At 34.2% G+C, this 115,343-nt stretch carries 107 protein-coding genes, 1 pseudogene, 1 riboswitch and 1 other annotated feature (2 of these 110 cut by a window edge); of the genes and pseudogenes, 103 read left to right on the forward strand and 5 right to left on the reverse strand.

The annotated features are described in order from the left end of the window. From ABID96_RS06665 to ABID96_RS06875, 43 genes are all read left to right on the forward strand, one after another. Positions 1–1,943: the 3' portion of a penicillin-binding protein gene (locus tag ABID96_RS06665; RefSeq protein ID WP_192601349.1), read on the forward strand. The gene continues 250 nt to the left of window position 1, outside the view; 1,943 of the gene's 2,193 nt are visible here — the last part of the coding sequence; the start codon falls outside the window, past its left edge; the stop codon is at positions 1,941–1,943. A 115-nt stretch (positions 1,944–2,058) separates the two neighbouring features. Then, on the forward strand, positions 2,059–4,005 hold the full coding sequence (locus tag ABID96_RS06670) for a stage V sporulation protein D (protein ID WP_192601350.1): 1,947 nt from the start codon (positions 2,059–2,061) through the stop codon (positions 4,003–4,005). A 24-nt stretch (positions 4,006–4,029) separates the two neighbouring features. Next, positions 4,030–5,496, forward strand: coding sequence for a UDP-N-acetylmuramoyl-L-alanyl-D-glutamate--2,6-diaminopimelate ligase (locus tag ABID96_RS06675; RefSeq protein WP_192601351.1), 1,467 nt, complete (start codon positions 4,030–4,032; stop codon positions 5,494–5,496). 108 nt (positions 5,497–5,604) lie between these two features. Beyond that, positions 5,605–6,579, forward strand: a complete 975-nt coding sequence (mraY, locus tag ABID96_RS06680; protein ID WP_192601352.1) for a phospho-N-acetylmuramoyl-pentapeptide-transferase — start codon at positions 5,605–5,607, stop codon at positions 6,577–6,579. Further along, positions 6,580–7,932 (forward strand): UDP-N-acetylmuramoyl-L-alanine--D-glutamate ligase, encoded by a 1,353-nt coding sequence (gene murD, locus ABID96_RS06685; protein WP_192601353.1) that lies wholly within the window; start codon positions 6,580–6,582, stop codon positions 7,930–7,932. It abuts the gene before it with no gap. A gap of 61 nt (positions 7,933–7,993) precedes the next feature. Next, the gene (spoVE, locus tag ABID96_RS06690) at positions 7,994–9,067 is read left to right on the forward strand and encodes a stage V sporulation protein E (protein ID WP_088000455.1); all 1,074 of its coding nucleotides are present in this window, start codon (positions 7,994–7,996) and stop codon (positions 9,065–9,067) included. A gap of 206 nt (positions 9,068–9,273) precedes the next feature. After that, entirely contained in the window at positions 9,274–10,365 is a 1,092-nt protein-coding gene (gene murG, locus ABID96_RS06695; RefSeq protein WP_192601354.1) for an undecaprenyldiphospho-muramoylpentapeptide beta-N-acetylglucosaminyltransferase, read from the forward strand. A 77-nt stretch (positions 10,366–10,442) separates the two neighbouring features. Beyond that, a complete protein-coding gene (gene murB / locus ABID96_RS06700) occupies positions 10,443–11,351 on the forward strand; it encodes a UDP-N-acetylmuramate dehydrogenase (protein ID WP_192601355.1) in 909 nt (302 codons plus the stop codon). 163 nt (positions 11,352–11,514) lie between these two features. Beyond that, entirely contained in the window at positions 11,515–12,282 is a 768-nt protein-coding gene (locus ABID96_RS06705) for a cell division protein FtsQ/DivIB (protein ID WP_192601356.1), read from the forward strand. Positions 12,283–12,508: 226 nt separating this feature from the next. After that, complete coding sequence (gene ftsA, locus ABID96_RS06710; RefSeq protein ID WP_088000260.1) at positions 12,509–13,789, forward strand: cell division protein FtsA; 1,281 nt, start codon at positions 12,509–12,511, stop codon at positions 13,787–13,789. A 36-nt stretch (positions 13,790–13,825) separates the two neighbouring features. After that, positions 13,826–14,968, forward strand: coding sequence for a cell division protein FtsZ (gene ftsZ / locus ABID96_RS06715; protein ID WP_192601357.1), 1,143 nt, complete (start codon positions 13,826–13,828; stop codon positions 14,966–14,968). An 893-nt stretch (positions 14,969–15,861) separates the two neighbouring features. After that, the gene (gene spoIIGA / locus ABID96_RS06720) at positions 15,862–16,767 is read left to right on the forward strand and encodes a sigma-E processing peptidase SpoIIGA (protein ID WP_377897038.1); all 906 of its coding nucleotides are present in this window, start codon (positions 15,862–15,864) and stop codon (positions 16,765–16,767) included. A gap of 10 nt (positions 16,768–16,777) precedes the next feature. Continuing rightward, complete coding sequence (sigE, locus tag ABID96_RS06725) at positions 16,778–17,497, forward strand: RNA polymerase sporulation sigma factor SigE (protein WP_192601359.1); 720 nt, start codon at positions 16,778–16,780, stop codon at positions 17,495–17,497. A 162-nt stretch (positions 17,498–17,659) separates the two neighbouring features. After that, on the forward strand, positions 17,660–18,439 hold the full coding sequence (gene sigG / locus ABID96_RS06730; protein ID WP_056471070.1) for an RNA polymerase sporulation sigma factor SigG: 780 nt from the start codon (positions 17,660–17,662) through the stop codon (positions 18,437–18,439). 365 nt (positions 18,440–18,804) lie between these two features. Continuing rightward, positions 18,805–19,086 carry a YlmC/YmxH family sporulation protein gene (locus ABID96_RS06735; RefSeq protein WP_088000268.1) on the forward strand — a complete coding sequence of 94 codons (282 nt, stop codon included), beginning with the start codon at positions 18,805–18,807 and terminating at the stop codon, positions 19,084–19,086. Between the two features lie 122 nt (positions 19,087–19,208). Continuing rightward, positions 19,209–20,033, forward strand: coding sequence for a peptidoglycan editing factor PgeF (gene pgeF / locus ABID96_RS06740; RefSeq protein ID WP_192601360.1), 825 nt, complete (start codon positions 19,209–19,211; stop codon positions 20,031–20,033). Positions 20,034–20,037: 4 nt separating this feature from the next. Next, a complete protein-coding gene (locus tag ABID96_RS06745; protein WP_192601361.1) occupies positions 20,038–20,715 on the forward strand; it encodes a YggS family pyridoxal phosphate-dependent enzyme in 678 nt (225 codons plus the stop codon). Positions 20,716–20,721: 6 nt separating this feature from the next. Beyond that, the gene (locus tag ABID96_RS06750) at positions 20,722–21,177 is read left to right on the forward strand and encodes a cell division protein SepF (RefSeq protein WP_192601362.1); all 456 of its coding nucleotides are present in this window, start codon (positions 20,722–20,724) and stop codon (positions 21,175–21,177) included. A 4-nt stretch (positions 21,178–21,181) separates the two neighbouring features. Then, on the forward strand, positions 21,182–21,442 hold the full coding sequence (locus tag ABID96_RS06755; protein WP_192601363.1) for a YggT family protein: 261 nt from the start codon (positions 21,182–21,184) through the stop codon (positions 21,440–21,442). Positions 21,443–21,507: 65 nt separating this feature from the next. After that, positions 21,508–22,281, forward strand: a complete 774-nt coding sequence (locus tag ABID96_RS06760; protein ID WP_192601364.1) for a YlmH family RNA-binding protein — start codon at positions 21,508–21,510, stop codon at positions 22,279–22,281. Positions 22,282–22,366: 85 nt separating this feature from the next. Further along, entirely contained in the window at positions 22,367–22,852 is a 486-nt protein-coding gene (locus tag ABID96_RS06765) for a DivIVA domain-containing protein (protein WP_088000280.1), read from the forward strand. Positions 22,853–22,908: 56 nt separating this feature from the next. After that, positions 22,909–23,130 (forward strand) — a binding site (T-box leader). Positions 23,131–23,357: 227 nt separating this feature from the next. Further along, positions 23,358–26,114, forward strand: coding sequence for an isoleucine--tRNA ligase (gene ileS / locus ABID96_RS06770; protein ID WP_192601365.1), 2,757 nt, complete (start codon positions 23,358–23,360; stop codon positions 26,112–26,114). A gap of 81 nt (positions 26,115–26,195) precedes the next feature. Next, a complete protein-coding gene (locus ABID96_RS06775) occupies positions 26,196–26,978 on the forward strand; it encodes a CAP domain-containing protein (RefSeq protein WP_377896770.1) in 783 nt (260 codons plus the stop codon). Between the two features lie 220 nt (positions 26,979–27,198). Next, positions 27,199–27,519: a TraR/DksA family transcriptional regulator gene (locus ABID96_RS06780; protein WP_088000286.1), complete on the forward strand. Its 321-nt coding sequence runs from the start codon at positions 27,199–27,201 to the stop codon at positions 27,517–27,519. Positions 27,520–27,592: 73 nt separating this feature from the next. Further along, the gene (gene lspA, locus ABID96_RS06785; protein WP_192601367.1) at positions 27,593–28,051 is read left to right on the forward strand and encodes a signal peptidase II; all 459 of its coding nucleotides are present in this window, start codon (positions 27,593–27,595) and stop codon (positions 28,049–28,051) included. After that, positions 28,048–28,956, forward strand: a complete 909-nt coding sequence (locus ABID96_RS06790; RefSeq protein ID WP_192601368.1) for an RluA family pseudouridine synthase — start codon at positions 28,048–28,050, stop codon at positions 28,954–28,956. The genes lspA and ABID96_RS06790 overlap by 4 nt, the downstream gene beginning before the upstream one ends. Before the next feature lie 185 nt (positions 28,957–29,141). After that, entirely contained in the window at positions 29,142–29,684 is a 543-nt protein-coding gene (gene pyrR / locus ABID96_RS06795; protein WP_192601369.1) for a bifunctional pyr operon transcriptional regulator/uracil phosphoribosyltransferase PyrR, read from the forward strand. A 131-nt stretch (positions 29,685–29,815) separates the two neighbouring features. Then, positions 29,816–31,111 carry a uracil permease gene (gene uraA / locus ABID96_RS06800; RefSeq protein WP_192602036.1) on the forward strand — a complete coding sequence of 432 codons (1,296 nt, stop codon included), beginning with the start codon at positions 29,816–29,818 and terminating at the stop codon, positions 31,109–31,111. An 87-nt stretch (positions 31,112–31,198) separates the two neighbouring features. After that, positions 31,199–32,110, forward strand: coding sequence for an aspartate carbamoyltransferase catalytic subunit (locus ABID96_RS06805; RefSeq protein ID WP_192601370.1), 912 nt, complete (start codon positions 31,199–31,201; stop codon positions 32,108–32,110). Then, positions 32,094–33,380 carry a dihydroorotase gene (locus tag ABID96_RS06810; protein WP_192601371.1) on the forward strand — a complete coding sequence of 429 codons (1,287 nt, stop codon included), beginning with the start codon at positions 32,094–32,096 and terminating at the stop codon, positions 33,378–33,380. The genes ABID96_RS06805 and ABID96_RS06810 overlap by 17 nt, the downstream gene beginning before the upstream one ends. After that, on the forward strand, positions 33,377–34,477 hold the full coding sequence (locus ABID96_RS06815) for a carbamoyl phosphate synthase small subunit (protein ID WP_192601372.1): 1,101 nt from the start codon (positions 33,377–33,379) through the stop codon (positions 34,475–34,477). Before ABID96_RS06810 ends, ABID96_RS06815 begins: the two co-directional genes overlap by 4 nt. Beyond that, positions 34,462–37,674, forward strand: coding sequence for a carbamoyl-phosphate synthase large subunit (gene carB / locus ABID96_RS06820; RefSeq protein ID WP_192601373.1), 3,213 nt, complete (start codon positions 34,462–34,464; stop codon positions 37,672–37,674). Before ABID96_RS06815 ends, carB begins: the two co-directional genes overlap by 16 nt. Next, positions 37,671–38,441, forward strand: coding sequence for a dihydroorotate dehydrogenase electron transfer subunit (locus ABID96_RS06825; RefSeq protein WP_192601374.1), 771 nt, complete (start codon positions 37,671–37,673; stop codon positions 38,439–38,441). Before carB ends, ABID96_RS06825 begins: the two co-directional genes overlap by 4 nt. Next, complete coding sequence (locus tag ABID96_RS06830) at positions 38,438–39,379, forward strand: dihydroorotate dehydrogenase (RefSeq protein WP_192601375.1); 942 nt, start codon at positions 38,438–38,440, stop codon at positions 39,377–39,379. The genes ABID96_RS06825 and ABID96_RS06830 overlap by 4 nt, the downstream gene beginning before the upstream one ends. Continuing rightward, entirely contained in the window at positions 39,351–40,064 is a 714-nt protein-coding gene (gene pyrF, locus ABID96_RS06835; RefSeq protein WP_192601376.1) for an orotidine-5'-phosphate decarboxylase, read from the forward strand. Before ABID96_RS06830 ends, pyrF begins: the two co-directional genes overlap by 29 nt. Beyond that, entirely contained in the window at positions 40,061–40,699 is a 639-nt protein-coding gene (gene pyrE, locus ABID96_RS06840) for an orotate phosphoribosyltransferase (protein ID WP_192601377.1), read from the forward strand. Before pyrF ends, pyrE begins: the two co-directional genes overlap by 4 nt. Positions 40,700–40,858: 159 nt before the next feature. Then, on the forward strand, positions 40,859–41,398 hold the full coding sequence (locus tag ABID96_RS06845; protein ID WP_192601378.1) for a DUF1572 family protein: 540 nt from the start codon (positions 40,859–40,861) through the stop codon (positions 41,396–41,398). 307 nt (positions 41,399–41,705) lie between these two features. After that, positions 41,706–43,445, forward strand: a complete 1,740-nt coding sequence (locus ABID96_RS06850) for an ABC transporter ATP-binding protein (RefSeq protein WP_192601379.1) — start codon at positions 41,706–41,708, stop codon at positions 43,443–43,445. Beyond that, the gene (locus ABID96_RS06855; protein WP_192601380.1) at positions 43,442–45,214 is read left to right on the forward strand and encodes an ABC transporter ATP-binding protein; all 1,773 of its coding nucleotides are present in this window, start codon (positions 43,442–43,444) and stop codon (positions 45,212–45,214) included. Before ABID96_RS06850 ends, ABID96_RS06855 begins: the two co-directional genes overlap by 4 nt. Positions 45,215–45,245: 31 nt before the next feature. Continuing rightward, positions 45,246–45,683, forward strand: coding sequence for a GNAT family N-acetyltransferase (locus ABID96_RS06860; RefSeq protein ID WP_192601381.1), 438 nt, complete (start codon positions 45,246–45,248; stop codon positions 45,681–45,683). A 165-nt stretch (positions 45,684–45,848) separates the two neighbouring features. After that, positions 45,849–46,403 carry a DUF4240 domain-containing protein gene (locus ABID96_RS06865; protein ID WP_192601382.1) on the forward strand — a complete coding sequence of 185 codons (555 nt, stop codon included), beginning with the start codon at positions 45,849–45,851 and terminating at the stop codon, positions 46,401–46,403. A 239-nt stretch (positions 46,404–46,642) separates the two neighbouring features. Next, on the forward strand, positions 46,643–46,858 hold the full coding sequence (locus ABID96_RS06870; RefSeq protein ID WP_192601383.1) for a DUF5316 family protein: 216 nt from the start codon (positions 46,643–46,645) through the stop codon (positions 46,856–46,858). A 25-nt stretch (positions 46,859–46,883) separates the two neighbouring features. Next, complete coding sequence (locus tag ABID96_RS06875) at positions 46,884–47,390, forward strand: hypothetical protein (RefSeq protein ID WP_192601384.1); 507 nt, start codon at positions 46,884–46,886, stop codon at positions 47,388–47,390. 53 nt (positions 47,391–47,443) lie between these two features. On the opposite strand, the gene ABID96_RS06880 is transcribed toward ABID96_RS06875, so the two are convergent. Next, complete coding sequence (locus ABID96_RS06880; protein ID WP_192601385.1) at positions 47,444–48,064, reverse strand: NUDIX hydrolase; 621 nt, start codon at positions 48,062–48,064, stop codon at positions 47,444–47,446. Between the two features lie 368 nt (positions 48,065–48,432). Here ABID96_RS06880 and murI point away from each other — a divergent pair, with 368 nt between their 5' ends. Beyond that, positions 48,433–49,206 carry a glutamate racemase gene (gene murI, locus ABID96_RS06885; protein WP_192601386.1) on the forward strand — a complete coding sequence of 258 codons (774 nt, stop codon included), beginning with the start codon at positions 48,433–48,435 and terminating at the stop codon, positions 49,204–49,206. A gap of 731 nt (positions 49,207–49,937) precedes the next feature. Here the strand turns inward: murI and ABID96_RS06890 are convergent. Continuing rightward, positions 49,938–51,131 (reverse strand): nucleoside transporter C-terminal domain-containing protein, encoded by a 1,194-nt coding sequence (locus tag ABID96_RS06890; protein WP_088000324.1) that lies wholly within the window; start codon positions 51,129–51,131, stop codon positions 49,938–49,940. Between the two features lie 189 nt (positions 51,132–51,320). Continuing rightward, a riboswitch (purine riboswitch) is annotated at positions 51,321–51,421 on the reverse strand. Positions 51,422–51,838: 417 nt separating this feature from the next. On the opposite strand from ABID96_RS06890, the gene ABID96_RS06895 reads away from it, so the two are divergent. Then, positions 51,839–52,033 carry a hypothetical protein gene (locus ABID96_RS06895; protein ID WP_192601387.1) on the forward strand — a complete coding sequence of 65 codons (195 nt, stop codon included), beginning with the start codon at positions 51,839–51,841 and terminating at the stop codon, positions 52,031–52,033. 230 nt (positions 52,034–52,263) lie between these two features. Here ABID96_RS06895 and ABID96_RS06900 read toward each other — a convergent pair whose 3' ends face one another. Next, complete coding sequence (locus ABID96_RS06900) at positions 52,264–52,776, reverse strand: hypothetical protein (protein WP_192601388.1); 513 nt, start codon at positions 52,774–52,776, stop codon at positions 52,264–52,266. Between the two features lie 448 nt (positions 52,777–53,224). After that, on the reverse strand, positions 53,225–54,925 hold the full coding sequence (locus ABID96_RS06905) for an Rqc2 family fibronectin-binding protein (RefSeq protein WP_192601389.1): 1,701 nt from the start codon (positions 54,923–54,925) through the stop codon (positions 53,225–53,227). A gap of 249 nt (positions 54,926–55,174) precedes the next feature. Between ABID96_RS06905 and ABID96_RS06910 the strand changes: the two genes are divergently transcribed. From ABID96_RS06910 to spoVM, 16 genes are all read left to right on the forward strand, one after another. Beyond that, positions 55,175–57,847, forward strand: a complete 2,673-nt coding sequence (locus ABID96_RS06910; protein WP_192601390.1) for a calcium-translocating P-type ATPase, SERCA-type — start codon at positions 55,175–55,177, stop codon at positions 57,845–57,847. Between the two features lie 148 nt (positions 57,848–57,995). Further along, positions 57,996–58,856, forward strand: coding sequence for a YicC/YloC family endoribonuclease (locus ABID96_RS06915; protein WP_192601391.1), 861 nt, complete (start codon positions 57,996–57,998; stop codon positions 58,854–58,856). A 154-nt stretch (positions 58,857–59,010) separates the two neighbouring features. Then, entirely contained in the window at positions 59,011–59,628 is a 618-nt protein-coding gene (gene gmk / locus ABID96_RS06920) for a guanylate kinase (protein ID WP_088000336.1), read from the forward strand. 3 nt (positions 59,629–59,631) lie between these two features. Then, positions 59,632–59,841, forward strand: a complete 210-nt coding sequence (gene rpoZ / locus ABID96_RS06925) for a DNA-directed RNA polymerase subunit omega (protein ID WP_192601392.1) — start codon at positions 59,632–59,634, stop codon at positions 59,839–59,841. A gap of 251 nt (positions 59,842–60,092) precedes the next feature. Further along, complete coding sequence (coaBC, locus tag ABID96_RS06930) at positions 60,093–61,298, forward strand: bifunctional phosphopantothenoylcysteine decarboxylase/phosphopantothenate--cysteine ligase CoaBC (RefSeq protein WP_192601393.1); 1,206 nt, start codon at positions 60,093–60,095, stop codon at positions 61,296–61,298. Next, complete coding sequence (priA, locus tag ABID96_RS06935; protein WP_192601394.1) at positions 61,295–63,694, forward strand: primosomal protein N'; 2,400 nt, start codon at positions 61,295–61,297, stop codon at positions 63,692–63,694. Before coaBC ends, priA begins: the two co-directional genes overlap by 4 nt. Before the next feature lie 252 nt (positions 63,695–63,946). Continuing rightward, the gene (gene def, locus ABID96_RS06940; protein ID WP_088000344.1) at positions 63,947–64,420 is read left to right on the forward strand and encodes a peptide deformylase; all 474 of its coding nucleotides are present in this window, start codon (positions 63,947–63,949) and stop codon (positions 64,418–64,420) included. Between the two features lie 10 nt (positions 64,421–64,430). After that, on the forward strand, positions 64,431–65,375 hold the full coding sequence (fmt, locus tag ABID96_RS06945; RefSeq protein ID WP_192601395.1) for a methionyl-tRNA formyltransferase: 945 nt from the start codon (positions 64,431–64,433) through the stop codon (positions 65,373–65,375). A gap of 1 nt (position 65,376) precedes the next feature. Beyond that, complete coding sequence (rsmB, locus tag ABID96_RS06950) at positions 65,377–66,723, forward strand: 16S rRNA (cytosine(967)-C(5))-methyltransferase RsmB (protein ID WP_192601396.1); 1,347 nt, start codon at positions 65,377–65,379, stop codon at positions 66,721–66,723. Positions 66,724–66,725: 2 nt separating this feature from the next. After that, positions 66,726–67,817: a dual-specificity RNA methyltransferase RlmN gene (gene rlmN / locus ABID96_RS06955; RefSeq protein ID WP_192601397.1), complete on the forward strand. Its 1,092-nt coding sequence runs from the start codon at positions 66,726–66,728 to the stop codon at positions 67,815–67,817. Positions 67,818–67,821: 4 nt separating this feature from the next. Further along, positions 67,822–68,574 (forward strand): Stp1/IreP family PP2C-type Ser/Thr phosphatase, encoded by a 753-nt coding sequence (locus tag ABID96_RS06960; protein ID WP_192601398.1) that lies wholly within the window; start codon positions 67,822–67,824, stop codon positions 68,572–68,574. 8 nt (positions 68,575–68,582) lie between these two features. Beyond that, positions 68,583–70,559: a Stk1 family PASTA domain-containing Ser/Thr kinase gene (gene pknB, locus ABID96_RS06965; protein WP_192602037.1), complete on the forward strand. Its 1,977-nt coding sequence runs from the start codon at positions 68,583–68,585 to the stop codon at positions 70,557–70,559. A gap of 20 nt (positions 70,560–70,579) precedes the next feature. Continuing rightward, the gene (rsgA, locus tag ABID96_RS06970) at positions 70,580–71,461 is read left to right on the forward strand and encodes a ribosome small subunit-dependent GTPase A (protein WP_192601399.1); all 882 of its coding nucleotides are present in this window, start codon (positions 70,580–70,582) and stop codon (positions 71,459–71,461) included. Between the two features lie 2 nt (positions 71,462–71,463). Further along, positions 71,464–72,108 carry a ribulose-phosphate 3-epimerase gene (gene rpe / locus ABID96_RS06975; protein ID WP_088000354.1) on the forward strand — a complete coding sequence of 215 codons (645 nt, stop codon included), beginning with the start codon at positions 71,464–71,466 and terminating at the stop codon, positions 72,106–72,108. A gap of 45 nt (positions 72,109–72,153) precedes the next feature. Further along, entirely contained in the window at positions 72,154–72,795 is a 642-nt protein-coding gene (locus tag ABID96_RS06980) for a thiamine diphosphokinase (protein WP_192601400.1), read from the forward strand. Positions 72,796–72,891: 96 nt separating this feature from the next. Next, a complete protein-coding gene (gene spoVM, locus ABID96_RS06985) occupies positions 72,892–72,975 on the forward strand; it encodes a stage V sporulation protein SpoVM (RefSeq protein WP_088000358.1) in 84 nt (27 codons plus the stop codon). A gap of 274 nt (positions 72,976–73,249) precedes the next feature. Here spoVM and rpmB read toward each other — a convergent pair whose 3' ends face one another. Beyond that, entirely contained in the window at positions 73,250–73,438 is a 189-nt protein-coding gene (rpmB, locus tag ABID96_RS06990) for a 50S ribosomal protein L28 (protein WP_025568947.1), read from the reverse strand. A 348-nt stretch (positions 73,439–73,786) separates the two neighbouring features. Between rpmB and ABID96_RS06995 the strand changes: the two genes are divergently transcribed. The 42 genes and pseudogenes from ABID96_RS06995 to fliI all read left to right on the forward strand — a co-directional run. Next, positions 73,787–74,149 (forward strand): Asp23/Gls24 family envelope stress response protein, encoded by a 363-nt coding sequence (locus ABID96_RS06995; protein WP_087998578.1) that lies wholly within the window; start codon positions 73,787–73,789, stop codon positions 74,147–74,149. A 22-nt stretch (positions 74,150–74,171) separates the two neighbouring features. Beyond that, a complete protein-coding gene (locus tag ABID96_RS07000) occupies positions 74,172–75,863 on the forward strand; it encodes a DAK2 domain-containing protein (protein ID WP_192601401.1) in 1,692 nt (563 codons plus the stop codon). Between the two features lie 354 nt (positions 75,864–76,217). Next, positions 76,218–76,883 (forward strand): L-serine ammonia-lyase, iron-sulfur-dependent subunit beta, encoded by a 666-nt coding sequence (gene sdaAB / locus ABID96_RS07005; RefSeq protein ID WP_192601402.1) that lies wholly within the window; start codon positions 76,218–76,220, stop codon positions 76,881–76,883. Positions 76,884–76,901: 18 nt separating this feature from the next. After that, positions 76,902–77,784 (forward strand): annotated as a pseudogene (gene sdaAA / locus ABID96_RS07010) (L-serine ammonia-lyase, iron-sulfur-dependent, subunit alpha). Beyond that, on the forward strand, positions 77,784–79,832 hold the full coding sequence (gene recG, locus ABID96_RS07015; RefSeq protein WP_192601403.1) for an ATP-dependent DNA helicase RecG: 2,049 nt from the start codon (positions 77,784–77,786) through the stop codon (positions 79,830–79,832). Before sdaAA ends, recG begins: the two are co-directional and overlap by 1 nt. A 102-nt stretch (positions 79,833–79,934) precedes the next feature. After that, positions 79,935–80,501 (forward strand): transcription factor FapR, encoded by a 567-nt coding sequence (gene fapR / locus ABID96_RS07020; RefSeq protein WP_087998573.1) that lies wholly within the window; start codon positions 79,935–79,937, stop codon positions 80,499–80,501. Positions 80,502–80,515: 14 nt separating this feature from the next. Then, positions 80,516–81,514 (forward strand): phosphate acyltransferase PlsX, encoded by a 999-nt coding sequence (gene plsX / locus ABID96_RS07025; RefSeq protein ID WP_192601404.1) that lies wholly within the window; start codon positions 80,516–80,518, stop codon positions 81,512–81,514. A gap of 13 nt (positions 81,515–81,527) precedes the next feature. Further along, positions 81,528–82,478 carry an ACP S-malonyltransferase gene (gene fabD / locus ABID96_RS07030; protein ID WP_192601405.1) on the forward strand — a complete coding sequence of 317 codons (951 nt, stop codon included), beginning with the start codon at positions 81,528–81,530 and terminating at the stop codon, positions 82,476–82,478. Further along, positions 82,472–83,215, forward strand: a complete 744-nt coding sequence (gene fabG / locus ABID96_RS07035; RefSeq protein ID WP_087998570.1) for a 3-oxoacyl-[acyl-carrier-protein] reductase — start codon at positions 82,472–82,474, stop codon at positions 83,213–83,215. Before fabD ends, fabG begins: the two co-directional genes overlap by 7 nt. A 67-nt stretch (positions 83,216–83,282) precedes the next feature. Further along, positions 83,283–83,516 carry an acyl carrier protein gene (acpP, locus tag ABID96_RS07040; protein ID WP_087998569.1) on the forward strand — a complete coding sequence of 78 codons (234 nt, stop codon included), beginning with the start codon at positions 83,283–83,285 and terminating at the stop codon, positions 83,514–83,516. Positions 83,517–83,610: 94 nt separating this feature from the next. Beyond that, a complete protein-coding gene (gene rnc / locus ABID96_RS07045; RefSeq protein ID WP_087998568.1) occupies positions 83,611–84,351 on the forward strand; it encodes a ribonuclease III in 741 nt (246 codons plus the stop codon). Positions 84,352–84,469: 118 nt separating this feature from the next. Then, entirely contained in the window at positions 84,470–88,042 is a 3,573-nt protein-coding gene (smc, locus tag ABID96_RS07050) for a chromosome segregation protein SMC (protein ID WP_192602038.1), read from the forward strand. Between the two features lie 14 nt (positions 88,043–88,056). Continuing rightward, positions 88,057–89,049 carry a signal recognition particle-docking protein FtsY gene (gene ftsY / locus ABID96_RS07055; protein ID WP_192601406.1) on the forward strand — a complete coding sequence of 331 codons (993 nt, stop codon included), beginning with the start codon at positions 88,057–88,059 and terminating at the stop codon, positions 89,047–89,049. A gap of 181 nt (positions 89,050–89,230) precedes the next feature. After that, complete coding sequence (locus ABID96_RS07060; RefSeq protein ID WP_087998622.1) at positions 89,231–89,563, forward strand: putative DNA-binding protein; 333 nt, start codon at positions 89,231–89,233, stop codon at positions 89,561–89,563. A gap of 13 nt (positions 89,564–89,576) precedes the next feature. After that, the gene (gene ffh / locus ABID96_RS07065; RefSeq protein WP_192601407.1) at positions 89,577–90,920 is read left to right on the forward strand and encodes a signal recognition particle protein; all 1,344 of its coding nucleotides are present in this window, start codon (positions 89,577–89,579) and stop codon (positions 90,918–90,920) included. A gap of 137 nt (positions 90,921–91,057) precedes the next feature. Continuing rightward, complete coding sequence (rpsP, locus tag ABID96_RS07070; protein WP_025569022.1) at positions 91,058–91,330, forward strand: 30S ribosomal protein S16; 273 nt, start codon at positions 91,058–91,060, stop codon at positions 91,328–91,330. Between the two features lie 13 nt (positions 91,331–91,343). Then, positions 91,344–91,571 (forward strand): KH domain-containing protein, encoded by a 228-nt coding sequence (locus tag ABID96_RS07075; protein WP_192601408.1) that lies wholly within the window; start codon positions 91,344–91,346, stop codon positions 91,569–91,571. 118 nt (positions 91,572–91,689) lie between these two features. Next, positions 91,690–92,202 carry a ribosome maturation factor RimM gene (rimM, locus tag ABID96_RS07080; protein ID WP_192601409.1) on the forward strand — a complete coding sequence of 171 codons (513 nt, stop codon included), beginning with the start codon at positions 91,690–91,692 and terminating at the stop codon, positions 92,200–92,202. After that, on the forward strand, positions 92,202–92,948 hold the full coding sequence (trmD, locus tag ABID96_RS07085; protein ID WP_192602039.1) for a tRNA (guanosine(37)-N1)-methyltransferase TrmD: 747 nt from the start codon (positions 92,202–92,204) through the stop codon (positions 92,946–92,948). Before rimM ends, trmD begins: the two co-directional genes overlap by 1 nt. Positions 92,949–93,077: 129 nt before the next feature. Further along, positions 93,078–93,422 carry a 50S ribosomal protein L19 gene (gene rplS, locus ABID96_RS07090; RefSeq protein ID WP_087998564.1) on the forward strand — a complete coding sequence of 115 codons (345 nt, stop codon included), beginning with the start codon at positions 93,078–93,080 and terminating at the stop codon, positions 93,420–93,422. Between the two features lie 148 nt (positions 93,423–93,570). Next, positions 93,571–94,131 carry a signal peptidase I gene (gene lepB / locus ABID96_RS07095; RefSeq protein WP_087998563.1) on the forward strand — a complete coding sequence of 187 codons (561 nt, stop codon included), beginning with the start codon at positions 93,571–93,573 and terminating at the stop codon, positions 94,129–94,131. Positions 94,132–94,179: 48 nt separating this feature from the next. Next, on the forward strand, positions 94,180–95,079 hold the full coding sequence (ylqF, locus tag ABID96_RS07100) for a ribosome biogenesis GTPase YlqF (RefSeq protein ID WP_192601410.1): 900 nt from the start codon (positions 94,180–94,182) through the stop codon (positions 95,077–95,079). A gap of 71 nt (positions 95,080–95,150) precedes the next feature. After that, on the forward strand, positions 95,151–95,912 hold the full coding sequence (locus tag ABID96_RS07105; protein WP_192601411.1) for a ribonuclease HII: 762 nt from the start codon (positions 95,151–95,153) through the stop codon (positions 95,910–95,912). A 14-nt stretch (positions 95,913–95,926) separates the two neighbouring features. Beyond that, the gene (locus tag ABID96_RS07110; RefSeq protein WP_192601412.1) at positions 95,927–97,819 is read left to right on the forward strand and encodes a hypothetical protein; all 1,893 of its coding nucleotides are present in this window, start codon (positions 95,927–95,929) and stop codon (positions 97,817–97,819) included. Next, positions 97,816–98,097, forward strand: coding sequence for an EscU/YscU/HrcU family type III secretion system export apparatus switch protein (locus ABID96_RS07115; RefSeq protein WP_192601413.1), 282 nt, complete (start codon positions 97,816–97,818; stop codon positions 98,095–98,097). The genes ABID96_RS07110 and ABID96_RS07115 overlap by 4 nt, the downstream gene beginning before the upstream one ends. Positions 98,098–98,420: 323 nt before the next feature. Then, the gene (gene sucC / locus ABID96_RS07120; protein WP_087998558.1) at positions 98,421–99,581 is read left to right on the forward strand and encodes an ADP-forming succinate--CoA ligase subunit beta; all 1,161 of its coding nucleotides are present in this window, start codon (positions 98,421–98,423) and stop codon (positions 99,579–99,581) included. A 28-nt stretch (positions 99,582–99,609) separates the two neighbouring features. Next, the gene (gene sucD, locus ABID96_RS07125; RefSeq protein ID WP_192601414.1) at positions 99,610–100,524 is read left to right on the forward strand and encodes a succinate--CoA ligase subunit alpha; all 915 of its coding nucleotides are present in this window, start codon (positions 99,610–99,612) and stop codon (positions 100,522–100,524) included. Positions 100,525–100,583: 59 nt separating this feature from the next. Continuing rightward, positions 100,584–101,237 (forward strand): DNA-processing protein DprA, encoded by a 654-nt coding sequence (locus ABID96_RS07130; protein WP_377896783.1) that lies wholly within the window; start codon positions 100,584–100,586, stop codon positions 101,235–101,237. Between the two features lie 4 nt (positions 101,238–101,241). After that, positions 101,242–101,469, forward strand: coding sequence for a DNA-processing protein DprA (locus ABID96_RS07135; RefSeq protein WP_377897039.1), 228 nt, complete (start codon positions 101,242–101,244; stop codon positions 101,467–101,469). Positions 101,470–101,709: 240 nt separating this feature from the next. Then, positions 101,710–103,785 (forward strand): type I DNA topoisomerase, encoded by a 2,076-nt coding sequence (gene topA, locus ABID96_RS07140; protein ID WP_192601416.1) that lies wholly within the window; start codon positions 101,710–101,712, stop codon positions 103,783–103,785. A 112-nt stretch (positions 103,786–103,897) separates the two neighbouring features. After that, on the forward strand, positions 103,898–105,199 hold the full coding sequence (gene trmFO, locus ABID96_RS07145; protein WP_087998554.1) for an FADH(2)-oxidizing methylenetetrahydrofolate--tRNA-(uracil(54)-C(5))-methyltransferase TrmFO: 1,302 nt from the start codon (positions 103,898–103,900) through the stop codon (positions 105,197–105,199). A gap of 64 nt (positions 105,200–105,263) precedes the next feature. Further along, positions 105,264–106,163 carry a tyrosine recombinase XerC gene (xerC, locus tag ABID96_RS07150; protein WP_087998553.1) on the forward strand — a complete coding sequence of 300 codons (900 nt, stop codon included), beginning with the start codon at positions 105,264–105,266 and terminating at the stop codon, positions 106,161–106,163. 44 nt (positions 106,164–106,207) lie between these two features. After that, the gene (gene hslV, locus ABID96_RS07155; protein ID WP_087998552.1) at positions 106,208–106,753 is read left to right on the forward strand and encodes an ATP-dependent protease subunit HslV; all 546 of its coding nucleotides are present in this window, start codon (positions 106,208–106,210) and stop codon (positions 106,751–106,753) included. 11 nt (positions 106,754–106,764) lie between these two features. After that, the gene (hslU, locus tag ABID96_RS07160; RefSeq protein ID WP_192601417.1) at positions 106,765–108,159 is read left to right on the forward strand and encodes an ATP-dependent protease ATPase subunit HslU; all 1,395 of its coding nucleotides are present in this window, start codon (positions 106,765–106,767) and stop codon (positions 108,157–108,159) included. A 34-nt stretch (positions 108,160–108,193) separates the two neighbouring features. After that, a complete protein-coding gene (codY, locus tag ABID96_RS07165; protein ID WP_087998550.1) occupies positions 108,194–108,973 on the forward strand; it encodes a GTP-sensing pleiotropic transcriptional regulator CodY in 780 nt (259 codons plus the stop codon). Positions 108,974–109,442: 469 nt separating this feature from the next. After that, a complete protein-coding gene (gene flgB, locus ABID96_RS07170) occupies positions 109,443–109,838 on the forward strand; it encodes a flagellar basal body rod protein FlgB (protein WP_192601418.1) in 396 nt (131 codons plus the stop codon). 3 nt (positions 109,839–109,841) lie between these two features. Beyond that, complete coding sequence (gene flgC / locus ABID96_RS07175) at positions 109,842–110,300, forward strand: flagellar basal body rod protein FlgC (protein ID WP_192601419.1); 459 nt, start codon at positions 109,842–109,844, stop codon at positions 110,298–110,300. A gap of 15 nt (positions 110,301–110,315) precedes the next feature. Further along, the gene (gene fliE, locus ABID96_RS07180; RefSeq protein WP_192601420.1) at positions 110,316–110,618 is read left to right on the forward strand and encodes a flagellar hook-basal body complex protein FliE; all 303 of its coding nucleotides are present in this window, start codon (positions 110,316–110,318) and stop codon (positions 110,616–110,618) included. 78 nt (positions 110,619–110,696) lie between these two features. Next, a complete protein-coding gene (gene fliF, locus ABID96_RS07185; protein WP_192601421.1) occupies positions 110,697–112,289 on the forward strand; it encodes a flagellar basal-body MS-ring/collar protein FliF in 1,593 nt (530 codons plus the stop codon). Positions 112,290–112,299: 10 nt separating this feature from the next. Further along, entirely contained in the window at positions 112,300–113,319 is a 1,020-nt protein-coding gene (gene fliG / locus ABID96_RS07190; protein ID WP_087998546.1) for a flagellar motor switch protein FliG, read from the forward strand. Next, positions 113,312–114,091: a flagellar assembly protein FliH gene (gene fliH, locus ABID96_RS07195; protein ID WP_192601422.1), complete on the forward strand. Its 780-nt coding sequence runs from the start codon at positions 113,312–113,314 to the stop codon at positions 114,089–114,091. Before fliG ends, fliH begins: the two co-directional genes overlap by 8 nt. Then, positions 114,078–115,343, forward strand: the 5' portion of a protein-coding gene (fliI, locus tag ABID96_RS07200; protein WP_192601423.1) for a flagellar protein export ATPase FliI. It continues 54 nt past the right edge of the window; the window shows 1,266 of its 1,320 coding nt (coding positions 1–1,266); it begins with the start codon at positions 114,078–114,080; the stop codon falls past the right edge of the window. The genes fliH and fliI overlap by 14 nt, the downstream gene beginning before the upstream one ends.

A 115,343-nucleotide genomic window follows, 5' to 3' on the forward strand; every position in this document is an offset into this window, starting at 1 on the left:
CTGCAGTACTAGATCCGAGTGCTTCTAAAAATTCTAAAATAAAAAGACATGTTGTTGATAAAGAAAAAACAGCAAAGCAATTGTCGGCTATTTTAGATGTAGATGAGTCGGAACTATTATCAATGTTAGGGAAACCAAAATATCAAGTTGAACTAGGACCAGGTGGAAGAAATATTTCTCAAAGCAAGAAAGAAAAAATTGAGAAATTACAGCTACCTGGTATTGTTTTTACTCCTTCACAAAAACGATATTATCCAAATGGTGTGTTCGCATCTCATACACTTGGTTATACGACAACAAATGATAATGGTGTTTTAGTAGGTGAAATGGGTCTTGAAAAATCATTAAATGATGAATTGAACGAAGAGGATGGTAAAAAAAGCTTTTTACGTGATCGCAAAGGAAATATCCTTCCTTATGAAAATGAAAAAGTTGATCCACCGCATAATGGTAATGACATTTATTTAACGATTGATACGAAGATTCAGAGTTTACTAGAAGATGCAATGACTAGAGTGGATAAAGAGTATGAACCTGAGAAAATCATGGCAATCGTGTCTGATCCAAAAACGGGTAAAATCGTAGCGATGGGAAATCGTCCGAGTTTTGATCCGAATATTAATGATATTACAAACTATACAAATGACCCAGTTTCTTATGCTTTTGAAGCCGGTTCAACAATGAAAATATTTACACTTGGTGCTTCCATGAATGAAGGAGTTTACAATGGTCATGAATATTTTCAATCTGGAAGATATAAAGTACCTGGTGGAGGTACTGTCCATGATGTAAATAGAAATGGTTGGGGCTCAATTACCTTTGATGAAGGGATACAGCGATCGTCAAACGTTGGAATTTCCATTCTATTAAACGAAAAATTAGGTCCGGAACGTTTCTTACAATACTATAAGAATTACGGGTTTACCAAAAAAACAGGGATTAATCTTCCTGGTGAATCAAGTGGACGATTAGTATACAAATATCCACTTGAAAAAACGACAACTGCTTTTGGACAAGGTTCAACAGTAACAGCCATTCAAATTATTCAGGCTGCCAGTGCAATTGCTAATAATGGAAGAATGATGCAACCTTATATTATTGATAAAATAGTTGATCATGATACGAGTAAAATTGTGAAAGATTATCATTCAGAAGTTGCTGGTAATCCGATTACGGCTGAAACAGCAAAAAATGAAAGAAAACTATTAGAAACTGTTGTAACGTCACCAAATGGTACTGGACATAATTATGCAATCAAAGGTTATACAGTTGCTGGTAAAACGGGTACTGCTCAGGTTGTTGATGAACATGGTAAATATATAAAGGGACATGGTGAAAATCTATTTTCTTTCATCGGTATGGCTCCCGCAAATGATCCAGAGCTTGTTGTTTATGTAGCAGTTCTTCGTCCTAAATTAAAAGAAACTGAGTTAGGATCTGACCCAGTATCTGAAATTTTTAGAAGTGTTACAAAAGGTGCACTTGAGTATATGAAGGTAGAACCTGCAGAAAATGCTGATATTAATGAGCTAGTTGATAAAGATAGTATTGAAATACCAGATTTAGAAGGTCTTTCTGTAAATGAAGCAAAATCTTTAGCAACCTCATTAGGCTTAAAGCCGATCTCGCTTGGAAGTGGGGATGAAGTAACTGGACAAACAATCACTTCAAAAACCCAAGTGGTAAGAGGAACAAAAATTTATTTAAAAACGAACGGCAAAAATAAAATGCCTTCTGTTATCGGTTGGTCCAAAGTGGATATAAATCGATTGAGTGAATTATTTAATTTAAAGCTTACAATAAAAGGTTCTGGTTATATTACAAGTCAAAGTATTAATAAAAATGCAGAATTAAGAGATCGAGACTTTTTAAGTGTAGAGTTAAATAAACCTCAGGAAAAGGTTGAGAAAGATAAACAAGTTAAAGTAGAGATCCAAGAGTAAACGATACAATAGACTTGGACTAATTCTAGATTGCTAGAATTAGTTCAAGGTCTATTGTATTTGGTACAAGCATATATTGAAACGAACATATTGTAGTAGAGGAGTGTTCGTTTAAATGCGAGTATCAAATGTAACCGTACGTAAACGTTTATTTTTTGTTTTTATTGGTGGTTTATTAATTTTTTCTATTATTGCGACAAGATTAGGGTATGTACAATTTGTATTAGGTGATGTTTTATCTGAACGTGCAAAAAACTCATGGAGTCGTGATATTCCATTTGAACCAAAACGTGGAGAAATCTTAGACCGTAATGGTGTTGCACTTGCAACAAATAAAAGTGCTCCTTCCGTTTTAGTCGTACCTAGACAAATTAAAGATCCAGAAATCGCGACAAAAAAACTTGCCCCTATCCTAAAAATCTCCGAGGTAAAGCTGTATAAAATTTTAACCAAAAGATCCAGTATGGAACATATTCGTACAGAAGGTATTAAAATTACAAATGAAAAAGCAAAAGAAATTAGGGATTTAAACCTAGAAGGCGTTTACATAGCTGAGGATTCAAAAAGATACTATCCATTTGGAAACTATCTTTCTCATGTGCTTGGTTTTGCGGGAATCGATAATCAAGGTCTGAACGGATTAGAGCTTTATTATGATAAGCAATTAAGTGGTGAAAAAGGTAGTGTGCAGTTTTATTCGGATGCAAAAGGCCAAAGAATGCCTAATATTGCAGATGATTACATCCCACCTGTTAATGGGCTTAATTTAAAGCTAACAATCGACTCTCGAATTCAAACAATATTAGAACGAGAAATGAACAATGCAACTGCTCAGTATAATCCTGATGCGATGATTGGAATCGCGATGAATCCAAAAACTGGCGAAATACTTGGAATGAGTAGTAGACCAGGATTTAACCCATCAAACTTTAAAAATGTTTCACCTGAAATATATAATCGAAATTTACCGGTATGGTCAAATTATGAACCAGGTTCTACTTTTAAGATTATTACACTTGCTGCTGCACTGAATGAAGGATTAGTTGATCTGAATAAAGACCATTTTTATGATGATGGAGCTGCAGAGGTTGCCGGTGCAAGATTACGATGCTGGAAAAGAGGCGGACATGGTTCACAATCTTTTTTAGAAGTTGTTCAAAATTCTTGTAACCCAGGATTTGTTGAATTAGGTAATCGTTTAGGTGAAGATAGACTTTTCCAATATATTCGTAATTTTGGTTTTGGCCAAAAAACTGGTATTGATTTACAAGGTGAAGGTACTGGAATTTTGTTTAGTATGGACCGTGTAGGACCAGTAGAAGCTGCAACAACTGCTTTTGGTCAAGGTGTATCAGTAACGCCAATACAGCAAGTAGCAGCTGTTTCTGCGGCAATTAACGGAGGTATATTATATCAACCATATATTGCTAAAGAATTTGTAGATCCAGTTACAAATGAAGTTGTTAGTCGGAAAACACCAATTGCTAAAAAAAGAGTCATTACACCAGAAACGTCTAAAAAAGTAAGACTTGCCCTTGAAAGTGTCGTAGCACAAGGTACAGGTAAGGGAGCATTCGTTGAAGGGTATCGTGTAGGTGGAAAAACTGGAACGGCACAAAAAGTAAAAGATGGCCGTTATGATGATAATAGTTTTATTGTTTCATTTATTGGGTTTGCACCCGCAGATGATCCACAAATCGTTGTTTATATTGCGGTTGATAATCCAAAGGGAACAGTACAATTCGGTGGTGTTGTAGCAGCACCAATTGTAGGAAATATTATTCGTGATAGTATGCAGGTATTAGGCGTTCCGCCAAGAAAAAATCAAATTGAAAGAGAATTTGTTTATGGGGATATTCCGACATATAAATTACCAAATTTAATTGGTTTAGAGAAAAAAGATTTGCAACAATTGCTAGATACTTTTACTATTGAATATAGTGGTAGTGGCAATGTTGTCATTGACCAAGCACCTAAAGCTGGTGTGAAGCTTAAAGAAGGCTCTAAAATCAGAATTTATTTAGGAACGAAAGAAGAAACTAAATCAAAGAAGAAAAATTGATTTAGTTCAATGAAAGGATTTGCTATGAAACTTCATACTTTACTATCAAGATTGCAACCTTTAGTGAAAACACCAACTGAAAATCCAGAAATCACTGGGGTTGAAATGGATTCCCGAAATGTAAAACCAGGATTCTTATTTATTTGTATCGATGGTTATACAGTTGATGGACATCAATATGTGAAACAAGCAGTAGAAAATGGCGCTGTAGCTATTTTGGCACAAAAACCAGTTGAAACGAATGTACCTGTTGCTTACGTTAAAGATACGCTTCGTTCTATGGCTGTTGTTGGGAATATGTTTTATCATAACCCAACTCAGAATTTAAATTTAGTTGGAATTACAGGTACAAATGGTAAAACAACTACATCTTACATTATTGAAGAGATTGTTAAGCACAATAAACAAAAAACTGGTGTTATTGGAACAATTGGAATGAAAATTGGTGATGAAGTATTTGAAACAAAAAATACAACACCAGATAGTTTAACACTACAATCAATGTTTGCAAAAATGGTAGACGCAAAAGTTGATACAGCAGTTATGGAAGTATCTTCTCATGCATTACATTTAGGTCGCGTTCATGGCTGTGAATATGATATTGCAGTATTTACGAATCTTTCTCAGGATCATTTAGATTACCATGGATCGATGGATGAATATAAAAAAGCAAAAGGACTTTTATTTTCACAATTGGGAAATAGTTTTTCTTCTGAAAAGAGAAAGTTCGCTATTTTAAATGGTGATGATGAAGCTTCTAAGGAATATATGACAAGTACTCAAGCGAATGTCTTAACTTATGGATTAAATAAGGACCATGATTTATTCGCAGATGAGATTGAATTAACAAACTCTGGAACTAGATTTGTACTACATTTCTTACATCAACAATATGTTGTTGAAATGAAATTAATTGGTACTTTTAATGTATATAATGTGTTAGCAGCAATTGGTGCAGGTATTGCTTTAGATATTAAGGTTGAAACAATTCTAGAAGCAATTTCTACATTAGAAGGTGTACCTGGTCGTTTCCAATCTGTAAATGCAGGGCAAGATTTCACTGTTATAGTAGATTATGCTCATACGCCAGACAGTTTAGAAAATGTATTAAAAACTGTTAAGCAATTTGCAAAAAATGATGTGTATACTGTTGTTGGTTGTGGTGGCGATCGAGATCGTACAAAACGTCCATTAATGGGGAAAATTGCAGCGGACCTTTCTACCCAAGCTATCTTCACATCAGATAATCCTAGAACAGAGGACCCAATTTTAATTTTAGAAGACATGAAATTCGGTTTGGAGCATAATAATATAACGGTAATAGAAGATCGTAAAAAAGCAATTACATTTGCGATTGAGAATGCTAAAAAACATGATATTATTGTTATTGCTGGTAAAGGGCATGAAACATATCAAATTGTTGGAACGAATGTAACTCATTTTGATGATGTTGAAGAAGCTAAAGAGGCTATTTTGCAAAGAAGAGGATAATGTCCTCTTTTTTGTAATGCCAAAAAATATTTAATTAATAAATAATTCTATTTAAAAGAATTAAACTATTACATAACTAAGAAAGTGATTTGGAAAGGAGGGCGTATAATGCTTGAACCGTCAATTTTAGTTGCTATGATTACAGCATTTATCATTGCAGTCATTTTATCGCCTATTTTTATACCGTACTTAAGAAAACTTAAATTTGGACAGAGTATTCGTGATGAAGGTCCAAAATCTCATAAAAAGAAATCAGGAACCCCAACAATGGGTGGAATCATCATATTAATTGCATTAAGTTTATCTGCAATTTTTATTTCAATGTACTTTGATGTATTATCGACACGAACATTTATTTTACTATTTGTAACTGTTTGTTTCGGTATTATTGGATTTTTAGACGATTACATAAAAGTAGTTAAGAAAAGAAATCTTGGATTAACTTCGAAACAAAAATTTATCTGTCAGGTAATCGTATCAATTATTGTATTTTTCGCTATTAAATCAACCGGAGTATCTACTTCAGTAGCAATTCCAGGTACGGGATATGAAATTGATTTAGGATTTATATATGCATTATTAATAATCTTCATGTTAGTTGGAACTTCTAATGCTGTTAATTTAACGGATGGATTAGATGGATTGGTGTCTGGTACTGCTGCAATTGCATTCGGTGCATATGCAGTGCTTGCATATAATCTACAACAACTTGATGTTGCTATTTTTTCGATTGCTGTAGTAGGTGCAGTTTTAGGATTTTTAGTATTTAATGCACATCCTGCAAAGGTCTTTATGGGTGATACAGGTTCATTGGCTTTAGGTGGCGCATTAGCTGCAATTGCAATCGTTACGAATTTAGAAATTTTACTTGTGATCATCGGAGGCGTATTCGTTATTGAAACCCTTTCTGTAATGATTCAGGTAGCGTCGTTTAAAGCGACTGGTAAAAGAGTATTCAAAATGAGCCCACTACATCACCACTATGAATTATCTGGATGGTCTGAATGGAGAGTAGTCGTTACATTTTGGTTTGTAGGGTTGCTTTTTGCATTATTAGGAATCTATATCGAGGTGTGGATGTAATTGAAAAATGTGGGGATTTTCAATCAAAAGAATGTACTAGTTTTAGGTATGGCCAAAAGCGGTTATGCTGCAAGTCAACTTTTAAAAAAATTAGGTGCAATTGTTACTGTTAACGATCGTACGCCATTCGAACAAAATGAAATTGCACAAAAACTTAAAAATGAAGGGTTTAACGTAATATGCGGGGAGCATCCTTTAAGTCTGTTAGAAAATGAACTGTACTGTATTGTGAAGAATCCTGGTATCCCTTACTCTAATCCTCTATTAATTGAAGCTGAAAAAAGAAATATTCCAATCTATACAGAAATTGAGCTTGCTTATTTAATAAGTGAAGCTCCGTTTATTGGAATCACAGGTTCAAATGGGAAAACGACTACTACTACATTAGCACTAAATATGTTGGAACAAGGCAATAAACAACCATTAGTTGCTGGGAATATTGGTACAGTTGCATGCGAAGTAGCAGAAAAGGCGACAAGTAATAATATTATTGTAACAGAGCTGTCTTCATTTCAATTAATGGGTATTGATGAGTTTAAACCTAAAATTTCTCTGGTGACGAATATATTTGAAGCTCATCTAGATTATCATGGTACGAAAGAAGAATATGTAAAAGCGAAAGCAAATATATTCAAAAATCAATCCGAAGATGATTTTGCAATTGTAAATTTTGATGATGAAAATGTAATGACTATGGTGAAACATACAAAAGCAACAATCATTCCATTTTCTTCGACTAAGGTTGTAGAAGAAGGAGCATACGTTAATGAAGGCTCGATTTATTTTAAACAACAAAAAGTCATTGAAGTAGAGAAGATTGTTTTACCAGGAAAACATAATTTAGAAAATATCCTTGCTGCTGTGGTAATTGCTAAGCTGTTAGATGTTGATCATGCAGCGATTGAACAAGTGTTAACAACATTCACAGGGGTAGAACATAGGCTTCAATATGTAACTGAAATCAAACAACGAAAATTCTATAATGATTCGAAAGCAACAAATATTTTGGCTACTCAAAAAGCCATCTCATCTTTCCAAAAGCCAGTAATCTTAATTGCAGGTGGATTAGATCGCGGGAATGATTTTGATGATCTAATTCCATATTTCAATAATGTGAAAAATATGATTACATATGGTCAAACGAGAGATAAATTAATTGACTCAGCAAAAAAAGCAGGAATGAAAGCAGTAAAATCGGTTGATAATGTTGAGGATGCTGTAAAAGAAGCATTCGCTCATTCAGAAGTTGGAGATATCATTTTATTGTCGCCTGCATGTGCTAGTTGGGATCAATTTAAGACTTTTGAAGAACGTGGTAATAAATTTATACAAGCAGTGCATAAGTTAAAGTAAGGCTTGTTTAATTCAAAAGTTGAGGTGTATAGAAGTGCCAACAAAGAAAAATAGTCCTGACATGATTCTAGTTCTCGTTACGTTATCATTATTAACAGTCGGTATGATTATGGTTTATAGTGCTAGTGCAATATGGGCATCTTATAAGTTTCATGATTCGTTCTTTTTTGCAAAGCGGCAATTGTTATTTGCAGGTGTTGGAGTAATTGGTATGTTTATTGTTTCTAACATCGATTATTGGTTATTTCGGACCCACGCAAAAAAAATTCTAATTGTTTGTTTTATTATGTTGGTACTCGTCCTAATTCCGGGCGTTGGTTTAGTTCGTGGTGGAGCGAGAAGCTGGATTGGAATCGGAGCTTTCTCAATTCAACCATCAGAATTTATGAAACTCGGAATGATGGTTTTCCTATCAAAATATTTAGCTGAAAATCAAAAAAATATTACATCATTTAAAAAGGGTTTAATGCCAACATTAGGTCTTGTGTTCTTAGCATTTGGTTTAATTATGCTTCAACCAGACTTAGGAACTGGAACGGTAATGGTTGGTACTTGTGTCATAATCATATTTGTAGCAGGTGCAAGAATATCTCATTTTATGGGATTAGGATTAGTTGGAATTGCAGGCTTTGTAGCTTTAATTGCCTCAGCACCATACCGGATAAAAAGGATTACTTCCTTTTTAGATCCGTGGTCTGACCCGCTAGGAACCGGATTTCAAATTATTCAATCACTATATGCAATTGGACCAGGTGGATTATTTGGTCTAGGTTTAGGTCAAAGCAGACAAAAGTTTATGTACTTACCTGAACCGCAAACAGATTTTATTTTTGCAATTTTATCAGAGGAATTAGGATTTATCGGAGGTTCATTTGTCATTTTATTATTTTCTTTCTTATTATGGCGTGGAATCCGAATTGCACTAAGTTCGCCTGATTTATTTGGTACATTCCTTGCAGTAGGAATCGTTTCAATGATTGCAATACAAGTAATGATTAATATTGGTGTTGTTATAGGGTTAATGCCTGTTACTGGAATAACATTACCGTTTTTAAGCTATGGCGGTTCATCATTAACATTGATGCTTTTAGCTGTAGGTGTATTATTAAATATTAGCAGACACGCACGTTCGTAAAAGGGCCGACTCGATGGAACAAGTACGCAGTTTTTGATTATGTCAAATTATTAGACATAAATCAAAAAAGTACTTAGAATTTCTAATTGAGTCGGTCATTTTTATTTTTCTATAAAAAAGAATTAGAAAGAATTACGTAAAGTGGTATAATAGCTACTTAACAACTTATCAATTTACATATTGTATTGATATTTAGGAGGATCTTTATGAAAATTTTAGTTAGTGGTGGGGGTACTGGTGGACATATTTATCCAGCACTTGCGCTAATTAAAGAGTTGAAAAAACAAGATTCCAATGTAGAATGTTTATATGTTGGTACAGAAAATGGACTTGAAAAAGGTATCGTAACAAAACAAAACATACCATTTAAATCAATCGTCATATCAGGATTTAAAAGAAGTCTATCACTTGAAAATTTTAAAACAATTTATCGTTTCTTAAAAGGTGTTTCTGATAGCAAAAAAATTATTCGTGAATTTAATCCTGACGTAGTTGTTGGTACTGGTGGCTATGTATGTGGTCCTGTAGTATATGCTGCAGCAAAATTAGGTATTCCAACAGTTATTCACGAACAAAATAGTGTGCCAGGTTTAACAAATAAATTTTTAAATCGCTATGTTACAAAGGTTGCAATTTGTTTTGATGAAGTTGCTAATCATTTTACGAAAGAAAAAGTAGTGTTTACTGGTAATCCACGTGCTTCTGAAGTTGTAGGAGAACCTAATCCAACAGTTTTACAGTCATTAGGTTTGGATAAAGGGAAAAGTACTGTATTAATCGTTGGTGGATCAAGAGGTGCTAGACCAATCCATCAAGCGTTTTTAAAAAGTGTGAGTGAGCTTGGTGAAAAGAATTATCAAATGATCTATGTAACAGGTGACGCTCACTATGATGCGGTTATTCAAGAAATCAATAAAGTAGGTAATCCATCAAATGTAGTGATCAAGCCTTTTTTACACAATATGCCTGAGGTTTTAAGAGAAGTAGATTTAGTCGTATCAAGAGCAGGCGCAACAACTCTTGCTGAATTGACAGCATTAGGTAAGCCGAGTATATTGATTCCTAGCCCATATGTAACGAATAATCATCAAGAAATAAATGCTCGATCACTTGAAAAAAATGGCGCAGCAATCGTCATTTTAGAAAAAGATTTTCAAAATGAATATTTGGTAAATGAAATTGAAAAAGTATTATTAAATCCTATCAAACTTGAAGAAATGAAACGTGCAGCTTTAGAAATAGGTGTTCCAGATGCCGCAAACAAATTAGTAAAAGTATTAGAAGAAATAAGAAAGTAGAACCATGCACGAACAAGTTAGAAAATCTATAAATATGTATCATAGGATGCTACAAGCTAAAGGGGGAAAAGCTTAGAATGTTTGAAACTAGATTAAAGGAAATCGTCAAGGACTCGAGTCTTCTAATGAATGAGCCTTTAGCAAATCATACTACAATGAAAATAGGTGGACCTGCTGATTATTTGGTCATACCTAAAAATGTCAATGAAATAAAAGAGATCATTCAACTTGCAAAAGAAAATAATATCAATGTTACCGTTATTGGAAGAGGATCGAATTTACTTGTGTCTGATAATGGTATTGAAGGTGTTGTCATTAAAATAAGTGATTGTTTAGATCATATAGAAATAGATGGGACAAAAGTTTTAGTTGGAGCAGGTTACTCTGTCATTCGTCTTGCTACCCAGTTGAGTAGAAAAGGATTTTCGGGATTAGAGTTTGCTAGTGGCATTCCAGGAAGTGTTGGTGGAGCTGTCTATATGAACGCAGGTGCACACCAATCTGACTTTTCAAAGATTACGACTAAAGCCCATATTATTTTCCAAGATGGGTCAATGGAATGGCTTACGAATGAACAACTAGAATTTTCGTATCGTACGTCTGTCCTACAAAAAAAGCGTCAAGGATTTGTTTTAGAAGCTGAATTACAATTAGAAGAAGGTTCAAAAGAAGTATCTTCTGCATTAATGCAGAAAAATAAGGATTATCGCAGAGAAACGCAACCTTGGAATTTCCCATGTGCTGGAAGTATTTTCCGTAATCCCCTTCCGCAATATGCAGGGAATCTAATTGAACTAGCAAACTTAAAAGGTTACCAAATTGGTGGAGCGAAAATTTCTGAAATGCATGGAAACTTTATTGTGAATGCAGGGAACGCAACATCAAAGGATGTTCTAGAATTAATTGAATACATTAAGAAAACTATATTAGAAAAATTTAATGTAGAACTTGAAACTGAAGTTGAAATAGTTGGTAAAAAAATGTAAGTTTCTTAAAAACAATTGAAATTATATGCTATAATTTAAGGTAGCATATAGTGACCAAGATAGAATGGCATTTTATATGCTATTCTATTTTTTATTATTCTTAAATTACATCCGATGTATAAGTAAGAATATTGAAGTGGACTTTGATAATGGAGGCATAAACATGCAAGAAAATAAGATAATTAGTTTAGAAGACCGTGTTCCGATCTTGCGTAATAAAAAACGTAAAAAAGCAAATATACGTTTACTAATGACAATTTTATTGTTTTTTTCTTTGCTTTTATGCGTATTATATTTCCAAACATCCATTGGTTCAGAAATAAATTTAGAAATTAAAGGAAATAACCTATATACAGATAAAGAAATTCAAAAATTAGCCGATTTAAACCAAGACGATAGCTTTTTGACAATTTATTCAAAAAAGGTGATTCAAAAGCTTGAAAGTAGAAATACGATTCAATCTGCAGAGGTACATAAAAGGTTTCCGAATAAAGTAGAAATCGTCATAAAAGAATATCAACCAATCGGACAAGCAATGTTTGATGGAAAAAAACATTTACTTCTTGAAAGTGGTATGTTACTGAAGGATAATCATTCCCTAGAAAATACAACGATTCCTGAACTAAATGGATGGAGCCAAGGTGATGAACTACAAGAATTAGCGGTTGAACTATCGAAACTACCAAAAAGTATATTCCACTCAATTTCTGAAATAGATTATACCCCAAGTAAGGATGATCCTTTACTTGTTACTGTTTTTATGAATGAAGGTTACGAAGTGAAGACGACAATTAGAAAATTTTCAAACAAAATGTCTAATTATCCGATTATTTTAAAGTCAATTCCTAAAAATAAAAAAGGGGTTATTCATTTAGAAGTAGGAGCTTATTTTGCTCCATATGAAACGAATGTTACAAATGTTATAAAATAACGGTAATAACATTAGAAAACAGTACTTTTAAGCCTTTTTTATCTGTTTATGTTAGTGTAGACTAATAGATAAATAGAAATTATTGAAAAAAATTAAAAAGATTGTGAAAAATGCAAATAAAAAAGAGGGAAATCCCTTGTGAATGTTGAATAGTTTTTCATATATGTTATTTAAGAATGAATTGATGTTCGATTATAATAGATAGAGAGAAAAAGGAGGTGCCATCATGAACAGCAATGAGATCTATGTGAGTCTTGACGTTGGAACTTCGACGATTAAAGTTATTATTGGCGAACTAGTTAACGACACACTAAACATTATCGGCGTAGGTAATGTGAAATCTTCTGGCTTAAAACGTGGTTCGATAGTTGATATAGATGAAACAGTTACTTCCATCAAAAAAGCTATTGATCAAGCAGAAAGAATGGTTGGCATTCACATTGACAAAGTAATAGTAGGGGTAAGTGCAAACCAAGTTCAATTAATTAGCACAAATGGAGTAGTGGCAGTTTCTAAAGAAAATAAAGAAATTGATAATGAAGATGTTCTTAGAGTAATGGATCAGGCACAAGTTATTTCAATTCCACCTGAAAGGGAAATTATTGATGTCGTTCCTCATGAATACATTGTAGATGGCCTTTCAGAAGTAAAAGACCCTAGAGGAATGATTGGGGTTAGATTGGAAATGGAAGGTACATTAATCACTGGTTCAAGAACACTTGTACATAATATTTTACGTTGTGTTGAAAGAGCAGGTTTAGAAGTTACTGACATTTGTTTACAACCAATGGCTGCAAGTACAATTGCTTTAAAACAAGATGAGAAAAACTTAGGTGTAGCTTTAGTTGATATTGGCGGCGGTTCTACGACAATCTCTGTATTCAGAGAAGGTGTGTTAATTGCAACTTCTGTATTGCCAGTAGGTGGCGAACACATTACGAAGGACTTATCAATTGGATTAAAGACATCAACTGAAGATGCTGAAAAGATAAAAGTGAAATTTGGACATGCTTTTTATGATACTGCTTTAACTGAAGAAGTATTAAGTGTTCCAATCATGGGAAGCGAACAGCATCACCAATATAGTCAACAAGAAATATCAGATGTAATTGAAGCAAGGTTAGAAGAGATCTTCTTAATGGTTCAAAATGAACTATCAAGAATGAGGGGAAGTAATCTACCTGGTGGATTTGTATTAACTGGTGGTACTGTATCAATGACAGGTGTTATTGATTTAGCTCAAAGAGTATTTAAAAATAATGTAAGGATTGCAACGCCTGATTATATAGGTGTTCGCGAACCTCAATACATTACTGGTGTTGGACTAATAAGATATGCTTTTTATAAATCAAAAATGCGCGGTAAAAAACTTAGCTCTAATATCGCTTTCGAATCGAATGAACGAAAACCTGTAGCTGTTACAAATTCAAATACAAAACCAAAACAGCAGGATGAAGAACGTGTCATGAGTAAAGTTAAAAGCATTTTTAAGTATTTATGGGATTAATTTTGTGATGAATTTGAAATAGTAGGGGGATCAGTCATGTTAGATTTTGATACAAACTTAGATGCGTTAGCGAAAATAAAAGTAATTGGTGTAGGTGGCGGTGGAAACAATGCCGTTAACCGTATGATAGAACATGGCGTACAAGGTGTAGACTTTATCGCTGTGAATACAGATGCACAAGCACTTAATCTTTCTAAAGCAGATGTTAGAATGCAAATCGGTGGCAAATTAACTCGTGGTTTAGGTGCAGGTGCTAATCCAGAGGTTGGTAAAAAAGCTGCTGAAGAAAGCAGAGAACAATTACAAGAAGCTCTTAAAGGAGCTGATATGGTATTCGTAACTGCTGGTATGGGTGGCGGTACTGGTACAGGTGCAGCACCGGTAATTGCACAAGTTGCTAAAGAACTTGGCGCACTAACTGTTGGGGTTGTAACTCGTCCATTTACATTTGAAGGTAGAAAACGTTCAACACAAGCAGCAACTGGTATTGCTGCAATGAAGGAAAGTGTTGATACACTAATTGTTATTCCAAACGATCGTCTATTAGAAATCGTTGACCGTAACACGCCAATGTTAGAAGCTTTCCGTGAAGCTGATAATGTATTACGACAAGGTGTTCAAGGTATTTCTGACTTAATCGCTGTACCTGGATTAATCAACCTTGACTTTGCTGACGTAAAAACAATTATGTCAAATAAAGGTTCTGCATTAATGGGAATTGGTGTTGCCGGTGGAGAAAACCGTGCAGCTGAAGCAGCTAAAAAGGCTATTTCAAGTCCATTACTTGAAACGTCAATTAATGGTGCTCAAGGTGTGTTAATGAATATTACTGGTGGTACAAACTTAAGCTTATATGAAGTGCAAGAAGCTGCAGATATCGTTTCTACTGCATGTGATGCTGAAGTAAATATGATTTTCGGTTCTGTTATTAATGAGAACTTAAAAGATGAAATCATCGTTACAGTGATTGCTACAGGTTTTGAAGGGGTAGTTGCTCCTACGCCAGCTCAAAAGCAAATTCAAAGACCATCAATTTCTTCACCAAGTCAATCAACTCAAACGACTGTAAAACGTGAAATGGTTCGTGAAGAAGCACCTGTTGTAGAAACTACAAAGAATATTACAAGTCTAGATGATTTAGATATTCCGGCTTTCTTACGTAATCGTAAAAAGCGCTAATCACTCAAGCAAAACCAAGAAAAGTAGTTAGTTCTTTTCTTGGTTTTTTATTTTGTCCTTTATTTTGAATGTACTTCTAAAAAAATAGGCTCTGTTAATATTAATTGTAGATTTTAGCTAAATACATTAAGAGTATGGAATGAGAATAGCTGGTTCGAGAGTAATTGGAATGGAAGGTGCCAAGACTCCTATGGGAGATGCGGTAAACTTGAGGTCCCCCGAAGTCCAAGTAAGGTAGGCATGCTAAAACCACGACGTCCTGTCGTAACGCAAGCATGATCCACGATCCACATCGTGTGGACCCGAAGGCTCAGGGTCGTCATGCCCAATGGAAAACGAATTACCTGGAATGGAAATCAACATTCTTTTTTAACAGAGCCAAAAAATAAAAAAGAAGACCCTATATATGTTCCTAATTCTACAATTTTTTTAGGTGTGATTAATCAGACTAAATCACATCAATAATGGATATGTAAACTCCATATAGAGTTTACATATCCATTATTGAATTTATCAGTGCGTTAGATAATTACTACTCCATGATGTTCCATTTTAGAGGATCATGAGCCGTGCCGCTTGAAAAATGATAGGTAGGGATGCTAAAAACACTACATCCTTCAGTATCTTATGCATGCCCCATATCCTGGTGGCTTTAACATTCCCACATCTCAGTCAGAGTCTCACATTATCCGTTGTTATCAACTTCTATCTTTATTTTTAATCCAAAAAGAAGCATTAATGCTTGTGCTTGTCCGAGCTTATCAGACATTTTCACATACGAACTTGTCGAAAAACTCTTCATTCAGAACCCCTTTTTTTGACAGACTTCTTACGATGCTCATCCTATACTTACAAATAAATGAACTAAATTTTAGAGGATGGCGACAATATTGGTGATATATGGTGATCTTGTTTGGTTATTAAACTTGTTAATGGATTTTTTGATTATTCAATTGACAGGTTTAATCCTAAAGAGAAATGTATCTATTTTTCGTTCGTTTTTAGGCGCATTTATAGGTTCTATCGTTGTTTTATTAACGTTTACTCCATATGCATATGTTGTTAGTTCACCCTTTATGAAAATATTATTATCATTTTTCATTGTATTTTTTTCATTTGGAAAACAACGTATGATTACATTTTTACAATGTATCAGTATTTTCTATTTTTCTACTTTTTTACTAGGTGGAGCACTATTAGGATTACACTATTTATTTCAATCAAATTCTAATAACTTATCAAAGGCCTCATTTTATGGCGATCCCTTAAGTTGGTATTTTGTATTAGGTATGATCCCAATTGTCATTTTATTTGCTAGAAAGTCAATCAACCACATTGCCTTTACAAAATGGAAATTAAATGAAATGTATGAAATGGAAATCGTATGGAGGAATACAACCATTCATACAAAAGGGCTAATGGACAGTGGAAATTCACTTCATGAGCCACTTTCAAGAAAACCAGTTATCATTTTAGATTGTTCTACAAAAGATTTTGGACTTCCTGGAGAATTAGTTAAGTTAGTACGTGATTCAGAAAGTACATTACAAGGCAAAGACTCACTAGATGTCTTAAGTTTTTTCCAAGCATCGTTCGTACCTTATAAAAGCATTGGTCAAAGCAATCAATTACTAGTTGCTATTAAGCCGACAGTCGTTCGCTTAAAAATCAATGGAAAATGGTACTCTACGAAATCGGTCTTATTAGGATTAAGTCATGTCACTTTGTCTTCTGACAACTTATATGAATGTATCCTTCATCCAAAAATGATGCAGGGAACGATTAACGAAATCGCATAGGAGGTAGAAAATGTATCGTTTTTTCTTAAAATTAAAATTAGGATTTTATAAGCTCTTAGTGAAACTTGGTTTGAAAGCCGATGAAGTTTTTTACATAGGGGGTAGTGAAGCACTTCCGCCACCTTTAACAAGGGAGGAAGAAGAAAAGCTATTACAGAAGCTGCCAAATGGTGACCTTGGTGCACGCTCTTTATTAATTGAACGAAATTTACGACTTGTCGTCTATATAGCTAGAAAATTTGAAAATACGGGTATTAATATTGAGGATTTAATCAGCATTGGTACAATCGGTTTAATTAAAGCAGTTAATACATTCAATCCCGAAAAGAAAATTAAACTAGCAACATATGCTTCTAGATGTATTGAAAATGAAATCTTAATGCATTTACGACGAAATAATAAAAATCGTTCTGAAGTGTCATTCGATGAACCACTTAATATTGATTGGGATGGAAATGAATTATTGCTTTCGGATGTATTAGGAACTGAAGATGATATTATCACGAAAGATTTAGAAGCAAATGTAGATAAATCATTATTAACGAAAGCATTAGATCAATTAAATGATCGTGAAAAGCAAATTATGGAGCTTAGATTTGGTCTTGATGGAACCGAGGAAAAAACACAAAAAGACGTGGCAGATATGCTTGGAATTTCGCAATCGTATATTTCTCGCTTAGAAAAAAGAATCATAAAAAGACTTCGAAAAGAGTTTAATAAAATGGTTTAATAGACATACCGAATGGAAGATGAGTTGTCCTCATTTTCTATTCGGTTTTTTTAATTTGAATGTAAAATGTTAAATATTTTGTAAATATGTTTTCGTGCATAAATTTTCCACCGAAGGAGATACTTACCTATAGTACAGCAACTCCAAATAGGAGGGAACATCATGACACGAAACAAAGTAGAAATATGTGGTGTAGATACTTCAAAACTTCCAGTTTTAAAAAATGATGAGATGCGTAAGTTATTTCATGCGATGCAAAGCGGTGACCGAAGTGCAAGAGAAACAATTGTAAACGGAAATTTACGACTTGTTCTAAGCGTCATACAACGTTTTAATAATCGTGGAGAATTTGTGGATGACTTATTTCAAGTGGGTTGTATTGGGCTAATGAAATCGATTGATAATTTCGATTTAAGTCAAAATGTAAAATTTTCAACGTATGCTGTGCCAATGATCATTGGTGAAATTAGAAGATACTTACGCGACAATAATCCAATAAGAGTATCAAGATCACTCAGAGACATTGCATACAAGGCACTACAAGTAAGAGAGCGCCTATTAGCAGAAAATTCAAAAGAACCAACACCGGTTCAAATTGCAGAAGTATTAGGTGTAACACATGAAGAAATTGTCTTCGCATTAGATGCAATTCAAGATCCAGTATCGTTATTTGAACCTATATATAATGACGGAGGCGATCCAATTTTCGTAATGGATCAGCTAAGTGATGACAAAAACAAGGACGAGCAATGGGTAGAAGAACTTGCACTACGCGAAGGAATGAAAAGACTAAACGATAGAGAAAAAATGATCATAAGCAAAAGATTTTTCCAAGGAAAAACACAAATGGAAGTGGCAGAAGAAATCGGAATCTCACAAGCACAAGTATCAAGACTAGAAAAATCAGCAATCAAACAAATGAACAAGAATATTCAAGGCTGAATTGAAATGTGGAGCAAGCTCGCCCAGCTCTGAAGGGAATATCTCCATTCATCTGAAGAAGTGGCGGTTTATCCACTTCAAAGATTAATGAAATATAACCTTAATAGCTAGACAACAAGAAAAGTAAAGGCAACAGAGTATCTCCATAAGCATCAACTAATTAAACAAATTTAATTTCTAAATTATTCCAAATCTAGATTAAATAGTCATTATACTTTAATTAGCCGATGTATTTCCGATAATAAATGTGTTAGACAATGATGAGGTATGGGCCAATTCATTGTTTAACACATTTTTATTTTAAATAAAATCAATATTCGTCTCACTGCCTTCATATATTTGTTAAAAAGGAAGGTGAAGAGATAGTGGCAAGAATTTCTGACTTTCAAGTAAAAGATGTAGTGAATGTTGCTGATGGTAAAAAGTTAGGGAATATTGTTGATTTAGATATTGATCAATTAAGTGGGAAAATTACATCAATTATTTTAACGAAGCCTGGTAAAGGTCTGAATTTTTTTAGTAAAGAAGAAGAAATGACGATTTATTGGAGCGATATTGTGAAAATTGGTGAAGATGTCATTCTTGTAAAATATCGTTCGACAGTAGATTTAGACGGAAATACAGTAAAACCAGTAAATTTACCTTAAAAAATATAGAGTGTTTTGTCAAAAATAATCAAAAATATGAAATCTATGGTAAAATATAGGAAACCCTAATAGTGGTTTAGATAGTAATATTTACTAAATACGTTTTGTGAGGTTCTTTAGATATGAAAGAATGTTTCATTCAATCGACTGAAAGTACTTTTAAGATACAACCTTGGGAAGACTCATATAAACATTTAGTTGCAGGTTTTACAACAAAAAATGGTGGAGTTAGTCAAGGTTGTTTCTCTTCTTTTAATGTAGGTTTACACGTAAATGATTCAGATAACCACGTAGTTAAGAATAGAGAATTACTTGCTAAAGAAATAAACTATCCAATAACGAAATGGGTTTGTTCTGAACAAGTACATGGCAATAATGTAGTGAAGGTCACAAAGGACGAACGTGGGAAAGGTGTTACTGATTACAATAGTGGCATCCCAGGTACAGATGGCTTTTATACGAATGAAGAAAATGTTTTACTTACTTCTTGTTATGCTGACTGCGTACCATTATATTTTCTTGAACCTACAAAAAAATACATTGGATTAGCGCATGCTGGATGGAAAGGTACTGTTGGAAATATTGGTGGTATCTTAATCAATAAGTGGCTAACGGAAGAAAATATGAATGTAGAAAATATTCAAGTAGTAATTGGTCCATCAATTGGTAATTGTTGTTATGAGGTAGATGATTTTGTTATGAATAAGGTACAAGATGCATTTTCAAACAATTTACCACCTTCTATTTTGACAGATTTGCCAAATGGAAAATACTCTTTGGATTTAAAAGAAGCAAACAAACAATTGCTCATTCAGGCAGGGATCCCAAAAGAAAATATTTTAGTTACAACTTATTGTACAAGCTGTAATCCGAATACATTTTTTTCACATCGTAGAGATGAAGGGAAAACTGGTAGAATGATGAGCTTTATTGGTTGGAGGATATAGCAACATGACGATCAAACAAAATTATGAAAGAATAAGTGAGCAAATACGTTCTGCTAAAAGTCGCTCAAATCGTGACGACGACCAAGTTACCCTAATAGCTGTTACAAAAGAAGTTTCTGTTCATGTAGCTAAAGAGGTATTGGAGCTTGGGATAAACCAATTAGGTGAAAATCGTTTTGAAGGGTTACAAGATAAACAAGACCATATTAACACCGACGTTGTTTGGCATTTTATTGGTTCATTACAAACTAGAAAAGTAAAAGACATAATCCATCGTATAGATTATCTACATTCTTTAGATAGAATGTCATTAGCAAATGAAATACAAAAAAGAGCGAATGAACCATTAAAGTGTTTCATACAAGTAAATATTTCTGGTGAGGAATCAAAACATGGTTTATCACCTGAAGAAGCCATTAATTTTGCTCGTCAATTAGCTGAACTGGATAGGGTATATGTTGTTGGATTAATGACTATGGCACCTTATACTGAGGACCAGCAAGTGATACGAAATAGTTTTAAAGGATTAAAAGATTTACAGACGAAAATAAAAAAATTAGAAATAGCAAATGTTCCATGTAATGAATTATCGATGGGGATGTCTAACGATTTTGAAATTGCGATAGAAGAAGGTGCAACCTTTATTCGCATTGGGACAGATTTAGTTGGAAAGGGAAGGTAATTAGTTATGAGTTTTATCGGAAAAGTAAGAAACTTTTTTGCAATGGATGATGAGTATGAAGATGAAGAGTATGAGTATGAGGAACAACAACCTGTTTCAAAGCATGTAAATGAAGAAGTACATCAAGAACGTAGTACTTCAAAGCAAAAATTAGTAAGTATACCAGGAGGAGCATCCTTGACGTCAAAAGTTGTATTGGCTCAGCCACGTGAATATGCAGAAGCACAAGATGTTGCAGATCACCTAAAATCTAAAAAAGCTGTTGTGATCAATCTTCAACAAATGCAAATTGATCAAGCAAAACGCTTCGTTGATTTTTTAAGTGGTACTGTTTATGCAATTAGTGGAGATATAAAAAAAATCGGAACAAATACATTCATTTGTACGCCAGATAATGTTGACATTTCTGGAACGATTACAGATATGTTATTTGAGGAAGAACAATCCATTAAAAGGTGGTAAATAGATGGACTTTATTTTATCAATTTTGTATCATGCGATACAAATATATCAAACGATATTAGTGATTCACATCATTATGTCCTGGTTTCCACAAGTACAACAATCATCATTCGGTCGTTTTATCGGAAGAATAGCAGAACCATACTTAGAGCCATTCCGTCGTATCATACCGTCAATCGGAATGTTTGATTTCTCGCCAATTGTAGCTTTAATAACGTTGCAATTTGCAATGAGAGGTATATTCGCGCTTAGTACTTACTTCTAAAAAGAGAATCTGAAACGGTTCTCTTTTTTACTATTTATTTTGTTTAGAAATTGAGGAATGCATCAATGAGTATATACGATCATTATCGAAAAGAAGAGCATGTATTTGTTGATCAAGTGATTAATTGGAAAGATCAAGTAATTGAACGATACTCACCAAAGTTAACTGATTTCCTTGATCTAAGGGAACAAAAAATTATGAGTACCATAATCGGGAATCAATCTGAATGTATTGTAGCTTTTTTTGGTGGTCGGGAAAATTGTGAGCGAAAACGTGCAATAATTTATCCAAATTACTATTCCCCAATGGATGATGATTTTTCGTTAGCAGCATTTAATTTAAGCTATGCAGTGAAATTTCATTCTTTATCACATAGACAAGTACTAGGAACGCTTATGTCATTAGGTATGACAAGAGCAAAATTTGGTGATATTTTATTAAAAGATGAAGTTATTCAAATAATTGTTGCCGAGGATATAGCAGTTTTTGTTGAGAATAACTTGAATTCTATAGGGAAATCGCCGATTAAATTAGAGAGAATTCCATTTAATGAACTAGTTGAAATAGAAGATGACTGGCAATCGAGACATGGTACGATTTCATCACTTCGTCTAGATGTGTTAATTAGTGAGTTTTATCATATATCACGCCAGAAAGCACAGGCATTAATAAAAGCTGAATACGTCAAAGTCAATCAAAAAATAATTGATTCAACATCATTTATTTGTGGTGAAGGAGACTTACTATCTGTTAAAGGGTTTGGAAGAGGGATGCTTCTCTCAATAGATGGTATGTCTAAAAAAGAAAAATGGCGGATTCAGTACGGTGTCAAAAAATAGTCAGAAAATGTAGAAGGATATTCGTAGAAACTGTCGAAAACTAATAATTAACCTATATTTAAGAACTTACCTGGAGGTGGCTTAATTGCCTTTAACACCACTTGATATTCATAATAAAGAATTTGGTAAAAGTTTTCGTGGATATGACGAAGACGAAGTAAACGAATTTCTTGACCAAGTGATCAAGGACTATGAATTAGTAATTCGTGAAAAGAAACAATTAGAAGAACAAATGTTAGACATGAAAGAAAGACTGAAACATTTTTCTACTATTGAAGAAACTTTAAATAAGTCAATTTTAATTGCTCAAGAAGCAGCAGAAGATGTAAAAGGAAATGCTCAAAAAGAAGCAAAATTAATTATAAAAGAAGCAGAAAAAAATGCTGATCGTATTATTAACGAAGCTTTAATCAAATCTCGAAAAGTTACAATGGAGTTTGAAGAGCTTAAGAAACAATCAAAAGTTTTCCGTACAAGACTTCGTATGGCAATTGAAACTCAATTAGAAATGTTAAGTCATGAAGATTGGGATCATATTTTAGATAAAGAAACAGAAGAAATAGCAAACTAATTTTAAGAAGCCTTGACGATTTGTAAAGTTTTACATATAATTTATTAAATATTAATAGTTAATCGGTGATAGGGAAGAGTACTTCTATAAAATCTAGTTAGCGAGTCAAGGATAGTGTAAGCTTGATGTAGAAAAATAGAAAGAAAATCACCCTTGAGAGCTTTTCTGAACATTAGTAAGAACAGCCGTTTCGTTCACGTTACGAATGCTAAGTGGACTATATTATTTATGTATAGTCAATTAGGGTGGTACCACGGGAAACCTTTCTCGTCCCTTTTTTGGGATGCGAAAGGTTTTTTTGTGCTCAATTTATTACCGATTAGGATTGTTTTAAACGATTCATTCTTATTCATTTAATCTTATGATACAAGATTTTCTTTGTCCTTACTGTATTGGATGAACAGTAACCTTACTACTAAAAGATTTAGAAGATGGATAGAATGCGTTAATGTGGAACTCGACTATTTAAAAAATGGATTAAAACCATAATCAGGAGGAGTATCAAATGGAATATAAAGATACGTTATTGATGCCAAAAACAGATTTTCCTATGAGAGGGAATTTACCGCAGCGTGAACCTCAAATTCAAGAGGACTGGAATGCGAAAGATATTTATACAAAAGTAATGAAACACAATGCAGAAAAACCATCATTTATCCTACATGATGGCCCTCCATATGCAAATGGTGACTTACATATGGGGCATGCACTAAATAAAGTCTTAAAAGATTTTATTGTTCGTTTTTATAATATGAATGGCTATCGTTCGCCATACGTTCCTGGTTGGGATACACACGGATTACCAATTGAGCAAGCGTTAGCAAACAAAAAAGTAAATCGTAAAGAAATGTCAGTAGCCGAATTTCGTAAACTTTGTGAAGAGTATGCTTACGAACAAGTTGATCGTCAAAAAGAACAATTTAAGCGTTTAGGAATTTTAGGTGATTGGGATCGTCCATACATTACGCTTGAAAAAGAATATGAAGCAGAACAAATTAAAGTATTCGGTAAAATGGCGACAAAAGGCTTAATCTATAAAGGCCTTAAGCCAGTTTATTGGTCTCCATCTAGTGAATCTGCATTAGCTGAAGCAGAAATTGAATATCAAGATAAACGATCTGCTTCAATCTATGTTGCATTTGCAGTTGAAAATGGAAAAAATGTTTTAAATGGTGGAGAGAAATTTATCATTTGGACGACGACTCCATGGACAATTCCAGCTAACTTAGCAGTTTGTTTACATCCAGAACTTAGCTATGATGTAGTTGCAGTAAATGGAGACAAATTTGTAGTAGCGAGTGAATTAAGAGAGTCTGTTTCAAATGAGTTAGGCTGGGAAGATGCTGTTGTTGAAAATACATTTAACGGTAGCCAACTAGAAGGTATCGTTTGTAAACATCCATTATACGATCGTCAATCGGTTGTCATTCTTGGTGATCATGTAACAACTGATGCTGGAACTGGTTGTGTTCATACAGCTCCTGGTCATGGTGAAGATGACTTCCGAGTTGGTCAACAATATGGTTTAGACGTACTTTGTCCAGTTGATGAAAAAGGTGTATTAACAAAAGAAGCACCTGGTTTCGAAGGTTTATTCTATGATGAAGCAAATAAAGAAATTACAAAGGCATTAGAAGAAAAAGGTGCTTTACTTAAATTACAATTTATTACGCATTCATATCCACATGACTGGAGAACAAAAAAACCAATTATCTTCCGTGCTACAGCTCAATGGTTTGCTTCAATTGAAGCAATTCGTAATCAATTAATGCAAGCTGTACAAGATACAAACTGGTTCCCTGCTTGGGGTGAAACAAGACTATTCAACATGGTGCGTGACCGTGGTGACTGGTGTATCTCTCGTCAGCGTGTTTGGGGAGTACCAATCCCAGTATTTTATGCTGAAGATGGAGAAGCAATCATTACAGAAGAAACAATTGAACATGTTTCTAACTTATTTAAAGAAAATGGATCTAACATCTGGTTTGAAAAAGAAGCGAAAGAATTATTACCAGAAGGATTTACACATCCAGGTTCACCAAATGGTAAATTTACTAAAGAAAAAGATATTATGGATGTTTGGTTTGATAGCGGCTCTTCACATCAAGCTGTGTTAACAACTCGTGAAGAATTATCATTCCCAGCTGATGTGTATTTAGAAGGTTCAGACCAATACCGTGGTTGGTTCAACTCTTCACTAAGCACGAGTGTTGCTGTAACTGGTCAAGCGCCATATAAATCTGTAGTGAGTCATGGTTTCGTATTAGATGGTGAAGGACGTAAAATGAGTAAGTCTATCGGGAACATCGTTCTTCCTTCAAAAATTATGAATCAATATGGTTCAGATATCTTACGATTATGGGTAGCTTCTGTTGATTATCAATCTGATGTTCGTATTTCAGATGCATTAATGAAACAAGTTGCTGAAGTTTATCGTAAAATCAGAAATACATTCCGTTTCTTATTAGGTAACTTAGATGGCTTTAATGCTGAAACGGATGCATTAAAATTTGATGAACTTCGTGAATTAGATCAATACATGCTTGTGAAATTAAATGATGTTGTAAAAACAGTTCGTGAATCTTATGAAAAATATGAATTTGCTACTGTTTATCATACGATTCAAAACTTCTGTACAACTGATTTAAGTTCATTCTATTTTGATTTATCAAAAGATGTATTATATATCGAACCAAAATCAAATAAAGATCGTTTAGCAATTCAAACTGTATTACATGAATCATTACAAGCTCTTACTCGTTTAGTTGCACCAATTTTACCTCACACAGCTGAAGAAGTTTGGACGCATATGGCCGGAACATCAGTTGATAGCATTTTCTTAACTGAAATGCCAGAGGTTAATGATTTTGGAAATACGACTGAGTTAGTAGCGAAATGGGAAAAATTCATGGACTTACGTGATGATGTATTAAAAGCATTAGAAGTTGCTCGTAATGAAAAAGTAATTGGTAAATCATTAACTGCTTCAGTTAAAATTTATCCTAATGCAGAAGTATCAGATTTATTAGAATCAATTAATGAAGACTTAAAACAATTATTAATTGTATCTCAAGTTGAAGTAGCTGATCGTGATACGCAAGTTCCACAAACAGCACAAAAATTTGAAACATTAAGTATCGAAGTTTCATCGGCAACTGGTGAGACATGTGAACGTTGTTGGATCGTTACAGAAGAAGTAGGAAAAGATGAAGAACATTCAACATTATGCCTACGTTGTGCAAGTGTAGTAAAAGAAATGTAATGTAAAATTGCGGGAACACTTGAAGAAAAGTCGAAAGTTAAACTTTCGGCTTTTTTTCATTTTCAAAAAAGGAAGGAAATAATGGACCAGACTAGTCCTAGAGCAAATCAATTCCATAATAGTAAATTTTACCTTATTGCTTGTTTTGTTGTATGTGTGTATGTATTCCTGTATGATTATTTTGTAAACGATTACGAAAATTCAATTATTGAGGAGTACAACATGAAAAATACATTTAAAAAAGTATCTCAAACAATTTTAGGGATCGCAGTAGCTTTACCTATGATTTTAGGAGTTGGCGCAGGAAGTGCTGGAGCAACATCTGGAGCAATAGCTGTCTCTAAATTATCAATTAAAGAAAAGCCATTTTTTAGTTCAAAAACAGTTGGATATTTAGCTAAAAATCAAAAAATCACTTACTCAGGTTACAATAGATCGTTTGTGAAAATTAGTTACAAAGGTAAAACAAGATATATTCAAAAGAAATATGTGAAATATATAGCACCAACATCTACTACGCGAGCAAGTACTAGTTCATCTACTCAGCAACAAATTTTAGATTTAGTAAATACTGAGCGTGGTAAAAGCGGATTAAAACCTTTAACACTTACTAGCTACTTAAATGGAACTGCTCAACAATGGTCACAAACTATGAGTAATGCAAATAGTATGTATCATTCAACTTTATCATTTAATGGTGGGTATAAAGGTGAAAACATTGCACATGGTCAAACAACACCATCACAAGTAATGTATGATTGGATGCACTCTGAAGGTCATAGAGCTAACATCATGAGCAAAAACTTCACGCATCTAGGTGTTGGTAAAGTAGGAACTTATTGGACACAACAATTTACTGACTGATATTACAAAAGGCTTATGTTAATCCAATTTTTAGACTGTCTATATAGACAGTCTTTTTTATATTCGTAATAGCATTTATTTTATAATAGTGAATCCTTAAACTCAGTGATTTATAAATGGGAATATCTTTATCAGTTTCCTTTAAAGGAAAAACTTTCACCTTTTATGAATGTCAGTTCTGGGAAAATTATATTTACATTCAAAAAAGGGAGTGAACAAGATGAGCAATGAAATTTACCATATAAGACAAGAGCTCGAAATGATTAAAAATGAATTGCTACATCGTTTATTTTCTGAACCAATTCATTCAAATATTGTGGAACCTCATCTTTCATTATATGAGGAAACAATGAAACATCAAGTTCTTGTTGATGATATGAAGAATGATTTATATGATATAGAGCTTGCAATACAAAAAATTGATAATGGATTATATGGTTTTTGTGAAGTTACGGGAACACAAATTCCAATAGAGAAACTAAAAGTTCTTCCTACAGGAAGAACAATTGATGACTTTAGTTTTGTCAGAAATTATTACTGATTTGTATTTCATTGTATAAACTTGTCCCCTATGCTAAACTTTTATGAGATATCTAATAAGGTAGGGGATAAATATGGCATATATTATTGCACTAATTGTCATTTTAATTGACCAATTAACCAAACTTGCAGTATTAAAGAAGATGTATTTAGGTGAAAATATTGAAATCATTAAAAATATTTTTTACATAACATCTCATCGTAACAGAGGAGCGGCTTGGGGAATGTTACAAGGTAAAATGTTCTTTTTCTACATTATTACACTTGTATTCGTTGTAGCTGTGGTTTACTTTATTCAAAAGCATGCGAAAAATGATCGTTTATTATCTATTTCTTTAGGTCTGGTATTAGGTGGCGCGATTGGAAACTTTATCGATCGTTTCTTCCGTAAAGAAGTTGTTGATTTTATACATGTTTATATTTTTGGATATGATTTTCCTGTGTTTAACATTGCCGATTCTGCACTTTGTATTGGAGTCGTCTTATTATTTATTATTACTTTATTGGAAGAAAAAAGAGGAGTTAAGGAATGACAGTTTTTACATTTGCAGTTGAAGAAGAACAACATTTAGAAAGAATCGATACTTTTATTACAGCCCAAAATGAAGAGTGGTCTCGTTCACAAGTACAAATCTGGTTAAAAGAAGATTTGGTATTAGTAAATGGTGAAAAAGTAAAGCGAAATTACAAAGTGAAACAAGGCGATGAAATATCAGTTTCAGTACCTGATCCAAAGCCTTTAGAAATTATTGCAGAGAATATTCCACTTGAAATTTACTACGAAGACAGTGATGTTATCGTTGTCAATAAACCTCGTGGTATGGTAGTTCATCCTGCATTAGGTCATGAAACTGGTACTTTAGTGAATGCATTAATGTATCATTGCAAAGATTTATCTGGAATTAATGGCATTTTAAGACCAGGAATTGTTCATCGAATTGATAAAGATACATCAGGACTTCTAATGGTTGCTAAAAATGATGTAGCTCATGAAAAACTTGCAGAACAATTACGTGAAAAAACAACTGTTCGTAAATATATTGCAATCGTTCATGGTGTAATTCAGCATGAAGAGGGTACGATTGATGCACCAATCGGAAGAGATAAATCAGATCGTCAAAGTATGACAGTTACTGAAGAAAATGCTAAAGAAGCTGTAACGCATTTTAAAGTACTAGAACGATTTGAAGAGTTTACATTAGTTGAATGTCAGCTTGAAACAGGTCGTACACATCAAATTCGTGTTCATATGAAGTATATTGGTTTCCCATTAGCTGGAGATCCAAAATATGGTCCAAGAAAAACAATTGATATTGATGGGCAAGCACTTCACGCTGCAGTATTAGGATTTAAGCATCCAAGAACAGGTGAATATATGGAGTTTTCATCACCTATTCCAAAAGTAATGGAAGATGTATTAGAAAATTTAAGAAGATAACTGTTGACAACTTATGCCTAGTGAGGCATAATGAGGACAGTTGAATGAACCTTTAACACAACCCCGTGAGGTTGAGAAGGAAGCGGAATATAAAAGGGATAACTGTATCCTTTTGTGCTACCCTCTTGTCCATCGGGCAAGAGGGTTTTTGCTTCTACAAAATAAAAAGTAGGAGGTAAAGGGAAATGAACGAAAAAGCAATCATCTTAGACGAACTTGCAATTAGAAGAGGATTAACTAGAATTGCTCATGAAATGCTTGAAAATAATAAAGGCATTCAAGATGTCGTTCTAGTTGGGATTAAAACAAGAGGTGTTTTCTTAGCTCAACGAATTGCAGAAAGAATTAAGCAAATTGAAGGTAAAGAAGTAATTATGGGAGACCTTGATATTACTCTATATCGCGATGATCTAACAACTAAGACGGAAAACAAAGAACCGTTAGTGAAAGGTTCAAATGTACCGGTAGATTTAACAAACAAAAAAGTTATTTTAGTTGATGATGTACTTTACACAGGGAGAACAGTTCGTGCCGCAATGGACGCTGTAATGGACCTAGGTAGACCATCACAAATTCAACTAGCAGTATTAATAGACCGTGGACATCGTGAACTTCCGATTCGTGCAGACTATGTTGGTAAAAACATTCCAACTTCAAGTGATGAAAAAGTAGTCGTAGCTCTAAAGGAAACAGATGAACATGATAAAGTAAGCATATTTGAAAATTAAAAGTCCCTTTTAATGTGGTCCAGAGAGGCCGCCAAAGGGTCTAGTTAGTTGCTGTCTTCTTAGCAACGTATTGGACTCTTTGTGTAAATCACAAAGAGTTTTTTTTATGAAAAAATGGGGGAATCTAAATGATAAAACAAAAACCAGTTTTAGAAATCAATGAAAAACCAAGTTTAAGTCAATGGTTTTTCCTAAGTATACAGCACTTATTCGCAATGTTTGGTGCAACGGTATTAGCACCAATCTTAATCGGAATTTCTCCAGCAATCGCATTAATTTCAAGTGGGATAGGAACGATCGTTTTCGTATTAATTACAAGAGGTAAAGTACCTTCTTACTTAGGATCATCATTCGCATTCATCGCTCCCATGAGCTTCGCTATAAAGAATCTTGGAACAGGAGCAGCATTTATAGGGGTGTTCATCACAGGGATTGTATATGCGGTGATCGCACTTGTCATTAACAAAGTCGGCGTAAAATGGTTATTTAAAATATTACCACCAATCGTAGTTGGACCAGTCATTATCGTAATCGGCTTAGGCTTATCATCAGTAGCAGTAGGCATGGCAATGAATGGAGCAGATGGTAAATATAGTTCAACATCAATCACAATCGCACTCATCACATTAGCAATCACAATCGTAACAGCATTATTCACAAGAGGGTTCTTATCAGTCATACCAATCTTAGTCGGAATTATCGGCGGTTATATTACTTCAATCTGCTTTGGAATCGTAGACTTCTCGAAAGTCGCAGAAGCAAAATGGATCGAAATACCTGATTTCTCAGTACCATTCGTAGACTACACGCCAGAAATAACATTACAGTTACTTTTCATCTTTGTACCAGTCGCAATCGTAACAATTTCTGAACACATAGGTCACCAAGTAGTACTTGGAAATGTAGTAGAGAAAGATTTAATTAAAGATCCTGGTTTAGACCGTTCACTTTTCGGAGACGCAGTGTCAACAATGATTGCAGGTCTAATCGGTGGACCAACAACGACAACTTACGGTGAAAACATTGGTGTTTTAGCCATAACAAGAGCTTACAGTGTTTACCTGTTCGTCGGTGCAGCAATCTTCGCAATGATATTCGGATTCGTCGGAAAGATTTCAGCAATCATAAGTTCAATCCCAACACCAGTAATGGGTGGTATCTCAATACTACTTTTCGGAATTATCGCTTCTAGCGGGTTAAGAGTACTGGTTGAAAATAAAATTGATTTTAGTAAACAACGTAACTTAGTAATCGCATCTGTCATCCTAGTATTAGGGATTGGCGGAGCAACTTTACATGTTGGAGATGTCTTCACACTTGAAGGAATGGCATTAGCCGCACTAATCGGAGTAATACTAAATTTAGTTCTACCAGAAAAAATTGGTGGAGATCGAAATATTGAAATGAACAATGAAAAAGCTTCATAAACACAATTGATAGATTAGAGCACTCTAAAAACAAATCTGGGTGCTCTAGATATAAAAACGGATGAAATTCATTTAGGGGGATGACGGATGAATCATTTATTAACCATGTCTGATTTAACTATCGTAGAAATTCAAGATTTGCTAATGGAAGCTCAAAAGTTTGCAAATGGAGAAAAAACTAGTCTAAACCGTCAGACATTTGTTGCAAATTTATTTTTTGAAAATAGTACGAGAACTCGTTTTAGCTTCGAAGTAGCCCAAAAGAAATTAGGACTTGAAGTCATCAACTTAGCAGTTGAAAGTTCAAGTATTCAAAAAGGTGAAACTTTATATGACACTGTTAAAACCCTTAAAGCAATTGGGGTAGAAGCGGTTGTTATTCGACATACAGAAGATGAGTACTTTCAAGAAATTGAAGATGCAGGAATGCCAATCCTAAACGCCGGTGACGGATGTGGAAATCACCCAACACAATGTCTATTAGACCTTTTAACCATTAAACAAGAGTTTGGACGTTTTGAAGGATTAAAAGTAGCTATTGCAGGTGATCTAAGACATTCTAGAGTTGCCCGGTCAAATGCAGAAGCACTAACAAGATTAGGTGCGGAAGTTTTCTTCGCAAGTCCTGATGAATGGAAAGACGATAAAAACACTTATGGAACATATAAAAATTTAGATGAATTAGTCGAAGAAGTTGATGTCCTGATGCTACTAAGAGTTCAGCATGAAAGACATGATGCAAAGACTAATCACATAATGGAAAATTACTTACAAAAGCATGGTCTAACAATCGAGCGAGAAGCCAAAATGAAACCAACAAGCATTATCATGCATCCAGCACCATTCAATAGAGATGTAGAAATAGCGAGTGAACTAGTCGAATGCGAGCGTTCAAGAATCTTTAAGCAAATGGAAAATGGCGTTTACGTACGAATGGCTGTATTAAAAAGAGCCTTACCAACTGTATGGGGAGAGATGAAAAATGAAGTACTTGTTTAAAAACGGTGTCATCTTACAAGAAAACGGTGAATTATTAAAGCGTGATGTACTAGTAGTGAATGGGAAAATTTCAGTAATTGCTGAAACAATCATAGATCAAGAAGCAACAATAATTGAGCTTGAGGGAAAATTACTTTCACCAGGTTTTATCGACGTACATGTTCATTTAAGAGAGCCGGGCGGAGAACATAAGGAGACAATCGAAACAGGTACAAAAGCAGCAGCAAGAGGCGGATTTACAACGATTGCAGCAATGCCGAATACTCGACCAGTACCAGATACACTTGAACATCTACAATCTTTAAATAAAAAAATTGAGGATACTGCACTAGTTAACGTACTTCCTTATGCTTCAATCACAATTCGCCAAGCTGGTGAGGAACAAACGGATTTTGAAGCATTAAAAAATAATGGCGCATTTGCATTTACCGATGATGGAGTAGGAGTGCAATCAGCAGAAATGATGTACGAAGCAATGCAAAAAGCTGCAGAGTTAAATGTATCAATCGTAGCTCATTGTGAAGAGAATACATTAATTCAAAAAGGCTGTGTACACGAAGGGAAATTCTCAAAAGAAAATGACTTAAACGGAATTCCTTCAATTTGTGAGAGTGTACAAATTGCACGTGATGTTTTATTAGCAGAAGCAACTGGTTGTCATTATCACGTATGTCATATTAGTACAAAGGAATCAGTAAGAGTAGTACGAGATGCTAAAAAAGCAGGAATAAACGTAACAGCTGAAGTGTCACCACATCACTTAATTTTATGTGAAGATGACATTCCAGGACTTGATACGAACTTTAAAATGAATCCTCCACTAAGAGGAGCATTAGATAGAGAATCATTAATAGAGGGTTTACTTGATGGGACAATCGATATGATTGCTACTGATCATGCACCACATACAGCAGAAGAAAAGGCACAAGGAATGCAGCTTGCTCCTTTTGGGATTGTAGGCTTAGAAACAGCATTCCCACTTTTAAACACACACTTTGTACAAACTGGAAAAATGTCATTAAAACAACTAATCGATTTTATGACAGTAAAACCAGCAGAAGTATTTAAGATCAGCAGAGGAAAAATTGAAGTTGGCGCAGTTGCTGATTTAACGGTAATTGATTTAGAACTTCAAGAAGAAATTGATTCAACAACATTCCTTTCAAAAGGAAAAAATACACCGTTTGATGGCTGGAAATGTAAAGGTTGGCCAGTAATGACAATGGTAAATGGCAAATTAGTATATGAAAGTGGGGAAGTAACAGTATGATGCGTCAATTAATATTAGAAGACGGAACAGTTTTTGTAGGAGAAGGATTTGGTAGCGAAGTTGAAACAACAGGGGAAATCGTATTTACAACAGGTATGACAGGATATCAAGAAGTATTAACTGACCCATCTTACTGTGGACAAATCGTAACATTTACTTATCCATTAGTAGGTAATTACGGTATTAATTTAGAGGATTTTGAAAGCATTGTACCAGCAGTACACGGATTAATCGTTAAGGAGTATGCTGAGCATCCTTCAAATTTCCGAAATAAAATGAGCTTGGATCAATATTGTAAAGATAAAGGAATCCCAGGTTTAGCAGGTATCGATACACGTATGTTAACGAAAAAGTTACGTGAAGTTGGAACTATGAAAGGAAAATTCTGCAGTATGGAAGCGAATGTTGATGAAATAATTGCAGAATTAACAAATACACCATTATTCACTAACCACGTGGAACGAGTTTCAACACAAAAGCCTTATAGAAGTCCAGGTAGAGGACACCGAGTAGTATTAGTAGACTTCGGTATGAAGCATGGTATTTTAAGAGAATTAACAAATCGTAAATGTGACGTTACTGTTGTACCATATAATATCTCAGCGAAAGAAATTTTCTTACTTGCTCCAGATGGAATTATGTTAAGTAATGGACCTGGAGATCCAAAAGATGTTCAAGTAGCAATCGATATGATTAAAGAAGTAGTTGGCAAAGTACCATTATTCGGAATTTGCTTAGGTCATCAGTTATTTGCGCTAGCAAATGGAGGAGATACTTCAAAACTTAAATTCGGACATCGCGGTGCGAACCATCCAGTTAAACATTTAGAAACAGGAAAAGTAGCAATTACATCACAAAACCACGGTTATGCTGTAGAAATGGATTCAATTGAAGGAACTGATTTAGTAGTAACACATGTTGCACTAAATGATGGTACTGTAGAAGGGCTTAAACATAAGAAATACCCAGCATTCACAGTACAATATCACCCAGAGGCATCACCAGGACCAGAAGATGCAAACTATTTATTCGATGAATTTATGAGCATGATGGAAGCACAGAAGAGAGAGGGGAACTTACAATGCCAAAACGCGTAGACATTGAAACAATCTTAGTAATCGGATCAGGACCAATCATAATCGGTCAAGCAGCAGAATTTGATTATGCTGGAACACAGGCTTGTCAGGCATTGAAAGAAGAAGGATACAAAGTAATTCTTGTAAACTCAAACCCTGCAACAATAATGACGGATGTACAAACAGCAGATAAAGTATACATCGAGCCACTAACAGTAGATTTCGTTAGTCGAATCATTCGCAAAGAACGCCCAGACGCACTATTACCAACATTAGGAGGTCAAACAGGACTTAACCTAGCTGTAGCACTAGATAATTCTGGTGTGTTAAAAGAATGTGGTGTGAAAATTTTGGGTACAACTTTAGAAGCAATTAACCGTGCAGAAGACCGCGATTTATTCAGAACATTAATGAACGACTTAAATGAGCCAGTACCAGAAAGTACAATCATCCATACTTTAGAAGAAGCATATGACTTCGTAGAAGAAATTGGTTACCCGGTTATCGTAAGACCTGCCTTTACTCTTGGAGGAACAGGCGGAGGAATTTGCCACGATGAAGAAGAGCTTAAAGAAATCGTAGCAAGTGGATTAAAAAATAGCCCAGTAACACAATGTTTATTAGAAAAAAGTATCGCTGGTTTTAAAGAAATCGAATATGAAGTAATGAGAGATGCAAATGACCATGCGATTGTAGTATGTAACATGGAAAACATCGATCCAGTTGGTGTTCATACAGGGGATTCAATCGTAGTTGCTCCTTCTCAAACATTAAGTGATCGCGAGTATCAAATGCTACGAAATGTATCACTTAAAATCATTCGCGCTTTAGGGATTGAAGGTGGATGTAATGTACAGCTTGCACTAGATCCAGATAGTTTCCAATACTATGTAATCGAAGTTAATCCACGTGTATCACGTTCAAGTGCGCTAGCATCAAAAGCAACAGGTTATCCAATTGCAAAATTAGCAGCAAAAATCGCGGTAGGCTTAACATTAGATGAAATGATTAACCCAGTTACAAAGAAAACTTATGCATGCTTCGAGCCAGCATTAGACTATATCGTATCAAAAATTCCACGCTGGCCATTTGATAAATTTGAAACGGCAAACCGTCAGTTAGGAACTCAAATGAAAGCAACTGGAGAAGTAATGGCGATTGGTAGAACACTTGAAGAGTCATTATTAAAAGCAGTACGCTCTCTAGAATTAGGAATAAATCACATCGAGCTTAACGCAGTAAAAGAACTATCTAAAGAGGAAATGATTACTCGCATGGCAAAAGCTGACGATGAAAGACTATACATCGTTGCTGAAGCAATGAGAACAGGTATGACGTTAGAAGAAATACATGATATTACAAAAATTGATTTCTTCTTCCTACACAAAATTGAAAACATCATCAAAATGGAAAAGGTTATTAAAGAAAACCATTTTGAACTTGATGTACTATTAAAAGCTAAGAAAATGGGCTTCAGTGATGATTACCTAGCATTACAATGGAATGCAACAAATAAAGAAATATACGATTTTAGAAAACAAAATCAAATCATTCCGGTATATAAAATGGTTGATACATGTTCAGCTGAGTTTGAATCTACAACTCCATACTTCTACGGAACATATGAGATCGAAAATGAATCAATTGTAACTGATAAGAAAAGTGTAGTAGTACTTGGCTCCGGTCCAATACGTATCGGTCAAGGTATTGAGTTTGACTATGCAACAGTACATTGTGTAAGAGCAATTAAAGAGGCTGGATACGAAGCAATCATTATAAACAACAATCCAGAAACAGTTTCGACTGACTTTAGTATCTCAGACAAACTTTATTTCGAGCCATTAACAATCGAAGACGTAATGCACATTATCGATTTAGAAAAACCGATGGGTGTAGTCGTTCAATTCGGTGGTCAAACAGCAATTAACTTAGCAGGTAAATTAGTAGAACGTGGTGTGAAAATTCTTGGAACTTCGCTTGAAGATTTAGATCGTGCAGAAGACCGAGACAAGTTTGAAGAAGCACTTCAACAATTAGGTGTTCCACAACCTCTTGGTAAAACAGCAATGACAGCAGAAGAAGCCGCAGCAATCGCTGATGAAATTGGTTATCCAGTTTTAGTAAGACCATCATACGTACTTGGTGGACGTGCTATGGAGATTGTATATCACCGTGAAGAAATTCTACACTACATGCAAAATGCAGTAAAAATTAATCCAGAACATCCAGTACTAGTAGACCGTTACTTAACTGGTAAAGAGATTGAAGTAGATGCAATCTCTGACGGAATCGACGTATATATCCCAGGTATAATGGAGCATATAGAACGAGCAGGAGTTCACTCAGGAGATTCAATCGCAGTATATCCTACACAAAATGTATCAGAAGCTGCGAAGGAAAAGTTAATCGAATATACAATCAAACTAGCAAAAGGCTTAAATATTAAAGGATTACTAAACATCCAGTTTGTTGTCACAGATAAAGATGAAGTATTCGTACTAGAGGTTAACCCAAGATCAAGTCGTACAGTACCATTCTTAAGTAAAATTACAAATGTACCTATGGCGAATATCGCAACGAAAGTAATCCTAGGTCAAACACTAGCATCATTCGGTTATGCAACAGGCTACCATCCAGAAGGTAAAGAAGTGTATGTAAAAGCACCAGTGTTCTCATTCGCTAAACTACGCTCAGTAGATATAACATTAGGCCCTGAAATGAAATCAACTGGAGAAGTAATGGGGAAAGATGTAAGTCTTCAAAAAGCATTATACAAAGCATTAATCGCTGCAGGAATGCATATCCCAACTCACGGTTCAGTGATCATTACAGTAGCAGATAAGGATAAAGAAGAAGTAGTGAATATCGCAAAACGCTTCCATGAAATTGGATTTACAGTATTCGGTACTGAAGGAACTAAAAATCATTTAGAAAACCACGGTGTACCAGTAAAAGCTGTAAACAAAATTAACGAGCATGAAGACAATATGCTAGACATGATCAAGCGTGGAGATGCGCAGTTTGTAATCAATACATTAACAAAAGGTAAAAAACCAGCTCGTGATGGATTCAGAATTCGTCGTGAATCAGTTGAAAATGGAGTAGTTTGCTTAACTTCACTAGATACAGCAAATGCAATACTTTCAGTAATTGAAAGCTTAACATTCTCAACTTCTGCACTACCAAACAAAGAAATGAAGGCTGGCGTATTAGTATGATAAAAAAAGAACTCATGACAATTGTCTCAAACCGAGAAATTGCCCATCAAATTGTTGAAATGACATTAAAAGGTGAACTAGTTCAGGAGATGCACTCTCCTGGGCAGTTTGTCCATATAAAAGTGACTGGTGGACTAACACCACTTTTAAGAAGACCAATCAGTATATGTCAGGTCGACAAAGAGAAAAGTGAGTTCACTATGATATTCCGCGCAGAAGGTGAAGGAACTAAGCTTTTAAAAGAAGCAAGCGTTGGACAACAGGTTGATGTATTAGGTCCTCTTGGTCAAGGTTATGATATTGAAACCCTTTCTGAAGGGGATACAGCACTACTTGTAGGCGGTGGAATTGGCGTACCTCCAATGTATGAACTTTCGAAGCAATTTAAAGCACGTGGTGTAAATGTTATTCATGTACTAGGATTTGCATCAAGCAATGTGGCTTTTTATGAAAAAGAATTTTCAGAATTAGGCCCAACTTATATGGCAACAGTAGATGGAACTCTTGGTACGAAAGGATTCGTAACTGATGTTATTCGTGAAGAAAAGCTTCAATTTGATCAATACTTTGCATGTGGTCCAACCGTAATGTTAAAAGCTTTACAACAGCAATATAAAGGTATGAAGGATGGTTATATATCACTTGAAGAACGAATGGGCTGTGGAATTGGCGCTTGTTTCGCATGTGTATGCCATACAGAAGATGGGTCATATCGTAAAATTTGTAGTGATGGACCAGTGTTCCAGGCTGAGGAGGTAGTTCTATGATTTCATTACAAACAAAACTTCCTGGCTTAGATTTAAAAAATCCTATAATGCCAGCTTCAGGTTGCTTTGGATTCGGTAGAGAGTTTGCAAATCTATATGATTTAAGTGTACTTGGTGCCATTATGATTAAGGCGACAACGGTTGAAACGAGATACGGAAATGAAACGCCACGTGTTGCTGAAACGCAGGCGGGAATGTTAAATGCAATCGGTCTTCAAAATCCTGGATTAGAAAAAGTAATCAATGAAGAATTAAAATGGCTATCAAGCTATGATGTGCCAATCATTGCAAATATTGCAGGTTCAACAATAGAGGACTATGTAACAGTAGCAAGAGAAATATCTAAAGTAAGTAATGTAAAAGCGTTAGAACTAAACATTTCTTGTCCAAACGTAAAATGTGGTGGGATTGCATTTGGGACTGATGCTGCAACAGCGGCTGAAGTAACAAAAAAAGTGAAAGAAGTAAGCGAAGTTCCGCTATATGTAAAATTATCTCCAAATGTAACAAACATTGTAGAAATTGCAAAAGCAATTGAAAATGCCGGAGCAGACGGTTTAACAATGATCAATACATTACTAGGGATGAGACTAGACTTAAGAACGGGAAAACCAATTCTTGCAAATAAAACAGGTGGATTATCGGGTCCAGCTATCAAACCAGTCGCGATTCGAATGATCCATGATGTTAGTCAAGTAGTTAACATCCCAATCATCGGTATGGGTGGCGTAATGAACGCAGAAGATGCACTAGAGTTTTTCTTAGCAGGAGCAAGTGCAATTGGTGTAGGAACTGCAAACTTTGTTGACCCATTTGTTTGTCCAACAATCATTGGTGAACTACCAGAAGTATTAGAAAAATACGGTTATCAGTCGATCGAAGAATGTATTGGAAGGAGCTGGAAACAACATGTCATCACAAGTGGTCATCGCGCTTGATTTTTCTTCAAAAGAAGAAGTAATGAATTTTGTAAAAAAATTTCAAAAATCTCTATATGTAAAGGTAGGGATGGAACTATTTTACAAAGAGGGTCCAGCAATCATAAAGGAACTAAAAGAATTAGGACATCAAATTTTCCTAGATTTGAAGCTTCATGATATTCCAAATACAGTAAAACATGCTATGAAAAATATTGCATCTTTAGAAGTAGACATGGTAAATGTGCATGCAGCTGGTGGAACGAAAATGATGAAGGCAGCTTTAGAAGGGCTAGAAGAAGGCACTCCAGATGGTAAGCAAAGACCTTTACTAATTGCAGTAACTCAACTTACAAGCACTTCAGAAGAACAAGTAATCCACGAACAAGGACTTACATCTTTAAAGGATTCGATTAAACTATATGCTGCAATTACAGAAGAAAGTGGACTTGATGGGGTAGTTTGCTCTCCACTAGATGTAGAATTAGTCCAAGCAGCAGTTGAAGGTGATAACTTTATAACGGTGACACCTGGCATACGTTTAGTTGATAATAGTGTAGATGATCAAGTACGAGTAACTACTCCAGCGAAAGCTAAACAATTAGGAAGTAGCTATATTGTAGTAGGACGCAGTATTACAAAAAGTGAAAATCCAGTAGAAGCATATGAAGAAATATTGGCACAATGGGAGGGCGTAATAGTATGAAAAAGAGTATCGCAGCAAACTTATTAAGCATTGGGGCTGTAAGCCTTCAACCTGAAACTCCATTTACTTGGGCATCAGGAATCAAATCTCCTATCTATTGTGATAATCGCTTAACTCTTGGCTATCCTGAAATTCGTAAAAATATTGCATCAGGACTAGTTCAATTAATCGAAGAAAAATTTGGCACAGTTGATGTAATTGCTGGAACTGCAACAGCGGGAATTCCACATGCAGCTTGGACAAGTGATGTAATGAACTTGCCGATGGTCTATGTCCGAAGCTCTGCAAAAGGTCATGGCAAAGGAAACCAAATTGAAGGCCCAATAAAAGCAGGTCAAAAAGTCGTAGTAGTAGAAGATCTGATTTCAACAGGTGGAAGCGTAATTACATGTGTAGAAGCATTACGTGAAGCAGGTTGTGAAGTGGTAGGGGTTGTATCAATTTTCACATATAATCTACCAGCTGCAGTAGAAAAATTCGAAGCAAATGACGTAACGTACTACTCTCTAACTGATTATGACACGTTAGTAGAAGTAGCTAAAGAGCAAGGCTCAATTAAAGAAGACCATGTAGCAAAACTAACTGCATGGAGAAAAAATCCACAAGACGCTAGCTGGATGACTGTCGGCGTATAAAATAATGTAGGAACACAGCCTCAAATGGCTGTGTTTTTTTGATTAATTTCTTTTTGATCCCTGATCAGAATTTCATAAAAATTAGTTGAAACCTATTCATTTTAATTTTTATACTATTCATATAATTGTTAATATGTATCTATTATAGGAGGGATTTAGATGTCAGTAGAAGAGCTGTTCTTATCAAATAGTTTAAAAGAATTTCAAGGCATTAAAAAACTAGGTGATCTTACAATGAAGCAATTGTCATATGAAGAATTAGTATGGCAGCCCACTAGTGAATCGAATAGTATTGCCATTATTGTTAAACATTTAAGTGGAAATATGATCTCAAGATGGACTGATTTTTTGACGTCAGATGGAGAGAAAACATGGCGTAACCGAGATTTGGAATTTGAGGGGACTTATTCTTCAAAGGAAGAAATACTCGCAGCGTGGGAAAAAGGATGGGATGTAGTATTTTCTGCAATTCAAAATTTAAAAGAAGATGACATTCTAAAAACAATCACCATAAGAGGAGAAGCTCATTTTGTACTACAAGCAATACATAGACAAATTAGTCATTATGGTTATCATATTGGTCAAATTGTTTATGTAGGAAAACAAGTTAAAAATGAACAGTTTACAAGTCTAAGTATCCCAAGAGGACAATCAGAACAATATTTAAATGAGAAACTTAAAAACGTAAAACATACATGATGACTATATGATAACCTAATAAAATATAAAAATGATCATTAGATCTACAACAAAAGTTGTAGATTTTTTTAATGAATATTACAACAAAACGAGTAATGTATTTCAAACTTAATGATGAAGAAAAAAAGATCGATGAAGAGTAAAGTAAGAATGAGGAAAGACAAAGATATCGGTTGTTTCATTAGAATCGAAAGAAACGAAATATTGAAGATTTACCTTTAAATCGGAACTTAGTTTAGCATTTCTTTTTTTAATAATGAAAATAGTTAGAAAATAATGTAAAATGTTACAAGTTAGGGGGGAATATATGAAGATTTTAATTGAAACACTTAATCACTTTAAACCGTATTGGAAAATTTTACTCCTTGCTTTTGGTAGTTCTTTAATTGCAGGAGCTTTTGCAGTTATTCCACCAATTTTAACGGGAAAAGTCGTGGATGAGTTATTAGGAGATGCTAATTCACAAGTTCTTTTCTACTTAATCTTTGGAATCATGTTGGCATTTTTATGTAAAGTTGTATTTGAATCCTTACAAGAATTTATACAAGTTAAGATTGGTCTAGATGTCATTAGTGATATGCAATTACGAGCATTTAAAAAGCTTCAAAAAGCACCAATGTCGTTTTTTTCAACATCACCTCGTGGAGATATGCTATTTAGATTAACGCATGATGTAGAATCAGTTCAAAATCTGAATAATACTGTTGTTCCGCGATTTATTCAACAAGTCATCGCAGCAATCGCAGCATTTGTTGCAGTTTTTCCTTTGTATTGGCCAGCTGCTGTCATCATGCTGATTGTTTTTGCAATTTATTTAGTACCTTCATTTATGATTGGAACAAAAGTACGTAAAATGGGTGCCATTTCACGAGATATGAGCGCTGATTTATATAATCATACACAAGAAAGTATTGAATCAGTTCGACTTGTTCGTACATTTCAAACACAGGAACAAGAAAATAAACGCTTAGAAGAAAAGCTTTCAATATGGAAGAGATTTGCAATCCGATTGGCTCTTTTTGGTAAATTTAATTGGAGATTAGGGAATGTTTTTAATAATGGTGCACCTGGGGTTATTATGTTGGTTGGAGGATATTCAGTATGGCAACATGAGATTTCGATAGGGACTTTAATAGCAGTATTAGGATTTATCCCAACAATGTTTATGCCGGTGCGCTCTCTTGCTGAAAATGCACTTACAATTCAACAAGCGATTCCTGCTCTTGAGCGTATTTATGAGTATTTTGATTTACCTTCAGAGCAAACTGAATCTTTCCCTATTTTTGACAATGTAAAAGGTGATATTGATGTTAACAATATTCGATTTACATATCCTAATGCTACTGAAGAAGTATTAAAAGGTGTATCTTTTTCAATAAAGTCAGGGCAGCATATTGGAATTGTCGGATCGAGTGGTGGAGGGAAGAGTACATTAATCCAATTATTATTAGGATTATATGAGCCTACATCTGGTTCAATATTTGTTGACCAAAAAGATTTATCAAAACATGATTTTCAATCATTGCGCCAAAATGTTGGAGTTGTTTCTCAAGAAACGTTCTTATTAAATAGCACGCTGAAACAAAATTTATTATATGCCAAACCAAATGCTACTGATGAAGAACTACTACTTGCCGTTGAAGCTGCTGATTTAGGTGATTTAATAGATTCATTGCCAGAAGGATTTGAGACAATCGTTGGAGAGCGAGGTTTAAAGCTTTCAGGAGGTCAAAGACAACGTGTAGCATTAGCACGTTCGATATTAAGACATCCACCAGTATTGATATTCGATGAAGCAACTTCATCTTTAGACGGAGAAACTGAAGAGAAGGTACAGTCTTCTCTTGAGAAATTAATTCCGGGAAGAACGACAATTACGATTGCTCATCGACTTGTTACTGTAAAGGATGCAGATTGTATCTTGCTATTAGACAAAGGTTTAATTGCTGAACAAGGTACGCATGAAGAATTACTATCATTAAAAGGGCAATATTATCAACTATATATGGCACAATACAGTGAGCTAGATAAGGAGAGTGCCGTATGAACCAAAATAAAATAAAAAAAATAGGTGATGGAAAAAGAGTTATTCAGTTTCTAGTACCTCATAAAAAATGGGTATTTGCTGATTCATTTGTTATTGCTTTAAGTCAAATTTGTGCAGCTTTAATCCCAACTTTAGGTATGGGGTGGTTAGTTGATCATATCATCCCAAATCATGAAAATACATTACTTTGGGGATTAATGTGGTTACTAGTTTTTGCAGCAATCCTTGATTTAATTTTAATGGTTATCGACGAGTATTTTTGTCATCATGTAGCAAAGTCAGTTACAAACTGGCAAAAATTACGCTTATTTAAGCATTTACAAATTTTACCGTATTCATATTTTCATCAATCAAAATCTGGGGAACTTCTAGCTAGAGTATCAGATGACCCAGATACGCTTCATAATTTCCTAGCATGGGAAGGATCTACTTTTATGGCATCCGTACAAGGGGTTGTCATTTATAGTGTTGTATTACTATGGATTCACCCGTACTTAATGGTTACGAGTGTAGTTTTAGGAATATTGTTTTATTGGACGTCAAATAAAGTTGGGGCTAGAACAAGGAATGCTTCTGCAAGAGCAAGAGAAGAAGCGTCACGTTATTTAGAAAGACTACGTGAATCTGTAACAGGTATCCAGTTATCTAGAATTCTAGGTGCAACAGATTATGAGATTCAAAGTGTAGCAGATATACGAAAATCATTTGTAAAAGAATCAATCATTGAGTTAAAAGCAAGAATGCAGTCCATTGTTGTCATCGGAAGCTACAATGGCTTCGCTTTGGCTTCGGTTTATTTTATTAGTGTTTTATTAATATCAAATGAACAAATAACAAGTGGACAAATGCTAACAGCGGGCGGTCTAGTTACAATTGCGGCAAATGAGATTCAAAGAATGCTAAGAAATTGGTTATCCGTTAGAAGAACTGGTCCAGCACTTGATCGTTCCGAAAAATTATTAGCAGAGCCAACATCTGCTTTTGAAGTACAAGAAGGAAAGAAACTAGATGTTGTTGATGGTTTAATTGAATTTAAAGATGTTAAATTCCGTTATCCAAATAAAGAAGACTTTGTATTAAATGGCTTAACATTCCAAGTAAAACCTGGAGAGGCAGTTGCCATCGTAGGACCTAGTGGTGCAGGGAAGTCAACAATTGTAGATTTATTACTAGGTTTTTATCCATTAAATAGTGGTACGATTGACATTGATGGATTACCGATCGATCAGTCGAATGCAAAATGGGTTAGAGACTCTATTTCATTCGTCTCACAGGATGTACAGTTACGAAATGGTAGCTTAGCAGATAATATAAAGATTGGAAATGAAAAGGCGACTGAGGAAGAGCTAGTTCAAGCTTTAAGAGATAGTGGTTTATCTGACTATTATGATTCATTACCAGATGGTTTACATTCTTCAATTGGAGAAAGGGGAGCACTTCTTTCAGGTGGCCAAAAACAACGATTGTCTTTAGCAAGAGCACTCGTCAAAAATTCACCAATCTTGATATTAGATGAAGCAAGCTCAGCGCTTGACCCTATTACAGAATTACAAATTAATGAAGCAATTCAAAAGAGAAAATCAAAACAATCGGTAATTGTCATTTCCCATCGTCTTTCAACTGTATTAACCGCAGATCGTATTGTCGTATTAGAAAACGGTATCGTTGTTGAAGAAGGTACGCATCATGCATTATTGGAAATGGACGGAGTGTATTCTAGATTATTTAAACGTGAGGCTGAAACTGGTGAAAATGTATTAAGTGTTTAAAAAACATGTTGGTAGTGGAAGGGGTACTCAAATGAACAGTAAGATTTCTATTCAACACTATGAATCAAAAGAAGAATTACTGAAAGGTTTTCAAGTTTTAAAACAGCTTCGTTTACATTTAACAGAAGAATCATTTTTTGAACTATATGAAGAAATGAAGAAGGAAGGCTACAAGTTATTTGGTTTAGAGGACCATGGTGAAACAGTAGCAGTAGCAGGAATTATTATTTTAACAAATTTTTATAATGGAAAGCATGTTTTTGTCTATGATTTAGTCTCAGATCAGCATCGTCGCTCAAATGGCTATGGCAAACAGCTACTAGATTATATTCATGAATTTGGGAAGGAAAATGGCTGCGAGCTTGTTTCACTTCAGTCAGGCCTACAAAGAATTGATGCACATCGTTTTTATGAAGAAAAAATGGAATATAGTAAATTATCATATGCTTTTAGTAAAGATATCAAATAAAAAAGTAAACCCTAGTCGGATGGTTAGGGTTTACTTTTTTTATAGGCTTGTCTCTAAAAGAATGTTATGATTGTAGTTTTTGTAATAATGAAAAGAAGACATTTATTTATGCTAAAATGAGGATAGTTATGAATTTTTATGTAATTTTAAATGGAGGGGAATACCTTGGACATAAAAGAATTTTGGCGTTTAATAGAAGAATCAAAGAAATTCGAGAATCAAGCAGAATGGTTAACAGAGGTATTATCTCACAGAGAATCAAATGAAATATTAGAGTTTGAATTCTATTTTGAAAGTTTCATGAATGAAAGTTACCAATCTCGCCTATGGGGTGCAGCTTATATTCTAATGGGTGGATGTTCTGATGATGCTTTTGATTATTTCAGGGGCTGGTTAATTAGTCAAGGTGAAGAAATATATCAAAAGGTTATAGCAAATCACGAGTATCTTGCAACATATATCCGGGAGGAAAATCTAGATGAAGAGGGTTATCCTCAAAATGAAGAGATCCTGTCAGTTGGATTAGATGCTTATACATTCAAAAAGACTGGAGATACAGAATGGAATGATGACATTCATGATGAAATGTTAGAAAAACTCGATAAGAAAGGACTAAAGCCTGCGGTCGATTTTGAATTTGATTGGGAAGAAGATACAGATGATTTAGAAAATATGTTTCCGAAATTATGGGCAAGATTTGGTGAAAATCCACTAGGATAATATAGATGGGTAAATAACGAACAAACGCCAATCTAATAGTAACGTGTAAAAACAGTTCAAATGCGTAATTTGAGCTGTTTTTTTAGATTTCTAAAAGAGAGTATGAATGTAACTATTTTTAATCATCTATAGTGGCCTACTAGAATTTTGGCGTATGTCACTTATTTTAAAGGACTAGTAAAAACAAGGAAGAATATTATTAAGTGTGGGAATTTTCACCAAAAAGGGTGAAGGGTAAGATGGAAATACTTAATCTATTTATTATCATTGTAATCATTGGATTTCTTTTATCAGGAATTACATTGGGTGTTTTTACAAGTGGTGAACAACAACGAGCTAACTTTTATACACAAACGAAAGAGGATCGGAGCTCAAACTTTAAATTTTCATTATGGACTGGAATGATAGGAATTATTTCATTTTTAATTGCAGGAATCATTTATTATATTCAGTAGTTCAAATAAAGAAGGGATAAATAAGATGGTCCAAAATAAGTTAAAAGTTTATAAATTCTTAATTAGTTCATCCATTTCAACTTTCGTATTTTTAGGAATCAATATTTTATTATATATATTTGATTATTTCGTTTTAGATAATCCTACTTCACGTAGTTTGATTGGCGTTGGTAATTTAGTTGGTATAAATGGTTTTGCTTATAGTTTTTTATTAGTCATCATGTTCAGCATCCCTTTCATTTATATTACTTCGCTCATTACTTATTTAATTTACTATATTTTTTCTTTTACATTTACAAATTGGAGCTATAAAATCCATATAATTCTTTTTTCAATCCTATTTGCGTTTGTTCTGACAAGTATATTTTACAATCAAGTAATAGTGAATCCTACGTTTTTTATACTTCTATTTAGTGGTTGGGCATTCTTACTCGGTGATTATGTTAAGCCTTTAATATTTGGTAAATTAATGATTGTAGCGCCAGCAATTTTGCTATTTATGAGTTCAATCATCATTCAATTTATTGACTAAATAAGAAAAGTAAAAAGGGGACTTCATGGAGTCCCCTTTTTTATGGATTCATGCTACACATGCTGTTTCAACAGTTCAAGTACACTAAATAGGTAATTATTTTCATGAATGACGAAGTGCTCTTTATAGACATTTTTACGTACTGTAATTTTTTCATCCTGTTCATTCACTTCGAAGCCTTCAACTTCTAGTGATTCACTTAATCCGTATGCAAAATCATAGTATTCTTTAAAGTTTGCTTTCACAATACCAGAAACTTCTTCTTTTTGCAGATTAAATTTTGTAAATGGTTCATTCCTTTTAAGTAAAAAAACATGACTAAGTTCATGATCATGGAAATTTTGCAGGTTAATAGAATTCTTAACGATTCCAAGCGGTAATACTTCTTCTATATTGACATCAATGCCTAGTTCTTCATGAACTTCTCTAATTCCATCAGATACTGTCTCATGTGCTAAAAGATGGCCAGCGGCAGTAATATCTAGTAAATTTGGAAAATCTTTTTTTGTTTTACTTCTTTTTTGAAAATAGATCATTGGAATGCCGTTCTCAATACTCATTAACCAACAATGAAATGTTTCATGCCAATAACCATTTTTATGTACTTCGTCTCGAGTTGCTTCACCAATATGGTTTCCGAATTCATCAAAAATTTTAAGAGACTCTACTTGCAATGTACTTACCACCTTAACTTTTTTAAAATTAGTTAACTATTACTATTATATAAATAATTGATACTGATTGTAATATGATATAAGGATTATTCATGTAATTTTATTTTTATAGAAATACCACCAGCGGATAGGGTGGTATAAATAAGATAAAAGAATGATATGGATTATTAAAAAAGATTATGCAGTATTAAAATGCTATGTCTAACTGTTAAAGTGAATGTAATATTTTTCTGAAAAATTTACTTTCATGCTTAATTAGGTTAATTTATTATTAGACAGTTTATAAAAGTATGTCTAAACGAAAACTTAATGGTATTATAGACTGCTTGATGATGACTACATTAAATAAAAATTATTAGGTGAACAAAATGAAAATTGCATTTTTTGACTCGGGAATGGGTGGGTTAACTGTTTTAAACGAAGCAATGAATCAGTTACCCAATGAAGAATTTTTATATTTTGCAGATACTCTTCATGTTCCTTATGGTACGAAATCAAAGGAAGAAGTTAGTTCATTTGTAAAACAATCAGTAGAAAGAATTGTAAAAGAAGATGTAAAAGCACTTGTCATCGCATGTAATACAGCAACTAGTATTGCAGTTTCAGATTTAAGAGCATATTATGACTTCCCAATTATCGGTATGGAACCGGCTGTAAAACCAGCTATCGAGATGAATCGTGCAACAGGTAAAAGAGTATTAGTTCTTGCAACACCACTTACATTAAAACAAACAAAGTATCATGAATTAGTTTCTAGAATTGATGATCAAAGTATTGTTGACTCATTACCATTACCAGAATTAGTACGTTACTGTGAAGAATTGAATTTTGAAGATGCTACAATGATTGATTACTTTAAGAGTAAGTTCGCAGCGTTTGATATTAATTTATACGGAACTGTTGTACTTGGATGTACACATTATCCATTTTATAAAGAGATATTAAAGAAAATTCTACCAGAAGATGTACAAATAGTTGATGGAAGTGCTGGTACAGTTAAAAGGCTAATTCAATTATTAAGCCCTTCAAATCAATTAAAAGATTCTGGTGAATCAACGATTAAGTTCATGTGCTCAGATGATAATCAAGATTATATCGAAAAAATGAAGTTTGCATTAAACTTACTTCAAACTAAAAGATAAGCTTATTAGCTTATCTTTTTTTGTAGTTTAGGCAATGTTATTTCGATATATATACAGTGATTAAAAAACAAAAAAAGAAGTAGTGATAATCATAAAAGGTTCTCTTTAGATGTAAAACTTATTTAAATCCACCATAAACACAATTAAACTATCTATCAAATAAGCACTTAAAAAGGGGCTGCCTCATAAGTCAATTTGAAATGAGGTGCGATATTTGTTTAATTTAAAAATAAATTTCATACAATTGTTTTTATAAAGATTGCGTTGATTTCCACTCCTGGCTGCTCGCTTTCCGTGGGAATAGCGAGAGCCTGAGCCTCCTCGGCACGCCTGCGGGGTCTCAACCTTCCCGCTATTCCCACAGGAGTCGAACAACGCTCCGTTCCAATTACATTCTTTTTCATCAGTGGACTCAGAAGAAAAAAAACAGCCATAAAAATCGATAATCTTCATTAGTTAAAGTCTTCTTTTATATCCTTTTGGGACTCCATTTATTAGATTTAATTTATTTAAGTCATTCTCGTCCACAACAAGTCCAACAAAAATCGTCTTGGAGATTAACTATAGAAATCGCATAGTAATAAACAACTACAATAAAGTTTATATATCAATAAAAAATGACAACTAATTATCGTTCTAATTAGTTGTCATAACTGGTGATATTTTATTGTTTTCTCCCTACGAAGGGAACAACTTATGATAATCACTACTTCTCTTTATATTTAATTAACTTACCAAACAAATAATCCTACAATCATGGCACTAAGCATTGAAACGCCAATGCCACTTACTAATAGCTTCCATACATTTTTACCAATACTTGATGATTTATCTTCACCTAATATTGAATTAAATGTTCCATAAATCATTCCGACAGTACTAAAGTTAGCAAAAGACGTTAAGAAAGTAGTAGCAACTGCTACCGTATGTGGAGCTAGTCCGTTGATATTATCTTTTAAATCCATCATTGCGACAAATTCATTTGTAGCTAGCTTGATACCCATTAATTGAGCAACGTACATAGCGTCATGACCAGTTAGTCCTAATAAGAAGGCGAATGGACTAAATATAATCGAAAAGATCTTTTGGATTGTTAATCCAGTAACAAAGAATCCTAAAAAGCCATTTAAAAGTGTAGTTAAGGCTACATATCCAATTACCATCGCTAATATGACGATGACCATATTCATTCCAACGATCATACTATTTGAGATTGTCGAGAAGAAATCTTTTTTCTCTTCTTTTGTAGGGACGTATACTACATCCTCTTCTTTGCTAACTTCTACTGGATTTAACATACTTGCGATTAATAATGCATTTAAACAATTTAAAGGGATCGCAGCAAATACATAAGTAGCAGGTACCATCGTTAAATAAGCACCGATAATTGAACCACTAATACTACTCATACTCATAATTCCAAATGTCAACAAACGATTTTCTTTTAAAACGATTAATTGTTGACGGATAACAGCTAAAGCCTCTGTATTTCCAAGAAACATCATTTGAATTGAAAAGAAGCTCTCTAGCTTTGGTAATCCAGATATTTTTGAAATAACCCAGCCAACTTTATCTATAATCCAAGTCAAAATGCCGAAATATGATAGAATGTCAAAGAAAGTAATAATAAAAATAATAGGTAATAATGCACTAAAGAAAAAGTCGACATGCTCATTAGCCATTACAGATGGGAAGGCGAATGAAATTCCATCATTTGCACATGCAATTAACCAAGTGAAAAATGATGCAATTTTATTAATTGTCCAAGTTCCGATTTTTGTTTCGAGCATGAACCAAGTAATAAGGAATTCCACTATTAATAAAATGAAAATTGACTTCCATTTCACGTTTCTCTTATTAGGAGAACATAAGAAAATAAGACCGATTACAACTAATACTCCTAGTAAATTTAATAAAAAGAACACGAAACCAACTCCTGATGATATATATTATCTCCAATATAAAAAAGCTCTTATTTTTTCACACATTCAGCCCCAAGACAGAAAGTATGTAAAATAAGAGCTTAGGAAGTTTGAATATGCAATATAATTGAAGCCTTACTGAAAAAAGTAAAGCAAGGATTCATATATTAGCATTATTTCAATAAGTGCTCATTTCTAGTCATACTTCCTTGTAGTCGGGCATTTTGGCTGCCAGGTAGAAACAATCAGACCTTCTTAACTGATATTATACAAGGATAACAAATAAAGAGATTTATATTTAGAATAAACATCATTCTATAATAATAAATGCAAGGAAACAATATGTTTTTAAATGTTTTAATTGTTATATTTATATAAATAATATGAATATTAAAAAATACAGATCCTACATTGTTGCTATTTTTAAAAAAGGAATTCGTTAATTTACGCTATAGGATGCTCGCTTTTCGTTGGGCGTGCTAACATTAAAAGCTTTTGATTAGTTGCAGTAGTCTCGCTTATTCTTTACATTAACTACTTAAAATACGTAATTTTGTTTATAAACCTGTTCAAAAAAATCTTTTAAAAGATTTATTCAAATATCGACTATAAACATTAACAGTGCTTATTTTTAAACGGAAATTCATAGAATAGTATTGAATCATTACGTTTGAATTATTGTCATTAAGTCTGGTATTAAGGGGGGGAATATGAAAGTTAAAGATGTATTAAGATACTTTGGGGTTAGTGTCATGTTTTTATTTGGGGCAATTTCGTTAATAAAATATGTTAAAGAAGACGAATTATTTATGAATTTATTGATTGGTTTTGCTTTAGGTGTCATTCTTTTCTTCGCTTCATTTCTAGTAAAAGAGGAAGTTGAGAAAAAAGGGAAATCATCGTAAATGAAAAGCCACCTCTAAAATAGAGGTGGCCATAGGAAGAATAGGATAAATGGTAACCAAATTATCAATGCTTAAGTGCACTAAGAGGTTTTTACGTTTGCGTATCGTTCGTCATCCGTTATCCGTAAATATTGTAACCTGTAACACTTTATCCGTTTGCGTAGCTCCCATGAGTGTCCAATTTTTAATTCTTCCTATCCTCACAAGAAAGTCTCATTCTTGTGAGGTATTTAAAAATAATCACTGCCATCAAATGGTATATTAATAGAGAAGTTTTTTGCATCGATTAAACCAGATAATCGCGTTGCTTTACGTTCTAATTTTAAAGCTTTTTGTCGATAGTCTTCCGGATTGAAATATAGTTTTTCAACTATAATACTATCAGTTCCATACATTGGTTGAATTCGTTCTTTTTTACTTGCAAACTCTTTAGCAGATTGGACTTCTGCACGAAGTTGTTTAGCAAATTCGATCGCCTCTGTAATGGATAGCTCCAAATTTTCAATCGTGATTGTATTTTCGATATTCGCTTTTTGCATTAAGTAATCTAATTTACGGAAATCAGCACGTACTTTTGCTAAATCGCTTTCGATTTGAGTCATATTTCGAGCTAAAGTAGGAAGGGGTTGGCCTTTTTCCACTTCAACGCTTGAATTTTCTTCAAGTTCTTCTATTAGTTCTCTAATCCTTTTTGAAAGAATATGTCTAATATTTAATGCTTCAGCTAATGTAATCTGGTTCATAAAACGCTCCTTCTCTAATGGAAATAAGAATTGAGTTTTTATTATAATATTTTAATGAAAGAATAAGAAGTAAAATGCTGTTATTATTTTTATTTAATTCTTTTAAACTATAAAGTTATTCCATAATCTTCTAATAGTTAGGAAGAATGTAATGTTAATTTTATGATTTACTGTTCTTTAACAAGAAGGGCTTCTTAGATTTGCGCTCCAGGATGCTCCCTTTCCGTGGGGCGTAGAGCTGAGCCTCCTAGGCATGCCTGCTGCGGGGTCTCAGCCTTCCCGCATCTCCCACAGGAGTCTTGCACATTCCTCTCCAATTACTATTACATTAGAAAATAATATGCATAAAAAATGGCAACTACTTAAAAATCATGTAGTTGCCATTTCGTATGTCGTTTTCATATATATACCTTTGAAAGAGAATCTGTTAACCCTAATGGAAGCAAACTTATTTCCGTAGTTTTAAAACTAACTCTTCGTCAGGAGTTACGTAGACTGTATTGTTTTGTTCGTAAATGACAAATCCTGGTTTTGAGCCATTTGGTTTCTTTACATGGCGAATTTCTGTGTAGTCGACTGGAACTGAACTGGATTGACGAGCTTTGCTAAAGTATGCAGCAATGATCGCTGCTTCTTTAATTGCAGTTTCACTTGGTTCTTTTGCACGAATGACTACGTGAGAACCTGGGATATCCTTAGTGTGGAACCAAAGTTCATCTCTACTAGCAAGTTTGTTTGTTAAATAATCATTTTGTTTATTGTTTTTACCGACTAATAAAAGTTCACCAGTTGTTGATACATATTCATCGAGTGTTACTTTTTGTTTGTTATTCTTTTGAGTTTTTTTGGATTTTTTCTTTCTAACATAACCTGTTTCAGCTAATTCTTCTCGAATTTCTTCTAAATCACGAGGTGAGGCCGATTCGATTTGCTGTAATACGGTTTCTAAATAAACATTTTCCTCAAGTGTAAGCTTTATTTGCTCATGTATATGAGCGACTGAATTTTTTAATTTCGTGTATTTCGTAAAGTATGATTGTGCATTTTCAGAAGGTGTTTTTAATGGAGATAATGGAATAGTGATCGTTCCACCATTTTCATCATAATAATTTACGACCTCAACTTCTGTCATACCTTTTTTTAGCGCAAACATATTAGCAGTGATTAACTCACCTTGTAATTGGATTGCATCTGCTTTTTCTGTATCTACTAAACTTCTTTCAAGCTTCTTAAGTTTTTTCTTGTTTTTAGATAATTCATTTTGTAATAGTTTTTCTAAATCGCCACTTTGCTGTTTGACTCTGTCACGTTCTGCTTTTCCAAAGTAAAATACGTCTAATAATTCACTTAAGGTAGGGAAGGTCGTTTGCTCACCATTCAAATGAGTCATTTCAATAAAGTAAAATTGTTCTTTTGACTGAAAACGGTATAAAGAAGGAGTATATCTCCTTTTTTGAATATCATCTATTAAAGAAACGAATGATTCAAATAAACTATCTTTATTTCGATACACAACCTCATTCGCAAATAATGGAGAGATACCAGCAAACTCTTGCACAAGTACTTGCGCTTCTGGTTGTTCTTCATTAGAAATAATGTTTTGAAATTCTGCTTCAGTCATTTGAGCAAAGGGATCTTGTTTTTCTTGTTTAGGTGGTAAAACGTAACTAGAGCCAGGTTGAATGATACGATGTCGGTTAACGGCCATCGGTACATGCTTAATACTGTCTAAAATAATCTGTCTTTCATCATCAAGAAGAATAATATTACTATGTCTTCCCATTAATTCAATGATGAGTGTTCGGATTTGTTCGTCACCAATTTCATTTCTGCTTCTTACTCTAATCCTCACAATTCGTTCGCGTTCATTTTGCGAGATACTTTCGATGATTCCTCCATTTAAATGTTTTCGTAATACCATCGTAAACATTGGTGGTTCTGAAGGTGTATCATAGTTTTGATCTGTAATATGAAATCGTGCATAACTTGGGTGTGCACTTAATAAAAGTTTATAATTTGCACCATTTGCACGAATTGTTAGTAGAACTTCATACATACTTGGTTGTACGATTTTTGAAATTCTTCCAGTTGTTAATTTTGTGGCTACCTCACTTGTCATAGCCCCTGTAAAAAGTCCATCAAAAGACATAACATCACTTCCAATCTATCAAACACTACTAAACTTCATGTCATCTTATCAATTCAAAAAAAATTTCCGAGCTAATTTGTTAAGGAATCAATTTTACATTATTTTACCTAGGATTGTCACACTATTCCATTTGTACGAGCTACATTTATTTTTCATCATTATATCATTTATTTGGACGAGTCTGAATATGCTTTTATGAGAGGTAAGGGGGACAACTTACCTAATGTAAAAATTAGGGGTGACAATTACATGAATTTTTATCGGATGAGAGCGGAAGAAGTTCTAAACGTAACAAATACGAACGTTTCCTCTGGTTTAACTGATGAGGAGGCAAGAAAAAGACGAGAAACTTTTGGAGCAAATGAATTAAGAGAATCGGAGAAAACTTCCAAACTCGTTTTATTTTTAAATCAGTTCAATGATTTTATGGTATTCGTATTATTAGGTGCAACAATTATCTCAATTTTTTTACATGAAGTAGTTGATGCTGTTGCTATTATGGCAATTGTGTTGATTAATGGGGTCTTAGGTTATTTTCAAGAAGCAAAAGCAGAAAAATCTTTAGAAGCATTAAAAGAATTAGCAGCTCCACAAGTTCAAGTATTAAGAAATGGCCTATATAAAAAACTCCCTTCGAAAGACTTAGTTGTCGGGGATATTATAAAGTTTTCTAGCGGTGATCGGATCGGTGCAGATATTCGTATTATCGAGGCATCTAGTTTATACATAGAAGAATCAGCACTAACAGGAGAATCTTTGCCAGTCCAAAAACGTTTTGAATCAATTCAAGCTGAGGGTATTGGAATTGGTGATCAGGATAACATGGGCTTTATGGGAACACTCGTAACTCGAGGAAATGGAAAAGGTGTAGTTGTATCAACAGGTATGAAAACAGCTATGGGTCAAATTGCTGATTTGCTGCAAAATACAGATGCAACTGTAACACCATTACAAAGAAGACTTGAACAACTTGGGAAAATTTTAATAGTCGTTGCATTATTTTTAACTGCATTAGTTGTGTTTATTGGGGTGTATCAAGGTAACGAGTTGTATCATATGTTTTTAGCGGGTGTGTCATTAGCCGTAGCTGCAATACCAGAAGGACTTCCTGCTATTGTAACAGTGGCTCTGTCACTAGGTGTGCAGAGAATGATCAAAAAGAAAGCCATCGTAAGAAAGCTTCAGGCAGTTGAAACATTAGGATGTGCTTCTGTCATTTGTTCTGATAAAACAGGTACAATGACTGAAAATAAAATGACTGTAACAAATATTTGGTCTGGGGGATCTAGCTTCGAAGTTTCAGGAAATGGTTATGTAGTAGATGGGAAATTTACAAATAAAGAACGAACTGTTAATCCAACTTTAAATAAACAATTATTTCAAACATTAGTTTTTGGTTCGATTTGCAGTGATGCTCAATTGATTCAAAAGAAAAAAGAAATTGTTTTAGATGGTGATCCTACAGAAGGTGCAATTGTTGTAGCAGGATATAAAGCAGGAATTGACCGTGATTATGTAAATAGTCATTTTACTAGAATTCATGAAATCCCATTTGATAGTACGCGCAAAATGATGACTGTCGTTGTTAAAAATCGTGAAGGTGACCATTTTGTCATTACAAAAGGTGCACCAGATGTATTACTTTCTAAATGTGATTCTATTTTATGGCATGAACGTGAAGAGAAATTAAATACATTTAGACAAAACGCTGTTGAAGATACAATCGCTTCTTATGCTAATAATGCGCTTCGAACAATTGCTATTGCTTTTAAACCAATTCATGCGAATTCAGTTTTGAATGATAGAGATCTTGAAAGTAATTTAACTTTTATCGGATTACAAGGTATGATCGATCCACCAAGAGCGGAAGTTGCACAAGCAGTACAAGAGTGTAAAGAAGCTGGAATTCGTACGATTATGATCACTGGGGATCATAAACTTACTGCGGCTAGTATAGCAAGAAAGCTAGGGATTTTAAGAGAATCAGGAAATGTAGTAGAAGGAAAAGAATTAGATTCTCTTACTGTTGAACAAATTCAAGAATTTGTAGAAGACACTGCTGTATTTGCGCGAGTGACGCCAGAACATAAATTGAAAATTGTTAAAGCCCTTCAAGCAAATGGTCATGTAGTAGCGATGACAGGCGATGGTGTAAATGATGCACCTGCAATAAAAGCTGCAGATATTGGAATCTCAATGGGGATTACTGGTACAGATGTAGCCAAAGAGGCTTCCGCTTTAATTTTACTAGATGATAATTTCGCAACAATCAAATCAGCAATTAAAGAAGGTCGTAATATTTACAGTAATATTCGTAAATTTATTCGGTATTTACTCGCATCGAATGTCGGAGAAATATTAGTTATGTTGTTTGCAATGTTACTAGCTCTTCCACTACCATTAGTGCCAGTTCAAATTTTGTGGGTAAACTTAGTAACTGATGGATTACCAGCAATGGCACTAGGAGTAGATTCAGCAGAAGATGATGTAATGAAAAGAAGTCCGAGATCTTTATCAGAGGGTATTTTTGCAAGAGGTTTAGGTTGGAAGATTATTTCAAGAGGCTTCTTAATTGGTTTTGTGACATTGATCGCGTTTATCATTTCATATAATCAGCATCCAGAACAATTAGCGTATGCTCAAACTGTTGCGTTTTCAACATTAGTATTAGCACAATTAATTCATGTGTTTGATTGCAGAAGTGAGCGTTCTATTTTCCATCGAAACATATTTGGAAATATGTATTTGATCGGTGCTGTTATTGTTTCTGTATTATTGATGCTTGTTGTTATCTACTATCCGCCTCTACAACCGATTTTTAAAACATTACCAATCCAATTAAGGGACTGGATTTTAATCGGTGGACTTTCAGCACTTCCAACATTTATGCTAGCAGGTGCATTATTTAAAAAGAAAAAATAATTTTTGAACAAAATGGATTACAAATTTAAAATATGTTATAATCTCTTAAGGTAGTAGAGGTATGCTCTATTACCTTTTCTCTTTTACATAATTGAAAGTTAATACATACTAAAAAATAAGAGAAATTTTCTGTATTGGAAGTGGAACAATGGTTGTAAGTATGACAGGGTATGGAAAAGCCATTTTGTCAAATGAACAGTACAAAATACATATTGAAATGAAAGCAGTAAATCATCGATACTTAGAGTCGATCGTACGTATGCCAAGACAATTATTAGCATATGAGGATTCAATTAAAAAAATCGTATCTGAGTATACTAGTCGAGGTCGAGTTGAAGTTTTTGTTACAATTGAAGGTTTGTTACAACGTACATTACAAATAGATGAAGGCTTAATTAAACAATATAAAGAAGCGATTGAAAATTTAGCAGTTGGAGAGTCAATTTATAATCCAATTGATTTATTAAAGCTTCCAGAAGTTACGACTGTAAGCGAAGTCGAACAGATTAATGATAATTTTGAACAATTATTAGTAACGACAACAAAAAATGCATGTGAGCAATTTTTTAAATCAAAATGTAAAGAAGGTAATCAATTAAAGAAAGACTTACTTGAAAGACTATCCGCGATTGAAGAGTGTAAAAAACAGATTACCGAACAAGCACCACTTGTTATTAAATCTCATCGTGAAAAATTACTTGCAAAATTAGCAGATGTTGAATTAGCAAACGTAGATGAGCAAAGATTATTAACAGAGGTTATGGTTTTTGCTGATCGATGTGATATTTCTGAAGAATTAGTTCGACTAGCAAGTCATTTAGAACTTTTTAGCGAAACATTGGAATTGAAAGAATCTATTGGAAGAAAATTAGATTTCATCGTTCAAGAAATGAATCGAGAAGTAAATACAATTGGTTCTAAAGCTAATTCATTAGAAATTTCAAAGCAGGTTGTTGAAATTAAAAATAATCTTGAAAAAATTAGAGAACAAGTCCAAAATATCGAATAAATGAAGTGAAAGATTTGTTTATAGAGTCTAATGTCCGGTAACAATGGGAATTAGAAGACTAGTTAATTGTATGGATTGACTCAAGCTCTGGGATGATATAATGGATTAACCTTTAATAATTTACTGTTTATAGATTAGAAGGGTAGGGTCATGAATGAGACATGAAAGAGGCTTATTAATCGTACTATCAGGACCATCTGGTGTAGGTAAAGGTACAGTACGAAAAGCTATTTTTGAAAACAAAGATTTAGACTTACAATATAGTATTTCAATGACAACAAGACAACCTCGTGAAGGGGAAGTACATGGTGTAGACTATTTCTTTACAACAAAAGAAGATTTCCAACAACGTATTGGAGAGAATAAATTTCTAGAATGGGCGGAATTTGTAGGTAATTTCTACGGAACGCCGATTGAATACGTTGAAAAAACTTTAAGTGAAGGAAAAGACATTTTCCTAGAAATTGAAGTTCAAGGAGCTCTTCAAGTAAAGAAAGCATTCCCAGAAGGGATCTTTATCTTTTTAGCACCTCCAAGTATGAGCGAGCTTCAAAATCGTATCGTAACTAGAGGTACAGAAACAGAAGACATCATTTTAAATCGTATGAATGCAGCTAAAGAAGAAATCGAAATGATGGATGCATATGATTATGTAGTAGAAAATGACCAAGTTGAATTAGCTTGTGAGCGAATTAAAGCGATCATGATTAGTGAACATTTAAAACGCGAACGAGTTGCAAATTATTATAAAAGAATGATGGAGGCAGAATAAACTATGTTATATCCTTCGATTGACCGTTTATTAACTAAATTAGATTCAAAATACACACTTGTAACAGTTGCATCAAAACGTGCTCGTGAAATGCAAGTGAATAAAGATGCTCGAGTTGAAAAGCCTGTATCTGATAAATGTGTTGGAAAAGCACTAGAAGAAATCAATGCTGGACTTTTATCTTACAGAAAACATGAAGAAATAAACGACTAAAACTTACACGTGTGACGAGGCTGTCCCAAACATTGCTATTATTTCTATATGACTGAAAGGACAACATGGTGTTAGACACTATTTCCTTCATTCATAGTGATCTAGCAGTGGTATCGGGACAGTCTTATTTTTTGTGAGCCTTAATCAATTAAATTCAAACACATTTGTGGTATCTTAGAAATAAACAATCAAAAGACCTATTTTTTGACAAATATGAAAGATAGACTAAGATTTGAAAGGGTGAAGGTGAGTTGGAACAAAAAAATATACTCCTTTGTGTTACTGGTGGTATTGCAGTATATAAAGCTGCGGCTCTTACTAGTAAACTCGTGCAAGCAGGATATAACGTAAAAGTGATGATGAGTCCTTCTGCTACAAAATTTGTGACACCATTAACGTTTCAAGCATTGTCAAGAAACGATGTATATACAGATACATTTGATGAAAAAGATAGTTCAAAAATTGCCCATATAGATTTAGGGGATTGGCCAGATTTAATCATTGTAGCCCCTGCGACAGCGAACGCAATTGGTAAGCTTGCAAATGGCTTAGGAGATGAGATGATCCAAGCGACATTACTTGCTGCTACAAAACCAATATGGATTGCTCCGGCCATGAATGTAAATATGTATCATCATCCAATTGTTCAAAAAAATATGAACACTTTAAAAGAAATTGGATGTAAATTGATTGAACCAAATGAAGGATATTTAGCATGTGGTTATGTTGGAAAAGGTAGATTAGCAGAACCAGAAGACATTACACAAGCTGTAAATGACTATTTTCAAAACGAAATTGGCATTTTAAAAGGCAAGAAAATCGTAATTTCTGCTGGACCTACTCTTGAAACAATCGATCCAGTCCGTTACTTATCAAATCGTTCTACTGGAAAAATGGGTTATAGCTTAGCAGAAGTAGCCGTTTCTCTAGGAGCAGAAGTAGTTTTAGTCTCAGGACCTACAAATCTAACACCACCAGAAGGGTGTAAGGTCATTAAGACTGAGTCAGCTGCGCAAATGTATGATGCAATATTAACGGAATTTGGAGATGCGGATGTTGTGATAAAAACAGCTGCGGTTGCCGATTACACTCCTGCTGTTACTTATGATCAAAAAATGAAAAAAAGTGAGGGAGACCTTTCTATTTCCCTAAAACGAACAAAAGATATTCTACTTTCATTAGGTCAACAAAAAACACATCAAATTTTAGTTGGGTTTGCAGCTGAAACAGAACAAGTTGAAGATTATGCAAAAGGGAAACTATTAAAGAAAAATGCAGATATGATTGTTGCAAATGATGTTACGAAAGTTGGAGCAGGTTTTGGTACGGAAACGAATATTGTCACGATCTATCACCGAAATGGTGAAGTGAAACCATTACCAATCATGACAAAAAAAGAAGTAGCGAAAGAAATACTACTTGAAGTACATCGCTTATTAAATGAGGAAGTAAGATGACATATGCATCAGTTTTAGTTGATGTGTCAGTAAGGCAAACTGACCGTCCATTTGATTATCTAATTCCTGATAGATGGCATGATGCAATACAACCTGGAATGAGAGTAATCGTACCTTTTGGTCCTAGAAAAGTGCAAGGTTTTGTTTTAGCAATAAAAGAAACGACAACATTGGATAAGGTGAAGGAAATCGAAGAGGTTTTAGATGTAATGCCTGTCTTAACTGAAGAACTTTTATTACTAGGTTCACATATTGCACAAAAAACACTTTGTTTTTTAATTTCGGCGTATCAAGCTATGCTTCCAACTGCGATTAAGGCTGTTTATAAAAAGCATGTTCAAATTACTTCAGATGAAGTTTATGAGTCTCTACCAACAGAATTAGCACAATTATTTTCTATAGTAAAAAGAAGAGAATGGACTGAGGTTGAATCTCTTGTTAGTAAAATATCAATTGTTCAACGAGCTATTAAAGAAGGTTTACTTGAAATAGAATATGAAGTAAAAAACAAAGCAAATAAAAAAACAGAGCGTGTTGCTTCACTTTTAAAAGTATTAGATGAAGATTTGAAAAATATTTCATCTCCACAGCAAAAAGACATTATTGAATACTTAAGAATGAATGGCCAAACAAGTGTAAAAGAATTAAAGGAATTTCTTCAAATAACCGATTCGCCGATCAAGACTTTACAAAAGAACGAAATCATCTCGATTGAAACAATTGAAGTTTACCGAGATCCTTATGTTGGAAGAGACATTGAAAAATCAAAGCCACTACCTCTAGTAGACGAACAAAGAGTAGCTTACGAACATATTGTTTCTTCATTTAAGGAAAGGGAACATAAAATCCACTTATTACATGGAGTAACTGGTAGTGGGAAGACAGAGGTATACTTACAAACAATTCAAGAAGTTCTTCTAAAAGGAATGGAAGCTATTGTATTGGTGCCAGAAATTTCACTTACCCCACAAATAGTAAGTCGATTCAAAAGTAGATTCGGAAATGACGTTGCTGTTTTGCATAGTGGACTTTCGATCGGTGAGAAGTATGATGAGTGGAGAAAAATTCAACGAAAAGAAGTAAAGGTAGTCGTTGGAGCACGTTCTGCGATTTTTGCGCCATTTGAAAATTTAGGTATTATTATTATAGACGAAGAACATGAAACAACATATAAACAAGACGAGCATCCAAGATACCATGCAAGAGATATTGCAGTTTGGAGAGGGGAATATCACAATTGTCCTATTGTATTAGGTAGTGCTACGCCTACTCTTGAAACGTTTGCTCGTGCTCAAAAAGGTGTTTATGAACTTGAAACAATGTCAATGCGGGTAAACCAAGGTCCATTACCAGAAGTTGAAGTTGTCGATATGAGAGAACAATTACGGAATGGAAATCGAACAATGTTCTCAACTTTGTTACATGAAAAAATCATCGATCGTTTAGAGAAAAAAGAACAGATCATTTTGTTCTTAAATCGTAGAGGTTACTCTTCATTTGTAATGTGTAGAGATTGTGGCTATACGATTCAGTGTCCACATTGTGAAGTTTCACTAACTTATCATAAACATAACCATTCATTAAAGTGCCATTATTGTGGTTATGAAACTTATATGCCAAAACAATGCCCTTCTTGCCAGAGTGATCATATTCGATTTTTTGGTACGGGTACGCAAAAGGTTGAAGAAGCAATCACACAAAGCTTTCCTGAAGCAAGAGTCATTCGAATGGATAATGATACAACTAGCCGTAAAGGTGCCCATGAAAAAATGCTAAAACAATTTGGGAATGGTGAGGCCGATATTTTACTCGGAACACAAATGATTGCAAAAGGTTTAGATTTCCCAAATGTAACTTTAGTTGGTGTACTGGCTGCTGATAGTTCATTACATTTACCAGATTTCAGAGCAAGTGAACGAACTTTTAGTTTATTAACGCAAGTCAGTGGACGAGCTGGACGCCATGAAAAACCGGGTGAAGTTGTTATACAAACATATTCTCCAGAGCATTATAGTATTGAATTAGCAAAAACACAGGATTTCATTGCATTTTACGAAGAAGAAATGAAACTCAGGAGATCGTTCCATTATCCACCTTTTTATTACTTAGTATTAATCTCCATATCACATACGGACTTAATCAAAGTAGTAAAAGTAAGCGAACAAATTACAGGCTACTTAAGAGAAAACCTATCAAATCGTTCAATCGTCTTAGGACCTGTTGCATCTCCAATCGCAAAAATTAAAGATCAATTCAGATATCAATGCGTCATAAAATACAAATCAGAACCAGCACTATACGACGTACTAAACCGAATCCAACAATTCTACCAAGAAGAAACAGACAAAGGAAAACTACAAATAACAATAGACTTCCAACCGACTATGTTTATGTAACGAAATGTGGAGGCGACTGGTTAGCTCTGACAAGCATAAGGCGGAGAACAATGAAAGTTGCTTTTTAACTTTCAATGTTATTCGACTTATGACCTCGAGGAGCTAGGAGCCGGAACTAGACAGCACGAAATGTGGAGGCGACTGGTCAGCCCCGACAAGCAAAAACAGTCAAACCTTAAATAGATTAAAAAAGAATCAAAAGTAATTCAGCATTCCAACAAGAAAATCATAATAAGTTAAGGAGTTGTGAATTTGGCCATTTTAAAAATAATAGAACATCCAAATGAAGTACTTGAAACACCTTGTGCAAAAGTGACAACATTTGATAAAAATTTAGTTAAATTATTAAATAATATGTATGAAACAATGATAGCTGCTGATGGTGTTGGGTTAGCTGCGCCTCAGGTTGGCATTTTGCAGCAAGTTGCAGTTGTTGATGTTGAGGATGAAAATGGAAGAATTGATTTGATTAATCCGATTGTTATGGAAACGAAAGGTGAACAGACAGATATAGAAGGATGTTTAAGTTTTCCTAATTTATATGGAGATGTAACAAGACCTAGTTATGCAAAAATAAAAGCTCAAAATAAACGTGGTAAGTACTTTATTATTGAGGCGAGAGGTTTTTTAGCTCGTGCGATTTTGCATGAAATTGACCATCTGAATGGAGTTTTATTCACTTCGAAAGTATCTAAATACTATGAAGAGAGTGAATTAGAAGGGTAGGCTATAAAAGATGACAAAAATAGTTTTTATGGGTACACCAGATTTTTCAGTACCTGTTTTAAGAAGAATCATTGAAGATGGTTATGAAGTTGTTGGTGTCGTAACTCAACCTGACCGTCCTGTTGGAAGAAAAAGAGTGTTAACGCCACCGCCTGTTAAAGTGGAGGCGCTAAAGCATAACATACCGGTTTTACAACCTGAAAAAATTCGCTTGAAAGAAGAAACGGACAAGGTTTTGGCATTAAATCCGGATTTAATAGTAACAGCAGCATTTGGACAAATTCTTCCAAAAGAAATACTTGAATCCCCAAAATTTGGCTGTATTAATGTTCATGCTTCACTTCTTCCTGAATTAAGAGGTGGCGCTCCAATTCACTATTCAATTATTCAAGGAAAAAGTGAAACGGGTGTGACAATCATGTATATGGTTGAGAAGCTGGATGCAGGTGATATGTTAGCGAGAGTGGTTGTACCTATAGAAGAAAAAGATCATGTTGGATCATTACATGATAAATTGAGTATCGCTGGAGCAGATTTATTATCAGAAACAGTCCCAGCTTTACTAAAAGGTGAAATCACGCCTGAAAAGCAAGATGAAAGCAAAGTAACTTTTGCTTGGAATATTAAAAGAGAAGAAGAACGAATCGATTGGTCAAAATCTGGGGAAGAGATTTATAATCATGTAAGAGGTTTACACCCATGGCCAGTAGCTTATACTACATTAAACGGAGAAGTTTTAAAAGTTTGGTGGAGTGAAAAAGTTGAAGGTCATCAAAACGTAAACCCAGGTGAGATTATTGAAGTACAAAACGACGGAATTGTTGTTGCAACAGGAAATCAAACTGCTATTAAAATAACAGACTTACAGCCATCAGGGAAAAAACGAATGGAAGCTAAGCAATATATTAATGGCGCAGGTTCGTTTATTGAACGTGGAATGAAGTTAGGAGAATAAAATGAGTAAAAATGTACGAGAGATTGCCTTAGAGGCCCTTCTTTCTGTTTATAAAAATCAATCGTATAGTAATTTATTAGTTAATAACTATATTCAAAAGAATGACTTATCTTCTGCTGATGCAGGGTTATTAACAGAAATTATTTACGGTACCATTCAAAGGGATCAACTATTAGATTTTTATTTGGAGCCTTATATTAAGAATCAGAAGAAATTGGAAGAGTGGGTTTATATATTAATCAAACTATCGCTTTATCAATTCCATTTCTTAGATCGTGTTCCTGCACATGCAGTTTTAAATGAAGCTGTTGAGATTGCGAAAAAACGAGGGCACAAAGGAATTGCTTCATTAGTTAATGGCGTGTTAAGAAATATACAACGCAATGGAGTACGTTCCATTAATGAGATAAAGGACAAGGTCGAGAAACTTTCGATTGAAACAAATCATCCTTTGTGGTTAATTGAGCAATGGATAAGTGAATTTGGTGAAGATGAAACAAGAAAAATGTGTGAAGAAAATATCCTACCACCATATCAAACTGCTAGAGTGAATAGCATGAAAGCAACTAGAGAAGAAGTCATTAGAATGCTTGAAGATGAAGGCATAAACGTTGAGGTAGGGAATCTATCTCCATTTGCAATCGAAATTCAAAAAGGTAATGTTGCTCATTCAAATGCCTTTAAAGAAGGGTATATTTCAATTCAAGATGAAAGCTCTATGTTAGTAGCGCAAGCGCTAGGAGTTAATGAGGGTGATCAAGTTTTAGATACATGTGCAGCACCGGGTGGTAAATCTACTCATATAGCTGAGCTATTAAAGGGAACTGGATCAGTTACTTCATTAGATTTACACAAGCACAAAGTTAAATTAATTAAGGAACAAGCAAACCGATTAGGGCTTGAAAATATAGAAACAATAGCTTTAGACGCTAGAAAAGCACCGGAAGAATTTGAAGGGAAATTATTCGATCGTGTGTTAGTAGATGCTCCTTGTTCTGGACTTGGCGTTATTCGTCGAAAACCTGATATTTTATTAAAGAAAAACGCTACAGATGTATCAAATTTACAAAAAGTACAAAAATCTATCTTACACGAGGCTTCTAAGTTATTAAAACCAGGTGGCACACTTGTATATAGTACATGTACAGTTGGCCATGAAGAAAATTTAGATGTTGTTAATTCTTTCCTTGAAGAACATGATGATTTTGAACTAGATCGTTCATTAATTGAGCATGTTCCTAATGAATTGAAAGAAGATAAAACGGTTCAAAATGGGTATATTCAACTACTACCACATTATTTTGGAACGGATGGATTTTTTATTGCAAGATTAAGAAAGAAGGTGTAACGTTGAAGTTAGAAAATACTACAAATTCAGTCAAAATAGAAAAAACACAAAAACCTTCAATTTACTCACTAAAATTGAGTGATTTAGAGGCATGGTTAAAAGAGCAAAAGCAACAGGCATTCCGTGCGAAACAAATTTATAACTGGTTATATGTTAGTCGAGTTGAAAGTTTTGAAGAAATGCAAAATGTTCCGAAAGAATTAAGACAGCTATTAGAAGAGAATTTTACGATTACTACACTTAAAACATTAGTTAAACAAACCTCTTCAGATGGTACAATGAAATTTTTATTTGAGTTACATGACGGATATTCTATAGAAACTGTTTTAATGAGACATAATTATGGCAATTCTGTATGTGTAACGACTCAAGTAGGTTGTAGAATAGGTTGTACATTTTGTGCCTCTACTCTTGGCGGCTTAAAGAGAAATCTTGAAGCTGGTGAGATTGTAGCACAAGTATTATGCGTACAACGCGCAATCGATGAAGTGGAAGAGCGAGTAAGTTCAATTGTAGTTATGGGTATAGGTGAACCATTTGATAACTATAATGGTTTAATGGATTTCCTAAGAATCGTAAATAGTGATAAAGGTTTAAATATCGGTGCTCGTCATATTACTGTATCAACGAGTGGCATTATCCCTAAAATCTATAACTTTGCAGATGAAGGACTACAAATTAATTTTGCGATCTCGTTACATGCTCCTAATAGTGAGCTTCGTTCAAAATTAATGCCAATTAATCGAGCGTATAAATTACCAGATTTAATGGATGCCGTTCGTTACTATGTTGAAAAAACAGGTAGACGAGTTACGTTTGAATATGGTTTATTCGGTGGTGAAAACGATCAAGTTGAGCATGCAGAAGAGCTTTCTACTTTATTAAAGGGCGTAAAATGCCATGTCAATTTAATTCCGGTAAACTACGTTCCAGAGCGTAATTACGTTAGAACGCCAAAGGAACAAATTTTTGCATTTGAAAAAGTATTAAAGCAAAACGGAATCAATGTTACAATTCGTCGTGAACAAGGCCATGATATAGATGCTGCTTGTGGACAGTTGCGTGCAAAGGAGCGTAAAGAGGAGACGAGGTGAAGAAATGCAGACTTTTTTTCAAACTGATACGGGGAAAGTTCGCCAACATAATGAAGATAGTGTAGGTTTATTTCGTAACGATTCAGATATCGTATTAGCGGTAGTTGCTGATGGAATTGGTGGTCATTTAGCTGGTGAAGTTGCAAGTAAGATGGCGGTTAATTTCTTCGAAGCAGAATGGAAAAATACAAGTAATTTTGAGACACCAAAAGAAGCTGAAGCTTGGCTACGCAACATTGTTACTCAATTAAATATTAACTTATTTATTCACGCAGAACAAAATGAAGAATGCAAAGGGATGGGTACAACGCTAGAAGCGGTTATTTGTACTCCTTTGTATTTTACAATTGCACATATAGGTGACTCTAGAGGTTATTTAAAAAATAGTGAAGGTTTTAAACAGATTACAGACGACCACACATTAGTGGCTGAGTTAGTTAAATCTGGACAAATTTCACAAGAGGATGCTGTGATTCATCCTCGTAAAAATGTCATTACTCGAGCGCTTGGGACAGAAGAAACAGCTACTGTTGATATTAAAACATTAACATGGGAAGAAGACGATTTAATCGTTTTATGTTCTGACGGTTTATCAGATAAGGTTTCATATCAACAACTTAATGAAAAATTCTCTGATGACCAACCTATTGAAAAAATCGGGAATGCATTAATCTCACTTGCGAACGATCTTGGGGGAGAAGATAACATCACAATTGCCATTATAAAACATGAGCCAAGACATGATGAGAAGGGGTGAATGTGAACGTGATGATCGGAAGACGCCTGAATGACCGATATAAGATTTTAAAATTAATTGGTAGTGGCGGGATGGCAAACGTTTATTTAGCCCATGATATGATTTTGGATCGAGATGTTGCAGTAAAGATGTTACGGATGGATTTTTCTAATGATCCAGACTTTGTAAGACGCTTCCAAAGAGAAGCATATTCAGTTACATCACTTTCACATCCAAATATTGTGAGTTCTTACGATGTTGGGGAAGAAGAAGGTTTGCAATATATTGTAATGGAGTATGTAGAAGGTGAAACGCTTAAGGAATATATCCAACGCCATACACCGATTAAACCTAAAAAAGTTTTAAGGATTATGGAGCAGTTAACTGCTGCTATCGCACATGCACATCATTTTCAAATCGTACATAGAGATATAAAGCCACAAAACATACTAATTAATGAAGATGGCAATGTTAAAGTAACTGATTTTGGTATAGCAACTGCATCAACTGCAGCAACAATTACTCAAACGAATTCTGTACTTGGATCTGTTCACTATCTTTCACCTGAACAAGCAAGAGGTGGAGTTGCGAATAAAAAGTCCGATATTTATTCACTAGGTATCGTAATGTTTGAGCTATTAACAGGTAAATTACCATTTTCAGGGGAGAGTGCTGTATCAATTGCTTTAAAGCATTTGCAAAGTGAAGTACCGCCTCCAACAACCATTAACCCGGAAATACCACAAAGTGTTGAAAATATTGTGTTAAAAGCAACTGCTAAAGATATTTTTTATCGATATGATACGGCTGATGAAATGAAGCTAGACTTACAAACTGCTTTAGATTCGGATCGATTAAATGAAAAGCCGTTTGTCATACCTGTAAATGAGGATGAAACAAAGGTAATCCCAATCATAAAAGATATACCTAATTCATCTGAATTAGAAGCAGATACAGTTGTTTTGCCTATTAGTAAACCTACGAAACAAAAGGTTGATCAAGTTTCGAAAAAAGCGGCTGATCAGAAAAATAAGCGAAAAAAGAAAAATTCTTTTGCGAAATTCATTATTGGGACTTTCATTGCACTATTAATTGGTGGTTTATTAGCCATTACTTTAATTCCTGCGTTATTCCTTCCAGAAGATGTTAAGATACCAGACGTTAAGGATATGACATATGAAAGTGCAGTCACGTTGTTAGCTTCACAAGGTTTGAAGATCAATGATCCAAAAGAATTATATGATGATGAAATTGACGAGGGAAAAGTCGTAAAAACTTCACCTAATATTGGTGAGACGGTGAAAGAAAACTCTTATATTACGATTTATAAATCTAAAGGTAAGAAAAGTGGAGAAATGGAAAATCTAAAAGGTTTTCAATATAATTCACTAAAACAGCGATTAGATGAAGAGTATAAATCGGTAAAAACTCATTATATCGAGAGTGAAGCAACTGAAGGAGAGATTGTCGATCAATCACCTAACGAAGGAGCAGACATCATTCCAGATGAAACGGCTTTAGATGTTTGGATTAGTAAAGGAACATCAACGATCATTCTCAGAGATCTAACCGGTTTGACGAAAAAGGATGTTGAAAATTACGCTAGCGAAAATGGGTTAAAGCTTAACTTTAAGGAAGAAGAGTCTGAAACCGTTGAAAAAGGACAAGTCATTTCTCAATCACCTTCATCATCTGCTGAGGTAAAAGAAGGAGAAACAATTAATGTTGTTATTTCTTCTGGAAAACCAAAAGAAAAAACGAAAAAAGTTACATTCAATGTACAAGTTACGTACACCCCGTCAATTCCGAATACGCCTCAAGTGGTAGAGGTTTTTATAAAGGATAAAAATAATAATGGTGTAAAACCTGCAATTACAAAGACGATCACAGAAACATCTACATTTCCTGTAGAAGTGACAATTGATCCTGGGCAGACTGCTTCCTATAAAATTGTTAAAGATGGTCAAGTTATTGCAGATAGAAACGTACCCTATCCATCGAATTAAAGAAATGTAGGAGTGAGTATATGCCAGAGGGCAAAATAATTAAAGCGTTAAGTGGATTTTACTATGTAGAAACGGACGATACTATTGTTGAATGTCGTGGTAGAGGAAATTTTCGCAATAAGAAAATTACACCTTTAGTTGGAGATGAAGCCGTTTACTCTGTAGAAAAAAGTGGAGAAGGATATCTACTTGAGATAAAAGATAGAAAAAATGAGCTAGTAAGACCTCCAATTGCCAACGTTGATCAAGCAATTCTAGTTTTTTCAGCAGTAGAGCCTAACTTTTCACCGAATTTATTGGATCGATTTCTCGTATTAATCGAATTTAATGAAATAAAACCACTTATTGTAATCACTAAAATAGATCTATGTAATGAAACTCAATTACAATCTGTTTTGGAATATGTAGATTATTATCGCCAAATAGGCTATGAAGTATGTTTAACTTCTTCAAAAACTGAAGAAGGCTTGGAAAAAGTACTGCCACATCTTGCGAACAAAATTTCTGTGTTTGCTGGTCAATCTGGGGTTGGTAAATCGACATTACTGAATGCAATTAATCCTGAGTTAGACTTGAAAACAGGAATTATTTCCACACATTTAGGACGAGGAAAACATACGACAAGACATGTAGAATTAATTAAAATTGGCGAGGGACTTGTTGCCGATACGCCTGGATTTAGTTCTCTTGAGTTTATTGATATTGAAGCAGAAGACTTGTCTTATTGTTTTATAGAGATGAGAGAAAAAAGCCAGGAATGTAAATTTAGAGGATGTACTCATCTGAAAGAACCAAAATGTGCTGTAAAAGAAGCAGTTGAAAATGGCGAAATCACAACAGAACGATACAACCACTATGTTTCGTTCATAGATGAAATAAGAGACAGAAAGCCGAGGTATTAATCATGGTAAAAATCGCACCATCAATCCTATCAGCAAATTTCGCTAAACTTGGAGAAGAGATTGTAGATGTAGAACGTGGAGGTGCAGATTATATTCACGTTGATGTAATGGATGGTCATTTTGTTCCGAATATAACGATTGGCCCATTAATTGTTGAAGCGATTAGACCAATCACAAAACTTCCATTAGATGTACATTTAATGATTGAAAATCCAGATCAATACATCGAACAATTTGTAAAAGCGGGTGCGGATATTATTACTGTTCATGTAGAGGCATGTGTGCATTTACATCGAACAATTCAAAATATCAAATCGCATGGAATCAAAGCTGGTGTCGTTTTAAATCCTGCAACACCAGTATCAACAATCGAACATATCATTGATGAAATTGATATGGTACTTTTAATGACTGTCAATCCAGGTTTTGGTGGTCAAAAGTTTATCCATTCAGTTGTTCCGAAAATTAAACAAGTAGCAGATATGATTAAAGAACGAAATTTATCAGTTGAAATTGAAATTGATGGTGGAGTTGATGAACATACTGCCATTCTTTGTAAAGAAGCGGGTGCTACTGTTTTAGTGGCAGGTTCAGCTGTATATAATAAGGAAAATCGTAAAGAAGCGATAGCGAAAATTAGAGGTTAATGCAATCATTATGATTGCATTTTCTTTTTTAGAGGTGAAAATTAATTGATCATTCATATAATTGGGGCAGGTCCAAAATCAAATTCGCTCCAAATGATCCGCCAAAGTGGTTCAAAAAGCACAATTATAGGTGTAGATAATGGGGCAGCTTATTTAATGGAAGAAGATATTCATCCAGATGCAGTTTTTGGAGATTTTGATTCATTGAGTAAAGCCGATTTAGCAGAAATAAAAAGAAAAGTACCAAATGTATTTATTTTTCCACCAGAAAAAGATTATACAGACCTAGAATTAGCACTCGAGTGGGCCATTTCAAAGCAACCTGAAATAATATTTATACATTGTGTAACAGGCAAAAGATTAGATCACGAGTACGGTAGTATTTCATTATTAGTAAAATATAGAAAGTACTCAATTCCAATTTACATTATAGATGATCATAACGAAATGTATGTAATTGGAGAGGGTACACATCAAATCAAAAAACAAGATCAGTTTAAATACATATCTTTTTTCTCACTAGGAACTGATATTGAAAACCTAACATTAAAAGGATTTAAATATCCACTTACCAATCATCACTTGGAATTAGGCTCATCATTATGCGTGAGCAATGAACTAGATGACAGCGTTGGGTCTATTTCTTTTAGCAGTGGCATAGCATTAGTAATAAGGAGCAAAGATTAAACAAATTCATGTCATAGTTTTCACTCATCACAAGTACAATGTAATAGGATTAATCTTTTCCTTAAGATCTGTTAGAAAGCTTGTAGGAGGGAAAGCATGAGATTTTATACGATTAAACTACCAAAATTTCTTGGCGGACTCGTTCGTGCCATGCTAAGTACATTTAAAAAAGATGTGTAAGAGCACCCTTTAAGGGTGTTTTTTATTTAGAAAAGTGGAGGCGACTGTTTAGCTCCGACAAGCGTAAGGCGAGCACGGGTAAAGGTTGCTTTTTAACCTTTAGTTGGGATTGACTTACGACCTCGAGGAGCTAGGAGCCGGAACTAGACAAAGAAAAGTGGAAGGTGTTCACCCTGCCCCGACAAGCATAGCTTTATAATAAGTGGAAGTACTAAACAGAAGACAAAGTAAAAAAGCATAGCTAGTTAGCTATGCTTTTAAGTACGTTAATAAATTAAACGCGCTCAATTTTGCCTGATTTTAATGCTCTCGCTGATACGTAAACACGCTTTGGTTTACCGTTTACTAAAATACGAACTTTTTGAAGGTTAGCACCCCAAGTACGTTTTGAAGCATTCATAGCGTGAGAGCGACTGTTACCAGAACGTGATTTTCTACCTGTAATTACACAAACACGAGCCATCTATTTCCCTCCTTACAAAAAACGGAATAACATTTCAATGATCATTTTCATTTAGAAACACTACTATAATTTATCATACCGCTTTAGTTATTGCAACAATTATTGGTAAGTTGTTCAAGAAAAAATACTTGACATAGAATGTTATGTTATACTAAATATTATAGAGGGACCTATGACTTATTTATTAAAAAAATCTTATATAATTGTAATTTCATTTTAATCCATGAATATTTTTGAAATTGTCCATAATAAAATGAGTCAATAGAATTATTTTGGAAAAAGGTATACAATAATAAGTAAGTAGTATAACTAACAATACTTGGAGTGGCCAAGAAGGGGGACCTATAAATGTCTTTAGAAATGAAAACTCAATATGGAACAATCGAAATTGGTACAGATGTAATTGCTACAATTGCAGGTGGGGCTGCGGTTGATTGTTATGGTATTGTAGGCATGGCTTCTAAAAAACAAATTAAGGATGGACTGACTGAAATCCTTAAAAAAGAAAACTTTACTAAAGGTGTTATTGTGCGCCAAGTTGGTGAAGACGTAAATATTGATATGTACATAATTGTAAGCTACGGTACAAAGATTTCTGAAGTTGCAAACAACGTACAAAATAAAGTGAAATATACACTTGATCAAACATTAGGATTATCAGTGGATTCTGTAAACATTTTTGTTCAAGGTGTTAAAGTAACAAACCTGTAAGACGCATTAAGGAGGAGAATTTGTGTCCATTAAACGTATTGACGGAAAATTATTTGCAGATATGGTGATTCAAGGTGCAAATAATTTAACGAAGAATGTAAAATTTGTTGATTCATTGAACGTATTTCCTGTACCTGATGGAGATACTGGAACAAATATGAATCTTTCAATTACTTCTGGTTCTAAAGAAGTAAAAGAAAAGCCGAATAGCCATGTAGGTAAAGTAGGTCAAAGCTTTGCAAAAGGCTTACTTATGGGTGCTCGTGGTAACTCAGGTGTAATCCTATCTCAATTATTCAGAGGGTTTTCTAAATCAATCGAAGCGAAAGAAACAATTTCGACTGTTGATTTTGCAGCTGCTCTTGAAGCTGGTGTTGAAACAGCATATAAAGCTGTTATGAAACCAATTGAGGGGACAATTCTGACTGTTGCTAGAGAAACGGCGAAAAAATCGGTAGCAATTGCAAATAATCATGAAGAATTTATTCCTTTCCTTGAGGAAACAATCGTAGAAGCAAAAGCGTCCTTAAACCGTACGCCAGATTTATTACCTGTTTTAAAACAAGTAGGTGTAGTAGATAGTGGTGGTCAAGGGTTAGTTCTTGTTTACGAAGGTTTCTTAGCGTCTTTAAAAGGTGAAGAAATTTCATTGGAAGGTGCTGAAGCGGCGCTTTCACTTGAAGAATTAGTTGAAGCTGAACACCGTAATGTTCAAAGTATGTTAAATACAGAAGATATTGTATTTGGTTACTGTACAGAATTTATGGTTAAATTCGAAAAAGAAAAATTACAAAAGCATCCATTTAATATAGATCAATTCCGTCAAGAATTAAGCGCATGGGGTGACTCATTATTAGTTGTAGCTGATGATGAGATTGTAAAGGTTCATATTCATGCAGAGTATCCTGGTGAGGTTTTCAACTTAGGGCAACGTTTTGGTAGCTTCTTAAAACTGAAAGCAGAAAACATGCGTGAACAACATACAAACTTACTTCATGATGATCAAGCTGCAAAAGTTCCTCATTCAACAAAAGAGTCAGGAAAGAGTAAGCAAAAACAGGAGTATGGTATTGTAACAGTAGCTATGGGCTCAGGAATTAAAACTTTGTTTGAAAGTATCGGTGCAACCGTTGTTATTGAAGGCGGTCAAACAATGAATCCAAGTACTGAAGATATTGTAAAAGCAATTGAGCAATGTCATGCTGAAAAGGTAATCGTACTTCCGAATAATGGGAACATCGTGATGGCTGCCCAACAAGCTGCTTCAGTTGCAGATTGTCAAGTTACTGTGGTACCATCAAAAACTGTTCCTCAAGGTATGACGGCTTTATTATCATTCAATCCAACGGCTTCATTAGAAGAAAACGGTGAGGGAATGAAAGAAGCATTATCTACAGTTAAAACTGGTCAAATAACATTTGCAGTTAGAGATACTGAAATTGATGGCGTTGAAATTACGAAAGATCATTTTATGGGTATTCTTGAAAGTAAAATTATTACGACTGATGCTGTTCAATTAGAAGCTGCAAAGAAATTGTTAACAAAGATGATAGACGAAGATTCAGAAATCTTAACGATCTTACAAGGTCAAGATGTTACTGATGAAGAGTTATCAGAATTAGTTAAATATGCAGAAGAAAACTTTGATCATGTTGAAGTAGAAGTCCATAATGGAAATCAACCATTATACTCATACATTTTCTCTATAGAATAATCATTTAAGAAGGGGCAACCCTTCTTTTTTTTATTTGAAAACACAGGTCAAGAAGACTGAAGTGGAGCGGAGTTACCTAAGATGGTAATGGGCACCGCAAGCAGTAGAAACAACGAAGAAAGCGAGCGATTGGCGGGCAGTCTGTAGTAAGAATGGGCAACCCTTCTTCATTTTTGTGTAAATTATTTAAGGAGTAATGTAAAATATCATAGAACTCTTTATTATTTCGTATTACACTATAAGTTGGACAACTTATTGTCTTTACTGTCATTTTTTGATTAGACTATTTGTTTTTACTATAGAGAAACTAAATGTAAACACGCTTTTTTACACTAAGGTAATGGGGGAAAAGTAATGAAGTATAAAAGTGTTTTTGATATTATTGGACCGATTATGATTGGGCCATCAAGTTCACATACTGCTGGGGCTGCAAAAATTGGTCGTGTCGCTAGAAACTTATATGGTAAAGAGCCAAAAAACATCGTTATTTCTTTATATGGCTCATTTGCTAAAACATATCGTGGACATGGTACAGATGTTGCTCTTGTTGGTGGATTACTTGATTTTGATACATTTGACGAGAGAATTCCTGAATCATTAAATATTTCTAAAGGTAAAGGGATGACTGTTGAATTTATCGAAGAAGATGCGATTACAGAACATCCAAATACAGTTAAAATTTCTATTCAAGATGACGAGAACCAACCATTTGAACTTGTTGGTATTTCTATTGGCGGTGGGAAAATTGAAATTGTTGAATTGAATGGTTTTGAACTTAAGCTTTCTGGAAATTACCCAGCAATCCTAGTTGTTCATAATGACCGATATGGTTCAATTGCTGGTGTTACGAATGTGCTTATGAAATATGCCGTTAATATCGGACATATGGAAGTGTCTAGAAAAGAAGTAGGTCAAATCGCATTAATGGCGATTGAAGTGGATCAGGACTTAGATGAAAAAATATTAAAAGAGATAGAATCTTTACCACATATTATTCGTGTAACAAAAATGGTGGATTAAGAGAGGGGGAGCGTCATTATGTTCAAAAATGTAGCTGAGTTAGTGGAGCTAGCTGAATCAAAAAATGTTAAAATTTCGGAAATCATGATTCAACAAGAGATGCTTTTTACAGGTAGAAGTCGAGAAGAAATTCTAGAAAAAATGGAACAAAATCTTGTTGTAATGGAAAAAGCGGTCGAAAGAGGATTAGCAGGTGTCCATTCTCCAACTGGTTTAACTGGTGGGGATGCGGTACTTCTTCAAAGGTATATTGAAAAGGGAAATATGCTTTCAGGACATTTTCTTTTAGATGCAGTAAGTAAAGCGGTTGCAACAATATGAAGTAAATGCTGCAATGGGAACAATTTGTGCAACGCCAACTGCTGGATCTGCTGGGGTTGTTCCAGGTACATTATTTGCTGTTAAGGAAAAATTAAATCCGACTCGCATGCAAATGATTGAATTCTTACTAACTTCTGGAGCATTTGGATTTGTCGTTGCAAATAATGCATCTATTTCCGGCGCTGCTGGTGGTTGCCAAGCTGAAGTGGGGTCTGCGAGCGGTATGGCTGCTGCAGCAATCGTTGAAATTGCTGGTGGGACGCCTAGCCAAAGTGCTGAAGCATTTGCAATTACATTAAAGAATATGCTTGGTTTAGTATGTGACCCAGTTGCAGGTTTAGTAGAGGTTCCTTGCGTGAAGAGAAATGCGATGGGGGCAGCAAATGCGATGGTAGCAGCCGATATGGCATTAGCTGGTATTACAAGTCGTATTCCATGTGATGAGGTAATTGATGCGATGTACAGAATCGGTCAAACAATGCCATCTGCACTAAGAGAAACAGCTGAAGGAGGATTAGCGGCAACACCAACAGGCCGAGAATTAGAAGCAAAAATATTTGGTGTTTCGCTAAAAAAATAGTGAGCTACGAACTAGAACAAAACATCTCAGTGCTAAGTGGTGTAGGGGAAGAAACTGCGGCACTTTTAAATGAAATGGGTATTTTTACAATCAATGATTTAATTGAATACTTGCCATATCGATATGAAGATTATCGGAATAAAGATTTATCTGAAGTGAAGCATGATGAGCGCGTGACAGTAGAGGGTGTTGTGCATAGCGCTCCTCTTCTTCAGTATTTTGGGAAAAATAAATCTCGATTAACTTTTCGTGTATTAGTTGATCGTTATTTAGTTACAGTTATTTGTTTTAATCGACCATATTATAAAACAAAGCTAAATTTAAACGAACAAGTAACCGTGTCTGGTAAATGGGATCAACATAGACAAACGATTACTTTAACAGATCTTGTATTTGGGTCAAGAACAAATGCAAATGAAATCGAACCGGTCTATTCAATCAAAGGAAAAATGTCAGTAAAAACGATGCGTAAGTTTGTAGAGCAAGCGTTTAAAAAATTCGGTCAATATATTGAGGATTTGGTTCCGAATGAGCTAATGAGTAAATATAAGCTGATGGATCGAAAAGAAACAATGAGTTTACTACATCATCCTATTGATGCAAATAGTTTAAAACAAGCAAGAAGAAGCTTTGTTTACGAGGAATTTTTTCTATTTCAATTAAAAATGCAAGCTCTTCGAAAAATTCAACGTAATCAATCAAAAGGAATTCCGAAAGTTTTACACCAAGACAAAATCCAAGAACTAATTCAATCATTACCATTCCCTCTAACATCAGCCCAAAACCGAGTTGTGCAAGAAATATTCAATGATTTAGTAAGTCCATCAAGAATGAACCGATTATTACAAGGTGACGTAGGATCGGGGAAAACAGTTGTAGCAACAATTGCACTGTATGCATGTGCTTTAGATGGCTATCAAGGAGCTTTAATGGTTCCAACAGAAATTTTAGCTGAGCAGCACTTCGAGTCTTTATCGAAGTTATTGCAGGAAACAAATATCAACGTAGCATTATTGACTAGTTCTGTTAAAGGAAAAAAGCGACGTGAAGTACTTGAAAGGCTAAAATTAGGAGATGTACATATATTAGTAGGAACTCACGCTTTAATCCAAGATGAGGTTCAATTTCATAAATTGGGCATTGTTATTACGGATGAACAACATCGTTTTGGTGTTGGGCAGCGGAGAATATTGCGAGAAAAAGGATACTTTCCAGATGTTTTATTTATGACGGCAACACCAATACCTAGAACGCTTGCTATTACAGCGTTTGGGGAAATGGATGTCTCAATTATAGATGAATACCCTGCTGGTCGGAAAAAAATTGAAACATATTGGGTTAAACAAGAAATGTTTGATCGCGTGCTAGGTTTTATAGAAAATGAAATTAAAAAAGGTAGACAAGCCTATGTTATTTGTCCACTCATTGAGGAGTCTGAAAAATTGGATCTTCAAAATGCACTAGATTTACATAGTGTACTTTCTTTTCATTATAAAAGTATGGCCAAAGTCGGTTTAATGCACGGTAAGTTATCATCTTCAGAAAAAGATGAAGTGATGAAGGCTTTTGCGGCAAATGAAGTCCAAATTTTAGTATCAACAACTGTTGTTGAGGTAGGTGTAAATGTGCCAAATGCTACTGTAATGGTCATTTATGATGCAGACCGTTTTGGTTTATCGCAGTTACATCAGTTACGCGGACGAGTTGGTCGAGGTTCAGAACAATCGTATTGTATTTTAGTTGGTGATCCTAAAAGTGAAGTAGGTAAAGAAAGACTGACAATCATGACGGAAACGAATGATGGATTTGAGTTATCTGAAAAGGATTTAGAATTAAGAGGACCTGGTGACTTTTTCGGGAAACAACAAAGCGGAGTACCAGAATTCAAAATGGCAGATATGGTTCATGATTACCGTGCATTAGAGGTTGCAAGGAATGATGCAACAATGCTAGTTAATTCTAATGATTTTTGGAAAGCTAACGAATATAAGGTCTTAAGAGAGTACTTAGAACGAACGGGAATATTTGATTCAGAAAAATTAGATTAGTACTAGGTATTAAAAGTTTGTAAAAAACTATTGAAATACAGGGGTGTTTAATATACACTGTATTTAATACCTGGTCATAAATATAGTGTAGAGGTATGTAAAATGAGAAGAAGCAAAAAAGATCGTCATGAATTGTTAAAAAAAATAATTGAAGAAAATCCATTTATAACAGATGAAGATCTAGCGATTCAATTGTCTGTCAGTATACAAACTATTCGTCTTGATCGTCTTGAATTATCGATTCCTGAGTTGAGAGAACGTATCAAAAATGTTGCCACTCAGCAATTACAAGATGTAAAATCATTACCTGTCGATGAAATTATAGGCGAAGTGATTGATATTCATTTTAATGAAAGTGCCATTTCTATATTTGATGTGAGAGAAGAACATACATTCAGTCGTAATGGCATTGCTCGAGGTCATCATTTATTTGCACAAGCTAACTCTTTAGCAGTAGCGGTCATTCACGATGATTTAGCTTTGACAGCTAAATCAAATTTTGTTTTTATTAAACCTGTAAGAACAAATGAACGAGTAATTGCAAAAGCGAAAGTGTTACCGCAAACTGAAGATCCGAAGCGAAGATTAGTTGAAATCAATGGCTTTGTTGAAAATGAGCAAGTTTTTCATGGCTTATTTGAAATGTACCATCGAAGTATTGAAGAATAGGGAAGTGACAATTGATGAAATTAGCAATAGATGCAATGGGTGGAGATCATGCACCAAAAGCGATCGTTGAAGGTGCAATGTTAGCAATAGAAAATTTAAATGAATTACATATTACTTTAATCGGTGATGAGTCGAAAATTAAACCATTTTTAACGAATGATAAGAACATCACCATTATTCATACAGATGAAGTGATTGAAGGGACAGAAGAGCCTGTTAGGGCTGTCCGTAGAAAGAAAAACGCTTCTATGGTTCTTATGGCAAATGAAGTCAAAGAAGGTAGAGCGGATGCTTGTATTTCAGCTGGTAACACAGGAGCATTAATGACAGCAGGTTTACTTGTTGTAGGTCGTATGGAAGGTGTAGAACGACCTGCCTTATCACCAACAATGCCTACGCTTGATGGAAAAGGATTTGTTTTTCTTGATGTAGGTGCTAACGTTGATGCAAAACCAAACCATTTATTGCAATATGCTGTAATGGGATCAGTGTACGCTGAAAAAGTAAGAGGAATTAAAAATCCAACAGTTGGCTTATTAAATGTTGGAACTGAAGATAAAAAAGGTAATGAACTTGCGAAACAATCATTCCAATTACTGAAAGAGAGTAACTTAAACTTTATTGGAAATGTGGAAGCAAGAGATTTAATGAATTCTGTTGCAGATGTAGTTGTTACAGATGGTTATACTGGTAATGTAGCCTTAAAAGCGATCGAAGGAACTGCGCTTGCAATGTTTTCATTAATTAAAGATGCGATGCTTACAAGTTTTACAACTAAGCTTGCAGCAGCTATATTAAAGCCTAATTTAAAAGGTATCAAAAAGAAAATGGATTACGCTGAATATGGTGGTGCTGCACTATTTGGACTAAAGGCACCTGTAATTAAAGCTCATGGGAGCTCTGATTCATTAGGGATTTATAGTGCGATTAAACAATCAAAAACTATGGTTGACCATAATGTTGTAAAGTTAGTAAGTGATCACATGGAAAATAATAACGAATTAAACACATAAGGGGGTCACTCCATTGGGTAAAGTGGCATTTATTTTTCCTGGTCAAGGATCACAAAAAGTTGGAATGGGTAAGGATTTAGTTGAGGCATATCAAGAATGTAATGCGATTTATGAAACTGCAAATAATCAAGTAGGCTTTAATCTTTCTGACATTATTTTTAATGGTAACGATGAAGATTTAACTGTTACATATCATGCACAACCAGCGATATTAACAACTTCAATTGCGCTATTAGAGAAAATAAAAGAAGCAGGGATTAAACCTGATTACGTTGCTGGACACAGTTTAGGTGAGTTTTCTGCACTTGTAGCTGCAGAGGCAATTTCATTTGAAGATGGTGTTAAACTAGTTCATAAACGTGGAAAGCTAATGGATCAAGCGGTGCCAGTTGGACAAGGTGCGATGGCTGCTGTCTTATTTTTAGCTCCTGATAAAATCGAAGAAGTTCTTACTGAAGTGAATAAAAAAGGTCATTCCGTTGGAGTAGCAAACTATAATTCACCTACACAGGTCGTAATAACTGGTGATGCAGAAGGTGTTCAAATTGCTTCCGGTTTATTGAAAGAAGCTGGCGCTAAGCGTGTATTACCACTTAAAGTAAGTGGACCGTTTCATTCATCGTTAATGAAACCTGCAAGTGAAGAATTCCAAAATGAGCTTGGAAAAATAAATGTTGAATCATGTACTTACCCATTAATTTCAAATGTAACTGCTAAGGAAATAACAGAGGCAACAGAAATTAAAGAATTATTAGTACAACAATTATTTTCACCAGTAAAATGGAATCAATCAATTCAAGAATTAGTGGAACTTGGCGTTGACACGTTTGTTGAAATAGGACCTGGTAAAGTATTAACTGGTCTTGTGAAAGCAATTTCTCCTTCAGCAAAACTAGTAAATGTGTATGATGTTGAAACATTAAAGCAATTTCTACTGGAATGGGAGGAAATAAAAACATGTTAAAAGGTAAAGTAGCACTAGTTACAGGTGGTTCTAGAGGTATAGGTAAAGCAATTGCTTTATCATTAGCGAAAAACGGTGCAAACGTAGTTGTAAACTATTCAGGTAATGAAGAAGCTGCACAAAAAGTAGTAGAAGAAATTACTGCACTTGGTGTGAAGGCGATCGCATATAAAGCAAATGTATCTAGCAGTGATGAAGTTGCTGCTCTAGTAAAAAATACAGTAGATGAATTTGGAAGTATTGATATTTTAGTTAACAATGCAGGGATCACACGTGATGGATTATTATTACGTATGAAAGATGCTGATTGGGACGCTGTTATCGATACGAATTTAAAAGGTGTATTTAATTGCATCAAGGCTGCTGCTAAATTTATGACTCGTCAACGTAATGGACGTATTATTAACATCAGTTCAGTAGTTGGTCAAATCGGTAATCCTGGACAAATGAATTATGTTGCTGCTAAAGCAGGTGTTTTAGGTTTAACAAAAACAGCTGCTAAAGAATTAGCTTCTAGAAATATTACAGTTAATGCAATTGCGCCTGGATTTATTGAAACTGATATGACAAATGAGCTGAATGAACAAATAAGAAATAGCATGTTAACGAATATTCCATTACAATCTTTTGGCCAACCAGAAGATATTGCGAACGCAGTTGTATTCTTAGCAACAGATGCAAGTCGTTACATCACAGGGCAAACAATTAATGTTGATGGCGGACTTGTAATGAATTAGTTTGGCGTTTTCAACATTTTTATGTATAATTCATAAGTAGACAATCATTGGGGGGAGGTGAATAATAATGCAAGACGTATTAGAACGTGTATCAAAGATTATTGTTGACCGTTTAGGTGTAGAAGAATCTGAGATCGCTATCACAAGTCGTTTCAAAGAAGATCTAGATGCAGACTCATTAGACGTTGTTGAATTAGTAATGCAATTAGAAGATGAGTTTGAATTAGAAATTTCAGATGAAGATGCTGAAAAAATCGTCACAGTTGGTGATGTTGTGAACTACATAGAGAGCAACATGTAATGAGAAAAGTCCCGTATTTTGTACGGGACTTCTCATCATTTTCTCGAGTAAGTAGTCTAAGCAGCATATCCGATTGGTTTAGGTGGAGGTAAATATGCCGCATTCAAGAAGAGTTAGAGAATATAAATTATCTGATGTTGAAAAAGAAAATTTTATTAGGTTTCAAAAGCAGATTCAAATTACTTTTAGTAATGAGGGTTTACTTATACAGGCATTTACACATTCATCCTATGTGAATGAGCATCGAAAAAAACCATATGAAGATAATGAGAGATTGGAATATTTAGGTGACGCAGTGCTAGAGCTGACGGTTTCACAATATTTATTTCAAAAGTATACAACGATGAGTGAAGGTGAGTTAACGAAATTACGTGCAGCAATTGTATGTGAGCCATCACTAGTCAAGTTTGCAAATGAATTAGATTTTGGTCGTTATATCTTACTAGGACGCGGAGAAGAAATGACGGGTGGTCGAACTAGACCGGCATTGCTAGCTGATGTATTTGAGGCATTTATTGGTGCTTTGTATTTAGATCAAGGATTACAAGTCGTAACAAACTTCTTATCTCTTCATGTATTCCCTAAAATCAATGATGGTGCTTTTTCGCATGTGATGGATTTTAAAAGTCAATTACAAGAGTTTGTGCAAAGAGATTCCACAGGTTCAATAGAATATAAAATTTTACAAGAAAAAGGTCCTGCGCATAATCGTGAGTTCGTATCAAAAGTACTTTTAAACGGTGAAACGTTAGGAATCGGAAGTGGACGATCGAAAAAAGAAGCCGAACAGCATGCTGCTAAAGAAGCATTATTGAAGCTAAAAGAGTCTAAATAGTAGATTTCTAGTAAAAAACAAGTAGAATCTTGTCAAAAATACTTAGAAAATGGCGAATTCCCCCTTTTAAGGGGGAGTTTTTGTGTATATAATTAAATCAAAAAAAGGAGGAATTGAGTTGTTCCTCAAACGATTAGATATATTAGGATTTAAGTCGTTCGCTCAGCGAGTTAATATAGATTTTGTTAAAGGTGTTACTGCGGTAGTTGGACCAAACGGAAGTGGTAAAAGTAATATTACAGATGCAATCAGATGGGTTCTTGGAGAACAGTCTGTTAAATCATTACGTGGAGCAAAAATGGAGGATATTATTTTTGCAGGTAGTGATGGTCGAAAACCACTGAATTACGCAGAAGTTACATTAACTTTAGATAATGAGGACCAGCAGTTACCGCTAGAGTACAATGAAGTAAGTGTAACTCGACGTGTGTACCGTTCTGGAGATAGTGATTTTTATATTAATAAACAATCATGTCGCTTAAAAGATATTGTCGATTTATTTATGGATTCTGGTTTGGGTAGAGAAGCTTTTTCTATTATTTCGCAAGGGAAAGTAGAAGAAATATTAAGTAGTAAACCAGAAGAAAGAAGAGGAATATTTGAAGAAGCTGCTGGTGTATTAAAATATAAAAATCGCAAGAAAAAAGCAGAAGCAAAATTAAATGAGACACAAGAGAATTTAAACCGAGTTGATGATATATTATTTGAATTAAGTTCTCAAATAGAGCCTTTGAAAATTCAAGCTTCTATTGCCAAAGAATACATAGGTTATAAGGAAGAATTAGAAAAGGTTGAAGCTGCTTTATTAGTATTTGAGATTGAATCATTACATCAAAAGTGGGAAGAATTGAAGAAAGAAATTTCACAAAATCAAGATTTAGAAATAGCATTATCTACTGAGATTTCTAAAGAAGAGTCAAAGCAACATGAATTACAAGAGAAGTTAAATGCATTAGATGAATCAATTGATCAGCTTCAACAAGTTCTTTTGACTGTTACAAAAAACTTAGAAAAATTTGAAGGTCAGAAAGAGTTGATGAAAGAACGTAAAAAAAATACTTCGACTCAATCTGAACAATTAAGAACACAAATTGATGAGATTTCTAATGGTTTAAACGAGCTGCAGGAATTAATTAAAGTTGAACAAACTAGGAAAAATACTTCTTCGCAAAATGTGAAAAAATACAGACATGAAATACAACAAGTAGAGTCTGAAATCACTTCATATGAAGGTGATATTGAAGAACAAATCGAAATGATTAAATCTGATTATATTGAACTCTTAAATAAACAAGCTTCGATTAATAATGAGAAAACTATGTTAGAGAAGCAATTAGAGCAGTTTTCAGTTAAATCTAGTCGCTTAGATGTTGAGAATGAAAAATACATTCTTCAAAGAGAACAATTGAATCAAAAGAAAAGTGGGCTTTTAGAAGAGAAACATCTATTTGAATCAAATTTAAAAGAAATCACTCAGCAATTGGAATCTAATTCAAGAGAATTTGAAAAAGTTTCAAATGAACTGAAAGAAAAAGAAGAATTATTGTATAAAGCATATCAATTTATTCAACAAACAAAATCCCGAAAAGAAACGCTTGAAGAATTACAAGAAGACTTTGCAGGTTTTAACCAAGGTGTTAAAGAAATATTAAAAGCTCGAGGTACAAAGCTTGAAGGGATTAAAGGTGCAATTGCAGAAATCATATCAACGAACAAACAATATGAAATAGCAATTGAAATCGCGCTTGGTGCAGCTACTCAACAAATTGTCGTTCAAAATGATGAGCATGCAAGAAAGGCTATTCAATTTTTAAAACAGCAGCGCCTTGGTAGAGCAACGTTTTTACCAATGAATATAGTTAAAGCGCGTACAATACCAGCTGGCGTAATAGATGGTTTAAAGAATCACCCATCATTTGTTGGCGTTGCATCTTCACTTGTTAGTTTTTCGAGTGAATATGAACAGGTTATTCAAAATCTTTTAGGGACTGTGTTAATTGCGCAGGATCTGAAAAGTGCGAATGAACTGGCAAAACATGTTGGACACCGTTATCGTTTTGTCACACTAGAAGGTGATGTTGTCAATCCTGGTGGAGCGATGACTGGTGGGGCAGTTCGTGCGTCAAATTCTTCTTTATTAGGAAGGCAACGTGAATTAGAAGAAATTACTGCTAAATTAGTAGAGATGCAGGAAAAAACCCTCGTTGTAGAACGTGAAGTACAATCATTAAAAACACTTAAACAAACGAAAACTGTTGAGTTAGACAAAATGAATGCTGCAGTTATGCAAGAGAAACAAGCACTTACTCAAACGATGGATCAGTTAAAAAGTATCGAATTTGAAGAAAAGAATATTAATGATGCACTTGCGATTTATGACTTAGAAATGGGAAGTTCAGCTAGTGATCAAATGAGAGCTAAGTCTAGACTGGATGAATTGATTACATTATCTTCTAGTATTAAAAATGATATTTCTTCAAAAGAGCAAAGTATCAATGAATTAACAGGTCGAAAACAAAATCAAAAAGCAATCAAGGATGAACTTCAATCCAAACTAACAAATGTGAAAATTTCGTTAGCTGGGGAAGAACAAACATTAAATTATAGTATAGAGCGTATTCGTCAATTCGAGGAAAATGCGAAAAAACAAAAACAGCTTTTAGAAGATACAAAAGAAAAAATTATTTTCCTATCAAGTGAATTAATGACGAATGAAAATGGTAAAGAAGAACTTGAGAAAATGATTTCAGATACACGAAATGAATTTTCTAAAACGAATGAGATTATTTCAAAGCGTCGTCAGCAGCGTTTAGCATATCAAACAGAGATTGAAGATTATGCTAGTTCTTTACGTGAAAAACAACGCCAATATAAGTCTTTATCAGATTTGTTGAAACAACAAGAAGTAAATAGTAATCGTTTAGATGTTGAATTAGAAAATCGTCTAGAGCAGTTAAATATAACGTATATGACAACGTATGAAGCGGCAAAAATGAAATATACATTAGATCTACCCGTTGAGGATGCTAGAAAACGAGTGAAACTATTAAAACGATCTATTGAAGATCTTGGAACTGTCAATATTGGGGCAATAGAGGAATATGATCGTGTTTCTGAGCGCCATGATTTTCTTCAAGAACAACATACAGACTTGAATGAAGCGAAAATAACGCTTCATAACGTTATTAGTGAAATGGATGAGGAAATGACAAAACGATTTGAAACGAGCTTTAGTGCAATTCGAGAGAAGTTTCAAGTTGTCTTTACTCAATTATTTGGCGGTGGCAGAGCAGATTTAGTTCTGACTGACGAAGATAATTTATTATTAACGGGTGTCGATATCGTTGCGCAGCCTCCTGGGAAGAAACTTCAGAACCTAGGACTGTTATCAGGTGGTGAGAGGGCCCTTACGGCAATCGCATTACTATTTGCGATTTTACAAGTTCGTCCTGTACCTTTCTGTGTGTTAGACGAAGTAGAGGCAGCTTTAGATGAAGCCAATGTGGCGAGATTTGCTAAATTCTTAAAATACTTTAGTGAACAGACACAATTTATCGTGATTACCCATCGTAAAGGTACGATGGAGGAGTGCGATGTTTTATATGGTGTAACAATGCAGGAATACGGAGTATCAACATTAGTCTCCGTTCGATTAGACGAAGGTGAAGAGCTATTGTCGAACGGTTTGTAGAAAGGTAGGAAGTTATGAGCTTTTTTAAAAAATTAAAAGAAACGATTTCAAAGCAAACAGAAACTGTAACGTCAAAGTTTAAAAGTGGGTTAGAAAAATCGAGAAATAATTTAACAGAAGGTTTAAATGATTTATTTGCAAGATATAGAAAAGTTGACGAAGATTTCTTTGAAGAGCTAGAGGAAATTTTAATCATGGCAGATGTTGGTGTAAACACTGTTATGGAATTAGTTGAAGAACTTAAATTTGAGGTCAAACGTAAAAATATCCAAGATCCAAAAGAGGTTCAAGAAGTTATTTCTGAGAAATTAGTTGAATTATACAAAGGAAATGACTTAGATGATGAGTCATTTGAATTAAAAATAAATCCAGATGGTTTAACAGTTATACTATTTGTTGGTGTTAATGGAGTTGGTAAAACAACATCAATTGGGAAAATAGCACATAAACTGAAGCAAGAAGGCAAGAAAGTATTACTTGCTGCTGGAGATACTTTTAGAGCAGGAGCGATCGAACAGCTTGAAGTATGGGGAGATCGTGTTGGTGTTGAAACTATCAAACAAGCAGCAGGTTCTGATCCAGCGGCTGTAATGTATGATGCTGTTCAAGCTGCGAAAGCTCGTAAGGTTGACGTATTACTTTGCGATACTGCTGGAAGATTGCAAAACAAAGTCAACCTGATGAAAGAGCTAGAAAAAGTAAAGAATGTCATTTCTAGAGAAGTTCCAGGAGCACCACATGAGGTTCTATTAGTAATCGACGCTACTACAGGTCAGAATGGCCTTGTCCAAGCGAAGACATTTAGAGACGCAACAAATGTTTCAGGGATTGTCTTAACGAAATTAGATGGAACAGCTAAAGGTGGAATTGTTTTAGCCATTCGTAACGAACTGAAAGTACCAGTTAAATTTGTCGGTCTTGGAGAACAAATGGACGATTTACAACCATTCCAAGCTGAGCAATTTGTATACGGATTATTTGGAGATTTAATAAAAGAACAGGATTAAGAGAATCCGTTTAAATGGGCATGAGATGTGTATTCTAAATTTAGTCACATCCCATGCTTTTTTTTATGCTCTATCCATACCATAAAGTAAAAATGCTTGACAGGAACAAAGGTATTAGGTAAACTACAAATGTAAAGGCAATTCACTTAACAAGGGAGTGATAGTTTTGGCAGATCATACAATGTTAGATAAGACGATGAGAATCAATTATCTTTATGATTTTTATCAATCTCTGTTAACTCCAAAACAGCAAAATTATATGTCGCTATATTATTTAGATGACTATTCATTAGGTGAGATTGCAGAAGAATTCAGCATTAGTAGACAAGCGGTTTATGATAACATAAAGCGAACTGAAGCAATGCTGGAGGAATATGAAGAGAAATTATTACTTCTAAAAAAGTTTCAACAACGCACTGAACTCTTAAATCAATTGAAAACTTTCTCTGAAAAGGGTAAAGTTGTAGATGACGAGTTTCTTCGAGTAATCGAAGCGTTAGAGAAATTAGAATAAGGAGGACGGTTTTATGGCATTTGAAGGATTAGCCGACCGACTTCAAAAGACATTACAAAGAGTTCGAGGCAAAGGTAAAGTAACAGAAGCTGATGTCAAAGAAATGATGAGAGAAGTACGCCTAGCTTTATTAGAAGCTGACGTTAACTTTAAAGTTGTAAAAGATTTTGTGAAACGTGTTTCTGAACGTGCAGTTGGTCAAGAGGTTTTACAAAGCTTAACGCCTGGTCAACATGTAGTAAAAGTAGTTCAAGAAGAACTAACAGCATTAATGGGTGGAGAACAAAGCAAAATTGCTGTTTCCAATCGCCCTCCTACTGTTATTATGATGGTTGGTTTACAAGGTGCTGGTAAAACTACTACTACAGGTAAGTTAGCTAATTTACTTCGCAAAAAGTATAATCGTAATCCACTACTAGTTGCAGCTGATATTTACCGCCCTGCGGCAATTAAACAGTTAGAAACGTTAGGGAAACAATTAGATATGCCTGTCTTCTCTTTAGGAGATCAAGTAAGCCCTGTTGAAATTGCTAAACAAGCAATTCAACATGCGAAAGATGAACATCTTGATTATGTTCTAATAGATACAGCAGGTCGTTTACATATTGACGAAGGTTTAATGGAAGAGCTTGAACAAATCAAAGAACTTTCAAAACCGGATGAAATCTTCCTAGTTGTTGATGCAATGACTGGACAAGATGCTGTCAATGTGGCACAAAGCTTTAATGACCAACTTGGATTAACTGGTGCAGTTCTTACGAAGCTTGATGGTGACACACGTGGTGGTGCTGCTTTATCGATTCGTGCTGTTACAAATACCCCAATTAAGTTCGTTGGTTTAGGCGAGAAACTGGACGCATTTGAACCTTTCCACCCTGAACGAATGGCTTCACGTATTCTAGGAATGGGGGATGTGTTAACTCTTATTGAGAAAGCACAAGAAACCGTTGACCAAGAAAAAGCAAAAGAATTAGAACAAAAACTAAGAAATGCATCGTTTACATTAGATGACTTCTTAGACCAACTTTCACAAGTTAAAAAAATGGGACCACTTGGAGACATTTTAAAAATGATGCCAGGTGCAAACAAAATTAAAGGATTGAATGATCTGCAAATTGACGATAAACAAATCGCTCATGTAGAGGCAATTATCCAATCTATGACAAAACAGGAAAAGATTCAACCGGATATTATTAATTCTAGTCGTAGAAAACGTATCGCAAAAGGTTCAGGTCGTCCTGTACAAGAAATAAACCGTTTGTTAAAACAGTTTGAAGAAATGAAAAAAATGATGAAAATGATGGGTGGCGCGCAAAAAGGTAAGAAAAAAGGCTTTAAATTTCCTGGCTTATTCTAACCTAGCTTTGCATGAAATTCCAACATTTAACATTGTTTCATAAAAAATTAATACTGTTAAGAAATTTTACTTTACAAACAGTATGAGTTTTTGATAATATACTAATCGTTGTAAATATTTTCGGAGGTGCTTTAAAAATGGCAGTTAAAATTCGTTTAAAACGTATGGGAGCTAAAAAATCTCCTTTTTATCGTGTAGTAGTAGCAGATGCTCGTTCTCCTCGTGACGGACGTTTCATTGAAGAGATTGGAACTTACAATCCAGTAGCTCAACCAGCTGAAATCAAAATTAACGAAGAAGCAGCATTAAAATGGTTAGGAACAGGTGCTAAACCATCTGATACAGTTCGTAACTTATTCTCTAAAGCTGGTATCTTAGAGAAATTCCACAACGCTCGCAACGGCAAGTAATATGGAAAAAAAGATGAATACACTCATTAACGCAATTGTTTCAAGTCTTGTAGATCATCCAGAGGAAATTTCACTTCAAGTAAAAGAAGATGAAAACAATCTATACTTTCATTTACAGGTTAATCCTGAAGATGCAGGTAGAGTGATTGGCAAACATGGTAAAATTGCTAAGGCGATTCGTACTGTTGTATATGCAGCAAGTAATGAACATGCTAAACGTATTCACTTAGATATTCAGTAATATTGACGGTCCTTGGCTATTGCTAAGGGCCGTTTTCAACATTAACAAGACATATCTATTTATTGAATGGCTACAATAAGGTGTAAAGCTTGTAAATAATATTTATAGAGGTATAAAGATGAAATATTTAAATGTCGGTAAAATTGTTAATACACATGGTATTCGCGGAGAAGTACGTGTTATTTCAAGAACAGATTTTCCAGAGAAAAGATACAAAAAGGGCAATACATTATATTTGTTTAAACAAAATGATGAGACACCTATTACTTTAAAAATAACAAATCACAGGGTGCACAAAAATTTTGATTTATTAACATTTGAAGGTTTCGATTCTTTAAATGAAGTTGAACCTTTTAAAAATAGCATTTTAAAAATAACAGAAGATCAATTACATAGCTTAGAAAAAAATGAGTATTACTATCACGAAATTATCGGTTGTATGGTAGAAACGATTGATGGTGAGGTAATTGGTAAAATTAAAGAGATTTTATCACCTGGAGCAAATGATGTGTGGGTAATTCAACGTAAAGGTCAAAAGGATGCTTTAATTCCTTATATTGAGCAAATTGTTAAAGAAGTGGATATCGAGAATAAGTTGGTTAAAGTTGAATTAATGGAAGGCCTTCTATGATGAAGCTAGATTTTTTAACACTATTCCCAGAAATGTTTGAAGGTGTTCTACATTCTTCCATTTTGAAAAAAGCTCAAGAAAAAGAGGCTGTTGAGTTTCGATGTGTTAATTTTAGGGAGTATTCAACGAATAAACACTCAAGTGTAGACGATTATCCATACGGTGGTGGAGCAGGCATGGTATTAGCGCCACAGCCAATATTTGATGCTGTTGATGATTTAGTCTCAAAAAGTGAAAACAAGCCTAGAGTAATCCTTCTATGCCCTCAGGGAGAGAGGTTCACCCAACGCAAGGCTGAAGAACTAGCGAATGAGGAGCACTTAATCTTTATTTGCGGTCATTATGAAGGATACGATGAACGTATTCGCGAACACATTGTAACAGATGAGATTTCAATTGGTGATTATGTACTGACTGGTGGCGAACTTGGAGCGATGGTTATAGCTGATAGTGTTGTACGGCTAATTCCAGGAGTGCTAGGAAATACGACGTCAAAAATTGAAGACTCATTTAGTACAGGATTATTAGAGCATCCACACTATACTAGACCGGCTGAGTTCAGAGGGTTAAAAGTACCTAATGTGTTATTATCTGGTAATCATGCTCATATCGAAGAATGGCGTACGAAGCAATCATTTAAACGTACGCTTGAAAGAAGACCGGATCTATTAGAAGACTACACTTTAAACAAAAAAGAAGAGAAGTGGATGCAGCAAATAAAAGACGAAATGAATCAGGAAAATTAGTTGCATACAAACTCATAATATGTTAATATAACTTGTGGCTTGAGTAAATACTTAAGCCTTTATTCTCGGTGTTCCGCTGTGAGTGAATAAATCTTGTAAGAGCATCGGTTGAAAAGGGGAGCATAAATTATGCAAAATTTAATTAACGAAATTACAAAAGAACAACTTAGAACTGACTTACCAGCATTCCGTCCTGGTGATACTGTACGAGTTCACGTTAAAGTTGTTGAGGGTACTCGTGAGCGTATCCAATTATTCGAAGGTGTAGTTATTAAACGTCGTGGTGGCGGAATTAGCGAAACTTTCACAGTTCGTAAAATTTCTTACGGTGTTGGTGTTGAACGTGCGTTCCCATTACACACTCCAAAAATTGCTAAATTAGACGTTGTTCGTCGCGGTAAAGTACGTCGTGCTAAACTTTACTACCTACGTGCACTTACTGGTAAAAAAGCAAGAATTAAAGAACTTCGATAGTCTTTTGAAAGGAGCTTGTATTAAACAAGCTCCTTTTTTTCTAATTAACGTAGATATGATATAATAAAACGTAAATTAGTACATACATAATAGTGTTAAAAGAATTGGATATTTATGCCTAGAAATTGGTATTGTTATAATTGGAGGGATTAGTTTGAAGGAAAACAACGGTGGCGGAATTTGGGAATTAATCAAAACAATTTTTATTGCACTTATACTTGCAATAGGTATTCGAACATTCCTATTTACTCCAGTTCTTGTAGACGGAATTTCAATGATGCCAACACTGCAAGATCAAAGTAGAATGATTGTGAATAAAATCGTTTATAAATTACATGAGCCTGAAAGATTTGATATTGTTGTATTTCATGCAACAAAAGAAAAAGATTATATTAAACGTGTAATTGGTTTACCAGGTGATACAGTTGAATATAAAAACGATGTTTTATATGTAAATGGTAAAGCATATAAAGAGGCGTATTTAAACGAATACAAAAAGGAAACAACAGATGGTCCTCTAACTGAAAACTTCAAATTAGAAGAAATCACTGGTAAAAAGACGGTACCAAAAGGTGAAGTGTTTGTTTTAGGTGATAATAGAAGATTAAGTAAAGATAGTCGTATTATTGGAACAGTAGATCAAGATGAAATACTAGGTCGAGCTAGTTTTGTATTTTGGCCGTTTTCAGAGATAAAAATGGCAAAATAATTAATGTGTTCTATACGAAATTATTTAAATGTATAAGAAGGTGGCAACATGACAATTCAATGGTTTCCAGGCCATATGGCAAAAGCTAGAAGACAGGTTACTGAAAAGTTATCAGTAATCGACGTTGTAATAGAATTAGCAGATGCTAGGGTACCAGCGGCTTCAAGAAATCCTATGATTGATGAAATAATCTCAAATAAACCTAGATTACTCTTGCTAAACAAAGCTGATTTAGCTGATCCAAGGACAACTCAAGCTTGGTTAGCACATTATGAAAAGCAAGGTGTTATGGCAATCGCGATTGATGCACAATCTGGTCAAGGATTAAAAGCAATTATTACTTCGTGTCAATTACTTACAAAAGAGAAATTCGATAAAATGCGAGCAAAGGGTATAAAGCCTAGAGCTATTAGAGCATTAATTGTTGGCATTCCAAATGTAGGGAAATCGACATTAATAAATAAGTTGGCTCGTAAAAATATTGCAAAAACAGGTGATCGTCCTGGTGTAACTCAGGCTCAACAATGGATTAAAGTAGGTAAGGAAATAGAATTATTGGATACACCAGGAATTCTTTGGCCTAAATTCGAGGATCAATTAGTTGGATTACGTTTAGCTACTACAGGTGCGATTAAAGACAGTATTATCAATTTACAAGAAGTAATGGTATATGCAATAAAGTATTTAAGAGAGTATTATCCAAATGTATTAAAAGAACGATATGATATGAGTGAAGACATATTATTTTCAGAAGATGTCGTACCGATTTTTGATCATATTGGAAGAAAACGTGGATTACTAATGTCTGGTGGTTTTATAGACTATGATAAAACATCTGATTTATTCTTACGAGAGTTAAGAGCGGGAAAATTAGGTAGACTTTCGTTTGAAAATCCAGCTATGCATCTTGAGGATGACAAAATATTAGAAGAAAGTGCGCAAGAGTAGGCGTACTTTCTTCTTTTTTAATGAAATTTGAGGAGATTTTGACCGATATAGTTTATAAGGAGTAACAGGGGATGACACAGACAATTGAACAAATAAAAGTGATATTAAGTGATTTAACTGATGAAAAAAGTGATGTTTTCATTGAATTGAAAAATGATCAACGCATTGGTGTGCAAAAGTTAATAGTTAAATGGTATCGTGAACAAGAAAAAATAGAAATGGCACGTATAAAGTTTCATAAGATGATGGAATATGAAAAAAATCTTTACGGACAAAACATCTCATTAATCGCTGGAGTCGACGAGGTTGGAAGAGGTCCTTTAGCTGGTCCAGTTGTAGCGGCTGCTGTTATTTTAGATCAAGATAATGAGCTAATTGGATTAGATGATTCTAAAAAATTGTCAAAGGAAAAAAGACAATATTTCGTTGAGAGGATAAAAAGCGAAGCCATTTCATATGGAATAGGTATGGCAAGTTCGGTTGAAATTGATGAACTGAATATATATGAAGCAACAAAGCTTGCCATGAAACGAGCAATTGAACAATTACACAAAATTCCTGAACATTTATTAATTGATGCGATGAAATTACCAATGGAAATTTCACAGACATCAATCATCAAAGGTGATGCAACAAGTATTAGTATCGCAGCAGCTTCCGTATTAGCGAAAGAAACTAGAGATTCACTAATGGTCGAACTTGGGAAAGAGCATCCTCATTATGGATTTGAAAAGCATATGGGGTATGGAACGAAAGAACATCTTGAAGCGATTGAGCAATTTGGGATTATTCATGAGCATCGGAAATCATTTGCACCTATTAAGGGAAGGTAAAGGATTGATACAATATGCAAAATGCAGGTATTTCAACCGTACTGGCAACAAATGCAAAATATTTTATACCTAACACTGAATTAAAAGAAGGACAAATTGTTGTCGGGAAAGTAAATGAGCTAGAAGAAGATGGTACTGCAAGAATTATTATTAATGGGAAAATCATTACAGCAACAGTTGTAGAAGAAGCATTATCAAAAGGTAAATTTTATTTTGAGGTAAAAGACTTTAAAGATGGTAAAGTAGAATTAAAAGTAATTAGTGAAATTAAACAAAATGATCAAAAGAACTCTGCACAAATTTTAAAAGAATTAGATATACCGGTGACGAAAGACTCAGAAGCGGTCATTAAATTATTTTTACAAAGTGAACGTGCAATCACTAAGAGCGAAGTGCTAGAAGTAATGAATCAATTGTCAAAATCACCTAATAAACAACTAGTACTAGATTCTCTTTCTTTTTTAATGAAAAAGAATTACCCAATTAATGGAACATTATTACAAATCTTGGTAACTAACTCAGAGGCCGAATTATCTAAGATTTTTTCAGCAATAGAAAATTTGCCCAAAGAATTAACCAATACGAATGTAGGTAAACAGTTACATTCTATGATTCATTTATTGAAAAATAATAGTATTATTACTGACTTCCAACAAGAACAATTCCAATTAGGAATGCAACTAATTAAAGATTCAAATGACGATACAAACTTAGTTAATACATGGAATAAACAATTTACTTCGAAGGAAATAAGTCAATCAAAGTTATTTGGACAAGAAGTGTTTCAAAATGTATTCAAGCTTGCAGAGCAATCTCCAACAGTTAGTAAGGCAATTTTGAATATATTAAGTGACTTACCAGAGTTTAGCTCATTAAAAACTGAGTTGACAAGAGTGCCATTAAATCTAGCGAACCAACTGTTTCATTTAGAAGAAACTAGTTTACTAGATGATCAACAACTTCCATCTAACTCTTTATTGCCACTTGGTAAAACTGAAATAAATGATATAAAAAATAAAATCGACAATTTTATGGCGAAACATATTTCTAATGACCCAATTCATTCAGATGAAAAAATAGCGTTTTTAACACAGGTGTTATCTACAATTAACGAGGATGGAAAATCTAATCAATTAACAAAATTATTTTTGCAAAACCAATTATTTAATGGAGTGAATACAAGTACATCTGATCCGGTTAATGAACTTTTTCAACTGTTAAGAAATGATAATATAAAAAATAGCGATGTAAATGCAGAGCAAATTACAAAACAAATTAAAAATCATCATGATTTAGTTGGTTTTAATACTGAAAGTAAAATACGTGACTTGTCATCATTAAATAAAGGAATTATGAATGAACAATTTCCTACTTTAAAAGAAATTGCGTTAAAAGCATTAAATAGTAATTTACCTGAGGGAATAAAGCATCCAATAGAGCAATTAATTACGAAAATTACAGCTGGTCAATTAACAATGCTTCATCAAAATGGACCAGAGTATAACTATTCTACTGTTATACCACTGTTTTTAAATAATTGGTCTACTGATTTAACAATTCAATGGACTGGAAAAGAAAGCTCTTCAAATTCTAAGGAAATACAATCAAATCATTGTCACATTTTATTTTTCTTAGAACTTGAAACACTGAAAGAAACAATGGTAGATGTATCAATCCAAAATCGAGTCGTAAATGTCACGATTTTTAATAATAACAAAGCATTAAATGCCATGATTTCATTAACTCAACCATTGATAAAAGAGAGTTTAGCTAAGCATGATTTTCAATTATCGATGATTAAATGTTTACCTTTTAATAATGAACGTGAACAAAAAATGAAAGAATTACAATTTAATAATAGTTTACTTTCTAGTCGTGAGTACACAGGGGTCGATTTACTAATATGAAAAATAATCAAGAAAAGAGAAAAGAAGCAATTGCCTTAAAATATAATACCGAACTTGATTCAGCCCCAAAAATTGTCGCGAAAGGTAAAGGGGTTATTGCAGATGAAATTCTTTCAAAAGCAAAAGAATTCGGTGTTCCAATTCAAGAGGATCCCTCACTAGTAGAGGTATTAAGCCAATTAGAAATCAATCAAGCAATTCCTGAAGATTTATATAGTGTTGTTGCAGAACTATTTGCTTTTATCTATCGTGCAGATCAGCAAATAAAAAATAAATAGGCAATAGCACAATGATTTAATTGTTCCGTTTAACAGCAATATAAATTACCTTGTATGAATCTCTACTAATTTCAATGGGAGTCATACAGCTATCAGTCGAATCAACTTTATCTTTATTGAACAAATAGCTTTTGAAAAAGAACCATATAATAATAATATTGTAATATGATAAAACTCTTTCATGAAATCTTGATGAAAGGGTTTTCTTTATAAAAATGCATAATATTATTTTGTTTTCTACTAAAGTATTTACAGTATATTCTGTAAGAGATACAATAGGAATGTGTTTTAATTTGTCTTGTTCTAAAAGGGGAGGATGGATCATGAATATCCATGAGTATCAAGGGAAAGAAATCCTACGAAGCTATGGCGTAAAAGTACCAAATGGTAAAGTTGCTTTCACAGTTGAAGAAGCAGTAGAAGCAGCAAAAGAATTAGGTACAGCTGTATGTGTTGTTAAAGCTCAAATTCACGCTGGTGGCCGCGGTAAAGCGGGTGGCGTAAAAGTAGCAAAAAATTTAGATGAAGTAAATACATATGCTAGTGAGATCCTAGGCAAAGTATTAGTTACTCATCAAACAGGACCAGAAGGTAAGGAAGTAAAGCGCTTACTTATCGAAGAAGGCTGCGATATTAAAAAAGAATATTATGTTGGTTTAGTTTTAGACCGCGCTACTTCACAAGTTGTATTAATGGCTTCTGAAGAAGGTGGAACTGAAATTGAAGAAGTAGCTGAAAAAACACCTGAAAAAATCTTTAAAGAGTATATTGATCCTGCAGTAGGTCTACAAGGCTTCCAAGCACGTCGTATTGCGTTCAATATCAATATCCCAAGTAATCTTGTAAACAAAGCTGTTAAGTTCATGATGGGCTTATATAAAGCGTTTGTTGAAAAAGATTGCTCTATCGCTGAAATTAATCCATTAGTAGTTACTGGTGATGGAGAAGTAATGGCATTAGATGCAAAGTTAAACTTTGATTCAAATGCTTTATATCGTCATGCAGATATCTTAGCTTATCGCGACCTTGAAGAAGAAGATCCAAAAGAGATCGAAGCTTCTAAATTCGATTTAAACTATATTTCTTTATATGGAAATATCGGATGTATGGTAAATGGTGCTGGACTTGCTATGGCAACGATGGATATCATTAAACATTACGGTGGAGATCCGGCAAACTTCCTTGATGTGGGGGGCGGTGCAACTGCTGAGAAAGTAACTGAAGCATTTAAAATCATCCTTTCTGATCAAAATGTTAAAGGTATTTTCGTTAACATTTTCGGTGGCATCATGAAGTGTGACGTTATTGCAGAAGGTGTTGTAGAAGCTACTAAACAAGTTGGCCTTCACTTACCACTAGTTGTTCGTTTAGAAGGAACAAATGTTGAATTAGGTAAGAAGATTCTTAATGAGTCTGGCTTAAACATTGTTGCAGCTGATTCAATGGCTGACGGCGCTGAAAAAATCGTTGCACTTGTAGGTTAAGCTAAAGGGTAAGAAAGGGAGGATAAAAATGAGCGTATTTATTAATAAAGATACTAAAGTCATTGTACAAGGTATTACTGGTTCACAAGGCTTATTCCATACAACTCAAATGTTAGAGTATGGTACTAAAATTGTTGGCGGTGTAACTCCTGGTAAAGGTGGAACTGATATCGCAGGCGTACCTGTATTTAATACAGTTAAAGATGCAGTAGATGCAACTGGTGCAACAGCATCAGTAATCTACGTACCACCAGCATTCGCAGCTGACGCAATTATGGAAGCTGTTGATGCAGAATTAGATATCGCTATTTGTATTACTGAAGGTATTCCAGTACTTGATATGGTAAATGTTAAAAAGTACATGGAAGGCAAAAAGACTAGATTAGTTGGACCAAACTGCCCAGGTGTTATTACGCCTGATGAGTGTAAAATTGGTATCATGCCAGGTTATATTCATAAAAAAGGTCATGTTGGAATCGTATCGCGTTCTGGTACGTTAACATATGAAGCTGTTCATCAATTAACTCAAGCTGGTATTGGTCAATCTACAGCTGTAGGTATTGGTGGAGACCCAGTAAATGGCACAAACTTCATCGATGTTTTAAAAGCATTTAATGAAGATCCAGAAACATACGCTGTTATTATGATTGGTGAAATCGGTGGAACGGCTGAAGAAGAGGCTGCTGAGTGGGTTCAAGCTAACATGACAAAACCAGTAGTTGGATTCATCGGTGGTCAAACTGCACCAGAAGGTAAACGTATGGGCCATGCTGGAGCAATTATTGCAGGTGGTAAAGGTACTGCGAAAGAAAAAATGGCTACAATGGAAAGTTGTGGTATTAAAGTAGCAGTTACACCAGCTGTAATGGGTGAAACATTAATCGGTGTATTAAAAGAGCGTGGCTTATATGAACAATGTAAGACACATGAAGCTTTAGTATAAGATGTAACATGAAGTAGCCTCCATATGGGGGCTACTTTCATATCAAGAAAGGAGAAAGAATGAGTAAAGAACAAAGATTAATTCACTTACATACTTTTTTATATGATGATTATCATGCAATGAAAAGAATTCTCCAATTTGATCCACAATTAAAAAACCTCTATCAATATACCCCATCGTATTTGAGTATTACTTTTCGAATGTCCAAAAGAGCTTCCGAAAGACTTTATCAACAACTTCATTCTACTTCTATTTATGACATTTTAGAGAATCATTCTAAAAAAAATATTAAAATAATTACAATAAATAGTGATTTATATCCTATTTACTTAAAGGAAATACACGACCCTCCATTTGTTCTATATTGTATTGGGAATCATAATCTATTAAAAACAAAAAAACTTGTTAGTATAATTGGCTCAAGAAAGCCTTCCAACTTGGCAAAAATCAATTGCGATTCAATTATAAATGAACTGATTAGTGATCAATGGGTTATTGTAAGTGGTTTAGCTCTTGGCTGTGATGCAATTGCCCATCGTTCTACAATTCATCATGATGGAAAGACTATTGGTGTTATTGGAAGTGGGCTGGATTTTACATATCCAAAGGAAAATCTGGATTTATATCAAGAAATTATGAAAAACCATTTACTGATTAGCGAGTACCCTCATTATATAAAAACCCGAAAAACGGTATTTCCCAAGAAGAAATAGGATCATTGCAGGACTTTCAAAAGGGTTAATCATATTAGAAGCAAATGAAAGAAGTGGTACTATGATCACAGCAAATTTTGCATTAGAAAATGGAAGAGAGGTATTTGCAATACCAGGTCCGATTATAATGGAAGAATATAAAGGTAACCATCGTTTAATACAAGAAGGAGCGAAGTTAATTACTTCATCAAAAGATATATTAGAAGAATTTATAGAATTTACGAAAAAATAAAATAATAAGTTTAGATTACAAAAAATTGACAATACTATTGCGACTTATGTTATTTTATAACTAAAATTAATTTGACTAATGTATAGATAAAACTATACAATTTGAAATTGTATGAAGGAAAATCAAAAAACAAATTGAACTCTTCTTATAATGAAAGTCTTTAAATACTTCTTAAAGATAAAAGATAGAAACAGGAATACAGAGAGTTTTGAAAACCGTAACTCTCAGGAGGCTTAAAAAATGGCAGAAAACTTAGTTATAGTGGAGTCCCCTTCAAAGGCTAAAACCATTGAAAAATATTTAGGTAAGAAATTTAAAGTAATCGCATCAATGGGACATGTTCGAGACTTACCAAAAAGTCAAATGGGGATTGAAATAGAAAACGATTACAACCCAAAGTATATTACAATACGTGGTAAAGGACCTGTATTAAAAGATTTAAGATCAGCAGCTAAAAAAGCTAAAAAAATCTATCTTGCAGCCGATCCAGACCGCGAAGGAGAAGCAATTGCTTGGCATATTGCGAATACATTAAACATTGATATAACTTCAGATTGTAGAGTTGTTTTTAATGAGATTACAAAAGAAGCAATTAAAGAATCTTTTAAAAAACCAAGACCAATCAATATGAATTTAGTAGATGCTCAGCAAGCAAGACGAGTTCTTGATCGCTTAGTAGGATACAATATTAGTCCTTTATTATGGAAAAAAGTAAAAAAAGGATTAAGTGCTGGTCGTGTTCAATCAGTTGCATTAAGACTAATCATAGAGCGCGAAAAGGAAATCACTGTTTTCCAACCAGAAGAATATTGGTCGATTAAAAGTAAAGCAATTTCAAAGAAAAATACATTTGATACATTTTTCTATGGAATCAATGGAAAGAAACTTGAGTTAAGCTCTGAAAATGATGTAAATAACGTATTATCACAAATAGATGGAAATTATTTTACAGTTCAAAGTGTGACAAGAAAAGAACGTAAAAGAAATCCAGCAACTGCTTTTACGACATCATTACTTCAACAAGAGGCTGCTCGAAAATTAAATATGCGAGCAAAAAAGACGATGATGATTGCCCAACAATTATATGAAGGTATTTCATTAGGTAGTGGCGGGCAAGTCGGTTTAATTACATATATGAGAACAGATTCTACTAGAATCTCAGATGTAGCTGCTGAGGAAGCAAAGTCATATATTAAAGATACTTATGGTGCAGACTACATAGCAACTAATAAAAAAAGTGAAAAAAAATCTGATAAAGTTCAAGATGCTCACGAAGCAATTCGTCCAACTTCTACTTTACGTACACCAGATACGATTAAAGCACACGTAAGTCGTGATCAATATCGACTTTATAAATTAATATGGGAACGATTTATTGCAAGTCAAATGGCATCTGCTATATTAGATACTGTTAAAGTGGACTTAATTAATAATGATGTTCAATTTAGAGCAAACGGTTCAGTAGTAAAGTTTCCTGGATTTATGAAGGTGTATATTGAAAGTAATGATGATGGTACAGAGGAAAAGGATCGTATTTTACCTCCTTTAAAGGAAGGTGAAACAGTTAAACTTGAAGAGATCCTACCTGAGCAGCACTTTACACAACCACCACCAAGATACACAGAGGCTAGATTAGTTAAAACTTTAGAAGAGCTAGGTATTGGGAGACCATCAACTTATGTACCTACACTAGAAACAATTCAGAAGCGTGGTTATGTTTCTTTAGACAATAAACGATTTGTACCGACTGAGCTTGGACAAATAGTGTTTGATCTAGTATTGGAATTTTTCCCAGAAGTGATTAATATCGAGTTTACAGTGCAAATGGAAGGCGACCTAGATAAAATTGAAGACGGTAATATAAATTGGATTCAAATTATCGATAATTTTTATCAAGGATTCGAAAAGCATTTAGTGATTGCTGAAAAAGAAATGCAAAAGGTCGAAATTAAAGATGAGCCGGCTGGAGAAGATTGTGAATTGTGTGGAAGCCCAATGGTATTTAAAATGGGACGATATGGAAAATTCATGGCTTGTTCAAACTTCCCAGATTGTCGAAACACAAAAGCAATCGTGAAGGAAATAGATGTAAACTGTCCTAATTGTAAAGATGGTAGAATCATTGAACGAAAATCAAAGAAAAATCGTATTTTCTATGGATGTAACAATTATCCTGAATGTGATTTCTTATCGTGGGATAAACCGATTGCAAGACCTTGTCCAAAATGTGAAAACTTATTAGTAGAAAAGAAAATGAAAAAAGGTATCCAAGTTCAATGTGTTTCATGCGACTACAAAGAGGATCAACAAGTGTGAGCAATTATTTTGCTCACTTTTCCTTTTCATTTCACTTTTTTAAAAGCTAAAATTAAGAAACTAACAATAAAATAAATACGTATAGAAGGATACAACGTAGAAGGAGTTATCAATGGAACAATTTATTAACGTAATAGGTGCAGGTTTAGCAGGAAGTGAAGCTGCATATCAAATTGCAAAAAGAGGAATCAAAGTTCATTTATATGAAATGAGACCGGTACGACAAACACCTGCCCATCATACAGATAAGTTTGCTGAGTTAGTTTGTAGTAACTCCCTTAGAGCAAATACATTAACGAATGCTGTAGGTGTCTTAAAAGAAGAAATGAGAAGACTAGATTCAGTCATTATTCGTTCTGCTGATGAATGTGCTGTACCTGCTGGAGGCGCACTTGCGGTTGATCGTCATGAATTTGCTAGTAAGGTAACTGAATATGTGAAAAATCACCCAAATGTAGTAGTACATAATGAAGAGATGACAGAAATTCCAGAAGGACCAACAATCATTGCGACAGGCCCATTAACTTCACCTGAGCTTTCTCAAAAGCTAAAAGATTTAACTGGTGAAGATTATTTTTACTTTTATGATGCTGCAGCACCTATTATTGAAAAAGAAAGTATAGATTTAAATAAGGTTTATTTAAAATCTAGATATGATAAAGGTGAGGCTGCATACTTAAATTGTCCAATGACAGAAGAAGAATTTGATCGTTTTTACGAAGCTTTAACGACTGCTGAAACAGTTCCATTAAAAGAATTTGAAAAAGAGATTTTCTTTGAAGGATGTATGCCGGTAGAAGTAATGGCAAATAGAGGGAAACAAACATTATTATTTGGTCCAATGAAGCCAGTAGGTTTAGAAGATCCAAAGACAGGTAAAATACCTTATGCTGTTGTTCAATTACGTCAAGACGACAGTGCAGGAACTTTATATAATATAGTAGGTTTCCAAACACATTTAAAATGGGGACCACAAAAAGAAGTTATTCAATTGATCCCAGGATTGGAAAACGCTGAGATTGTTCGTTACGGCGTAATGCATCGTAATACATTTATCAATTCTCCAAAGCTACTTGAAGCTACTTATCGATTCAAAGGTAGAGACGATTTGTTCTTTGCAGGCCAAATGACTGGGGTAGAAGGATATGTTGAATCTGCTGCATCAGGTTTAGTTGCTGGAATAAATGCTGCTAGATTAGTTTTAGGCAAGGAATTAGTACAGTTCCCAGCGGAAACAGCTATTGGAAGTATGGCAAATTATATTACGACAACTAGCGCAAAACACTTCCAACCAATGAATGCTAATTTTGGACTTTTCCCTAGATTAGAAGAAAAAATTAAGAGAAAACAAGAACGTTATGAAGCATATGCAAATAGAGCATTAGAATCAATTATGAATTTTGTAGAATGTTGAGAAAATAAATTGCAAATAGCTACTATCTATGTTAGTATGTAGTGGCTTGTGAGGAGAAATTACCTTGAATATTAAAATATTGTGTCAATTATTCATTCAGTATTTACAATTAGAGAAAAACTCTTCACAATACACATTAAATAGTTATCAAAAAATTATTGAACAATTTCTAGTTTTTATGGAGCAACAATCCATTTCTTCATTTTCTTCAGTTACATATTTTGATGTTCGTCTTTATCTAACGACTTTACATGATAAACAGTTATCAAGACGTACAGTTTCTAAGCATATTTCTTGTTTAAGAAGTTTCTATCGTTTTCTAATGCGTGAAAACGAAGCGAAAGAAAACCCATTTATTTTAGCATCGCTTCCTAAAAAAGAAACTATGATCCCTAGATTTTTATATAAAGAAGAACTTGAAAAACTATTTACGATTAGCAATCTAGAACATGAGCTTGGTCAACGTAATCAAGCTCTATTAGAATTGCTATATGCTACTGGAATCCGAGTAAGCGAATGCTGTAGTTTGAAATTAAAAGACATTGATTTTCATATTGGGACAATTTTAGTTACTGGCAAAGGAAATAAACAACGATATGTTCCATTTGGTAGTTTTGCAGAAAAAGCTCTTCATACATATATAGAAGATGGCAGAAATAAACTGATAGTAGCTAATCAGCAAAATAATGATGATCTTTTTTTGAATCATCGTGGAAAGAATCTTACGCCAAGAGGAGTAAGAGTCATTTTAGAAAAGATGATCAAAGAAACTTCGTTAACAAACAAGATTCATCCACATATGTTAAGACATACATTTGCAACACATATGTTAGATAGTGGAGCAGACATTCGTAGTGTTCAAGAGCTGTTAGGACATGAGAACTTATCTTCAACACAAATCTATACACATGTTACGAAGGAAAGATTGCAAAAAGTATACAATCTACATCATCCTAGAGCTTAAAACATGCTCAATTTTAGAAATCGGTATTTCTAAGGAGGATTCAAATGTCCAATTTTCACGCTACAACGATATTCGCAATACAACACAATGGTAAAAGTGCAATGGCAGGTGACGGTCAAGTTACATTTGGAAATGCAGTCGTAATGAAGCACACTGCTAGGAAGGTTAGGAAACTTTTTAATGGAAAGGTTCTGGCTGGATTTGCAGGGTCTGTTGCCGATGCGTTTACACTTTTTGAGTTATTTGAAGGCAAACTTGTCGAATATAATGGAAATATTCAACGAGCAGCAGTTGAATTAGCTAAAAAATGGCGTACAGATCGAGTACTACATAAACTAGAAGCATTGCTGATCGTAATGGACCATAACTCATTATTATTAATTTCAGGAACTGGAGAAGTAATTGAGCCTGATGATGGTATTCTTGCGATTGGCTCTGGAGGCAACTATGCATTAGCTGCTGGTAGAGCATTAAAAGAAAACGCCGGAGATAATCTTACAGCTAAACAAATAGCTTATGCAAGTTTAAAAACTGCAAGTGATATTTGTGTTTATACAAACGGAAATATAATTTTAGAAGAATTAGAATAGGAGAGTGTTTAATGAGTACTTCTTTCACGCCGCGTCAAATTGTTGAAAAACTTGATCAATACATTGTTGGCCAACATCAAGCGAAAAAGGCAGTAGCAATTGCACTCAGAAATCGTTATCGTAGAAGTCTACTAGAAGATTCTTTCCGTGAAGAAATTTCACCTAAAAATATTTTAATGATTGGACCAACAGGAGTAGGTAAAACCGAAATTGCTAGAAGGATGGCAAAACTTGTTGGTGCCCCTTTTATTAAAGTAGAAGCGACGAAGTTTACAGAAGTTGGTTATGTTGGAAGAGATGTCGAATCTATGGTTCGAGATTTAGTGCAAACTGCCATTCGTATTGTAAAAGAAGATCGAATGAATAAGGTGAAAGAACAAGCTGAAAAAAACGCAAATCAAAGGTTAGTTAAAATTCTTGTCCCAAGTATAAAAAAACAATCATCGTTTAAAAATCCACTTGAGATGCTTTTTAATCAGGATTCGCAAAACTCAGATTCAGAGCAAGATGAGAATGATACGGAAATAACATCAAAGAGAAGAAATATAGAATTTCAACTATTATCTGGAAAACTAGAAGATGAGCTTGTATCCATTGAAGTAGAACAACAACAAGCACCAATGTTAGATTTTATGCAAGGAACCGGAATGGAACAAATGGGAATGAACTTTCAAGAGTCATTAGGTGGTTTATTTCCAAAGAAAACGAAAAAGAGAAAGCTTCCCGTAAAAGAGGCTCGTAAAATTCTTACGAATGAGGAAGCTCAGAAACTAATAGATATGGATGAAGTTACACAAGAAGCGGTTTTTAAAGCGGAGCAATTAGGTATTATTTTTATAGATGAAATTGATAAAATTGCAAGTAAACAAAATAGTAGTACGCAAGATGTATCAAGAGAAGGCGTTCAAAGAGACATATTACCAATTGTAGAAGGAAGCACTGTCGTTACAAAATATGGCCCAGTCAAAACAGACCATATCTTATTTATTGCAGCTGGTGCTTTCCATATTTCAAAGCCTTCAGATTTAATACCAGAATTACAAGGACGATTTCCAATTCGAGTTGAACTAGGAAAACTATCAGTTGAAGACTTTGTACGTATATTGGTTGAGCCAGATTTTTCAATTATTAAACAATATAAAGCTTTATTGTCTACAGAAGGTATACAAATCGAATTTTCTGACGATGCTATACGTAGAATCGCAGAAATAGCGTTTGAAGTAAATCAATCAACTGATAATATAGGTGCTAGAAGACTTCATACAATTATGGAAAAGCTTCTGGAAGACTTATCATTTGAGGCGTCAGAAATCCAAATGGGTACTATTCTTATTACTCCGCAATATGTAAATGAAAAACTCGCAAATATAGCAAAAGATAAAGATATTAGTCAATTTATCTTATAGGAAACGTACAATTAAATAGGAGGCATTTAGAAAGATGCAATTATTAGACAAAACGAGAAAAATAAATAAGTTATTACAACAATCAGCAGGTAAGCCAGTTAACTTTAAAGAAATGGCTGATACTTTAGAAGAAGTAATTGAATCAAATGTATTTGTATTAAGCCGTAAAGGGAAGTTATTAGGATACGGTCTACACCAAAAGATTGAAAATGAGCGTATGCAAAAAATGTTCAGTGATCGTCAATTCCCTGAAGAATACACTCAAAGTCTTTTTAATATTAACGAAACATCTTCAAACCTTGATATTGACAGTGAATACACTGCTTTCCCAGTTGAAAATAAAGAATTATTTGCTGGTGGATTAACAACAATCGTTCCTATTATCGGTGGTGGTGAGCGTTTAGGTACTCTAGTACTAGCACGTATTAACCATGAATTTGAAAATGATGATTTAATTCTAGCAGAATATGGTGCTACAGTAGTTGGTATGGAGATTCTTCGTGAAAAAGCTGAAGAAATCGAAGAAGAAGCAAGAAGTAAAGCAGTTGTTCAAATGGCAATTTCATCACTATCTTACAGTGAGTTAGAAGCTATTGAACATATTTTCGAAGAGTTAAACGGTTATGAAGGCCTATTAGTAGCAAGTAAAATTGCTGACCGTGTAGGTATTACTAGATCGGTGATCGTTAATGCTTTACGTAAATTAGAAAGTGCTGGTGTAATTGAATCACGTTCACTTGGTATGAAAGGTACTTATATTAAAGTACTTAATGATAAATTCTTAGTAGAATTAGAAAAGTTAAAATCTAACTAATATATGAAGAAAAAAACCTTATCCTTATGGATAAGGTTTTTTTTTGTAAACTTTTTGTCAAATTTATAAAGTTATGTTTAATTTATCCATAAATTTGTATAAAATTGAAGATTTTCCAGTGATATTTTTAGACAAAATATTTAAATTATTGCGAAACGTATACCAAATTCGGTCGTTTCTTGGTAATATATAGTATGATTATTAAAAGAATGTTTCAAATATGAAATAATTTGTCATATTTTATAGAAAATATTTCATACGAATTAACAATATGACTTCAAATCACTTAATATTTTAGTCCAATATACCTATTTGTAATATGTGAAAATATACAGTTTCAATGCAAGTCTTACATAGTTATAATTTATTACGTAGTAGATTGGAACATATTGTCGAAATATTAATATATTAGATACAAAATGTTGATTTTTGTAAGAATAAGACGTTTTTGATAGACAGAGGAGGACATATGAAATTATTTTCTAGTACAATCACTGCATTAGAAAAAGGACTTGATTATTCAGTACAAAAGCAAAAGGCGATTTCTCAAAATATAGCTAATGCAGATACGCCAAACTACAAAGCAAAAGATGTTACTTTTAAGTCCTTTTTTGAAAATGAAATGAATGCGAACTTTATGGCAAATAAAACGAATAGTAAACACTTTGATTTCAAATATGGACAAACATCATCTAATTCAATCATTGAAAAAAGTGATACTTCTTATTCACATAATGGAAATAATGTAGATTTAGATACTGAAATGGCTCAGTTAGCCGAAAATCAGATTTATAACCAAGCTTTAGTTGATCGAATTAACGGACAGTTCAATACATTGAAGAGTGTCATTAGAGGAGGGAAATAGGTTTTGAGTATTTTTAATAGTATTAATATTTCAGCTTCTGCACTTACAATGCAAAGACTACGTATGGATGTAGTGTCATCCAATATGGCGAATTCAGAAACTACTAGATCAAAAATGGTAGATGGAGTATGGCAACCATACAGAAGAAAAATGGTTGAAATCTCTTCTAGTAACGGAAGTGGTAGTTTTGCAAGTATTTTTAATGACACAGTACAATCAAACACTAGTGCTGGGAGCGGTGTTAAAGTGACTAAAATATCAGAGGATCAGTCCCCTTTTAAATTAGTATATAACCCTGAGCACCCAGATGCTGATGAGAATGGATATGTACAAATGCCAAATGTAGATCCTTTAAAGGAAATGGTAGATTTAATGAGTGCTACAAGATCATATGAAGCGAATGTTACGGTTTTAAATGCATCAAAAGGGCTTTTAACTAAAGCTTTAGAAATTGGAAAATAAAGGTAGGGACATTAGATGACACAAATCAATCAAATTCAATCGTTTAATATACAGCCTCTAAAACCAACAAATGCTGTTAGTACATCAGGTGAAATACAATCTAAATTTGCAGGTTTTTTAAAAGATTCTATTAATGAAGTAAACGAGGCAGGCCTTGCTTCAAGTGATTTAACAAATAAATTAGTAAGAGGCGAAAACGTTGATTTACATAATGTCATGATCGCATCTGAAAAATCTAGTATTATGTTACAAACTACGATGGAAATTCGAAATAAAGTTATTGATGCATATCAAGAAATGATGAGAATGCAAATGTAATGAGAAAACCAATTTAAGTTAGCTAAAAAATATATATATAATGTTTTTCATATTTTGAATAACATCTGGGGGATTGTAATGAACGAAAAGATGAAAGGATGGATCGCTCGAATAAAGAATTTTTGGACGAATCGAACGTTAAAACAAAAATCATTCTTAATTGGGCTCCCAGTCCTATTGGTAGTTATATTAGCAGTAAGTACTTATTTTTTTACAAAAGAAAATTTAGTTCCTTTATATAGTAATCTTTCCCCTTCTGAAACAGGGCAAATAAAAGAGACGCTAGATTCAAAAGGTATCACTTCTGAAATTAAGGATAACGGTCAAACAATTTTTGTGCCAGATACAGTAGTTGATGAGTTGAAAGTAGACCTTGCATCAAAAGGTATTCCAGATTCAGGTACAATCGATTATGAGTTTTTTGGAAGTAATTCAAATTTTAGTATGACTGATAGTGAGTTTAATGTAGTTAAGCTAGAAGCTATGCAAAATGAACTTGCTAATTTAATGAAAGAAATAGATGGGATTAATAATGCGAAAGTAATGATTACCCTTCCAGAAAAGAGTTTGTGGATCACAGATGAGGCTGGAGAGGCGTCCGCGTCAATCGTATTAGAAACGGAACCTGGTTATAAGTTTAATCAAGAACAAAAAACTGCACTTTATCATTTAGTTTCAAAAAGTGTTCCTAACTTACCTATTTCTAATATCGTCATTACTAACCAATTTTTTGATAGCTTTGACATAAAAAAAGAAGCTGAAAATTCAGAACTTGGTACAGATATTGCTTCTCAAGAAACTATTAAAAATAATGTTGAAAAAGATATTCAACTTCAAGTTCAACAATTGCTTGGTAAAATGATGGGTCCTGATAAAGTTGCTGTTAGTGTAATTGCTGATATCGATTTTAGCCAAAAGAAAAGTAACCAAGACTTAGTAGAACCTGTTGATAAGGAAAATATCCAAGGAATTGCCGTTAGCTCAGAAAAAATAAAAGAAGCTTATGCAGGTTCGAAGCCAACTGATGGTGGAGTAGCCGGAACTGGTGATGAAGATATTGCTAACTATCAATCTTCTGAAACTTCAAGTAATGGAGATTATACAAAAGAAGAAGAAAGAATTAATTATGATGTAAACCGAATTAAAAATGAAATCGTTGATGCACCATATCGAATTAGAGATTTAAGTATTCAACTAGCTGTTGAACCACCTAATCCAAAAGATGTGAACTCACTACCACAGCAAACAATTGATGAAATCAAACAAATGCTTGGAACAATTGTAAAAACATCAATCGATAAAGGATACAACAAAGATGGAGTTGAGTTAACTCAAGAACAAGTAGCAGAAAAAGTTGCAGTCTCAGTTTCACAATTTAAAGGAAATAATGCGGCCTTAACTACTACGAATACAACAATTCCATTATGGATGTATATCGCAGGTGGCGCATTATTGTTGGTTATTATCATTCTAGTATTCTTATTACTTCGTAAGCGACGTCAAGAAGAAATTACTGTAGAGGATTTAGCATCTCCAATTATTGATGTACCAGACATAAATGAAGAAACTGAAACAGATGGAACTGTAAGAAGAAAGCAATTAGAAAAGATGGCGAAAGAAAAGCCAGAAGAGTTTGCAAAATTATTAAGAAGCTGGATTTCAGAGGACTAGGAGGAGAACAATGGCAAAAAAGGATAAATCAACAGAGTTAAGTGGAAAACAAAAGGCTGCTATTCTTCTTATTTCTCTTGGTCCGGATGTATCTGCACAAGTTTACAAGCATTTATCTGAGGAAGAAATTGAAAGATTAACACTTGAAATTTCAGGTGTTCGTAAGGTAGAAGCGAAAGAAAAAGAAGGTATCATAGAAGAATTTCACCAAATCGCATTAGCACAAGAATATATCACACAAGGTGGAATCGGCTATGCAAAAACAATTTTGGAAAAAGCATTAGGTGGAGATCAAGCTCAAACTATCATTAATAGATTGACATCTTCATTACATGTTAAACCATTTGATTTTGCTAGAAAAGCGGATCCATCACAAATATTAAATTTTATTCAAAATGAGCATCCACAAACAATAGCATTAATCTTATCTTATCTTGATTCAATTCAGGCTGGTCAAATCCTTTCTGAATTACCACAAGATATGCAGGCTGATATTGCGAAAAGAATTGCACTTATGGATAGTACATCACCAGAAATCATCAATGAAGTAGAACAGCTCTTAGAAAGAAAACTATCAACAAGTGTGACACAAGATTATACACAAACTGGTGGTATAGAAACAGTAGTTGATGTGTTAAATGGAGTTGACCGAAGTACAGAACGAACGATTCTAGAAGCACTTGAAATACAGGATCCTGAATTGGCAGAAGAAATTAAAAAGAGAATGTTTGTATTTGAAGATATTGTTACACTTGATAATCGTTCAATTCAACGTGTTATTCGTGATGTTGATAATGAAGACCTTATGCTTGCACTTAAAGTTGCAAGTGAAGAAGTTAAAAACGTTATCTTCAAGAATATGTCAAATCGAATGGCAGAAACATTTATGGAAGAAATGGAGTATCTTGGACCAGTTCGTTTACGAGATGTAGAGGAAGCTCAGACTCGTATAGTATCAACTATTCGTCGATTAGAAGAATCAGGCATTATCGTAGTTGCTAGAGGCGGAGGAGAGGATATCATTGTCTAATTTAATAAAAAGACAGCAATTGCAAAATGAATCTACTCCTGTAAAAACTATCGGTATCCAAAGAGTATTTCAGCAAACAGAGGGTTTGTTAGAGTATGAAAATGATAACGAGCAACTTCTCAATATTAAAGAAGAACTTGAAGCATATCAAAAAAAATTAGAACTTGTTAAACAAGAAATTGAGATCCAAAAAAGAGATGCTCAATTAGAAATTGATCAAATGAAGCAACTTTGGTTTGAAGAAAAGAACAACTTGATTCAATTAGCAAAAGAAGAAGGTATTGCTCTGGGGAAAGAGGAAGGCCGACAAATTGCTATTTATGAATATGAGAGTTTATTAAATGAAGCGAAAGAAGTAGTAGAATCTTCTAAAGTTGATTATCTAAACAGAATTGAAGAAAGTGAAGATGCGATTTTAAAGCTTGGTTTAGCTGTTTCAGAACATATTTTATTACTTGAAATTGATCAAAATCAGGAGCATCTATTACCAATCGTCAAGAAGGTTTTACATGAAATCAGAGAAGAGAAGGATATTCGATTAACAATTCATCCTTCTCAATATGATTTATTAGTGAGTCAACGAATTGAATTAGAAAAAATATTACTAAATGAATCAAAGTTATATATTTATCCAGATGAAACATTATCAATGGGTAGTTGTGTAATTGATTCTTCTTTTGGAAGAATTGATGCGAGTGTAGATGTTCAATTAAGTGAAATTTCAAGGAAACTTTTAGAACTAAGTCAGGAGGAAGTAGATGCAACTAACTAGAGTGATCCAACAGCTTCCTTCAATTGACTCTTATAGAAGATACGGTAAGGTGCTAAGAGTAATAGGATTGATGATTGAATCAAAAGGTCCGAAAGCCTCAATTGGCGACTTATGTTACATCTTTCTTGATAAAAATCAAAAGAAGAAAGTATTTGCAGAAGTTGTTGGATTCAATGATGAAAATGTCTTACTTATGCCATATACAAATGTACATGATATTTCACCTGGTTGTATTGTTGAAACTACAGGAAAGTCACTACAAGTTAAAGTTGGTAATTCATTAATTGGACAAGTTGTTAATGCATTAGGAGAACCGCTAGATGGTTCAAGCTTACCAAAAGGCTTAAGGCCAGTAGCAACCGAAAACGATCCTCCAAATCCGATGAAAAGACCGCCAATTTCGGAACAAGTTGAAGTTGGTGTGAAAGTAATCGATAGTATGCTGAGTGTTGGAAGTGGTCAAAGAATCGGTATTTTCGCAGGTAGTGGTGTTGGTAAGAGTACTTTAATGGGGATGATTGCTAGAAATGCGACTGCAGATCTAAACGTCATCGCACTAATTGGAGAACGTGGTAGAGAGGTTCGAGAATTTATCGAAAGAGATTTAGGCCCTGAAGGTTTAGCAAAATCAATCGTTGTTGTAGCTACTTCTGATCAACCAGCTTTAATGCGGCTAAAGGGAGCATTTACGGCAACAGCAATCGCTGAATATTTTCGAGACCGTGGCCTAAATGTCATGTTTATGATGGATAGTGTTACGCGTGTAGCTATGGCTCAACGAGAAATTGGTTTAGCAACTGGAGAACCGCCAACAACTAAAGGATATACACCTTCTGTATTTGCGATATTACCTAAATTACTTGAAAGAACAGGTACAAGTGAACATGGAACAATAAGTGCATTCTACACTGTACTAGTTGATGGAGATGATTTAAATGAACCGATTTCAGATACAGTCCGCGGTATATTAGACGGCCATATCGTATTAGATCGTGAATTAGCTAATAAAGGTCAATTTCCAGCAATCAATGTTCTTAAAAGTGTAAGTAGGGTAATGCCAGCAGTCGTTTCGAGTGAAAATATGAAGCTAGCTGATAGAGTTCGAACTTTATTAGCAAATTATTTAAATTCAGAGGATTTAATCAATATCGGTGCATATAAGCGAGGGACAAGTTTAGAAATCGATGAAGCAATATATTATTATCCAAAACTTGTTGATTTTTTTAAACAATCTGTACATGAAAATTATTCA

It is taken from the genome of Gottfriedia sp. OAE603 (assembly GCF_040543965.1).
GTDB lineage: Bacteria > Bacillota > Bacilli > Bacillales > Bacillaceae_G > Gottfriedia > Gottfriedia solisilvae.

Coding starts and splice junctions, on each gene's coding strand:
- rplS (WP_087998564.1), top strand. CDS start 93,078: ATGCAAAATTTAATTAACGAAATTACAAAAGAACAACTTAGAACTGAC.
- ABID96_RS06745 (WP_192601361.1), top strand. CDS start 20,038: ATGACGATCAAACAAAATTATGAAAGAATAAGTGAGCAAATACGTTCT.
- ABID96_RS06900 (WP_192601388.1), bottom strand. CDS start 52,776: ATGAACCAGATTACATTAGCTGAAGCATTAAATATTAGACATATTCTT.
- ylqF (WP_192601410.1), top strand. CDS start 94,180: ATGACAATTCAATGGTTTCCAGGCCATATGGCAAAAGCTAGAAGACAG.
- fabG (WP_087998570.1), top strand. CDS start 82,472: ATGTTAAAAGGTAAAGTAGCACTAGTTACAGGTGGTTCTAGAGGTATA.
- rpoZ (WP_192601392.1), top strand. CDS start 59,632: ATGTTATATCCTTCGATTGACCGTTTATTAACTAAATTAGATTCAAAA.
- ftsY (WP_192601406.1), top strand. CDS start 88,057: ATGAGCTTTTTTAAAAAATTAAAAGAAACGATTTCAAAGCAAACAGAA.
- rpe (WP_088000354.1), top strand. CDS start 71,464: ATGGTAAAAATCGCACCATCAATCCTATCAGCAAATTTCGCTAAACTT.
- fliE (WP_192601420.1), top strand. CDS start 110,316: ATGACACAAATCAATCAAATTCAATCGTTTAATATACAGCCTCTAAAA.
- rpmB (WP_025568947.1), bottom strand. CDS start 73,438: ATGGCTCGTGTTTGTGTAATTACAGGTAGAAAATCACGTTCTGGTAAC.
- rsgA (WP_192601399.1), top strand. CDS start 70,580: ATGCCAGAGGGCAAAATAATTAAAGCGTTAAGTGGATTTTACTATGTA.
- ABID96_RS06830 (WP_192601375.1), top strand. CDS start 38,438: ATGATTTCATTACAAACAAAACTTCCTGGCTTAGATTTAAAAAATCCT.
- spoVM (WP_088000358.1), top strand. CDS start 72,892: ATGAGATTTTATACGATTAAACTACCAAAATTTCTTGGCGGACTCGTT.
- ABID96_RS06755 (WP_192601363.1), top strand. CDS start 21,182: ATGGACTTTATTTTATCAATTTTGTATCATGCGATACAAATATATCAA.
- ABID96_RS06760 (WP_192601364.1), top strand. CDS start 21,508: ATGAGTATATACGATCATTATCGAAAAGAAGAGCATGTATTTGTTGAT.
- ftsZ (WP_192601357.1), top strand. CDS start 13,826: ATGTTAGATTTTGATACAAACTTAGATGCGTTAGCGAAAATAAAAGTA.
- rnc (WP_087998568.1), top strand. CDS start 83,611: ATGCCGCATTCAAGAAGAGTTAGAGAATATAAATTATCTGATGTTGAA.
- ABID96_RS06855 (WP_192601380.1), top strand. CDS start 43,442: ATGAACCAAAATAAAATAAAAAAAATAGGTGATGGAAAAAGAGTTATT.
- ABID96_RS06750 (WP_192601362.1), top strand. CDS start 20,722: ATGAGTTTTATCGGAAAAGTAAGAAACTTTTTTGCAATGGATGATGAG.
- ABID96_RS06845 (WP_192601378.1), top strand. CDS start 40,859: ATGTCAGTAGAAGAGCTGTTCTTATCAAATAGTTTAAAAGAATTTCAA.
- hslU (WP_192601417.1), top strand. CDS start 106,765: ATGAGTACTTCTTTCACGCCGCGTCAAATTGTTGAAAAACTTGATCAA.
- ileS (WP_192601365.1), top strand. CDS start 23,358: ATGGAATATAAAGATACGTTATTGATGCCAAAAACAGATTTTCCTATG.
- rpsP (WP_025569022.1), top strand. CDS start 91,058: ATGGCAGTTAAAATTCGTTTAAAACGTATGGGAGCTAAAAAATCTCCT.
- sigG (WP_056471070.1), top strand. CDS start 17,660: ATGACACGAAACAAAGTAGAAATATGTGGTGTAGATACTTCAAAACTT.
- ABID96_RS06910 (WP_192601390.1), top strand. CDS start 55,175: ATGAATTTTTATCGGATGAGAGCGGAAGAAGTTCTAAACGTAACAAAT.
- ABID96_RS06670 (WP_192601350.1), top strand. CDS start 2,059: ATGCGAGTATCAAATGTAACCGTACGTAAACGTTTATTTTTTGTTTTT.
- lspA (WP_192601367.1), top strand. CDS start 27,593: ATGGCATATATTATTGCACTAATTGTCATTTTAATTGACCAATTAACC.
- sdaAB (WP_192601402.1), top strand. CDS start 76,218: ATGAAGTATAAAAGTGTTTTTGATATTATTGGACCGATTATGATTGGG.
- ABID96_RS06905 (WP_192601389.1), bottom strand. CDS start 54,925: ATGTCTTTTGATGGACTTTTTACAGGGGCTATGACAAGTGAGGTAGCC.
- sucC (WP_087998558.1), top strand. CDS start 98,421: ATGAATATCCATGAGTATCAAGGGAAAGAAATCCTACGAAGCTATGGC.
- ABID96_RS06870 (WP_192601383.1), top strand. CDS start 46,643: ATGGAAATACTTAATCTATTTATTATCATTGTAATCATTGGATTTCTT.
- topA (WP_192601416.1), top strand. CDS start 101,710: ATGGCAGAAAACTTAGTTATAGTGGAGTCCCCTTCAAAGGCTAAAACC.
- fapR (WP_087998573.1), top strand. CDS start 79,935: ATGAGAAGAAGCAAAAAAGATCGTCATGAATTGTTAAAAAAAATAATT.
- ABID96_RS06775 (WP_377896770.1), top strand. CDS start 26,196: ATGGACCAGACTAGTCCTAGAGCAAATCAATTCCATAATAGTAAATTT.
- ABID96_RS06860 (WP_192601381.1), top strand. CDS start 45,246: ATGAACAGTAAGATTTCTATTCAACACTATGAATCAAAAGAAGAATTA.
- carB (WP_192601373.1), top strand. CDS start 34,462: ATGCCAAAACGCGTAGACATTGAAACAATCTTAGTAATCGGATCAGGA.
- flgB (WP_192601418.1), top strand. CDS start 109,443: ATGAAATTATTTTCTAGTACAATCACTGCATTAGAAAAAGGACTTGAT.
- ABID96_RS06815 (WP_192601372.1), top strand. CDS start 33,377: ATGATGCGTCAATTAATATTAGAAGACGGAACAGTTTTTGTAGGAGAA.
- ABID96_RS06675 (WP_192601351.1), top strand. CDS start 4,030: ATGAAACTTCATACTTTACTATCAAGATTGCAACCTTTAGTGAAAACA.
- rimM (WP_192601409.1), top strand. CDS start 91,690: ATGAAATATTTAAATGTCGGTAAAATTGTTAATACACATGGTATTCGC.
- ABID96_RS06875 (WP_192601384.1), top strand. CDS start 46,884: ATGGTCCAAAATAAGTTAAAAGTTTATAAATTCTTAATTAGTTCATCC.
- murB (WP_192601355.1), top strand. CDS start 10,443: ATGTTTGAAACTAGATTAAAGGAAATCGTCAAGGACTCGAGTCTTCTA.
- ABID96_RS07105 (WP_192601411.1), top strand. CDS start 95,151: ATGACACAGACAATTGAACAAATAAAAGTGATATTAAGTGATTTAACT.
- sucD (WP_192601414.1), top strand. CDS start 99,610: ATGAGCGTATTTATTAATAAAGATACTAAAGTCATTGTACAAGGTATT.
- fliG (WP_087998546.1), top strand. CDS start 112,300: ATGGCAAAAAAGGATAAATCAACAGAGTTAAGTGGAAAACAAAAGGCT.
- acpP (WP_087998569.1), top strand. CDS start 83,283: ATGCAAGACGTATTAGAACGTGTATCAAAGATTATTGTTGACCGTTTA.
- plsX (WP_192601404.1), top strand. CDS start 80,516: ATGAAATTAGCAATAGATGCAATGGGTGGAGATCATGCACCAAAAGCG.
- gmk (WP_088000336.1), top strand. CDS start 59,011: ATGAGACATGAAAGAGGCTTATTAATCGTACTATCAGGACCATCTGGT.
- trmD (WP_192602039.1), top strand. CDS start 92,202: ATGAAGCTAGATTTTTTAACACTATTCCCAGAAATGTTTGAAGGTGTT.
- trmFO (WP_087998554.1), top strand. CDS start 103,898: ATGGAACAATTTATTAACGTAATAGGTGCAGGTTTAGCAGGAAGTGAA.
- codY (WP_087998550.1), top strand. CDS start 108,194: ATGCAATTATTAGACAAAACGAGAAAAATAAATAAGTTATTACAACAA.
- murG (WP_192601354.1), top strand. CDS start 9,274: ATGAAAATTTTAGTTAGTGGTGGGGGTACTGGTGGACATATTTATCCA.
- pyrE (WP_192601377.1), top strand. CDS start 40,061: ATGAAAAAGAGTATCGCAGCAAACTTATTAAGCATTGGGGCTGTAAGC.
- ftsA (WP_088000260.1), top strand. CDS start 12,509: ATGAACAGCAATGAGATCTATGTGAGTCTTGACGTTGGAACTTCGACG.
- ffh (WP_192601407.1), top strand. CDS start 89,577: ATGGCATTTGAAGGATTAGCCGACCGACTTCAAAAGACATTACAAAGA.
- ABID96_RS06780 (WP_088000286.1), top strand. CDS start 27,199: ATGAGCAATGAAATTTACCATATAAGACAAGAGCTCGAAATGATTAAA.
- ABID96_RS07060 (WP_087998622.1), top strand. CDS start 89,231: ATGTTAGATAAGACGATGAGAATCAATTATCTTTATGATTTTTATCAA.
- ABID96_RS06960 (WP_192601398.1), top strand. CDS start 67,822: ATGCAGACTTTTTTTCAAACTGATACGGGGAAAGTTCGCCAACATAAT.
- fmt (WP_192601395.1), top strand. CDS start 64,431: ATGACAAAAATAGTTTTTATGGGTACACCAGATTTTTCAGTACCTGTT.
- ABID96_RS06895 (WP_192601387.1), top strand. CDS start 51,839: ATGAAAGTTAAAGATGTATTAAGATACTTTGGGGTTAGTGTCATGTTT.
- pyrF (WP_192601376.1), top strand. CDS start 39,351: ATGTCATCACAAGTGGTCATCGCGCTTGATTTTTCTTCAAAAGAAGAA.
- pyrR (WP_192601369.1), top strand. CDS start 29,142: ATGAACGAAAAAGCAATCATCTTAGACGAACTTGCAATTAGAAGAGGA.
- ABID96_RS07115 (WP_192601413.1), top strand. CDS start 97,816: ATGAAAAATAATCAAGAAAAGAGAAAAGAAGCAATTGCCTTAAAATAT.
- murI (WP_192601386.1), top strand. CDS start 48,433: ATGAAAATTGCATTTTTTGACTCGGGAATGGGTGGGTTAACTGTTTTA.
- ABID96_RS06790 (WP_192601368.1), top strand. CDS start 28,048: ATGACAGTTTTTACATTTGCAGTTGAAGAAGAACAACATTTAGAAAGA.
- ABID96_RS06810 (WP_192601371.1), top strand. CDS start 32,094: ATGAAGTACTTGTTTAAAAACGGTGTCATCTTACAAGAAAACGGTGAA.
- mraY (WP_192601352.1), top strand. CDS start 5,605: ATGCTTGAACCGTCAATTTTAGTTGCTATGATTACAGCATTTATCATT.
- pgeF (WP_192601360.1), top strand. CDS start 19,209: ATGAAAGAATGTTTCATTCAATCGACTGAAAGTACTTTTAAGATACAA.
- hslV (WP_087998552.1), top strand. CDS start 106,208: ATGTCCAATTTTCACGCTACAACGATATTCGCAATACAACACAATGGT.
- ABID96_RS06850 (WP_192601379.1), top strand. CDS start 41,706: ATGAAGATTTTAATTGAAACACTTAATCACTTTAAACCGTATTGGAAA.
- rsmB (WP_192601396.1), top strand. CDS start 65,377: ATGAGTAAAAATGTACGAGAGATTGCCTTAGAGGCCCTTCTTTCTGTT.
- ABID96_RS07110 (WP_192601412.1), top strand. CDS start 95,927: ATGCAAAATGCAGGTATTTCAACCGTACTGGCAACAAATGCAAAATAT.
- ABID96_RS06995 (WP_087998578.1), top strand. CDS start 73,787: ATGTCTTTAGAAATGAAAACTCAATATGGAACAATCGAAATTGGTACA.
- ABID96_RS06915 (WP_192601391.1), top strand. CDS start 57,996: ATGGTTGTAAGTATGACAGGGTATGGAAAAGCCATTTTGTCAAATGAA.
- ABID96_RS06805 (WP_192601370.1), top strand. CDS start 31,199: ATGAATCATTTATTAACCATGTCTGATTTAACTATCGTAGAAATTCAA.
- fliF (WP_192601421.1), top strand. CDS start 110,697: ATGAACGAAAAGATGAAAGGATGGATCGCTCGAATAAAGAATTTTTGG.
- spoVE (WP_088000455.1), top strand. CDS start 7,994: ATGATTCTAGTTCTCGTTACGTTATCATTATTAACAGTCGGTATGATT.
- sigE (WP_192601359.1), top strand. CDS start 16,778: ATGTATCGTTTTTTCTTAAAATTAAAATTAGGATTTTATAAGCTCTTA.
- ABID96_RS06705 (WP_192601356.1), top strand. CDS start 11,515: ATGCAAGAAAATAAGATAATTAGTTTAGAAGACCGTGTTCCGATCTTG.
- ABID96_RS07075 (WP_192601408.1), top strand. CDS start 91,344: ATGAATACACTCATTAACGCAATTGTTTCAAGTCTTGTAGATCATCCA.
- priA (WP_192601394.1), top strand. CDS start 61,295: ATGACATATGCATCAGTTTTAGTTGATGTGTCAGTAAGGCAAACTGAC.
- ABID96_RS06825 (WP_192601374.1), top strand. CDS start 37,671: ATGATAAAAAAAGAACTCATGACAATTGTCTCAAACCGAGAAATTGCC.
- ABID96_RS07130 (WP_377896783.1), top strand. CDS start 100,584: ATGAGTAAAGAACAAAGATTAATTCACTTACATACTTTTTTATATGAT.